The organism is Mucilaginibacter angelicae (assembly GCF_042434235.1).
GTDB lineage: Bacteria > Bacteroidota > Bacteroidia > Sphingobacteriales > Sphingobacteriaceae > Mucilaginibacter > Mucilaginibacter angelicae.
Genome location: NZ_JBHLTS010000022.1, coordinates 461374 through 576716 on the forward strand (window position 1 = coordinate 461374; position 115343 = coordinate 576716).

At 41.5% G+C, this 115343-nt stretch carries 92 protein-coding genes and 1 tRNA gene (2 of these 93 only partly in view); 52 read left to right on the plus strand and 41 right to left on the minus strand.

What is annotated here, in order from left to right; translation table 11 throughout:
• From ACFFGT_RS14130 to ACFFGT_RS14150, 5 genes are all read right to left on the minus strand, one after another.
• Window positions 1-355, minus strand: partial view of a dihydrofolate reductase family protein gene (locus ACFFGT_RS14130; RefSeq protein WP_377023190.1) — the 5' portion only. The gene continues 212 nt to the left of window position 1, outside the view; only the first 355 of its 567 coding nucleotides appear in the window; the start codon lies at window positions 353-355; its stop codon lies off the left edge, out of view.
• A 159-nt stretch (window positions 356-514) separates the two neighbouring features.
• Window positions 515-1237, minus strand: a complete 723-nt coding sequence (locus ACFFGT_RS14135) for an SDR family oxidoreductase (protein ID WP_377023191.1) — start codon at window positions 1235-1237, stop codon at window positions 515-517.
• A gap of 253 nt (window positions 1238-1490) precedes the next feature.
• On the minus strand, window positions 1491-2612 hold the full coding sequence (locus tag ACFFGT_RS14140; protein WP_377023192.1) for a DUF892 family protein: 1122 nt from the start codon (window positions 2610-2612) through the stop codon (window positions 1491-1493).
• Between the two features lie 96 nt (window positions 2613-2708).
• A complete protein-coding gene (locus ACFFGT_RS14145) occupies window positions 2709-3650 on the minus strand; it encodes a manganese catalase family protein (protein ID WP_377023193.1) in 942 nt (313 codons plus the stop codon).
• 138 nt (window positions 3651-3788) lie between these two features.
• Entirely contained in the window at window positions 3789-4001 is a 213-nt protein-coding gene (locus ACFFGT_RS14150) for a glycoside hydrolase family 130 protein (RefSeq protein WP_377023194.1), read from the minus strand.
• Window positions 4002-4104: 103 nt separating this feature from the next.
• On the opposite strand from ACFFGT_RS14150, the gene ACFFGT_RS14155 reads away from it, so the two are divergent.
• From ACFFGT_RS14155 to ACFFGT_RS14210, 12 genes are all read left to right on the plus strand, one after another.
• Window positions 4105-7761, plus strand: coding sequence for an ABC transporter permease (locus ACFFGT_RS14155; protein WP_377023195.1), 3657 nt, complete (start codon window positions 4105-4107; stop codon window positions 7759-7761).
• A 159-nt stretch (window positions 7762-7920) separates the two neighbouring features.
• On the plus strand, window positions 7921-10290 hold the full coding sequence (locus ACFFGT_RS14160; protein ID WP_377023196.1) for an ABC transporter permease: 2370 nt from the start codon (window positions 7921-7923) through the stop codon (window positions 10288-10290).
• 175 nt (window positions 10291-10465) lie between these two features.
• Window positions 10466-10539, plus strand: a tRNA-Asn gene (locus ACFFGT_RS14165).
• A 195-nt stretch (window positions 10540-10734) separates the two neighbouring features.
• On the plus strand, window positions 10735-11334 hold the full coding sequence (locus ACFFGT_RS14170; RefSeq protein WP_377023197.1) for a phage integrase SAM-like domain-containing protein: 600 nt from the start codon (window positions 10735-10737) through the stop codon (window positions 11332-11334).
• Between the two features lie 7 nt (window positions 11335-11341).
• Window positions 11342-12037: a site-specific integrase gene (locus ACFFGT_RS14175; protein WP_377023198.1), complete on the plus strand. Its 696-nt coding sequence runs from the start codon at window positions 11342-11344 to the stop codon at window positions 12035-12037.
• A 1250-nt stretch (window positions 12038-13287) separates the two neighbouring features.
• Window positions 13288-13860 (plus strand): restriction endonuclease subunit S, encoded by a 573-nt coding sequence (locus tag ACFFGT_RS14180; protein ID WP_377023199.1) that lies wholly within the window; start codon window positions 13288-13290, stop codon window positions 13858-13860.
• Window positions 13853-15337, plus strand: coding sequence for an N-6 DNA methylase (locus ACFFGT_RS14185; RefSeq protein ID WP_377023200.1), 1485 nt, complete (start codon window positions 13853-13855; stop codon window positions 15335-15337). The genes ACFFGT_RS14180 and ACFFGT_RS14185 overlap by 8 nt, the downstream gene beginning before the upstream one ends.
• A gap of 370 nt (window positions 15338-15707) precedes the next feature.
• Window positions 15708-16778: a Fic family protein gene (locus ACFFGT_RS14190; protein ID WP_377023201.1), complete on the plus strand. Its 1071-nt coding sequence runs from the start codon at window positions 15708-15710 to the stop codon at window positions 16776-16778.
• Between the two features lie 268 nt (window positions 16779-17046).
• Window positions 17047-19905: a type I restriction endonuclease subunit R gene (locus tag ACFFGT_RS14195; RefSeq protein WP_377023745.1), complete on the plus strand. Its 2859-nt coding sequence runs from the start codon at window positions 17047-17049 to the stop codon at window positions 19903-19905.
• Window positions 19902-21515 carry an HsdM family class I SAM-dependent methyltransferase gene (locus ACFFGT_RS14200; protein ID WP_377023202.1) on the plus strand — a complete coding sequence of 538 codons (1614 nt, stop codon included), beginning with the start codon at window positions 19902-19904 and terminating at the stop codon, window positions 21513-21515. The genes ACFFGT_RS14195 and ACFFGT_RS14200 overlap by 4 nt, the downstream gene beginning before the upstream one ends.
• Window positions 21508-22731: a restriction endonuclease subunit S gene (locus ACFFGT_RS14205; RefSeq protein WP_377023203.1), complete on the plus strand. Its 1224-nt coding sequence runs from the start codon at window positions 21508-21510 to the stop codon at window positions 22729-22731. The genes ACFFGT_RS14200 and ACFFGT_RS14205 overlap by 8 nt, the downstream gene beginning before the upstream one ends.
• 1239 nt (window positions 22732-23970) lie before the next feature.
• A complete protein-coding gene (locus ACFFGT_RS14210) occupies window positions 23971-24972 on the plus strand; it encodes a hypothetical protein (RefSeq protein ID WP_377023204.1) in 1002 nt (333 codons plus the stop codon).
• A 345-nt stretch (window positions 24973-25317) separates the two neighbouring features.
• On the opposite strand, the gene ACFFGT_RS14215 is transcribed toward ACFFGT_RS14210, so the two are convergent.
• From ACFFGT_RS14215 to ACFFGT_RS14240, 6 genes are all read right to left on the minus strand, one after another.
• Window positions 25318-26328, minus strand: coding sequence for a hypothetical protein (locus tag ACFFGT_RS14215; protein ID WP_377023205.1), 1011 nt, complete (start codon window positions 26326-26328; stop codon window positions 25318-25320).
• A gap of 69 nt (window positions 26329-26397) precedes the next feature.
• A complete protein-coding gene (locus ACFFGT_RS14220; protein WP_377023206.1) occupies window positions 26398-26571 on the minus strand; it encodes a hypothetical protein in 174 nt (57 codons plus the stop codon).
• A 19-nt stretch (window positions 26572-26590) separates the two neighbouring features.
• A complete protein-coding gene (locus tag ACFFGT_RS14225) occupies window positions 26591-26965 on the minus strand; it encodes a hypothetical protein (RefSeq protein WP_377023207.1) in 375 nt (124 codons plus the stop codon).
• 233 nt (window positions 26966-27198) lie between these two features.
• Entirely contained in the window at window positions 27199-27954 is a 756-nt protein-coding gene (locus ACFFGT_RS14230) for an SDR family oxidoreductase (RefSeq protein WP_377023208.1), read from the minus strand.
• A gap of 175 nt (window positions 27955-28129) precedes the next feature.
• Entirely contained in the window at window positions 28130-30757 is a 2628-nt protein-coding gene (locus ACFFGT_RS14235; RefSeq protein ID WP_377023209.1) for a sigma-54-dependent Fis family transcriptional regulator, read from the minus strand.
• 184 nt (window positions 30758-30941) lie between these two features.
• A complete protein-coding gene (locus ACFFGT_RS14240) occupies window positions 30942-33359 on the minus strand; it encodes a TonB-dependent receptor (protein WP_377023210.1) in 2418 nt (805 codons plus the stop codon).
• Window positions 33360-33527: 168 nt separating this feature from the next.
• Here ACFFGT_RS14240 and ACFFGT_RS14245 point away from each other — a divergent pair, with 168 nt between their 5' ends.
• The 7 genes from ACFFGT_RS14245 (at window position 33528) to ACFFGT_RS14275 (ending at window position 45400) form a co-directional block, all read left to right on the plus strand.
• Window positions 33528-34601 (plus strand): sensor histidine kinase, encoded by a 1074-nt coding sequence (locus ACFFGT_RS14245; protein ID WP_377023211.1) that lies wholly within the window; start codon window positions 33528-33530, stop codon window positions 34599-34601.
• On the plus strand, window positions 34598-35293 hold the full coding sequence (locus ACFFGT_RS14250; protein WP_377023212.1) for a LytR/AlgR family response regulator transcription factor: 696 nt from the start codon (window positions 34598-34600) through the stop codon (window positions 35291-35293). The genes ACFFGT_RS14245 and ACFFGT_RS14250 overlap by 4 nt, the downstream gene beginning before the upstream one ends.
• A 141-nt stretch (window positions 35294-35434) precedes the next feature.
• Complete coding sequence (locus ACFFGT_RS14255) at window positions 35435-37900, plus strand: glutaminase family protein (protein WP_377023213.1); 2466 nt, start codon at window positions 35435-35437, stop codon at window positions 37898-37900.
• A gap of 99 nt (window positions 37901-37999) precedes the next feature.
• Window positions 38000-39106 carry an acyltransferase family protein gene (locus ACFFGT_RS14260; RefSeq protein ID WP_377023214.1) on the plus strand — a complete coding sequence of 369 codons (1107 nt, stop codon included), beginning with the start codon at window positions 38000-38002 and terminating at the stop codon, window positions 39104-39106.
• Between the two features lie 200 nt (window positions 39107-39306).
• Window positions 39307-40089 carry an AraC family transcriptional regulator gene (locus tag ACFFGT_RS14265; RefSeq protein WP_377023215.1) on the plus strand — a complete coding sequence of 261 codons (783 nt, stop codon included), beginning with the start codon at window positions 39307-39309 and terminating at the stop codon, window positions 40087-40089.
• Between the two features lie 74 nt (window positions 40090-40163).
• Window positions 40164-41618, plus strand: a complete 1455-nt coding sequence (locus ACFFGT_RS14270) for an alpha/beta hydrolase-fold protein (RefSeq protein ID WP_377023216.1) — start codon at window positions 40164-40166, stop codon at window positions 41616-41618.
• Between the two features lie 110 nt (window positions 41619-41728).
• Window positions 41729-45400, plus strand: a complete 3672-nt coding sequence (locus tag ACFFGT_RS14275) for an ABC transporter permease (protein WP_377023217.1) — start codon at window positions 41729-41731, stop codon at window positions 45398-45400.
• Between the two features lie 97 nt (window positions 45401-45497).
• Here the strand turns inward: ACFFGT_RS14275 and ACFFGT_RS14280 are convergent, their stop codons facing one another.
• Together ACFFGT_RS14280 and murB are read right to left on the minus strand one after the other, a co-directional pair.
• Window positions 45498-46034: an RNA polymerase sigma factor gene (locus ACFFGT_RS14280; RefSeq protein WP_377023218.1), complete on the minus strand. Its 537-nt coding sequence runs from the start codon at window positions 46032-46034 to the stop codon at window positions 45498-45500.
• A 263-nt stretch (window positions 46035-46297) separates the two neighbouring features.
• Window positions 46298-47332 (minus strand): UDP-N-acetylmuramate dehydrogenase, encoded by a 1035-nt coding sequence (gene murB, locus ACFFGT_RS14285; protein ID WP_377023746.1) that lies wholly within the window; start codon window positions 47330-47332, stop codon window positions 46298-46300.
• 447 nt (window positions 47333-47779) lie between these two features.
• Here murB and ACFFGT_RS14290 point away from each other — a divergent pair, with 447 nt between their 5' ends.
• The 5 genes from ACFFGT_RS14290 (at window position 47780) to ACFFGT_RS14310 (ending at window position 53576) form a co-directional block, all read left to right on the plus strand.
• Complete coding sequence (locus tag ACFFGT_RS14290; RefSeq protein WP_377023219.1) at window positions 47780-48157, plus strand: BlaI/MecI/CopY family transcriptional regulator; 378 nt, start codon at window positions 47780-47782, stop codon at window positions 48155-48157.
• A gap of 5 nt (window positions 48158-48162) precedes the next feature.
• Window positions 48163-50157 carry a M56 family metallopeptidase gene (locus ACFFGT_RS14295; RefSeq protein WP_377023220.1) on the plus strand — a complete coding sequence of 665 codons (1995 nt, stop codon included), beginning with the start codon at window positions 48163-48165 and terminating at the stop codon, window positions 50155-50157.
• 87 nt (window positions 50158-50244) lie between these two features.
• Window positions 50245-51933, plus strand: coding sequence for a DNA repair protein RecN (gene recN / locus ACFFGT_RS14300; RefSeq protein WP_377023221.1), 1689 nt, complete (start codon window positions 50245-50247; stop codon window positions 51931-51933).
• Window positions 51934-51961: 28 nt separating this feature from the next.
• Complete coding sequence (locus tag ACFFGT_RS14305; protein ID WP_377023222.1) at window positions 51962-52729, plus strand: energy transducer TonB; 768 nt, start codon at window positions 51962-51964, stop codon at window positions 52727-52729.
• A 34-nt stretch (window positions 52730-52763) separates the two neighbouring features.
• Window positions 52764-53576 carry an enoyl-ACP reductase FabI gene (locus tag ACFFGT_RS14310; RefSeq protein ID WP_377023223.1) on the plus strand — a complete coding sequence of 271 codons (813 nt, stop codon included), beginning with the start codon at window positions 52764-52766 and terminating at the stop codon, window positions 53574-53576.
• Window positions 53577-53649: 73 nt separating this feature from the next.
• On the opposite strand, the gene ACFFGT_RS14315 is transcribed toward ACFFGT_RS14310, so the two are convergent.
• A complete protein-coding gene (locus ACFFGT_RS14315) occupies window positions 53650-54045 on the minus strand; it encodes a hypothetical protein (RefSeq protein ID WP_377023224.1) in 396 nt (131 codons plus the stop codon).
• A 149-nt stretch (window positions 54046-54194) separates the two neighbouring features.
• Here ACFFGT_RS14315 and ACFFGT_RS14320 point away from each other — a divergent pair, with 149 nt between their 5' ends.
• Window positions 54195-55304 (plus strand): carboxypeptidase-like regulatory domain-containing protein, encoded by a 1110-nt coding sequence (locus ACFFGT_RS14320; protein ID WP_377023225.1) that lies wholly within the window; start codon window positions 54195-54197, stop codon window positions 55302-55304.
• Window positions 55305-55490: 186 nt separating this feature from the next.
• On the opposite strand, the gene ACFFGT_RS14325 is transcribed toward ACFFGT_RS14320, so the two are convergent.
• Entirely contained in the window at window positions 55491-58025 is a 2535-nt protein-coding gene (locus ACFFGT_RS14325; protein ID WP_377023226.1) for an ATP-dependent Clp protease ATP-binding subunit, read from the minus strand.
• A gap of 524 nt (window positions 58026-58549) precedes the next feature.
• On the opposite strand from ACFFGT_RS14325, the gene ettA reads away from it, so the two are divergent.
• Window positions 58550-60232 carry an energy-dependent translational throttle protein EttA gene (gene ettA / locus ACFFGT_RS14330; RefSeq protein ID WP_377023227.1) on the plus strand — a complete coding sequence of 561 codons (1683 nt, stop codon included), beginning with the start codon at window positions 58550-58552 and terminating at the stop codon, window positions 60230-60232.
• A 331-nt stretch (window positions 60233-60563) separates the two neighbouring features.
• On the opposite strand, the gene ACFFGT_RS14335 is transcribed toward ettA, so the two are convergent.
• The 7 genes from ACFFGT_RS14335 to ACFFGT_RS14365 form a co-directional block, all read right to left on the minus strand.
• Window positions 60564-61373, minus strand: a complete 810-nt coding sequence (locus ACFFGT_RS14335) for an SDR family oxidoreductase (RefSeq protein WP_377023228.1) — start codon at window positions 61371-61373, stop codon at window positions 60564-60566.
• 312 nt (window positions 61374-61685) lie between these two features.
• Window positions 61686-63014 carry an MFS transporter gene (locus ACFFGT_RS14340; RefSeq protein WP_377023229.1) on the minus strand — a complete coding sequence of 443 codons (1329 nt, stop codon included), beginning with the start codon at window positions 63012-63014 and terminating at the stop codon, window positions 61686-61688.
• A 182-nt stretch (window positions 63015-63196) separates the two neighbouring features.
• Entirely contained in the window at window positions 63197-64576 is a 1380-nt protein-coding gene (locus ACFFGT_RS14345; RefSeq protein ID WP_377023230.1) for a M20/M25/M40 family metallo-hydrolase, read from the minus strand.
• A gap of 254 nt (window positions 64577-64830) precedes the next feature.
• Window positions 64831-66930 carry an ATP-dependent DNA helicase RecG gene (recG, locus tag ACFFGT_RS14350; protein WP_377023231.1) on the minus strand — a complete coding sequence of 700 codons (2100 nt, stop codon included), beginning with the start codon at window positions 66928-66930 and terminating at the stop codon, window positions 64831-64833.
• A 456-nt stretch (window positions 66931-67386) separates the two neighbouring features.
• Window positions 67387-67764: a RidA family protein gene (locus ACFFGT_RS14355; RefSeq protein ID WP_091217590.1), complete on the minus strand. Its 378-nt coding sequence runs from the start codon at window positions 67762-67764 to the stop codon at window positions 67387-67389.
• Window positions 67761-67904, minus strand: coding sequence for a DUF6728 family protein (locus ACFFGT_RS14360; RefSeq protein WP_162997005.1), 144 nt, complete (start codon window positions 67902-67904; stop codon window positions 67761-67763). Before ACFFGT_RS14360 ends, ACFFGT_RS14355 begins: the two co-directional genes overlap by 4 nt.
• A gap of 136 nt (window positions 67905-68040) precedes the next feature.
• Window positions 68041-69408: an OmpA family protein gene (locus ACFFGT_RS14365; protein WP_377023232.1), complete on the minus strand. Its 1368-nt coding sequence runs from the start codon at window positions 69406-69408 to the stop codon at window positions 68041-68043.
• Between the two features lie 148 nt (window positions 69409-69556).
• Here ACFFGT_RS14365 and ACFFGT_RS14370 point away from each other — a divergent pair, with 148 nt between their 5' ends.
• The 3 genes from ACFFGT_RS14370 (at window position 69557) to ACFFGT_RS14380 (ending at window position 73510) form a co-directional block, all read left to right on the plus strand.
• Window positions 69557-70852 (plus strand): aminopeptidase P N-terminal domain-containing protein, encoded by a 1296-nt coding sequence (locus ACFFGT_RS14370; protein WP_377023233.1) that lies wholly within the window; start codon window positions 69557-69559, stop codon window positions 70850-70852.
• A gap of 607 nt (window positions 70853-71459) precedes the next feature.
• Window positions 71460-72452: a glycosyltransferase family 9 protein gene (locus ACFFGT_RS14375; protein ID WP_377023234.1), complete on the plus strand. Its 993-nt coding sequence runs from the start codon at window positions 71460-71462 to the stop codon at window positions 72450-72452.
• Entirely contained in the window at window positions 72443-73510 is a 1068-nt protein-coding gene (locus ACFFGT_RS14380; protein ID WP_377023235.1) for a glycosyltransferase family 4 protein, read from the plus strand. Before ACFFGT_RS14375 ends, ACFFGT_RS14380 begins: the two co-directional genes overlap by 10 nt.
• Here the strand turns inward: ACFFGT_RS14380 and ACFFGT_RS14385 are convergent.
• The 3 genes from ACFFGT_RS14385 to ACFFGT_RS14395 are packed head-to-tail and all read right to left on the minus strand — an operon-like array spanning window position 73483 to window position 76592.
• Window positions 73483-74748 carry a glycosyltransferase family 4 protein gene (locus ACFFGT_RS14385; protein WP_377023236.1) on the minus strand — a complete coding sequence of 422 codons (1266 nt, stop codon included), beginning with the start codon at window positions 74746-74748 and terminating at the stop codon, window positions 73483-73485. The two genes, ACFFGT_RS14380 and ACFFGT_RS14385, sit on opposite strands and share 28 nt — an antisense overlap.
• Before the next feature lie 18 nt (window positions 74749-74766).
• Window positions 74767-75420, minus strand: coding sequence for a glycosyltransferase (locus tag ACFFGT_RS14390; protein ID WP_377023237.1), 654 nt, complete (start codon window positions 75418-75420; stop codon window positions 74767-74769).
• Window positions 75420-76592 carry a glycosyltransferase family 2 protein gene (locus ACFFGT_RS14395; RefSeq protein WP_377023238.1) on the minus strand — a complete coding sequence of 391 codons (1173 nt, stop codon included), beginning with the start codon at window positions 76590-76592 and terminating at the stop codon, window positions 75420-75422. Before ACFFGT_RS14395 ends, ACFFGT_RS14390 begins: the two co-directional genes overlap by 1 nt.
• Before the next feature lie 188 nt (window positions 76593-76780).
• Here ACFFGT_RS14395 and ACFFGT_RS14400 point away from each other — a divergent pair, with 188 nt between their 5' ends.
• The 3 genes from ACFFGT_RS14400 (at window position 76781) to ACFFGT_RS14410 (ending at window position 80536) form a co-directional block, all read left to right on the plus strand.
• On the plus strand, window positions 76781-78658 hold the full coding sequence (locus ACFFGT_RS14400; protein ID WP_377023239.1) for an ABC transporter ATP-binding protein: 1878 nt from the start codon (window positions 76781-76783) through the stop codon (window positions 78656-78658).
• Window positions 78659-79043: 385 nt separating this feature from the next.
• The gene (locus tag ACFFGT_RS14405) at window positions 79044-79340 is read left to right on the plus strand and encodes a hypothetical protein (RefSeq protein ID WP_377023240.1); all 297 of its coding nucleotides are present in this window, start codon (window positions 79044-79046) and stop codon (window positions 79338-79340) included.
• 59 nt (window positions 79341-79399) lie between these two features.
• Entirely contained in the window at window positions 79400-80536 is a 1137-nt protein-coding gene (locus ACFFGT_RS14410; protein WP_377023241.1) for a hypothetical protein, read from the plus strand.
• 117 nt (window positions 80537-80653) lie between these two features.
• Here the strand turns inward: ACFFGT_RS14410 and ACFFGT_RS14415 are convergent, their stop codons facing one another.
• The 3 genes from ACFFGT_RS14415 to ACFFGT_RS14425 are packed head-to-tail and all read right to left on the minus strand — an operon-like array spanning window position 80654 to window position 83044.
• Entirely contained in the window at window positions 80654-81019 is a 366-nt protein-coding gene (locus ACFFGT_RS14415) for a CoA-binding protein (protein WP_243485644.1), read from the minus strand.
• Window positions 81012-81497 carry a DinB family protein gene (locus tag ACFFGT_RS14420; RefSeq protein ID WP_377023242.1) on the minus strand — a complete coding sequence of 162 codons (486 nt, stop codon included), beginning with the start codon at window positions 81495-81497 and terminating at the stop codon, window positions 81012-81014. Before ACFFGT_RS14420 ends, ACFFGT_RS14415 begins: the two co-directional genes overlap by 8 nt.
• On the minus strand, window positions 81494-83044 hold the full coding sequence (locus ACFFGT_RS14425) for an NAD(P)/FAD-dependent oxidoreductase (RefSeq protein WP_377023243.1): 1551 nt from the start codon (window positions 83042-83044) through the stop codon (window positions 81494-81496). Before ACFFGT_RS14425 ends, ACFFGT_RS14420 begins: the two co-directional genes overlap by 4 nt.
• A 351-nt stretch (window positions 83045-83395) precedes the next feature.
• Here ACFFGT_RS14425 and ACFFGT_RS14430 point away from each other — a divergent pair, with 351 nt between their 5' ends.
• From ACFFGT_RS14430 to ACFFGT_RS14460, 7 genes are all read left to right on the plus strand, one after another.
• On the plus strand, window positions 83396-83971 hold the full coding sequence (locus ACFFGT_RS14430) for an RNA polymerase sigma factor (RefSeq protein ID WP_377023244.1): 576 nt from the start codon (window positions 83396-83398) through the stop codon (window positions 83969-83971).
• A gap of 257 nt (window positions 83972-84228) precedes the next feature.
• Window positions 84229-84810, plus strand: a complete 582-nt coding sequence (locus ACFFGT_RS14435) for a LemA family protein (protein WP_377023245.1) — start codon at window positions 84229-84231, stop codon at window positions 84808-84810.
• 110 nt (window positions 84811-84920) lie between these two features.
• Window positions 84921-85355 carry a TPM domain-containing protein gene (locus ACFFGT_RS14440; RefSeq protein ID WP_377023246.1) on the plus strand — a complete coding sequence of 145 codons (435 nt, stop codon included), beginning with the start codon at window positions 84921-84923 and terminating at the stop codon, window positions 85353-85355.
• Between the two features lie 11 nt (window positions 85356-85366).
• Window positions 85367-86161, plus strand: a complete 795-nt coding sequence (locus ACFFGT_RS14445; protein WP_377023247.1) for a TPM domain-containing protein — start codon at window positions 85367-85369, stop codon at window positions 86159-86161.
• Window positions 86162-86188: 27 nt separating this feature from the next.
• The gene (locus ACFFGT_RS14450) at window positions 86189-86593 is read left to right on the plus strand and encodes a hypothetical protein (RefSeq protein WP_377023248.1); all 405 of its coding nucleotides are present in this window, start codon (window positions 86189-86191) and stop codon (window positions 86591-86593) included.
• On the plus strand, window positions 86586-87137 hold the full coding sequence (locus ACFFGT_RS14455; RefSeq protein ID WP_377023249.1) for an NUDIX hydrolase: 552 nt from the start codon (window positions 86586-86588) through the stop codon (window positions 87135-87137). Before ACFFGT_RS14450 ends, ACFFGT_RS14455 begins: the two co-directional genes overlap by 8 nt.
• Window positions 87138-87176: 39 nt before the next feature.
• Complete coding sequence (locus ACFFGT_RS14460; protein WP_377023250.1) at window positions 87177-87704, plus strand: Uma2 family endonuclease; 528 nt, start codon at window positions 87177-87179, stop codon at window positions 87702-87704.
• On the opposite strand, the gene ACFFGT_RS14465 is transcribed toward ACFFGT_RS14460, so the two are convergent.
• The 4 genes from ACFFGT_RS14465 to ACFFGT_RS14480 form a co-directional block, all read right to left on the minus strand.
• Complete coding sequence (locus ACFFGT_RS14465; protein WP_377023251.1) at window positions 87705-88160, minus strand: nuclear transport factor 2 family protein; 456 nt, start codon at window positions 88158-88160, stop codon at window positions 87705-87707.
• Window positions 88161-88201: 41 nt separating this feature from the next.
• Window positions 88202-90592, minus strand: coding sequence for a TlpA family protein disulfide reductase (locus ACFFGT_RS14470; RefSeq protein WP_377023252.1), 2391 nt, complete (start codon window positions 90590-90592; stop codon window positions 88202-88204).
• Between the two features lie 109 nt (window positions 90593-90701).
• Window positions 90702-92126, minus strand: a complete 1425-nt coding sequence (gene dnaA / locus ACFFGT_RS14475) for a chromosomal replication initiator protein DnaA (protein WP_090528828.1) — start codon at window positions 92124-92126, stop codon at window positions 90702-90704.
• A gap of 650 nt (window positions 92127-92776) precedes the next feature.
• Window positions 92777-93307, minus strand: a complete 531-nt coding sequence (locus tag ACFFGT_RS14480) for a DUF7935 family protein (RefSeq protein WP_377023253.1) — start codon at window positions 93305-93307, stop codon at window positions 92777-92779.
• Between the two features lie 91 nt (window positions 93308-93398).
• On the opposite strand from ACFFGT_RS14480, the gene ACFFGT_RS14485 reads away from it, so the two are divergent.
• On the plus strand, window positions 93399-93746 hold the full coding sequence (locus ACFFGT_RS14485) for a HesB/IscA family protein (protein WP_377023254.1): 348 nt from the start codon (window positions 93399-93401) through the stop codon (window positions 93744-93746).
• 190 nt (window positions 93747-93936) lie between these two features.
• Here ACFFGT_RS14485 and ACFFGT_RS14490 read toward each other — a convergent pair whose 3' ends face one another.
• Window positions 93937-94734, minus strand: coding sequence for a redoxin domain-containing protein (locus ACFFGT_RS14490; RefSeq protein ID WP_377023255.1), 798 nt, complete (start codon window positions 94732-94734; stop codon window positions 93937-93939).
• A 184-nt stretch (window positions 94735-94918) separates the two neighbouring features.
• Here ACFFGT_RS14490 and ACFFGT_RS14495 point away from each other — a divergent pair, with 184 nt between their 5' ends.
• A complete protein-coding gene (locus ACFFGT_RS14495) occupies window positions 94919-96157 on the plus strand; it encodes an ABC transporter permease (protein WP_377023256.1) in 1239 nt (412 codons plus the stop codon).
• A gap of 77 nt (window positions 96158-96234) precedes the next feature.
• Window positions 96235-96981 (plus strand): barstar family protein, encoded by a 747-nt coding sequence (locus tag ACFFGT_RS14500; protein WP_377023257.1) that lies wholly within the window; start codon window positions 96235-96237, stop codon window positions 96979-96981.
• Between the two features lie 129 nt (window positions 96982-97110).
• Here ACFFGT_RS14500 and ACFFGT_RS14505 read toward each other — a convergent pair whose 3' ends face one another.
• From ACFFGT_RS14505 to ACFFGT_RS14525, 5 genes are all read right to left on the minus strand, one after another.
• Window positions 97111-97851: a tyrosine-protein phosphatase gene (locus ACFFGT_RS14505; RefSeq protein WP_377023258.1), complete on the minus strand. Its 741-nt coding sequence runs from the start codon at window positions 97849-97851 to the stop codon at window positions 97111-97113.
• A gap of 3 nt (window positions 97852-97854) precedes the next feature.
• Window positions 97855-98907, minus strand: coding sequence for a dTDP-glucose 4,6-dehydratase (rfbB, locus tag ACFFGT_RS14510; protein ID WP_377023259.1), 1053 nt, complete (start codon window positions 98905-98907; stop codon window positions 97855-97857).
• A gap of 15 nt (window positions 98908-98922) precedes the next feature.
• On the minus strand, window positions 98923-99945 hold the full coding sequence (galE, locus tag ACFFGT_RS14515) for a UDP-glucose 4-epimerase GalE (protein WP_377023260.1): 1023 nt from the start codon (window positions 99943-99945) through the stop codon (window positions 98923-98925).
• A gap of 113 nt (window positions 99946-100058) precedes the next feature.
• Window positions 100059-101042 carry a UDP-glucuronic acid decarboxylase family protein gene (locus ACFFGT_RS14520; protein ID WP_377021934.1) on the minus strand — a complete coding sequence of 328 codons (984 nt, stop codon included), beginning with the start codon at window positions 101040-101042 and terminating at the stop codon, window positions 100059-100061.
• Window positions 101039-102355 carry a UDP-glucose dehydrogenase family protein gene (locus ACFFGT_RS14525; protein WP_377023261.1) on the minus strand — a complete coding sequence of 439 codons (1317 nt, stop codon included), beginning with the start codon at window positions 102353-102355 and terminating at the stop codon, window positions 101039-101041. The genes ACFFGT_RS14520 and ACFFGT_RS14525 overlap by 4 nt, the downstream gene beginning before the upstream one ends.
• A 152-nt stretch (window positions 102356-102507) precedes the next feature.
• Between ACFFGT_RS14525 and ACFFGT_RS14530 the strand changes: the two genes are divergently transcribed.
• The 10 genes from ACFFGT_RS14530 to hemH all read left to right on the plus strand — a co-directional run bounded on the left by ACFFGT_RS14530 (window position 102508) and on the right by hemH (window position 111306).
• Window positions 102508-103755, plus strand: coding sequence for a 3-deoxy-D-manno-octulosonic acid transferase (locus ACFFGT_RS14530; protein WP_377023262.1), 1248 nt, complete (start codon window positions 102508-102510; stop codon window positions 103753-103755).
• Window positions 103756-103966: 211 nt separating this feature from the next.
• The gene (locus tag ACFFGT_RS14535; RefSeq protein WP_377023263.1) at window positions 103967-104776 is read left to right on the plus strand and encodes an alpha/beta fold hydrolase; all 810 of its coding nucleotides are present in this window, start codon (window positions 103967-103969) and stop codon (window positions 104774-104776) included.
• A gap of 3 nt (window positions 104777-104779) precedes the next feature.
• Window positions 104780-105403 carry a lysophospholipid acyltransferase family protein gene (locus ACFFGT_RS14540; protein ID WP_377023264.1) on the plus strand — a complete coding sequence of 208 codons (624 nt, stop codon included), beginning with the start codon at window positions 104780-104782 and terminating at the stop codon, window positions 105401-105403.
• A gap of 39 nt (window positions 105404-105442) precedes the next feature.
• A complete protein-coding gene (locus tag ACFFGT_RS14545) occupies window positions 105443-106042 on the plus strand; it encodes a lysophospholipid acyltransferase family protein (protein WP_377023265.1) in 600 nt (199 codons plus the stop codon).
• Window positions 106043-106045: 3 nt separating this feature from the next.
• Window positions 106046-107134 (plus strand): glycosyltransferase family 2 protein, encoded by a 1089-nt coding sequence (locus tag ACFFGT_RS14550; protein WP_377023266.1) that lies wholly within the window; start codon window positions 106046-106048, stop codon window positions 107132-107134.
• Window positions 107131-107790: a carotenoid biosynthesis protein gene (locus ACFFGT_RS14555; protein WP_377023267.1), complete on the plus strand. Its 660-nt coding sequence runs from the start codon at window positions 107131-107133 to the stop codon at window positions 107788-107790. Before ACFFGT_RS14550 ends, ACFFGT_RS14555 begins: the two co-directional genes overlap by 4 nt.
• An 11-nt stretch (window positions 107791-107801) precedes the next feature.
• Window positions 107802-108257 (plus strand): hypothetical protein, encoded by a 456-nt coding sequence (locus ACFFGT_RS14560; RefSeq protein WP_377023268.1) that lies wholly within the window; start codon window positions 107802-107804, stop codon window positions 108255-108257.
• A gap of 66 nt (window positions 108258-108323) precedes the next feature.
• Window positions 108324-109175 carry a 4-hydroxy-3-methylbut-2-enyl diphosphate reductase gene (locus tag ACFFGT_RS14565; protein ID WP_377023269.1) on the plus strand — a complete coding sequence of 284 codons (852 nt, stop codon included), beginning with the start codon at window positions 108324-108326 and terminating at the stop codon, window positions 109173-109175.
• Window positions 109176-109204: 29 nt separating this feature from the next.
• The gene (locus tag ACFFGT_RS14570; RefSeq protein WP_377023270.1) at window positions 109205-109912 is read left to right on the plus strand and encodes a fatty acid desaturase; all 708 of its coding nucleotides are present in this window, start codon (window positions 109205-109207) and stop codon (window positions 109910-109912) included.
• A gap of 368 nt (window positions 109913-110280) precedes the next feature.
• Window positions 110281-111306: a ferrochelatase gene (gene hemH, locus ACFFGT_RS14575; RefSeq protein ID WP_377023271.1), complete on the plus strand. Its 1026-nt coding sequence runs from the start codon at window positions 110281-110283 to the stop codon at window positions 111304-111306.
• A gap of 138 nt (window positions 111307-111444) precedes the next feature.
• On the opposite strand, the gene ACFFGT_RS14580 is transcribed toward hemH, so the two are convergent.
• The 3 genes from ACFFGT_RS14580 to crtD all read right to left on the minus strand — a co-directional run.
• Window positions 111445-111636, minus strand: a complete 192-nt coding sequence (locus tag ACFFGT_RS14580; RefSeq protein WP_090528875.1) for a cold-shock protein — start codon at window positions 111634-111636, stop codon at window positions 111445-111447.
• Window positions 111637-111804: 168 nt separating this feature from the next.
• Complete coding sequence (locus ACFFGT_RS14585; protein WP_377023272.1) at window positions 111805-113742, minus strand: alpha-amylase family glycosyl hydrolase; 1938 nt, start codon at window positions 113740-113742, stop codon at window positions 111805-111807.
• A gap of 279 nt (window positions 113743-114021) precedes the next feature.
• Window positions 114022-115343: the 3' portion of a 1-hydroxycarotenoid 3,4-desaturase CrtD gene (gene crtD, locus ACFFGT_RS14590; RefSeq protein ID WP_377023273.1), read on the minus strand. It continues 154 nt past the right edge of the window; the window shows 1322 of its 1476 coding nt (coding positions 155-1476); the start codon falls outside the window, past its right edge; its stop codon occupies window positions 114022-114024.

The window sequence follows — 115343 nt, forward strand, 5'->3', positions numbered from 1 at the left end:
TTTTGAGTTCCTGTACAACGGTAGCCAGGTCCCCGTTTTCCACTTCTACGTTCCTGCCGCCGATGCTTGTCTCTGTATGACTGAAAACAATCTTACGCATATTTACTATGAGTTGTGCCAAAGCTTTTTGTGGGCTGTCGGGCTGATTGTCGGCCACATTTTGCCAGTAATCAGTGAACCCTTCGGTGGCCAGCTTGCGTCCCATCAAAAGGGTATCGGAACTATCGGCCAAATCAATTATTTTTTGAAAACCGGCTTCATCCCCGCCGGAAATAAATACCCAGTCATTCTCACCATTTGGTCCGGCTACAAAACCATCAATGGTCATTTGTACCTGTAATTTTAACTTTCGCATAATATTTGTTTTAAAATTGATTTTGTTTCTTTCTATAACAAAGGTCTGCAAACGGTACACGATATTGCGGGTGTAATCACGACAAACAGGAGGTGATTTGCGGCGAAAACAAGTGGAAACGTATTAGTATTATACTTTCATGATAAATCAACCCATTGATTACCAGCCCACCTCGCCACCATCCTTAAAGAATTTAGCGGTAATGCCCGGATGAGATTGTGTTGCCAGTTTTACAATGGGCATTGCACCCTGCTCCGGGGTTTTTGCCCCCTGAAACTGATTAAGATCGGTAGCTGTATATCCTGGTGTAACACCGTTTACACTAATGCCGGTATCATTTAGTTCATTGGCCAGCATTACCGTAAAGGCATTTAGTGCTGTTTTTGATGAACCATAAGCATGATACTTGGCCCGGTTTGGGTTTCTCTGCGGTGCAGTATGCACGGCGAGGGAGCCGACTTCGCTGGAAACATTGATAATAGCCCCTTGGCTGGACTTTTTCAGCAGCGGCAAAAATTCCTGCGTGGTTTGTATAGCGCCGAAAAAGTTGGTATCGAAGATCCGGCGCAGGTTTTCTATGCTGCTTGTAGCAAGATCCTGGGGCTGGTTACCGGCAATTCCCGCGTTATTTATCAGGATATCCAAAGACCCAATTTTAGCCTCCAATTCTGCTCTTGCCTCACGCACACTATTGATATCGGCCACATCTATCACTATAGTTTCTACATTAGTTATACCCAACTCTTTCAACTGCCTAACAGCTTCAAGTCCGTTTGCTTTACCCCTGCTGCCTAAATAAACATAATGATTTAGTTGTGCCAGTTGTTTGGCGGTTTCAAAGCCAATCCCTTTGTTTGCCCCGGTGATTAATACTGTTTTCATGGTGATATTTTTAATTTAAGCTAAAATATACGATGGCAAAAAAACATAATCGGCTTATAAAGCGCAATGCACAATCAATTGCAGTTATTGGACTATTCACGGATCAAGCTCAATGAAAGGTTTTGGAAACATTTATTAAACCCGTGCGATGGGCTTATTGATATAGTAGTGGTTGCGAAAGTTCAGGCTTAGATTAAAAAAAGGCCGCCTGAAAAACAGGCGACCTCCATTTAATCAGATCAGTTAATTCTGTTTAATCTTCTGCAGGCTCATTGCTGGCTGCAACGTTTGCCTGGCTTTCGGCAATTTCAGTTAGTAGTGCATCTGCTGTTTTTTCTTCATCAAGCGTCAGCACAAATAATTCGGCAATTTCATAATACCCTAAAGTTTTAGCTAAAGCGATCATGCCGCCATACGAAGCGATTTCATAGTGCTCTGCTTTCTGACCGGCGAAGATCAGGCCAACATCGCGCTGCGCTGTGCCTTCTTCTGTTGCGCTGATGATCTCATCACCTTCATCAACAATACCTGCCATGGCTTCGCACTTACGGCTATCGGGCTCAAGACCTAAAATACCGAAAACCTGCTCCAGGCGGCTAACATGCCCTTCCGTTTCGGTTAAATGTTGTTCAAAAGCGTCCCTGAGTTCTGTAGATGTAGCGGCTTCGGCCATTTCAGGCAGGGTGTCAACGAGCTTGTTTTCTGCCCAAAGCAAATCCTTCAGTTCGTTCACAAAAAAATCCATCAGTTTAGAATTACCGATAGAAGCAGTCTGTTCTTGTTCCCATTCGCCATCTTGTATAATAGTTTCCGGCTCTGGAGAGTTAACGGCCCGTGTTTGGTATTCACCGGCAGCTCCCTCATAGGATGGTTCGGCAGCTATACTTTCCTCATCATAGTTTTCATCGTCGTCATTGTCTGTTTCTGCCTGGTCGCGCAGGGATTTGATCAGGTTATGCCCTTCCATAATACCTTGTTGCTGTGTTTGTAATATTTGTTCCAGTTCCGGGGCGAGCTCATTTTCCGGATCCAGCGCATCCTGATAAGCACTTTTGGCAGCGTCTTCACCGCGCTCGCATTCATTCAGGATGGCTGCGAGATCGCTGCCTGTAAAGGCAGATTTAATGTTGATCCAGGCGCGGTGTAAATCGCCGGAAGTGCTGGTGCCTTCCACAGGCTCGCCAAATCGATTCGCGATACCGGTTAGTTCAGCAACATTCTGGCGGCTTTCGCCGGCTAATTTGCTGAATACCGTGATCAATCCACTCTCATCGTCTTTTAAATCTTTACCTGCTTTTTCAAAACCGGCAGCGCGGTCATTGTTAATCTTAATAAGATCATTGATCACATCAAGTGATTTTTCTGTGTTTTCCATGGGTAGTTGTTGTAGAGGGTAGTTATTTGTTGATTATTTAATTGCCGGCGTTTTCAATCTTGGTAAGTTGCTGCGTCGTAATTATTGCTTTGTAGGTTAAGCGTTAACAGGTTCGTAAGTGCTCCATTGTGCCACGCCTTTTGGTTCCGCATTTTTCACCTCAGCACTTTTCACAGCGCTCATATTCTTACTTTGTGTATCGGCAGCTTTTAGTTCCTTGCTAAAGTCTTGCGGCAGATTGGTTTGGCCTTCGGTTTCCTGTACTTGCTGCAAAGGTTTTTCCACAAAGATCCATTCCTTGTTCATGCCCGGCATCTCGCCTTCATTCCATGGGCCGCGTACGGCACCGTCAGACAGATTGTAAACCTGCTGGGTATAACGAGGATCGGCAGCAAGTACGCCCGGCGGGAAGTTATTCGGGATGCTATCCAGTGCAGCTTCAAACATCTTGTAATGTGCCACTTCGCGCGTCATTAAAAAAGACAGTGTTTCGTGGATATAAGGATCATCTGTAAATTTCATCAAATGCTCGTAAACCAGTTTTGCCCTTGATTCAGAAGCCAGGTTACTGCGCAGATCGACGGTCAGGTCGCCATTGGAGTGGATATACGATGCACACCACGGAATGCCCTGGCTGTTGCGCGGGGTTACGCCGCCGCCTGTGATCATTACGAATTGCGGGTTGGCAGTCAATGCTTCATGGATGATGTTTTCTTTGGCCGCCTTGCCGTTCATCACCTGCATGATCTCGGAACTGTCTGCGGCATTCTTCAGCTCGCCATTAACGCCTTTTAGTAGCATCTGGATGGTAGCACCAACAATTTCCAGGTGACTGAATTCTTCGGTGGCAATGTCCATCAGCATGTCGTACTTGTCTGGGTGCGGTACCTTAGCGCCAAAGGCCTGGGTGAAATACTGCATAGCCGCGGCCAGCTCTCCGTTTTCGCCGCCGAATTGCTCCAGTAAAAGGTTAGCAAAGCGCGGGTCAGGGTGCGAAACCCTGGCATTAAATTGTAGTGATTTAACGTGGTGAAACATAATAGTAAATTTTAGAAGTGAATGGATGAAATGATTGGGTAAGTAGCTTGGTAAGAGAGGATCGTGCGTGTTAATACAACTAAAATAATCGCTCAATGTTTCAACTTTAAATTAAAATATTATCATATTTTTCAATATTTAAGAAACGGAAAATTTCTCTCCGCAAACAAATTCATCAGCAGCGCCATAATAAATGGTCAGTTCATCGCCATCAACAATATGGCCGTTGGCGAAAACAACAAACCCGAAAAATCCATAGAGTTCATAAGCTTCGGTGGGTATCATAATAGGATAGGTGGTGCGCCCCAATATTTTGGAAGGATTGACTCGTCCTGACTCAAATCCGTACAACCAAACGTCCGTTTTTATTACAATAGCTCCCGTTTATAAAGTTATATTTGTTATATATCAGCAAGTTATAAAGCTGGAATAACCTTTGAAGCGATATTGTAACTTGACCACATACATCTTCCATATCACCCCCTATGACCTGGCGTTTTTGGCTGCGATATTTATCGGCCTGACTTTTAGCCTGCTGCTATGGTTTACCAAAAACATTAACCGCACTGCAAACCGTTTTCTTGCCCTGGCGATGCTAACCATTGTTTTATGGATGGCCTGGGTGTTAGGAAAAAGCATTGGACTGGGCGCTTATTTCCCGCATTGGAGCCGGCTGCCACTTCAATTTTCGCTGGCCATCGGCCCGCTCATTTATTTTTACGTATTTAAGATAACCCGGCCGGAATATAAATTATGTCGCAGGAATCTGCTTCACTTCATTCCCTTATTGCTGCAACAGGGCATTTTTGTGCTGGAGATTGGGCAAAGTATCAGCACCGGCGCGGCAACTTATCATACCCCCATCTTTCGGCAAACGAGCCCGGTACTGAATATGGCGGCCTTCGTTTCGGTGCTTGTCTATTTGCATTTTGCCTTCAGGATGATAGAAAGCTATTACCGGCAATTTAAATTCAATAACGTAAACGACCGCTACCGCAACCAAATGCGATGGCTGCATCGCTTAATCAAAGCCCTTGGTCTTTTATGGCTACTATGGCTGCCATATATTGCTGCAGATTGTTTTTATTTCCATTACCGGTTAGGTGTGCATGCGTACTACCCTTTATATCTGCTGTTAGCGGGAACGATGATCTGGATAGCGGCGACAGTCCATTTAAAACCAGGAGTCATGGAGACCGTACCGGCAGTGCCGGTTTCAAAACCGACAACCCCGGCAGCACTCAGGCAAAAAGGCAATTGGCTGAAGAAAGTAATTGAAGATAAACGGTATTATCAGGACCCGGAATTAAGTTTAAATTCACTTGCAGAAAAGCTTAATCTCAGCACCCATGAACTATCACGTATAATTAACACCGGGCTCAAAAAAAGTTTCAACGATTTTATTAATGAATACCGGGTTTTAGATGCAACCCGTAAAATGGCGGATCCGGCTTACAACCATGTTACATTGCTGGGCATTGCATATGAGTCAGGGTTTAACGCCCAAAGTACGTTTAGCCGTATTTTTAAGCAGGCGACCGGTAAAACCCCGCTGGAATATAAAAATGACCTGAAAAAAGGTTTCCCATCCTATAATTTGAGAAGTATTGCGCTATCTGCTGCGGTAGTTTCGAACCATGAAGCCATTGATAAGTGGCCTGGAAGGAAATTAAACCGCAGCTATATGTTCAAAAATTATTTTAAAATCGCGTGGCGCAATATTACCCGCCACCAAAGTTACTCGGCCATTAATGTAGCCGGACTGGCAGTGGGGATTGCAGCCTGCCTGCTTATATTTGTAGTTGTTCAATATGAGCTGAGCTTTGATACGTATCAACCCGGCTATAAAAGCACCTATCGCATCGTTACTAAAAAAGATCGGGAAGGTAATATCAGGTATAGTGCCGGGATCTCAACACCCGCGATAGACGCGTTTCGCCTTTACTTTCCGCAGGCTACTATTGCAGGTATCAATGCCATTTATGGCAGCCAAATTGTGGCCCCGGCGGCGAATGGCAACCCGGCAGGCGATAAAAAATTTGTTGAGAACACCGGCATCATGTTCGCCGAACCCCAGCTTTTCGATATTTTCTCAGCAACCTGGCTCACCGGCAGCGCATCGGCTTTGAAAGATCCTAATATGGTGGTGATAGATAAAAGCAGCGCCATAAAATATTTTGGCAGTTGGCAATCGGCAGTAGGAAAAACGCTCAGGATGGACAACCTGCTAACGCTAAAGGTGGCAGGTATAATACAGGATTTGCCTCCAAATACCGACCTCCCGTTTAAAGTGCTGGTTTCATACATCACCTGGAAGCAGAACGCAAAAAGCTACCATTATTTGAATACCTGGGACGAAACCAGCAGTGACTGGCAGGTATATATCAAATTTCCTGCAAAAGTATTGCAAAGCACCGTCGAAAGTCAGATGCTCAGTTTTTCCGAAAAACAATTTAATAATAGCAAACGCACTGGCAGCAAACGATATGCTGTAGCACAGCCCTTATCAACGATCCACTTTGATACCAGCTTTGGCGGTACACTTGGCGATCACGTAACCAGCAGGTCAACGCTGCGCACCCTGTCGCTTATTGCAGTGCTGATCATTATTATGGCATCCATCAATTTCATTAATCTTTCAACGGCGCAATCCGTCGGCCGCTCAAAAGAGGTAGGGATCCGTAAAGTACTTGGGAGCAGCCGTGGGCAATTAATAGGCCTGGTGATGTGCGAAACTGCCATTATCGTACTATTTTCGGCTGGGCTTGCTGTATGTTTGGCCGAAATAGCTTTACCATTACTCAAACATGTAGCCAGCGTACCGGATAGCATTGGTTTGTTTAATCCCGGCATATTGCTTTGCCTGGCTTATGTAATAGTTGCGGTGGTACTGCTTTCCGGGATATATCCGGCCATTATCGTATCAGGATTTAAACCTGTCCAGGCGCTGAAAAACAAGATTAATTCTGCCGCGGTTGGCGGTATATCGCTCCGCCGTGTGCTGGTAGTTACCCAGTTTGCCATTTCACAGCTGCTGATTATTGGAACGGCCATCGCCGTTAAACAAATGGATTTTGTAAACAACGCCGACCTTGGATTTAATAAAGAAGCTGTATTAGCTATACCATGCCCTGCCGATAGCGTCGGTTTGTCGCGAATGAAAAGCTTTAAACAACAGGTACTCGCATTGCCGGGTGTAAAAGCGGCCAGCTTTTCGGCTGATGCACCATCGTCATCGCATAACAATTCAAGCAATTTCTTTTTCAATCATTCAGATAAAGATCCGGGCTTTGATATTTTCATGAAGATAGCCGATGCGGATTACTTTAAAACATTTGGCCTCAGGTTTATAGCGGGCAAAGGTTATGAAGCCAGTGACACCGCGCGCCAACTGGTGGTTAATGAAACTTTTATACATAAACTCGGCATTAAACGTGCCGACGATGCTTTGGGCAAAACCCTTACCTTCGACAGTTATGGAAACCTGCCGATAACAGGTGTAGTTGCCGATTTTAAAACAAACTCCATGCGCGAGGAAATTAAGCCGCTGGTGATGTATCCCTCAAAACAATTTGAACAGGAAATAGCGGTAAAAATTGAAAGCCGAAAGTTTGCCAAAACGGTAGCATTGGTGCAAAGTACCTGGGAAAAGAAATATCCCGAATACGCCTACACCGGCTTTTTTGTTGACGACAGCATTGCCCAATTTTATAAGCAGGAAAACCAACTCGAACTGATTTATAAAATATTTGCGCTTATCGCGATTTTTATCTCCTGCCTTGGCTTGTACGGGCTGGTATCATTTATGGCGGTACAGCGAACCAGGGAGGTGGGGATCCGGAAGATTTTAGGCGCATCAATAAGTAGCATTGTGTACCTGTTTTCGAAGGAATTTTTAGCACTTATCGTAGTAGCATTTGCGATTGGTGCGCCCGTTGCCTGGTACCTGATGAACGGATGGCTGCAAACTTTCGCCTATCGTATTTCTCCGGGCCTATGGGTTTTTGCGGCAGCCATTACAACTTCGCTGTTGATTGGCTGGTTCACAGTAGGTTACAAAGCCTTAAAAGCCGCACTGGCAAACCCCGTAAGTAGTTTGCGCAGCGAATGATCAGGTTGCACATCCTAAAAGCCGGCGAGCAAAACCGCACACCGGTTGTAACGTTTTCGTACATTGCACATTGGAGATACTACATAATAATTTCATTATGAGCAATTTATATATGTGGCATGAATTTTAAAATGCTATATTAAGATTTACTTTAAAGCCATGTTCAAAACATATTTTAAGCTTGCTTACCGGAATATACTCAAGGATAAAGCCTATTCCATTATCAATATATCAGGTTTAGCCATTGGCCTGGCCTCAAGTATCCTGATCCTGCTTTGGGTACAGAATGAATTAAGCTACGACAAGTTCCACAAAAATGCGGGGCAGATTTATCGTATAAACAGCGATTTTAGTGATTCTAAAACCGCGGCAAGCTCGGCGGGTATGGCCACCGGATTGAAGGCAGAAATACCGGTAATCAAAAATACCGTTCGTTTATACCCGGGCTTCCCTTCCACCCTATTTGAAATAGGCAGTAGGAAATTTCAGGAAGAACATGTGTTTTATGCCGACCCAAGTTTTATGGATGTGTTTTCATTTCCGTTGTTAAAAGGCGACCGGGCCACTGCATTAAAGCAGGCAAACGGTGTTTTAATAACACAGGAAATGGCAACAAAATACTTTGGGGCCGAAGACCCTCTTGGCAAGGTAATAAGAAAGGACAATAAGGAAAATGTGGTAGTAACAGGTGTTTTAGCCAATATCCCTGCTAACTCCGATCTGCAATTTGACATCATTTTCCCAATGGCCTCCATAGCCCAAACCAATAACGATTTGAAGAATAACATATGGGATAATTTCAATTTTTACGACTATGTTCAGTTGGATAAGAATTTTGCCCCATCCGCTTCCAATCTATCAATGCTGGAAAAACAAATTGATCAGATTTTTCATAAACATAGCCCCGAAACTAAGGCTTCATTCCAATTACAGGCCTTAACCAAAATTCACCTTGCACCCGAAAGGCTGGGTGATTCGCCGGGGCATGGGAACGCGCAATACGTAAGTATCTTTTTTATCATCGCTATATTGATACTTGTAGTGGCCTGTATCAATTTTATGAACCTGGCAACTGCGCGTTCGGCCCGGAGGGCTAAGGAAATCGGCCTGCGTAAAGTAGCAGGCGCCGTGCGAGGGCAATTGATTATCCAGTTTTTAAGCGAGTCGGTATTTATTTCTTTCCTGTCGTTAATACTTGCGCTCGGGATCGTCCAACTATTCCTGCCGGTATTTAACGAACTGGCCAACAGAAAACTCGCCGTCGATATGTCAGATGCTAAGCTTTGGTTAAGCCTTTTTAGTATTGCTTTGCTAACCGGGCTCATTTCGGGCAGCTATCCGGCACTATTTCTTTCAGGTTTCAATCCGGTTAAAGTGCTCAAGGGGAATGTAAAATCAATGGGCGGGAATTTATTATTCCGCAATGCCCTGGTCGTAGTTCAATTTATGGTTTCCATCGTATTGCTGGTAGGTACAGTAGTTATCTATAATCAGCTTAAGTTCATCAAAGATCGGAACCCTGGCTTCGAGAAAGCCAATCTCTTGTATATCCCAATGACGGGCGACATCTGGAACAGACAACAGGCTTTTCAAAACGAGTTGAAACAGAACCCGCTTACCAGTGATTTTACAACAATTACTGATCTGCCTACCAACCTCGGAGGCTGGACCTTTAATGTACAGTGGGACGGCAAAGATCCCCGGTCGCAATTATCTATCCCGGTAATGGCCGTCAATGAGGACTTTACACATACTTTCAGGATAAAGTTAGCAGCAGGGCGAAGCTTTTCAAGAGCCTTTAAAACCGACTCAAACAATTACATGGTTAACGAAAAAATGCTGAGCGTTATGGGATTAAACGCCAGCACGGCAATAGGTAAAACAATAGCTGTTTGGGGTAACAAGGGTACCATCATTGGTGTTGTTAAAGACTTTAATTTTAAACCTGTTCAGCAAGCCATTGAACCATTGGTGATGCCCTTTAATAAAATAGGTGGCTTTGTGGTGGTAAGGACATTACCTGGCAAAACCAACGCCACTATAAAGGCTTTGGCAGCAATAAGCCAGGAGCTCAATCCTGCTTATCCCTTTAAATTCGATTTCCTTGATCAGGAATTATCTAATCTTTATAAAGGGGAACAGCAGATGGGCAATATTTTTAACCTGTTTGCTGGCCTGGGCATTTTTATTTCCTGCCTGGGTTTATATGGCTTATCCGCTTTCATGGCCGAGCAGCGCAAAAAAGAGATTGGTGTGCGTAAAGTATTAGGCGCATCGGTGTTGAACCTTGTCTATTTATTGTCTTCTGGTATCACGAGGTTAATCCTGATAGCCATAGTTATAGCCGTGCCACTTTCATGGTATGCGGTAAACAGCTGGTTGTCGGGCTTCGCTTATCATATTAGTGTTAGCTGGTTAGTGTTTTTCATAGCCTCAGCTGCTGCATTAAGTATAGCCTGGGCCACGGTTAGTTATGAATCTGTCAAGGCTGCTGTTGTTAACCCCATAAAAAGTTTAAGAACGGAGTGATTATGTGATAGATAACCAATGAGTATACGCAGAAACAAAGCCCCGTATTTTGCGAGGCTTTGTTATGTAATAAGTTTTACAATCTGTGATTTACTATTAAACAAATATCAAGTTGAATAAAATTGTGAAATATCATTGAAAGTTATACTTTTGCAAACTCCAAACCGGAAAACACTCCTGAGTAGCTCAGCCGGTTAGAGCATCTGACTGTTAATCAGAGGGTCGCTGGTTCGAGCCCAGCCTCAGGAGCAATAAGCATAGCACGTCCGCTAGGCTTTTCTTGTTTAAAAATGGCCTTTTCTGCTGTAAAAACGCGGTTTTTGCAGCAGCTCTCTCCCGGGAGGTCAGTATTTCCATATTTCAGTTTCGCAGGTTTTTTTGTTGAACTTCACGGAAAAACGTTACAAATACGTTACAGTCTTTCCGTGGCTATTAGAAAATGGTATGGCTACATTAAGTGCAAAAGTGTTTAAACATCACAAAAAAGCAGATGGTACTTTCAATGTTAAGGTGTGCATACACCATAACAGCAAACGGGTGTATATGGACACCGAACATTATGTCACAGATAAAAAGCTGGACAAAAATTTAAAAATCAAGGATACCATGGTTAACCGTATCCTGTATGTGCTTCTCGATGATTACCGGGACGCAATTTCAAGGTTAGGTGCTAAAGTAGATCAGTTGAATGCTGATGATATTAAAGCTTACCTGCTAAAAAGAAATGAAAAGGTAGACCTGATTGCTTTTGCCAAGATCCATGTGGATTACCTGGAATCGCAGGGGCGCACCAAAAGCGCATCTACTTACCGTACATTAAGGAACAGCCTGATTGATTTCCTTAGAGGCACGACCTTGCATGCTGAAGAAGTGTCACCCGGTTTTCTACTAACCTATGAGCGGTTCCTCAGACGGCCACGGACGCTTAAGCGCTTAAATCAGAAAGGTAAAGAAGTAATTACGGAATCAAAAGGCCTGTCCGACGCGGGTGTACATAATTATATAAGGGATTTTAAAGGCCTTTTTACTGCAGCCCAGGTATAAACCATCATTGGGTGTCGTACCGCTGCCTTATAATCCATTTAAAGAATATAAACTTATACAGCTGCCCGAAACAAGAAAAAGAAATCTGACAGTAGAGCAAATGCTAAAAATCAAAAATTTAGTATTGAAGCCAAATAGCCGGACAGAGTTATCCCGTGATCTGTTCATGCTATCCTTTTACTTATGTGGCATGAATGCCGTTGATCATTATAATTGTGGTTTTAAGATTATTTCAGGCCGCTTATCCTATAGCCGTTCCAAAACAAAAGGTAAACGAAAAGACAGCGCCTTTATCAGTTCAAACGTGCCGGAGTGTGCTTTAGCTGAAATTAACAGATATAAAAATGTTCTATTTAGCCGGTACGCCGAAATTGGGAATTTGAATAAGGCACTCAATAAAGGGTTGAAAGAAGTCGGCAAATTGGTCGGTGAGGAAGATTTAACCTTTTACTGGACGAGGCATACGTTCGGCAATTTAGCGCGTAATAAATGTCGTAAATCAAAAGACGATGTGGCACTGGCATTAAATCACGTGGATCACGGTCGGCGAACTACAGATATTTATCTGGACAAAGATTGGTCTATTGTAGATGAGGTTCAGGCAGCGGTTTTATCGCTTCTTACGAGAGATGTTTGGTTGCCGCCTATTAATGAGTCGCCGCCGTCGCTTTTAAGATCGATTAATTTACCGAGGCTTAAGTAACATTAAATGATAGTGAAAGTTGATTATAACGAGTCAGGAAGATCTGTTTGAATAATTAAACTAAGCCATTATCTGTATATAACCGAAATCCGACGCAGTGCGTCGGATTTTCGTTCGTCTAATTTCCTACGCAGTGGGTAGGAATTTGAGTTATTAGAAATATCATGTCTGCTATTTAAAAAATCTGTTATCGTACTCTGTTAAAGCTTTTAAATTGAAGATAAAGGACAAGCCTTATATTTACTTATTTCTATATCTGTTAATACGAATAATTGAATAGCTGTTTATCCAAATAAAGAGTTAGCGATATCCGTATATCTAAATAGTCGTTTATATAGCTAACTGTTTAGCTATATATTTACATAGTCGAATATCTATTTAGCGGTATATTGATTATGCTGCTTTAATATAGTAGCTTCCGTTTGTGTAGCGAATGATAACGTATCGGTTTAGAAAAGGGGTTTTGATTATATTCCGTATTTTCCTTTAGCAAGCCAGCTTTCAATCATTATAGATTCAAAACAAAAGATAGGCAATTTCTTTTGGGCCGTTAATTATTAACCTATTGTGACGTTTCAACATTTAATGGTTCGGGCTAGCGCTTTAAACTATTTAACTATCCATATAGACGAATATACAGCCGCTTGTCTGTTTTGTATCCTGCAAGTTGTGTTTTTGTGTCACAAAAACTTATTTGCCATTACCACATAGCGGCATGGTAGAAAACCTGCGCAACTTGGTTTTCTTTGTACCGTTAACTTATGTATCGAACTAATAGGTTAATGTACATGATTATAATACTCCTACAAGAAAGGAAGCTTTTAAACGCTTGTTTTGATCAATGAGCGAATTGAAAGTTAAGGAAGACCAAGTTGCGCAAGTCTTCCAATACCTTATCGCCCAGGCGGATAGGGGAAGTAAGTTTTTGGGTACCCGAAAACACAACTTGCAATTAGGAAATCAAAGCTATAACCAGCCATACATGGCTATATATACAGCTATACTTAGAGAAGTATAGAGTCAAATATTTGGTAAAGTGATTTTACTACATTTTATGTCATTACTACAAATTCAACAACCTGATATCATATCAAGAACAAAAGCTAAATCAAACTCGATAAATAAACCAATAATTTCTGCACGATATATGTGGTAGCGATCTATGTTGAAATGACATTTAGGCGCCGCATTTAAAAATACTGCATAATTTTATTATGTAATACTAATTACTATATTTGCATAATAAAATTATGCAAAAGTTAAATCAAGTCAGTTCGATATTGTCGGGTTACACCTTCAGAGATTCCCTGGATTACATGGAAGATGGTCCCATACATGTCATTCAACCTAAAAACTTGAAATTGATCAGCGATGCGCCTTGCATTGACTTATTTCAAAATTATGAAAAATATTTACTCAGCGATGGTGATATATTGATTACGATCAAGGGTAGCGCAAATACTGTCACGCAGCTAACATTACCTGATAAAACTAAATATGTCTGTAGCGCAGCATTCGCTGTTATTCGACCGAGCGGATTAAAAACCTGTTCAACATTTTTATCTTGGTATCTGCAATGTGAAACTGCTCAGGAAACTTTACGGGCCATGCAGAAAGGCACGACCGTACAGAATTTGTCGCTTAAAGATTTGCAAAATTTGCCAATACCGAGTTTGCCGTTGCATATTCAACAAACTATCGGTGAATTAGCGAATCTTGAACAACAACGGATATCGATATTGCAAGATCTGGCCTCGAAACGAAAAACATTATTGGATCATGAGCTTATGAAATTGGTAAAAGCAGGAGGTCAAAATGAATAAAGAGACTACCTTTCAAAAAATATTAGATCAACATTTATGGAAGATCTTTGACCAATTTAGGGGGCTATTGTCGGCGGAGTCTGCCTTTAGCTTGCTCCTGCAATTGCTTTTCTATAAATTCTTAGAGGACAATCGCGAAGATATTGAGATCGAGCAGAAGTCGCATCAGCTAAATTTCCCAGAACAATATCGATTTTCAAATTTAATGTTGTCTAAAGAAAGCGAACTTTCAGAAACGCTAAGTAAGGCCCTGTTGGCCGTAGAACAAATCAATGATCCATTATTACTCGGCATATTTATGCAATCAGATTTAAGTTACTTTGATCGGAGCTATGATAGACAAGCTGGTAGAGTCCTCTTGGAATTGATCTCGGTGATTAATACCTTGAATTTTAATAGCAAATACCTTAGTAAAGAAGGAACAGCTTTCTCAGCAATATTTTCCGGCTTGATAGACAAACATGCGGAAACTGAACTTAGACGCAGCATAGGCTTTATGATTCCGAAAAGCTTGCGAGAGTTACTAGCTGGTCTCAGCCAAATATCTTCGAAGCCAGACGAGACTATCTATGATCCGGCTTGTGGTACAGGAGCTTTACTGATGGATGTTGTTCAATACGCCAAATCTTCATCAAACAATCTAACTACTGCCTTTGCGCAAGAGCGTAATATGACCATTTTGAGCCTGGCAAAAATGCAATGGATCATTAATGGTCAAGACCCCAACAAAGTTGCTATTGGGGATGCATTGAGCCATCCTCAATTTACCCAAAACGGTAATTTACAGCAATTTGATACGGTGATCAGTTGCCCCCCTTTTGGCATGAGCGGCTGGGGCGCAGACCTCGCAGCGAGCGACCGATACCATCGTTTTAGTTGGGGGATACCACCAGCAAACAAGGCAGATTATGCTTATATTCTGCATACTTTGGCTTCTTTAAAGCCTAAAGGGGCAGCATTCCTGGTCTCTACTGCTGGCGTTCTGTTTCGCGGGGGTACCGAGGAACAAATAAGAAAAAAAATGATCGATAATAATGTCATCAGCGCCATTATCTCTCTTCCTGCGGGTCTATTTAATTTGTGGAATATTCCCCTTTGCATTCTTTGTTTAAACAATGTGGATAAAACTCTGACAAAGGGTTTACTAATGATAGATCTTTCGAGCTACCCGGATCAGGTTCGGGATAAAGAGGGTTTAAATACTTCCACTATTAACGCAATTGTAGAAAGCGTAAAGGTTTTTTTTGACAGTCAGCAGGTCGCTACCCAGTATAAAGCATTCAGTAAAATTGTCACCAAGGAAGAAATCGCCGCGAACGATTATAATCTGAATATCGCGCGATATTTTGTCGCTAGCGAAAAAGCCCCCGTTGTGGACACACTTATGTTATCAAACGAGATAATCCAGTTGGAAAATGAGCTGCATACGTTGGATCTGAAGATTAAGCAATTAAAAAGGCAACTTAAAATATTTTAACAATCAGATGGCAAGGCGACGAAGATATACCATCGAAGAATACAAAAAACTGTGTGACATCCGCTGTAAGGCAATGTTAACGATCGCCGTTACTTTTGCTTTTTTAATTGTATTGATTCGGATGCTGTTTTTTCCCTCGACCTTACTTGAATTAGGTAAGTGCGGCCTTGCAGGAACCTTTCTTGCCAGGACTATTTACGTTGCTTTTAATCATTATTATTCCGCGGTGAAAAGCAGCCGCTAAACAAAAAACCTTGAGGAATCCTGAAATTTGCAATTTCTATATATAGGCAATTCAATATGTAAAGATTTTCTCATTTTCTTTACATAATATATTATGTTTGTATAAGTTTTTAAAATTTCTTTACATATGAAAGGCTGGTCATTAGATAAGCTTCCTTTAGCAATAGAATTGGAGACGATAAAAGTGTTGAAAGCATTGCCGGCTGCACACGCAGCATTGGCAGAATTGAAAGGGATAGCTTCAACGATTCCCAATCAAAATATTTTAATAAACACTTTAGGACTTCAAGAAGCAAAAGACAGCTCTGCTATTGAAAATATTATTACCACACATGATGATTTATATAAATCTGAACTCAATCTTGACGCGTTCAAATCGCTGGAAGCAAAAGAAGTACAGAATTACATATTGGCTTTAAAAAAAGGATTTGAACTGATTAAAAAGGATGGTTTATTAACCAATAGGACTATTATTGAAGTTCAGGAAACTTTAGAAGATAATAATGCTGGATTTAGAAAACTTCCTGGAACTGCACTTAAAAATGCTGTTACTGGCGAAGTCATTTACACTCCACCACAGGATTACGAAGAAATAAATCAGCTGATGTCTAATTTGGAAAAATACATCAATGATTCTGAAATGCAAGATTGCGACCCATTAATAAAAATGGCGATGATTCATTTCCAATTTGAAAGCATCCATCCGTTTTATGATGGAAATGGGCGTACTGGAAGAATAATTAATATTCTCTATCTAATTTTGGAAGGACTACAAAACCTACCAATATTATACTTGAGTAATTATATTATCAAGCACAAGGCTGATTATTACCGTCTTTTACAAAAGGTAAGAGACGAAAACTTATGGGAAGAATGGCTTTTGTTTATGATCAAAGGAATTGAAATTACCGCTCGGGAAACTATAGAGTTGATTGTCAAAATCAAAGACTTAATGTTGGATTTTAAGCACAAGCTAAGAGACAATTATAAGTTTTATAGTCAGGACTTACTAAATAACCTATTTAAACACCCCTATACTAAAATTGAGTTCTTAGTAAACGATTTAGGCGTTTCCAGATTAACTGCCGGGAACTACCTGAATAAACTAGCGGAAGATAAAATGTTAAGAAAAGATAAACTAGGAACCGGAAATTACTACATTAACGAAGATTTATTTGAGCTGCTAACAAAGCGGTAAAACTACATCAAATAAGAAATACCTAAATCAAGATGAAGAAAGTAGCTGAATTAAATTATTAAGAAATTTTCCTGATGGCATTTAACGAAAATTCCCGGGTTAAAATCCCTGCATTAATACATCTATAACGATTGGGCTATACTTATCTTTCATTATCAAAATCTCAGTGGGATCTTGACACAAATATTTTTGTAGATGTATTTAATCACAGTCTAAAAAAATAAATCCCTCAATTACCGATCAGGAGATTAATGGTATTTTAACTGATATCAAGCTTAAACTCAATTTTGAGGATTTAGGGAAAGAGTTTTATCGACAATTAACAGGTCAATCTGGTTATAAACTTGTTGATTTTAAAAACTTTGAAAATAATAGTTTTCATGTAGTGACAGAACTAACCTGTAAGAATGGCGACGAAGAATTCAGGCCAGACATTACTATTCTGATCAATGGAATTCCTTTAGTTTTTATCGAGGTTAAAAAACCTAATAATAAAGATGGGGTTTTAGACGAGCGTAACCGAATCAATAAAAGGTATAAAAATCCAAAATTCAGGAGGTTTGCCAACATTACGCAAATGATGATTTTCTCCAATAATATGGAGTATGATGATAATGAGATACAACCCTATCAGGGAGCGTATTACGCTACTTCAGCTTACAGCGATTTACATTTCAACTATTTTAGGGAAGAAGAGCAATTTAATTTATCAGAAGTTTTAAAATCTGATGATGAGGCACTTGAAAATAGTATTCTGAAAGATAATAACCTAAATGCCATTAAATATTCTGAAGAATTTAAAACCAACAAAAACCCAGATAGCCCGACCAATAGGATTTTAACATCGTTATTAAAAAAAGATAGACTGGCTTTTATTTTAAGATACGCTTTGGCTTATGTGAAAGAAAGTAAAGGGTCGGAAAAGCATATTATGCGCTATCCACAAATATTTGCCACAAAAGCTATTGAAACTAAATTAGACCAAGGGATAAAAAAAGGCATCATTTGGCATACGCAAGGCAGCGGTAAAACAGCTTTGGCATTTTACAACGTCAAACACCTCACCGATTTATATCAGCAAAAAGGCGTTATTCCTAAATTTTATTTTATTGTTGATAGGTTAGATTTAGCCATACAAGCTAGTCGCGAGTTTAGCAGTAGAGATTTATCAGTAAAAGATGTGGATTCTCGCCAAGGTTTTATTAAAGATATCCAAACCGTTGGTGCTATACATAACGATAGTGGTAAAAGTGAGATTACAGTAGTGAACATTCAGAAATTTACAGAAGATACTACTGTAATAGAAAATACGGCATACAACTTACACATACAACGTATTTATTTTTTGGATGAAGTACACCGTAGTTACAATCCAAGGGGTAGTTTTTTAGCCAACCTTATCAATTCTGATAAAAATGCAATTATTATTGGATTAACAGGTACTCCATTAATTACCAAGAATTTGTATTCTAAAAGTCTATTTGGAGATTATATTCACAAATATTATTACAACCGTTCTATTGCCGATGGATATACTTTAAAACTCATCCGTGAAGGCATTGATACGAGTTATAAAATACAACTTCAAGAGATTTTAAACGAAATAGATGTATTAAAAGGTGATTTAGACCGACGACAAATTTTTGCGCATCCAAAGTACGTAAAACCAATGTTGGATTATATTCTTAAAGATTTTAACACCTTTAGAAATCTGGAAGATAAGACCGTCGGCGCAATGGTAGTGTGCGATAGTTCGGAACAAGCCAAAGAAATGTTCAATTATTTCGAATCTATTTATGGCATACAACGAGTTTCATTATTGCCAATGGCAGCCGAGGAGGAAGTTCCATATGGAGAAAACCCTCAGAAACGATTAACCGCTGCCTTAATTTTACATGATGTAAATACAAAACCCGAACGCAAGGACCAGGTTGAAGACTACAAAGACGGGAAAATAGATATACTATTTGTTTACAATATGTTGTTAACCGGTTTCGATGCCAAACGTTTAAAGAAATTATATCTAGGGCGTGTAATAAAAGATCACAATTTATTGCAGACACTAACTCGTGTAAACAGACCTTATAAAACATTTAGATATGGTTATGTGGTGGATTTTGCCGATATCAGGGCCGCGTTTGATAAAACCAACCGGGAGTATTTTGATGAATTGCAGGAAGAACTAGGTGATGAATTGCAATTTTACAGTGATATTTTTAAATCCAAAGAGGAAATAGAAAGCGATTTGTTGGAAATAAAGGAAACATTATTTCATTTCGACACTAAAAATGCAGAGATTTTTCGACAACAAATCAGCGATATCACATCTCGTGAAGATGTGATAAAAGTTTTAAAAGCATTAAACAATGCCAAAGAATTAAAAAATATCATTCGATTATTTGGCTACGAAGAATTATTAGCTAAGCTTGACTTTTTTAAGTTAAGTCAACTTCAGCGCGAAGCACAGGCGCATTTAAATGCACTGAATGATAAAGCAGCTTTAGCAAGCCCAGATACCACCAACATCTTAAACATCGCATTGGAAGACGTTATTTTCATGTTCCGTAAAGTATCGGAAAACGAATTAGTGTTAGCCGATCGCTTAAAAGAACAATTGCGCAAAACTCGCGAAACTTTACTGCAAAATTTTGATACATCAGATCCTGAGTTTGTGAGTTTAAAAGAAGAACTAGAGCGCATGTTTAAAAAGAAAAATTTGGATGAAATTTCGCAAACAGAAATGAATGAAAACATTGTTCTACTCAATCAAATTTATGAGAAAGTAAAAGAACTAAATCGTAAAAATGCCTTGTTGGCCGCTAAGTATGAGGCCGATGAAAAGTATGCCAGGGTACATAAGCGCATTTTAGAAAATAAAGATATTTCGGCAAAGGAATCACAATTACACGAAGCTTTAATGGGTGTGAAATTAAATGCCGACGATGATATTTTAAAGAATAAAAACCTGATGCAGAACGAAAGTTATTTTAACCAATACCTTTTACGTTTGGTTTTTAACGAGTTTAAACAGAAACAAAACTTACCCATAGACGCAGCAACCACCAAAAACATTAATACCCTAATAGTTAAAGAATATTTAAAAGATTACAGCGGAGCAAGAGCATGACAGATACACAGTACATCATTAAGACCAAGCAATTAATAGACAGCTTAAAAAATGTCTGCGCTAATTATGGTTTAGGTAATGATGGCAACGAATTTAAAATTATTACACAAGTTTTTTTATACAAGTTTTTAAACGATAAGTTCACCTACACCTCTAAATTAAATAACGAAGCTTTAGCTAAAGCTGACGATTTTTATGAGGCATTGCATGCCATGAAGGAAGATGACTTCGAGTTTTTATTAATGGCAAACGGTGAAAATGAACTGCATTTTAAACCTGACTATTTAATTAGCTATTTATATCAAAACCAAAATCAAGATAACTTTTCTAAACTTTTTGATAATACGTTAAAAGCCATTAGTTCTGAAAACGTAGAACGCTTTTCGGTGAAATCATCTTCAGGAGCAAAAGATTTAATGTTTGATGAATTAAGCCAATTTATATCAGACAGCACCCAACGAGACGATTTCTGCAGAGCTTTAATTAATAAGTTGTTTGAGTTTAGTTTTGAGGATATGTTCGGCCAGAAATACGATTTCTTTGCCACTATTTTCGAATATCTGATCAAAGATTACAACACTGATAGCGGTGGCAAGTATGCTGAATATTACACGCCCCATGCCGTAGCCCGTATTATGGCAGCTATTATGGTAAACGAACCAGTAAATAATGTGACTTGTTATGATCCAAGTGCAGGGTCTGGTACGCTGCTTATGAATATTGCCCATGCCATTGGCGAAGATAAGTGCAGTATTTTTTCGGAAGATATTTCGCAAAAATCCAGCAACATGCTGCGTTTAAACTTAATTCTAAACAATCTCTCGCTATCTATACCTAATATTGTAAAAACTAACACCATTTTAAATCCACAACACCGGGACGAAAAGTTCGATTATATAGTTTCTAATCCACCCTTTAAACTCGATTTCTCTGATTACCGCAAAGATTTAGACAGTAAAATCAATAACGAACGCTTTTTCGCCGGATTACCTAACGTCCCTAAAGCCAAAAAAGAAAGCATGGCAATCTACCTGCTTTTTATACAGCATATTATGTATAGCCTAAGCGCAAAGGGTAAAGCAGCAATTGTAGTACCCACAGGTTTTATTACCGCTCAAAGTGGCATAGAAAAAAAGATACGGGAAGCGATGGTTAGCCGGAATATGCTGCGTGGTGTTGTAAGTATGCCCAGTAATATTTTTGCAAGCACTGGCACAAATGTTTCTGTACTGTTTTTAGACAGCGCTCACCCAGATGATAAGGTAATATTGGTAGATGCCAGTAAACTTGGCGACACAGTAAAAGAAGGAAAAAACCAACGCACCGTCCTAACACCAACTGAAGAACAAAAAATTATTGACGCATTTAACCTTTTAAAAACAGAAGATGATTTTGCTGTTCAAGTTAGTCATGCTGAAATTAAAGATAAAAACTATTCTTTTTCTGCCGGGCAATATTTTGACGTGAAGATTGATTATATTGATATTACTGCCGATGAATTTAGAGAGAAGATGGGGAATTTTGAAAGTAGCTTGAATTGTTTATTTTTTGAAGCCAGTAAACTTGACGAACAAATTTTAGCAAATTTAAAACGACTTTATCATGTTTAGAACCTCGCTAAAAGGCATATCAAAGGCAGTTACCAGTGGACTTACACCATTGCGTAGCAATGCCGAATTTTGGAAAAATGGAGAAATATCTTGGCTTAAAACTGAACAAATAGGAGACAGGCATATTTATGAAACAAATGAATATATATCAAAAAAGGCATTAGAGCAAACTTCAATAAAGATAATTCCATCAGACGCAATAACTATAGCCATGTATGGGGAAGGTAGAACAAGAGGAAGCGTATCGATTATCAAAAAGCCAATGACTACTAATCAGGCTTGCTGTAATCTAATTATAGATGATACCAAAGCTGACTATAATTATGTTTATTACTTTCTAAAAACTCAATATAATAATTTAAGAGCTTTATCTTCTGGAGTAAGAAAAAACTTAAATTCTGAAGATATTAAAACATTTCAAATCTCAATTCCAGATTTAAGCGCTCAACAGAAAATTGCTAAAGTACTTTCAATTTTAGACGATAAAATTGAACTCAACAATAGGATAAATGATAATTTAGAACAGATGGCAAAAGCCATTTATGACTACTGGTTTGTGCAGTTTGATTTTCCAAATGAGTTTAATAAACCATATAAATCATCTGGTGGCGCAATGGTTTATGAGGATATTTTGAAAAGGCAAATACCTAAGGGGTGGGAAGTCAAAAGTTTGCTGGATATTGCGAATTTCGTAAATGGTTTGGCGTGTCAAAAATATAGGCCTGTCGATGATAATTTTCTTCCTGTTATAAAAATAAGGGAAATGAACGACGGCATTTCTCAGAATACAGAAAAAGTCAGAAAAGACATCCCATCAAAATATATTATAAATGATGGTGATTTATTATTCTCTTGGTCCGCGTCTTTAGATGTGAAAATATGGTCAGAAGGAATTGGCGGACTAAATCAACATATCTTTAAGGTTACTTCATCAACCTATCCACAAACTTATTATTATTTCGAGCTTCTTAATTACCTACGACACTTTAAAATGATGGCTGATCTAAGAAAAACAACTATGGGGCATATTACACAAGAACATCTTAGAGACAGTAAAATATTAGTACCAAGCCTATATATCATCAATAAATTAGATGAACAGCTCAACCCGATTTTTAAAAAAATACTTGTCACCAAAAAGCAGAGTCAAAAACTAGCTGCTTTGCGAGATTGGTTACTACCTATGCTGATGAATGGCCAAGTAACAGTTAAATAAATTGTAAGATAAATTATCATTTATCTATTTGAATATGCTTGGTACCAAATCGCATGAAATTGGACTTTAAAAATTCATTTTAAAAAAGTGCCAGTCAAATAAATAAGGTTATAAAATCCTTTTTTCCAAATACCGGCTTTAATAAAATCTACCCTTATTTTGTTACAAAATAAATGAAATTTTACCCTAATTCTGTGACAATAAAACTCAATGCACCCATTTTGGCCTTTAAAAGGCATTGAAATTAGTTTTTGAACAGTCAATAAAGCGGACACCTAACTATTCAAAAGCCAATAATTTTCACTTACAACCAAGATTTATTATATTTGATTTATAAGCGAAACATGGCGATGCAAGATCAAAATGTGTTACAAATACGTAACAGTGAAATGATTTAAGGTTATAAAATGCTGACAACTAAGATATTATATCCACTGGGGCTCTTGCTGTTAATCAGAGGGTCGCTGGTTCGAGCCCAGCCTCAGGAGCAATAAAATCAATGATTTAACCCACTCTGGCGAGTGGGTTTTTTTATGTGCCTAAGATTTCATGATCTTGATTCTTATGTTGTTAAATGTTATAGGTTTTTGAACAACACAAAGGTATTTCCACGGCAAGATCATTCAATGTACGAAAAGGGACACGATAGGACAATTTTCCCGGAAAGGAAATAAAGATAAATGGGCTTGGAATCACATTTTATAATGATTCTCTAAAATGGTCAGAGCATCTCGATAATTTGCATTGACATAAACGCAAAAAGCTTCAAGTGAAAGCCAATTACGGTGTCGGAATTTTTTCGAGCTTTTTACTTGTTGGGAAAGAATTTTAGAAGAGTTATAGGATAATCCTCCAAGGACTTGAATGTCCTTTATGGTTAAATTTATTTCGAAATGCTTCATGAGCAAGGAGCTTCGCACATTGGAATACCATGATTGGGATTCGAACCCGTGCACATCGCTATTTTATAACAACAAAAAGATGAGAAAGTTTTTAGCCCGCGGTCAGTGTTATTGCGAAAGGAGAATGATCCTAATCGTATTCCTACACCATCACCATCGTCGCTTAACTAACCTACAAGCCCCGCACGTCTGCGGGGCTTTTTTATGCCTTAGATTTTTGATTTATCTATGTTTGAACTATCATGATTTACCTGGAACAAATAGGTAACAGATCCACTACAAACATAGTGGTTAGCCACTTTCTGCTTAGATTGGCCTTTATTATCTATTATTTATTATGAAGGCATTATTTTTAGTTATCTTGTTAACTGCTTTTTCTCATTTGTGTTTCTCACAACAAACCTATGCACCCGCCGCGCCTTTACCTGCCAAAAACCTGGGTATATATGGCAGGGGTTTATATCCGGGCAATGATACTACTTACCGGTTGTTGAAACACAGCGGATTTAATACGCTGTTGTTATCAAGTTTTTACATTCATGCAAACGGAGACCTGTATTCTGGTGATTCTCACCAGCCTATTATTCATAACGGTAAATGGGTGGGTGATTCTTCCTATGTGCGAAGGGTGACAGATCTCAAAAGAAAATCTTCCATATCCCGGATTGAAATTTTACTGGAAGGGCGTTGGTATGGGCAGCCACCAAACACATTTGATTTTATCCGTGACTGGTATGACCCATCTAAGACGGTGCCGGGTATAGTGACTGGTATCGGTGAACAGAGTACGTTATATAATATCTGTAAGGTGCTCAAAGAGGTGCTTGGTGCCGATGCATTTTGTATTGACGACGAATCTGTGTATGACAGCCCTTCTATTATTGCGATGGGCAAGATTGCGGCAAAACTAAACATGCATATGACATTATGCCCTTATAAAGGATACGCTTATTGGGGCAGTATTCTAAAAGCATCAGATGTAAACGTGGTTGATGCTTTGTATTTACAATGTTATGATGGCGGTGCAGAAAACGAAATAAAAGACTGGGTAGGGGCGCTTAAGCCTAAGCAGCCGATTTATCCGGTATTTATGGTACGTGGTTCATTCAGTACATGCGATACTTATAAAGGAAGTAAATCAGTAACAGAGATCAAGACCCAGTTGAAAGGTTTTAAAAACGACTATCCGGGAATGAGTGGTGCAGCGATATGGCAGATGGAAGATCTGAAAAGTTTCGTAAAGATGGGTTGTACTGTTAAGCAACCAACCTCGGGAAGTGCGAAAAGTGTAGCCGGATTTTTGAGTCAGTTGAAAAAGACGTTGAAAAGCGAGTTGTAGCATATTCAGGTATGAAGGTAGGTGTTCTTTTATCATGCAGGTATTATTTCTACGGCTTATATGGTGTTTTGATAAGTTTTATAAATGCCCGGTTAGGGTTTGGATTTTCCCTGTTCCAATATTGTTGTTAGCAATGATTGTGAGTCCAAAATTGGCGATTGCACGCAAATTTTCAACAAAATGGTTCGAAAAATGCCCAGCCTCAGGAGCAGAGAAATCTTAGGTACTACCGAAGATTTACCACAAAGTTTAAAACCCATTACTAATAGTAATGGGTTTTTTGTTATTTTCATTTCTCAATAAAAAAACATCTTTAACTAAGGTATCTTCAATCTATAACTCAATTCAGTCTTGATAAAGTTGTATGCCTGCTGATTTTTCGAGGTCTTGAATCCAGTTTCGGATATAAGCATACAGATCCTTTCGTTCCGGGGAGGATTTTAATTCGCCATGGGAGCCGAACACAATGAGGCCGAGCGCGATACAATGTCCGATATCGAGTTGCAGAAGCACACCAATGCTGTAGCCGGCAATAAAGTTTTGTCGGGCGTCTGAAGCAATTTCTATACTATAATCCACCTTCTTTCGGGAAAGAACAAACTGTTGGTCATCAGCATATAATATCGCGTCGTTCGCCGAATAAATCAGGAGCCGGGTAATATTCATCGTTCTGAAAATTGAGATGTACTTCTTTTTTAGATCAGCAGCAGACTGCTCAACAATTTCTGTACCCGGTTGTACACCATTTAATATCATCCATAACCGGATGGCTTCATTTTCATCCAATGCAAACGTCACTTTTCCATGCAATGAAAAGGCGCTGATGATATCAAGGGCTTCATCTACCTCAAAAGAAAGCTTTTTCGCAGGATCGCCCAGGTAGAAGATAAATTCCAGATCGATTTTGCCAAGCGGCCTGATGACATCTGTCAGCAACCCATCCCACAAAACAGAGGCCCCGCTTATTGTTGCCCAATCATCAAAAGCAATGGTGCGGCAATTGCTGAAAATCGATTGAAGGTCTTTAATCACTTCACCATCCTTAAAAAATTCCCGCATACGTTTTTCCATTGCCGTTGCGGGCGCAGCGACATTGAGCCGGGAAAGCGTCTCCAGGTGATGAACGGAATTTAAAGTGAGGCTGCGTATTCCCAGTATATTTAAAATATCAGGTAGCGGCGATTCCTTGATATCAAATGCGCTTAACGATGAACCGGATGCCGCTGGAGTTAGTTGTTCTTCCGATGTTATGCTACTTACATACACATGGTCTGCAGCATTAAAGCCGTGAACTGCGCTTAACAGGTCAGTTAATATCGGACCTGGATTCTTGATTTCCATATTGTAGGTTATCATGGCTATTTTTTTAGAGGTTAACGATAGATGATTTGCGCGGGGCCAAATATGAGTTGGCTTTAAATCCTTTTAAATATTTCGATCAAAGGGCTGCTCCACCATTCTTAAATCGTCGTCCATATACTCACCGCCTTCGCTTAAGCTTTCCTCATTCGGGTCGAAATTTTTTAGGATTTCTTCATCAGTTTGCCCGTTCTGTTTAGTTTTAGGATCTGCGTAAGACCCAAATAAAAAATCTTTCATTTCGCTTGATTTTAATAATTTATACTCGTACCACGGAAGATTCTTTGACAACCTGCCACCTTTCCGATAAATATTCCCAGATGACTGTAAAGAATTTTCTATTCAATTTTCCATCAAATACCAATTCACGGGTAATCACCACCATCCCCATATTTCCATCGGACACAGCGTAGTGATACTCAGTTTTAGTAGAAAGGGGCTCCATGTTTGCATCTTTATTCCCCCGGACGAAGCTCATCAGCTGTTCCTTGTTCATGGTATCTACCCCGCCATTTTCGTCTACTTTAACGATCAGCAGCTTATCTGAATAAATTTGCTCCACATAAGGCACGTTAAAATGTGTGGCATTATAAATGAGTTCTTTGGTTAATTCAATTAATTGTTCACTGTTCATTTTTAACTTTTTGAAGGAGTTGTGTAATTAAGTCGACTGTTGTCTTTTCATTTTTATAAATAGTCTGAAGGTTTGGCCTGCTGCCTGTTAACTTGCCGTGTTGTTGACCGGGTCATATGTCGGTGTAAGGATACCCTAATGCACGAACAGGTAGAAAGTGCATTCCCATTACAATCGCCTCGGCAAACTGGCACCTGTCATCTTCGTTTTAACAGCCAGCAGACCAATTTATCTCAGACTTTTTGTAATTGATTACTCCACCATTTTTCAAAGTTGATGGTCCCCAGTTCTGCCTGTCCGGCCGGTACTAACGCTTTATGACTAATTTCCCCGCCGTAGTATGATGGCTTGCCGTTAGGTACTACCTTCCGCAGATCATTTGCATGCCGCAGGTATTGGGCCACCACTTCATACATGGCAAACCGTTCCGGACCAGCTATTTCTACCTTGCCATTGATGGGTGCTGCCAAGGCATATTTGGCGACGAAGGCCGCCACATCGTCTGCAGCGATGGGCTGGAACCACACGTCTGAAAGATGTACTTCGTTCCCGTCGGTGGCCTGGTCGGCGATACCTTTCAGAAATTCAAGGAATTGGGTGCTGCGGATGATCGTATAAGGTACCCCCGACTGCTTGATAATATCTTCCTGGGCTTTTTTGGCCCGCATGTAACCGATGTTTTGCATAATGTCGATGCCAACAATCGACAGAGCCAGATGATGTTTTACGCCTGCGTTAATTTCTGCCGCCAGCAAATTGCGGCCGGATGTCTGGAAAAAATCCAGGACAGCCTGGTCTTCCCAAGAGGGTGAGTTGGCAAGGTCAACAACGACATCGGTATCGTTCATAGCTTCCGCTAAGCCTTCTCCTGTAATGGTATTGATGCCAGTGGCCGGAGAGGCGGCAATCACCTGGTGCCCTGCCTGACGAAGATGGGCAACTACTTTGGTTCCAATGAGGCCGGAGCCTCCAATGACTACGATTTTCATAATTTAACTTTTTTAACTGTTTCAGCACTGTTAATTCAAATGCGATGCCAATCAATTAAGTAATTGATAATCAAATAAATATAAAATAAATGGAGTTATTTTTTCACTATATTTAGTGAAAGCACTACTTGTTTCACCTTATAAAGGGAACAATGCGGAGTGTCGCAGACATGGATTAGCTAAAATAATCCTTTTTGGTGATGGCTAATTTCTTCAATTTGGAGTGCAATGTATTGCCAGGGATCTTCAATATTTCGGCGGCGCTGCCGGGACCTGAAATTTTGCCTGAACAACGCCTCAGTATTTCAATAATATAACTGCGTTCAACCTCTTCAAGGGAATGGTTTAAAAGATGGGGTAGCTCCTGTTTATCTGTAACGGTATTTTGCGGGATGTATACATCATGCAAAATACCATCGGTGGTAAGTAATATGCTGCGCTCTATCAAATGCTCCAACTCCCGCACATTGCCCGGCCAGGTATAGCTGCGCAATTGCTGTATCACTTTTGGTGCGATCTTCCTGATCTTACGGCCTGTATTACGGCTATACTTCTTTACAAAAAAATGTGTAAGTGGTTCAATATCTTCCAGCCGCTCACGTAACGGAGGCAGATTGATGGGAAATACGTTTAACCGGAAGTACAAATCTGCGCGAAAACGGCCCGCCTTCACTTCTTCTTCCAGGTTGCGGTTAGTAGCAGCAATCAAACGTACATCAACTTTAATGGTTTGTTTGCCTCCCAAACGTTCCAGTTCGCGTTCCTGGATCACGCGCAGCAATTTTGCCTGAGCCTCGGGCGGCAATTCGCCAACTTCATCCAGAAACAGGGTGCTATTATTTGCCAGTTCAAATTTACCTATGCGGCGGTCTATGGCACCGGTAAATGAGCCCCGCTCATGACCGAATAATTCACTTTCTATTAAATTGGCAGGTAAGGCGGCGCAGTTCACCTTCACCATCAATTTGTCATTACGCGGCGATGCGTTATGAATGGCCCTTGCAATCAATTCCTTTCCCGTACCTGTTTCGCCCAATATCAAAACTGTGGTATTGGTCCCTGCCACCAGTGACATGAGCCGGTATACCTCCTGCATCTGCTCACCGTTGCCAATAATTTCCGAAAAATTATAGATAGTTTTGATCTGTTCTTTCAGATAGTCATTCTCTACCTCGAGCTGCTTTTTATAGGCCAGCAGCTTTTCATTGGCTTGTATATTAGCAATGGCAATGGATATCTGTGCACAAATACCTTTCAGCATCAGCTTGCTCAGCCTGTCTGCCAGTAGCCAGATGGTGCCGATATTTTTGTTGCCAACCCGCAATGGCAGGCCGTACATATTTTTTAAGCCGGTAGTTTTCCATAATCTTGCATAGGTGTTGCCGGTCTTTAGCTCTTCCTCTATATTAAATACTATCCCGTCCTCACTGGCAAGTACTTCTGCTGTATAAGCATCTTCGACAGTGACGCGGTTGGCAAGTAATTCTGCGAAATGTGTTTTTGCTGTTTCAAATAACGTTTCATCATACATAAACGCTGACAAGTTATAGTCATCCTCGTCTATTATCCGGATCATGGACAATTGTGTATGCATGGTTTTGTCCAGTACCCTAAAAATAGCTGCCTGCAGATCCAACTTGGTTTTTACCAGTGCAACATCGCTACTGAAATCGAGCAAAAAAGCCTGCTCCTCCTGCTTTTTATTGATTTGCTCATTGGCCATAATATTGGCCAGGGCGATGGATATTTGCGAACAAATGCCTTGCAACAACTGAACATTGATCTCTTGAATGTCCAGGAACAAAATTCCATGATTCGTTTCGCCGTTCCGCAAACGGATGCCCACAATTTCTTTGAATCCCATCGTCTTCCAATACTGTAAATAAGATGAGGTGATGCCGCGCTGTATTTCCCTGTCTACCTTGAACAATAAAGGGATAGCGCTATTTAGTACACGGTCCTGCAGTCCGTCATTAATAGGATATCTGGCTTGCTCCAGCGCATCTATCACTTTCGGATCATGCGTTTTAGTAAGATCATAAGCATAGGGACTCATAGTGGTGTTATCTTCATTGATCTTGCGAATGACAAAACCACCCGGTGGATTTATTTTTTTTAACACGGCGCGAACGGCCAGGGCCAGTTCTTCTTTCGTTCTTACGGTTGCGATGCCATTACTAAAATCGAGGAGCAAGGATTTCTCCTTTTCCTTTTTAATTATCTCTTCATTTTTGATGATGTTGGATACAGCACCCGATAACTGTGGCGCAATACCTTTAATAACGTTTCGGAATTCAATGCTGAAACTATTAGGTTTATCGGAATAAATATGAATAAACCCCATTGGCTTCCCCTCTTTCATAAGCCTGGTCATCAGTATTTCCTTTACGCCGGCTTCATAATTGGCTCGCAGAAAGGAGGGGCTTTGCGGCTGGTCCATAATATCTTCCAGCAAAAAAGAGATGGGTTCCTCTGCACGCAATGCGGCTTGAATGAATGACTCGTTCAGTGAAAAATGCGCCTTTATCAATTCCGGGTATATCGCATGTGACCGGATGGGAGAGGATTTATGATCGAGTAGGAAGGGTGTATAGGTTTCATCCCTGGCATCGATGAGGGTCACGATCGTATGCGTAAAATAGAACAGGCTCCTGATCCGATTTGAAAAAAGGATAATCAGGTCATTTTTATCCCGTACTCCGGTAATATCGTTACCCAGGTCCGATAAGATTCTTCTTTCCTGTTCAAGTGAAGCGAGAGAAGGAACTGAAAGGCCGGGATCCATATCTTTTACCCTTTTCATGAAGCGTTAATAAGATAGCTTATTGAGCCGGCAATTTAGGGAAAATAAAGGTGAGTCAGGCCAGGGCTGACCAAAAAGTAAATGACATTTATTGGCAATCCCTGTTTCAAGTGCCAAGTTAACAACTGATCATAAAAGAGTGATATAATTGTTTTCATGTCACGTTAGCAATATCATCAGCAAATTAATTTCCAGCTCTCTTCTGCTCTTCTTCCGAACCGGACTTGCTTTGCGTTTTGGCGAGTTTGCCGCTGCCAAAGCGGTAATTGAAGGTTAATAAAAAAGCCCGCGAATAAACATAGGAATAACCGTGCTGGATAAGGTTGAGATAACGATCGCTGCTGCCCCGGCTTTCGGTGTTTAATATATTGTTTGCGTTCAAGGTGAGTGAACCCTGCCCATGAAACAATTTTTGTTTGGCAGCAAGGCTTAAAACCGAGTAAGCGCCAAAAATGGAACCCACAAATTGCCGGCGCGATTCATACTCGAAATCGGCTTCTAACGATAGGTTATCGCTGCAACGGAAACTGTTATTGGTCACCAGATCGAGCGTGACAAACCCCGGGTCGTCAAAGCTGAACCCGTTGTTGGCGGTGCCGTTAAACAGATTTTGGTAAAAGGTGGCGGTGGTGTTGGTGGTGAACCATTTGACCAGCACTTTATTAAAGCTTAGGTCGACATTCCAGGACTGTGCAAGCGGTATGTTGGTGGGCATCCGCGTAATGGTCGTTTTATTGGAATCGAGATAGTATAAGGTGCGGAGATAATTATGGTCGAGATCATAAGCTGCGGTGACGAAAAACGTATTCTTCCACGACCAGGTCAATTCGGAATGCCAGTTGATGTCCGGTTTGAGATTAGGGTTACCCTGGAAAGAAAGCGTCGCCGAAAGCGGCCGCCTGAAGGGTACCAGTTCATGGTAGTCGGGCCGGTCGATGCGTTTCCCGAATTGGAAATTTAAGGTATTGCGCTCATCGATCTTGTCGTTGACAAAAACGGTGGGGAACAACCCGAAATAATTTTGATGGAAGGAAGCGGCGTTGTTGAGCTGCTTACCATCCATCTGCGTTTGCTCTGCCCTTAAGCCGGCTTGTACTGCTATTTTTTTGTATTGGCGGTTGAAATTGATATACGCCGCATTGATATTCTCGCTGTTCACATTATCATCGCTTTGAGACGGATCTGCCACGTTTAGCCCGTTGACCTGGTTATAATAAATGCTGTTGTTCAAGGTTTTTACATAGCTCGATTTCAGGCCAGCCTCGATTTTACCATTACCGGGTAAAGGCATTACATAATCTGTTCTTGCCCCTAAAATATGTAAAGTCCGCATCTCGTCGATAAATACATTGCTGCGGTTCAAAAAAAATCCCGAAGGGTCGTAGTTTAAGCCGGTATTGTACTGGCCGGGCCGGTAACGATAGTCGGAGTAATCCACATCAACCGACCAGGCCCTGATCGTCGTATCCGGCTTATGCAATAACTGGATGCCCGTGGTGAAATTAAGCGGCTTATCGATGTTCAGCGCATTAAAATTTTCACTGCCCGTTTTAACCCGGTTGCTGTCAGCGGTGGTTAGTATAGAGGTCAAATTATTGTTAGAGCTGCGATCCGAGACGCTGCCTGTCAACGTCAGCGTGGCCTTTTTTGACAGATAGAGGTCGATACCCGCCGATGAATTGTAGGCTTTATTGATGGTTGTCGCTTGGTTGGTGGTGTTTTGTTCGGAAGCTAAGGCATTACCGTTCATGATATCGCTGGTGCCGTAACTTGAGGTGTAGCCGTTGCTGTAACCGTAGCTGTTATTCAGGTATAAATTGTACTTATCGGTTTTGAAATTGAGAACCAGGCTGCTGTTGTAACGGCTGTAGTGCGGCCCCAGCCCGGTACCGGCTGTGACATTTCCGTTAAACCCGCTTTTCGTATTCTTTTTGCGGATGATGTTAATGATGCCGCCGGTGCCTCCAGCATCATATTTTGCCGATGGGTTGGTCATGATCTCGATTTTCTGGATATCCGACGAGGGCGTATTGGTTAGCAAATTGGCCAGGTCATCGGCCGACAAGAACGTCGTTCGCCCGTCGATAGTGACATTGACACCCGATTTACCGTTAAGGGTGACCTGCCCGTCTGGAGTAACCTGTACGCCAGGTAATTTTTTCAGAAGTTCCAGGGCGTTCGTTCCTGTATTAGCGATATTCTGATCCACATTGACCACGGTCCTATCGATCTGTTTTTCGATCAGGGGAGTTTTAGCCTGAATGGATACTTCGTGTAACTGCACAACAGCAGATTTTAAGGTAATGACACCGGCATCTGTGAGGCTATCCCTGCAGGTTATCAGGAGCTTGCTCGACTGATAACCTACGAGGCTGATTTTCAACAGGTAATTCCCCTGAAAAACATCTTTAAAAATAAAACGTCCCGACGTGTCGGTTGTCAGCACCTTATAGATTGCGGTATCCGGTAATTTTTGCAGCCGGACAATAGCGCCTGCAACAGGCAGGTTTTTGTCATCATTTATCTTGCCCAGGATATTTCCTTGTGCATAAGCAAACGAACCATAAATAACAAAAAACAAAAGTATATACAATGGCCTCATGACACAAGAATAAGCCTTAACACCATCCATAAATAAGCCGGCGAACAGAAAGGTAAAAACGACCTACAGACAGGCAGGATCATCGCCTGAAGCCGATTCAGGGGGCACTTTAGCCTGTTCATCGACGGATGCACCGCCGCAGCCATAAAATACTTATTATTGTCTCTGATGAGTTTTTTAGACCGGCTTTTAGATCTTCACCGAAAGCATCGCTGGCTGAGCCATGCGGCCTTTTGGCTTGGCTACCTGCTCGTTGCCGTCAGTGCCAGTAAATACCGGGATGGCAGGCAAGGCACCTATGGTTTCGAGTTCACATCCGATGCCCTGTATATGTTGGCAGAAATGATTGCCGCGTACGGCCTGGCCTATGGCGTAGTACCGCTGTTTTTTTTCCGTAAACGGTATGTACTTGCGGTGATCGCCTTACTGGCTAACTGTTATCTTGCTTGCGTAACAGGCCGCATCTTCATTGTTAAGATCTGCGAACCGCTGGCCTGCGTAAAGCCTAAATCTTTTGAGACATACGGAGAGATCCTGACCGATCTGCCTAAATTGCTGTATGTTTATCTTTTTGATATGCTGGCGGCTGCCGCCATTTTCACCTTTGTTAAAGTAGCTAAGGATCAGTCTGAAACCCAAAAACGCGCTGTCGAATTGGAAAAGCAAAAAGCCGAGGCAGAGCTGAAGTTACTTAAAGCCCAATTGCATCCTCATTTTTTGTTCAATACGCTGAATAATATTTATTCGCTTTCACTCAGCAATTCTCCTGTAACCTCCGGTTCTATTGCCCACCTCTCTGAAATGTTGGATTATATCCTGTATCAATGCAATGGAAAGTATGTGCCTGTATCCGGGGAAATTACGTTGCTGAAAAACTATATCAGCCTGGAAAAATTGCGTTATGATGAACGGCTGCGGGTAAATTTTAAAATCGATCAGCAGCACGATATTTTAATAGCACCACTTATTTTATTATCTATTGTAGAGAATGCTTTTAAACATGGGGCCGGCAATGATACCGGATCGCCGGTTATTGATATAGAACTTTTCGCTGAAGTGGATCGTTTTACTTTTAAAGTAGCTAATACCTATTATTCTAAACCGGAAATTGAGCATTCGGAAAGGATCGGGCTGCCGAATTTGACAAAGCAACTTGACCTGATCTATCCCGTCCGGCATACATTGAGAATTGCACAAAATGAAAATACGTTTGTTGTTGAACTGTATATTGACCTGACATGAAGATCCGCTGCCTTATTGTAGACGATGAACCACTGGCTATCCAGTTATTGCAAAAACACATTGCGCAATTGGATTTGTTTGAAGTGATGGGGACTTGTACCAATGCTATCCAGGCATTATCCGTACTGCAAAGGCACACAGTCGACTTATTGTTTATGGACATCAAAATGCCGCAGCTATCCGGACTGGACCTGTTAAAAAACCTGCAGCATCCGCCTAAAACCATCCTTACGACGGCTTACCGCGAATTTGCGCTTGATGGCTTTGAACTGGGTGTGATCGACTATTTGTTGAAACCCATCACGTTCGACCGTTTCTTTAAATCTGTTGAACGTTATTTGAATACGGTTAACTATACCGTGCCCGAAGTGCTATCTTCATCCGAGGTGCAATTTGTCTACTTGAAATCGGGCCATAAGTTTTTTAAGGTGAATACGCATGATATCTTATATGCGGAAAGCCTGAAAGACTACGTTCACGTACATACTAAAGAAAACGTGATCATCTCAAAGTACAAGATCAGTGACCTGGAGAAGGAATTAAATGGCAAAGGCTTTTTAAGAATACATCGCAGTTTTATTGTAAACCTGGAGCACGTTACAGCTTTTACGACGAATGATGTAGAGATCGGTAAATTAGAATTGCCCATAGGGGATACCTATAAGGCGCTGGTACAACAAGTAAAGAGGTGACAGTGATAAATAACACCAACCAAAGGCAAAAAAATGCGAAAATGAGACGATATGCATGGACTTTGATACAATATGAAGATATCCCGGCAACGTCTTTACTTACTTTTACGATCTGAATAAAACATCAATTATATACTATCCATGAACCAATCTAACCGATTTAAGTCATTGGTCTTGTTGGCCTATGCATGCCTGACCGGCACTGTGCATGCACAGGAAAGAAAAGCACCTGCGTATCCGCTGATCACCCACAACACTTACTTTAGCATCTGGTCAAATACCGATCAACTGAACAACTCTACCACAACACATTGGACAGGCGCAGAGCACTCTCTGCTGGGGCTGATCAATGTGGATGGGAAGATCTATCGTTTCCTTGGCAAAGAGCAAACCAGCTATAAAACCATATTGAGCGCTTCTGATGAAGCCTCTTATAACGTTAACTACACGGAAAATAAACCAGCGGGTGACTGGACCTCGCTAAAATACAATACCGCAGGCTGGAAATCCGGACAGGCGCCGATCGGCGACGATGAGAAGAGCGTAAAAACGCTATGGAAATCGGACGATATTTGGGTAAGACGGACGTTTAATCTTAATAATATTGCCGGCATTAATGAGCTTTTGCTAAAACTTAACCACGACGACAACGTTGAGGTTTTCCTGAACGGCACCAGTGTTTACGAGAAGAAAGGCTGGACAAGCAGTTTCCAATATTTCCCAATCAATAAAAGTGCACTTAAAGCGGGTCAGAATGTGATAGCTATTCACCTGGCTAATACGGCAGGCGGCCGCTTTTTGGATTTTGGCCTTGCAGACAAACTAAAAGATAATGCTGCCCAAATCTTACTGGCCGAACAAAAAAATGTCGAAGTAAATGCAACGCAAACTGTTTACAATTTCGCCGCCGGAAAAGTGGACCTTCAGCTTACTTTCACTTCACCGTTGCTGTTAAACGATCTGAGATTGCTATCCCGTCCGGTTTCTTACGTTACTTATAAAGTGAACGCAAATGACGGGAAAAACCACGCCGTAAAAGTTTTCCTCGGCGCGTCATCTGATATCGCAGTCTACCAGCCTTCACAGGCGGTTACTACACAAAAATATGCCACCGCAAAACTCTCTGTTTTAAAAACCGGCACCGTTGAGCAGCCCGTTCTTCAAAAAGGTGCCGATGATATGCGTATCGACTGGGGCTATTTTTATGTGGCCGCGCCAAAAACGGCCGGAGCGGTTCAATTTATCACCAAAGGCAGCGAAGCTGCTAACGCATTCAAAAAGGGTTCTGTTTCATCAACCGCATCAAAGGGCCATTCACTTTCACTAAATACGATCATTCCCTTCGGAACTGTTGGTAAAAACGCTGTTGAGCGCTTTGTTGAATTAGGCTATGACGAACGGTTTTCGGTACAGTACTTCAATACTGATTTGAGGCCATGGTGGAATAATTCGGGCAAAGCTACCATTGAAGGTGAACTGACAGACGCCTTTAATGAATATCAATCTGTTACACAAAAATGCAATGCCTTCGATAAGGAGGTTTATGCAGATGCCTTGCGTTCGGGAGGTAAAGAATATGCATACTTGTGCGTATTGGCCTATCGTCAAAGCATTGCGGCGCATACACTGGTTAAAAGCCCCGCAGGTGAAACCTTATGGCTATCTAAAGAAAACAATAGCGGCGGTTTCATAAATACCGTGGATGTAACTTATCCCTCAGCGCCGCTTTACCTGCTTTATAACCCGGAATTGATGCAGGGTATGCTGAATGGTATTTTCCACTTCAGTGAATCGGGCAAATATCCTCATCCATGGGCTGCACATGACCTCGGCACTTATCCAAAGGCTAACGGACAAACCTACGGTGAGCCGATGCCTGTGGAGGAATCCGGTAATATGATCATCCTTTGTGCCGCTATTGCTAAAGCGGAAGGTAATGCCGGCTATGCAAAAAAACACTGGCAAACGCTAACCACCTGGGTTGATTACCTTACCAAAGAAGGTTTGGATCCGAAATCCCAGCTATGTACAGACGACTTTGCCGGACATTTGGCCCGCAACGCTAACTTATCGGTAAAAGCCATCGTAGCCATAGCTTGCTACGCGCAAATGGCTGAGACATTGGGCGAAACCCAAACCGCTAAAAAATACCGGGCCATAGCCGAGGGCATGGTGCCTGAGTGGATAAAAATGGCCGATGCCGGCGATCATTATGCACTCACTTTTGACAACAAAGATACCTGGAGCCAGAAATATAACCTGGTTTGGGATAAGGTACTGGGCTTAAATTTATTCCCTCAAAAAGTGTATGATACCGAAACCCGGTACTATCTTACTAAAATAAATAAGTTCGGGCTCCCACTGGACAGTCGTAAATCATATACCAAGAATGACTGGATTGCCTGGACGGCAACTTTTGCTCCTCAAAAGGATCAGTTCGAGGCACTGATCAGGCCGCTTTATGTACACGCTCTCGAGACCCTATCACGCGTGCCCCTGAACGATTTTTACGATTCAAAAACGGGCATTAGGGAAAACTTCAAAGCGCGGAGCGTAGTAGGTGGTTTTTATATGAAAATACTGGCTGATAAATTGAACGCAAAATAACTCCTGAACATGTAATTATGAGCCGTACAGTTTCCACGTTGAAGGTGGAGGCTGTACGGCTCATATTATATCAGCGCCCTATTCTCTGATCCTAATATAATGAACAATAATAAACTGATCACCAAACCGCATTACCCGATACTGGATGGTTTACGCGGTGTTGCAGCCATCATCGTAGTTACCTTTCATTTAACCGAACCGCTGGGGACAGGCCATCTGGATATCATCGTTAATCATGGATACCTGGCTGTCGATTTCTTTTTCCTGCTGTCAGGTTTTGTTATCGGCTATGCCTATGACGATCGCTGGCATAAAATGACAATCGGCACTTTCCTTAAACGCCGTATCGAACGCCTTCAGCCAATGGTAATTTTAGGGATGACACTCGGTGCTATCGGATTCTATTTTACGGATTCTACGATATGGCCGCTCATTCATATCGTCCCCGTTTGGAAGATGCTGCTGGTGATGCTGATCGGTTATACCATCCTTCCCGTACCCCTATCGCTTGATATACGAGGTTGGCAGGAAATGCACCCCATGAACAGCGTAGGATGGTCATTATTCTTTGAATACATCGCCAACATCCTTTATGCGGTTTGGATAAGAAAATTTTCAAAACTCACATTGACTGTATTAGTATGCGTTGCAGGCGTAGCACTTGCACACCTGGCTATCATCAATGGAGATGTCAGCGGTGGCTGGACGCTGAATTTAGAACAGGTGCGCGTGGGTATTACCCGCACTATATACCCGTTCTTTGCCGGCCTGTTACTTTCACGTGTAGCAAAGCCAATCCTCGTTAAAAATGCCTTTTTGTGGTGCAGCCTCTTGGTGGCCATTGTACTATATATGCCGCGCATAGGCGGTGCAGGCCATCTTTGGATGAACGGGATCTACGAGTCTGTTTGCATCATTATCGTTTTTCCGCTTATCGTTTACCTTGGCGCCGGCGGGGAGGTTCATACCCAAACAGAGAACAAGATCTGCAAATTTCTTGGCGAAATCTCCTATCCTCTTTACCTGGTGCATTATCCGCTGGTTTATTTTTATGTGGCATGGATCAGCAATCATAAAGGCGTAACCATTGTACAGGCCTGGCCTTATGCCTTAGCTATTTTGATAGGTGCAATTATCCTGGCGTATATCACTTTGAAATGGTACGATGAGCCGGTTCGTAAATGGCTGCGAAAGAAACTTGGCTAAAATGAATAGCTTGTATAGTATTTACAGGATTTACTCACAAATCTGTATAGCTTTTTCAGGACGGGGCAAGAAGGAAAATTCATTTTAATAACCGTACGGTACGTGTTCGCTTACGAGACATTTTTTTCAATCAAATACCGTATATACAATTAATTATCAGATGATTATATATCTGGCACGGAATTTACGAAAGAATTCGTATGAACAAGCTTCCGTTGATTAAAGAAATTACCAGAATTACCAATAACCTCGATATCCGGGTATCAACCCGTTTTTGCGCAGGGAACGGTGCGGGCAAACATGAGCATGAACACCCGAACCTGGTTTTTATACTGGCTGGCGGCTGCGCCGAGAAAAGACAACATGGGACTTATGAAAGGAAAGTAGCTGACCTTGCCTATTTACACGCGGGTGAAGCGCACGAAACTACTTTTGCAGAAATTCCCACCCGCTACCTATCAGTTGATATCAAACCGGTAGTATTTGCGGAAAATCATATTAAAGAAGAGCACCTAATAAATGCCATCAATAAATCCCCTGATGCAAAATTCCTGGTCTTAAAAATATACCGGGAAATGCTGCACAATGACGATCATACCACGGATTCGATTGCCATGCTGTTTTACGAGTTTGCCTCCATTTCACGCAGGATAAACCCAAAAAAGAAAACGCCGCACTGGATCACGATCGTAAATGAACAGCTAAACGATAACTGGAATAAAACCATCACGTTGAAAGAGCTGTCTCAGGTAGCCGGAGTAAATCCCATTACTATATCCAAACATTTTCCCGCCTATTTTGGCTGCACACTTGGTGCCTACATGCGCAAACTAAAAATAGCGCATTCTTTATCCCTCATTAAACAGGAAGGCACGCTGTTAACGCAAACAGCGCATGTTTGCAATTTTTCAGACCAAAGCCATTTCATCAGGAATTTCAGGAACTATACCTCTCTTTCTCCTAAACAGTATCAAAAACTTTAAAAAGGCAAATACCATTCTATTTTCAGGCCGTTCCGTCACCTACCTTTAATCATAAATATTAAATAAAATAAATTATGAGATATTATATCCTATTGTTCTTCCTGTTCCTGGCCACATTCGCTAATGCCCAAAAGTTTTATGTGAGTTATAAGCCTTCCGCTTATAAAGGCCCGTTTACAGGCAACGTGATCCTGTATCTTTCTACTAAAAACGAAAATCCCAAAAACGAAACCGGCTGGCCCTGTTACCGGATGAAGGTAAAAAATATCATGCCCGATCAGCAGATCGTATTTAACGACTCGTGTACGTCCTATCCCACGCTGCTTTCACGTATACCACGCGGCGATTATTATGTACAAGCCGTATGGGATTTAAATATTGATGGCCGTATCATAGGATTGAGCACCGGCAATATGTACAATTTCAGCCGAAAGGTCAGCTTGAATGATCCCAAAGAAGGGTTTGCACTGGTTTGCGACCAGGCCGTTAAAGCTCCGGCCTTTGTTGACAGCCACTTTGTTAAGGAAATTAAAGTCAGTTCAAAATTGCTGACCAGCTTTAATCATAAGCCGGAATACATCCGGGGTACAGTAATCCTGCCCAAACAATATTATACCGAAACCAAACGACGTTTCCCGGTCTATTTTATGATCGCTGGCTTCGGTGGCGGCTATATACATTATTCTAAGTCGGAGAGCAGTGATACGCTGGCTTCGGTTCCGCTGGACACAGTCGCCTGTATCAAGGTTTACCTCGATGGTGATTGTTCGCTGGGGCATAGCACCTATGCCAACAGCGATAATACTGGCCCGGTAGGCGATGCATTCGCGTACGAGTTTATCCCGCAATTGGATAAACAGTACCGGACGAACGGTGCACGCTTGATCAGGGGGCACAGCAGCGGCGGCTGGACAGTTGTATACCTGCTTACGCATTATCCTAAGCTTTTTGTGGCCGGGAACGCCAGCGCTCCCGATCCGGTAGATTTTCGCCGGTTTTCATTCACCAACCTCTACCAGGATAAAAAGCTGAATGATTATGTCGACGGGCTGACCATGGACAGGCCCCGGATACTCGACAGTGTTGTGTATGATAAACCCAATATAACGCATAGCATTGAAGGTATTTTTTACCGCGGGCAACAAAATGTTTCGTTCGACGCCGTTTTTGGCCCAAAAGGCGCTGACGGGCTACCGGAGCTTATGTTTGACCCCGAAACGCTGGTTATAAACCCTGCTGTAGTTGGGTATTGGAAACGTTACGACCTTACTCAATATGTAATAACGCACTGGCAGGATTTGAAAAAAGACCTGCAGGGGAAATTACGGATTTCCGTGGGGACAGAGGATTCGGTGCAGAGCCCTGCCGTGAGGTTAATGGAAACTGAAATGAAAAAGCTCCAAGCCGATATTGCCTTTGCTTATTACCCTGGCAACCATTTTAGCGTGGTAACAGCAGAATATAAGAAAGCATGGGATGACTTTTTGCTCAAAAGGTACCTGGAATGGCTGAAGTCGCAAGAAAAATAAAGTATGGCACCGTGTTTTGGGATGATTGGCGGTGGTTCCGTGATCTATGGTCACTTTTCTATCTGCCAACATATTGGTAACTTGGAACAGCAATTAAAGCCGCTAAGTACTTGAATCTATATACATTCCATATCAGCCTGTATGACCTGGCCTTCCTGGGAACGATATTTATCGGGCTGAATTTTGCCCTGCTGTTAGGATTAGTCAAAAGTAGTAATCGTGCTGCAAACCGGTTTTTAGCCCTGGCCTTGCTAACAATCGTTTTGGAGATAGCCAGGATATTAGGTATCGACATTGGGCTATCAGCTTACATTACCAACTGGAGTTGGCTGCCGCTGCAATTCTCGCTTGCACTTGGCCCCCTTATCTTCTTTTATGTGCTTAAAATTACCCTGCCGGAGTATAAATTCCGGCGCAAGGACCTGCTGCATTTTAGTCCGCTGCTGCTGGAATTGGGTGCCCAGGCATTGGCATTTAGTGAGAGTATAAAAACAGGCACGGTTAGTTATGAAACGCAGGTCTTTCGGCAGCTGAACCCGGTAATGCAATTACTGGCGTTTGTTTCGGTCATGATTTACCTTTACCTGGCCCACAGGCTGATAGAACGCTTTTACCGGCGAATAAAATTTAATGGGGGCGACAGGTATCGGCACGAATTGCGCTGGCTGCATAGCTTACTGAAAAGTTTCGGCCTGTTATGGCTGTTGTGGATCCCTTTTACAGCTGCAGACTATTTTTATTACCACTACCAATTAAGTATCCATGCTTATTATCCTTTATACCTCCTTTTAGTAGCAATGACCATCTGGATAGCGGCCGTAGCTTTTTTAAAACAGGAAGCTCACGTCTTGGCTGGCTCTGCTCCAGTTTTAAAACCATTACTACCAGCTGATCTGAAACAAAAAGGTATCTGGCTAAAAAAAGTGGTTAAAGAAAAACACTATTACCAGGATCCGGAATTAAGCTTAAGCTCCCTGGCCGAAAAACTTAAGCTGGGTACTCATGAATTATCACGGATCATCAATACGGTGTTTAAAAAAAGCTTCAATGATTTCATTAATGAATATCGTGTTCAGGCGGCAACCCGGAAAATGCAGGACCCGGCTTATGATCACATCACCCTCCTGGGAATTTCGTATGAATCGGGATTCAATTCCCAAAGCACCTTTAACCGCATTTTCAGGCAAATGACGGGAAAAAGCCCGCTGGAATATAAAAACAACCTAAAAAAAGAGCAGCCATCTTATAATTTGGGAAGCCATCACCAATCTACGCCGGTAATTTTGAATCGTGAAAACCCTCCTAAATGGTTTCATGACAAATTAAACCGCAATTATATGTTTAAAAATTATTTTAAAATAGCATGGCGTAATCTGGTGCGCAATAAAAGCTATACTGCTATTAATGTTACCGGCCTGGCTGTTGGCATTGCCGTTTGCATGATGATCTTTATCATTATACAATATCAAACAAGCTTCGATAATTTTCACGCAAAGAAAGATCGTATCTACCGTGTGTTAACCGAATATCATCATACAGAATCAGCAAATATTACTTACGGAAAAGATGTCCCTTTTCCAATGCCTCTTGGATTGAAAACGGCTTTTCCTGAAATAGAACAGGTAGCCCCAATTTTCGCAAGCCAAAATGACCAGTTGCTGATACCTGATAATAATGGAAACACAGTAAAATCATTTAAAGAGCAGAGGGGCTTATTTTATACTGAGCCTTCATTCTTTAAGATCTTTGACTTCCCGCTGCTTGCCGGTTCATACACCTCATTAAAAGATCCCAACAATGTGTTACTTACCAAAGAGATTGCAGAAAAATATTTCGGCGACTGGAAAACAGCAATAGGGAAAACCATCAAACTGCAAATGGGCGGGTATATGTTCGAGCATGGCACAGATGTATTAAGAGTTTCAGGGATCCTGGCAACCATTCCTTCAAATTCAGACTTTCAGCTAAAACTTATTGTTAGTTTTGGAACAGGGTTTACAGGAGATTATTTAGCAAAATCCACCGATTGGGATGGAACAGTAGCTGACTTTGGTTGCTATATTTTGTTGCCACAGCATATTACTGCCGACAATTTCAATCAGCAGCTAAGAGCATATTCACAAAAGGTAAAGTCTGCCGGCAATAAGGACAGCCATATTATACAACCGGTAAGTGCGGTACATTATGATACCCGGGCTGGTAATTACAGCAACAAAACAATCAGTCATCAACTGCTCAATGCATTGTGGCTCATTGCAGCATTTATCCTGTTAATTGCCTGCGTAAATTTCATCAACCTTTCCACTGCACAAGCTGTTAACCGGGCAAAGGAGGTTGGTATAAGAAAAGTTTTGGGCAGCAGTAAATCCCAATTACAGATCCAGTTTATTGTTGAAACATTTTTGATAGTTATGAGTGCGGTAATATTTGCGGGCATTATTACAATTGCTGCATTGCCTTCTGTAAGTAAACTTTTAGAACTTTCGCTTTCATTTAATATACTAACCAATCCCTCAATTATTTTATTCCTTGTGGTTATAACAATTATTGTAACCATACTCGCCGGCTTTTATCCTTCTATGGTTTTATCCCGTTTTAACCCTGTTAATGCGTTAAAGAGTAAATTCACTACCAATCCGGGAAACGGGATCTCATTAAGAAGAAGCCTGGTAGTGTTTCAATTCATCATTGCACAGGCGCTGATTATCGGAACGCTCATCATTGTAAAGCAAATGAATTATTTTATGGATCAACCCTTGGGCTTTGATAAAGATGCCATAATAAATGTTCCTTTCCGTGTAGATAGCGTTCGCCTAAGCAAACTGGATTATTTAAAGAAACAGTTATTATCAGTAAGCGGCGTGCAGGCTGTAAGCTACAGTTCTAACACACCGGTTGAAAATGGCAATGATACATGGAGTGTATTAAAATTTGACCATGCAGTAAAAGAAACAGATTTTAAGGTGATTACCAAATTTGCTGACAACGGATATGTGCCTGCTTATAAATTACCATTAATAGCCGGAAGAAATTTGCAACCATCCAATACGACAAAAGAGTTTTTGGTAAATGAATCGCTCTTAAAAAGTTTGGGGCTTAAAAAGCCGGAGGATATATTGAACAAAGAAATAAGCATTTGGGATGATAAAATAAAATGTCCTGTTGTTGGCGTATTGAAAGATTTTAATGACAGGTCTTTTCGTAATGATCTTGCCCCCTTGCTTATTACCACAAACATCACCATGTACAACCAGGTTGGAATAAAACTGGCGGCCACAAACATTTCTTCTACAATGCAATCTGTTAAAGAAATATTTGAGCAAACCTTTCCCGATTTTGTTTACGAATACCAATTTCTTGATGATAAAATTGGAAGCTTTTACAAACAGGAAAATCAGTTAGCACAATTGTATAAAATTTTTGCAGCAATAGCGATATTCCTTAGCTGTTTGGGATTGTATGGTCTGGCCTCATTTATGGCTGTACAGCGGATAAAAGAAGTTGGCATTCGTAAAGTGCTTGGTGCTACTGCAGGCAATATCGTTTATTTGTTTTCGAAAGAATTTATTATACTCATTTCAATTGCTTTTACCATAGCTGCCCCCATTGCATGGTATTACATGCACCAATGGCTGCAAGCTTATGTTTATCGCATCAACATTAGTTGGTGGTTATTTGCTGCAGGCGGGCTTGCCGCCATAATTATTGCAATGGCAACAATAAGTTTCCAGGCAATAAAAGCAGCAATGGCCAACCCGGTGAAGAGTTTACGGAGTGAGTGATTTTGACAGCCCTTAAACAGCAAATCAGCCCAAAACAAAAAACCCGCCTGGTGGGGCGGGTTTTTCTATAATATATATGATGGAGTTTAATTGAATATTAATTCTCAGCGTAAACGGGTTTGGCGATTCCGTTATCATATGCCTTAAGGTTTTTCTTAAGCAGCTTGCGTGCTACGTGAATGCGGGTTTTAACAGTACCGATCGGGATATCCAGGTGATCGGCAATTTCATGGTATTTATGGCCTTCAAAATACATAGTGAAGGGTACATAATAATCTTCAGGCAGCCTGTCTAAAGCTTTTTTAATATCATCCATTATAAACTTGGCTTCGCCCTGGTTTTTTGTTGAACTGAATACCAGGTTCGGTGATGAAATTTCATCACTTTTAGTAACGAAGGTGCTCATTTTAACAAAACGGCGATAGTTGTTGATGAATGTGTTTTTCATGATGGTATATAACCATCCTTTTAAATTGGTGCCTTCCTTAAACTTGTTATAGTAAGTTATGGCCTTCAACATTGTATCCTGGACAAGGTCGTTAGCATCGTCTGCGTCGTGCGTGAAATGTAAAGCGTATGATCTTAAAGAAGTCGCCTGACGTAGTACAAGGGTGTTAAACTCAATCTTTGTCATTTTGTTAAAGTTTTGTGTTAACAATTAGACAAGCATAATGCCATTAACCTAAAGTGTGTGGTAAAAAGTCCACATTTAAGCATCGGCAACAAAGTTCAATAATTGTGTATTTTTTACACTATTATTACAATTACCATACTGAAAAACAGACCATTAAGCACAAAAAGCAAAGAAAAATAAACTCATAAAAAGGTCAATTGTAACAGGAATGTTATTTAGAACAAATTTTATTTAAAATGAAAATTCACTTTAAATAAACTTATTTAACTAATAATATTAACCTCCCGTTGTAGTGTAACGCCAAATTTAGTGTACACACTGTCTATGATTTGCGACGAAAAGTTATACACTTCCTGCCCTGTAGCTCCTCCGTGGTTCACTAATACGAGGGCCTGGTTTTTCCAGGTTCCTGTGTGGCCAACGGTTTTTCCCTTCCAGCCGCACTGTTCAATGAGCCAGCCGGCAGCCAGTTTTACACCGCCATCGGCAGCCGGGTAATTCACCACGTCCGGAAATTCAGCCTGTACTACAGCAAATTCTTCAGCACTGATCACCGGGTTTTTGAAAAAGCTCCCTGCATTACCAATAGTTGAGGGGTCGGGCAGTTTGGATACCCGGATATGTGCTACCACCTGCGATACATCTTTTATAGTAGGGTTTACGATCCCCCTGTTTTGCAGCTCCTGCCCTATTGCGCCATACTGGGTGTTGAGGTTAGGGATGAGCGATAAATGGAATTTTACAGATACTATAATATACTGCCCTTTCAGTTCGGCCTTAAAAACACTTTCGCGGTAGCCAAACTTGCAATCAGCTTTACTAAATTCTTTAAAAGTGCCTGTCGCTATTTCAAAAGCACGGCAGCTGTGAAAAACATCTTTCAGTTCCACGCCGTAAGCGCCAATGTTTTGAATAGGCGATGCGCCCACCGAACCGGGAATAAGGCTCAGGTTTTCGATACCGGCATAACCGTGGTCAACACAATAGTTCACCAGGTGGTTCCATACCTCGCCGCCGCCGGCTTCAATAAAAACATCATCGTGACTGATGCGGTGCTCAATCCCCCGGATATTCATACGGATTACCAGTCCGTCAAAATCATTAACCATGAGCATATTACTGCCGCCGCCAAGCACCAGTCGCTCGGTTTGTTGCCATTGTGGGTCGGCAAACAGCTCGCGGAGCTCATCTTCATGAGCTATCTCCACAAAGTAGCGGGCACGGGTATCAATAGCAAAGGTGTTAAAGTTTTTGAGTGATACGTTTTCCTGTATTTGCAGCATGTTTTGAGTTCGGATTTGGGATGTTCGATTTCGGAATTTTGAATTTGTAGAACTCCTTAAGCGCAAAAGTAACCAAAAGTAATTTATTGTCTGAACCGTTGATTGGGGATGATTACATTGATTTCGCTGATTTTTTGGTCTGAACTCGAATTAAACGAATTAATTTATGGAATTTGCTTATCGCTTTAAAATTCCGATTATTCCTTAATTCTAAAAACTCCGGTTCAGAATTATTTCACGCAAAGGCGCCAAGCCGCCAAGTTTTTTCTTCTTCGCGGCTTTGCGTGCCTAAATATGCGTGCAACTTCCCCGCTATCCCACCACTCACCTAATCAACTCAATCAACCATTCACTAAAAAAACAATCCCAACCGTTAAAATTTGTTAAATATTTTCCAAACCCCTTGCAAATACGAAATCTATCGTAGATATTTGTACGAAGGAATTCGTAATAGAGAAACAGATGGAAATTAAAGCAACAGAAAGCGAACTTGAAATTTTACAGGTAATTTGGAGAAAGGGCCAATGCACCGTACGTGATGTTCATGAGGAACTTTCTAAAACCAAGGATGCCGGCTACACTACTACCTTAAAACTGATGCAAATTATGCACGATAAGGGAATGGTTGAGCGCGACACCACTTCAAAAACACATTTATACAAAGCTTTATTCACAATGGAGCAGGCGCAAAGCAACGCTTTGGATAAAATCTTGTCTACTGTATTTAAAGGCTCTACTTCCGACTTGGTGATACAGGCGCTTGGCCAGCACCGCGCATCAAAAGACGAGATTGACGCTATTAAAAACTTTTTGAATCAATTTGATCAGGATAAAAAATAAACGTTATGGAAAACTTATTCTATAATATAAGCCAGGTGTTAGGCGTAACCATTTTACAATCGTTATGGCAGGGATTGCTCATATGGTTTGCTTTAAGATTAGTGTTCATTTGCGCGCCGCGATTATCGGCCATTAAAAAGCATAATTGGGCTTTGGGCGCTATGCTTATTTTAAGTGCCTGGTTTATATACACGTTTATCCATCAGTTCAGGATGCATGAGTGGATCAATTACACAGCCGCTGGTGCGCCATCCTTATTACCACGTTTCTACCTGCCGCTGCATGAAGTAGCCGCCCGGCCGCAAAGTAGCTATTACGAATACGTCATAAAAGGCTATCTGCCCTATATATCGGCCCTTTACTTTGCGGGTTTGGTGTTTAACCTGCTTAAGGTAAGCTTAAGCTGGCAAAAGATCAGCCTGATAAAACGTACCATGGTACCTGCCGACAGGCTGCAGGACTTTGCCGATGAGCTTTGCCAAAAGCTGGGGATTACTAAAAATGTGTGGGTAAACTTTAGCCGTATGGTTGATGCACCCTGCATGATTGGCTTTTTAAGCCCCATTATATTGTTGCCGATAACCCTTACTACATACTTATCGGCCACCGAGGTTGAAGCCATTTTACTGCACGAGCTATCGCACATAAAGCGTAATGATTATCTGCTTAACCTAATGCAGCAATTTATTTCCATACTGTTATTCTTTAATCCCTTTGCCCAATTAATTAACCGCATTATTAACCAGGAGCGCGAAAACAGCTGCGACGATCTTGTTGTGCAAACAACCCAACAACCGTTGATTTACGCGCATGCCCTCCTTAAACTGGAGCAAACCAGGCAGCAGCATTTACAGCTGGCCCTGGCTGCTAACGGCAAAAAATATCATTTATTAAACAGAATTGAACGCATCATGAAAACAAAGAAACCTATAGGCAATATCCGCCACCTGCTTGTGGCCATTGCCATAATGGCTGCGGGCGTTAGCAGCATTGCCTGGCTAAACCCTACTATAAAAGATGGCAAGCTAACCGTTACAAAAGTTGCGGCGCCTGCTGCCCTGCATGCAATATTTATGGAGGATACCACACATAAAGTAAAAGCAAAAAAAGCGGTAACCTACAAAAAGAAAACACCTGCCGAAATTGTTAAGGCCAAACAGCGTCACGATAATTTTAACTATGACGGTTTTAACGATGCTGAATTGGAGAAACTAAGTGCCGAAGTAAGTAAACAAGGCGAGCTGATTGGTAAATATTACGCCAGCGACGCTTTTAAAAAGCAACAGGCAGCACTTGAAGCCAAGAGCAAAGCACTTCAAGCTTATTATAATACCGATGCCATGGAGAAAATGAAGCTGCAAATGCAAAAAATGGGCGAAGACTTCCAAAAGGATTATGGCGAAACATCTGAAAGCAAAAAAACCAGTGAACAGATGGGCGAGATCGGCCGTAAGATCGGTGCTTATTACAGCAGTCCTGACTTTAAAAAAATGAACGAGGAACTGGAGAAAAAGTATGGCATTCCGCATAACCGGGGTTACAATGGCTATAACGATGACAGGGACCCTAACTACAAAAAATACCAGGACGAACTGCAAAGCAAGATCCCGGCTGATGTAAAAGAACAAACCGAGCAGCTTAAAAGACTGGGAGAAAAAATAAGGAGCCGTTACCAATCGGCAGACTTTGTTGCCAAAAGAGACAAAATGAAAGCCATGGGCGATAGTATCAGGATAGCTTATAACAATCCTGACATGAAAAAGCTACAGGATGATATGAAGAACATTGGCCAGCAAATGCGTGGTTTCCAGGATAGCCCCGAAATTAGAGCTGCTCAGCAACGCCTTAAAGAAGCCAGCAAAAAACTGCGGGATTATATGAAAAGCCCGGCCTTTAAACAAAAAATGAAACTGTACCGCGATAAAATGGATACCCAGTTTGATTATAAGTTTGACACCGACGATAAAGAAGACATAAAAACCGACACAGCTACTAACTAAATTAATTAGCAAATAACATTAAAAATATTTTTTAAAGAGCCTTAATTTGTAATTTAGTGTCCTCAATAAAATGAGGACACTTTTTTTATGCTTCAAAAGCTAACCATTAATAATTACGCACTTATCGATAACCTGGAGATAGGTTTTGATAGCGGCCTGAACATATTAACCGGTGAAACCGGTGCAGGTAAATCGATCATATTGGGTGCCCTTTCACTTATTTTAGGGCAGCGGGCCGAAAGCAAGTACTTTTTCAATCAGCAAAAGAAATGCGTTATTGAAGGTACATTCAAGATCAGCGGCTTTCATCTGGCCGATTTTTTTGAGGAGAACGACCTGGATTACGAAACAGAAACCGTGCTTCGCCGCGAAATTTCTGCCGATGGTAAATCCCGGGCTTTTGTGAACGATACCCCGGTTAACCTCACTGCTCTGAAACAACTGGGTGAAAAGCTGATCGATATCCATTCGCAGCATGCTACGCTGGAGATCAACGATCCCGATTTTCAATTGCTGATAGTTGATTCAGTTGCCCGTCATTCGGATTTGCTGTTTGATTATCAAAGCAAATTCAGGGCATACAAAAAATCATTAAGCAAGCTTAACCAGTTGATTGCCGAAAGTGATAAAGCCAAAGCCGACCTGGATTATTTTCAGTTTCAGTTTGATGAGCTGGAAAAAGCCGCCTTGGTTGCCGATGAACAGGAACATTTGGAACTGGAACTAAATACCCTTAATAATGCCGAAGAGATTAAGCGCAACCTGTTAAACGCCAATTATCTTTTACAGGATAGCGAGGCTGCGGCATTTATCCAGTTAAAAGAAGCCGGACAAGCATTGGGTTCGATAGAAAAATATAACCCTGCTGTTGCCGAACTGCACCAGCGTATCAATAGCGCGATTATTGAACTGAAAGATGTTGCCGCCGAAATTGAAGGCATTGAAGAACATACTTTTATTGACGAAGCCCGTGCCGAAGAGGTTAACACGCGGCTAAGCATGATTTACAACCTGCAAAAAAAGCACCGGGTAAATACCAATGCCGAACTATTGCAGATCCAGGACGACCTATCTGAAAAGATCCAGCAGGCTTTGTTCAGCGATGAGGCCATTGAAAAACTACAAAAACAAATAGCTGCCGATAAAGCCGAACTGGAAAAACTGGCAGCACAATTATCGGCCAATCGCCAAAAAGCTATCCCGGATATTGAAAAACAGGTATTGGCAACGCTGGCTGAGATGGGCATGGCGAGTTCAAGCTTAAAAATTGAACAATTGCCCCCCCCGCCCCCTAAAGGGGGTGCTGCTGAGCAAGCTCCTTTGCTTACGGCCACTGGGATTGATAACATCAGGTTCCTGTTTTCGGCCAATAAGGGGCATGCTTTGGCCGAGATGAGCAAGGTGGCTTCGGGCGGTGAGCTTTCACGGTTGATGCTGAGCATTAAATCTATCGTGGCGCAATATACGGCCCTACCTACTATTATTTTTGATGAGATAGATACAGGTGTATCCGGTGAGGTAGCTAACAAGGTTGGGCAGATCATGGAGCGTTTAGCCCAAAACCTGCAGGTGATCACCATTACCCACTTACCACAAATTGCCAGCAAGGGCCAAAGCCATTATTTTGTTTACAAAGACGATAGCGAGGCTGCTACCTTCACCCGTATTAAACAACTAAGCAACGACGAACGCGTATTGGAAATTGCCAAAATGCTGAGTGGTGATAAACCGGGTGAAAGCGCGTTGCAGAATGCAAGGGAATTGCTGAGTGTTTAGCCCAATTAATCATCTAACCTAAACCAAAATGAAATTATTTTTTTGCCTGGTGTTAGTACTATCGGCATCGAGGTTACTTGCCCAACAAACCGTAAAGGATTCGGTTGTTCGCCGTGACACCATTAATATACATGGTTATGTTTATGATGAAGCGGGTAAGCCTGTAAAATACATTGAACTACGTTCATCTCAAAAATATATAGACTTCGATCGCATTAATATTACTACCCGAACTGATACGTCCGGATACTTTATACTTGAGGGCGTGAAATTCAATGATACGTTAACTTTTGAAGAAAACGTATTATATGCCCCCAAACCTGTTTATAACAAAGGTAGCCGTTTCTTAATGATTTACCTGCCATCTGCTTTGGTTAAAGACGTGAGCGAGAGAGGTCAAATAACTATAAGCGCTAAACGCAGGCATCCTAAAATTATACCTTCGTTTATTCGCGACTACAAGGCAAATGCCGGATGTTTTTTGGGTGGAGTACATGTCGCTGCCAGGTTTAGGGACGGTTATGGTAGATTTATCCAATTGGTAAATGAACAAGTGCACTACCCCACTAAAGCCATTGAAAATAATATTGAAGGTACAGTGCAAGTCTCATTCAAAGTCAAAAGAAATGGTATACCTGATGAATTTAAAATTTTAAAAGGCATAGGTTATGGTTGCGACGAGGAACTGATAAACACCATAAAACGTTTAGGTGGCTGGATCCCTGGCATTGAAAACGGCAGGCCTGTTATGATGACGCAAACTGTTTCGGTTGAATTTAAACTAACTGATAAATAATTATAACTTTGCTTCAATTATAAAAACTTAACAAATGGCTTATAATTTATTAAAAGGTAAAAAAGGCATCATTTTCGGTGCACTAAATGAGCAATCAATAGCCTGGAAAGTGGCACAACGCGCTGTACAGGAAGGTGCTGAAATTGTATTATCAAATGCCCCTATTGCTTTACGCATGGGCGAACTCAATAAACTGGCCGAAGAATGCAACGCACCTGTTATTGGTGCCGATGTTACCAATGGCGATGATATCAACAACCTGTTCACTAAAACACTTGAGCATTTCGGCGGCAAGGTTGATTTCATCCTGCACTCGATAGGCATGAGCGTTAACGTACGCAAAAACATTCCTTACTTTGAAAACAACTACGATTTTACCCACAAAGGGTTTGATATATCTGCATTAAGCCTTCACCGCATTTTGCAGGCTGCCATGAAACATGATGCCATTAACGAATGGGGATCGGTACTGGCTTTAAGCTATATCGCTGCTCAGCGTTATTTCCCTGGCTATAATGATATGGCCGATAACAAAGCGATATTGGAAAGCATTGCCCGTAACTTTGGATACGAGTACGGCATGGCTAAAAAAGTACGTGTTAACACTATCTCTCAGTCGCCAACCCGCACTACTGCAGGTTCGGGTGTAAAAGGCTTTGATGGCTTTATTGAGTTTGCTGAAAAAATGAGCCCGCTGGGTAATGCTGATGCCGATCAGTGTGCCGATTACTGCGTAACCCTGTTTAGTGATCTTACCAAAATGGTAACCATGCAAAACCTGTATCATGATGGAGGCTTCTCGTTCACCGGCGTAACCCAGGCGGTTATTGACCAAATGGCGAAATAATTATAATATTGTTATTAATAAAAAAGGAGCTTTTGCAAATGCAAGAGCTCCTTTTTTATTAAGTGAGGTTAAATTACGGTACTAAAACTATTTTAAGTTTTAAAGCAGGCGGAGCTGCCGTAGGTACACTACCGTCAGCATTTTGCGCATCAATATATAGCGTTCCCTTGGTGTATACAAACCTGTAGCTGATTCCGTCATATACATCCGGTAATTGCTCGTAAGTGCCATTATCATCCAAATACACCAAAACAGCGCCGTGATTGTTATAATAATCAGTGATTTCAGGCACAGCTAAAGTTGTGGTATAGCCGTGGATGCTACCAGGATTGGAACTGTTGTCAAGCACAAAAGCCGGAGTAGTATCAAAAATAGTGGTAGCACTCGGGCTTGTAGAAACATACTCCTTTTTACACGAGGTTGCGGCAAGTACAATAGTGCAGCAAATTAAAGTCAAGATTTTTTTCATAAAGTATTGCGTTAGTTATTATAACTGTATGAACAAATTTTTGTTCAAAGGTTTAAACGTTTTTTAAATTATTTTATTTCGGTTCTCAATTTTCGGTGCTTTTTTTCGCTGCTATATTGATTAACTAATTTTTTAGTTTAATTTTAACTATGCGTAAGTCCTTGTTGTTTTTATTGTTATTGTTCCCTGCATGCTGTTTGGCCCAGGTAAAAATTACCGGAAAGGTAATTAACATGACCGATACCAAACCAGTACCCAATGCCAGTGTATTTTTAAATAATGCCCAGGTGGGCAACAAAACGGCCGATGACGGCACTTTCACCTTAAGCAACGTAAAGCCAGGCAAGTATGATTTCATTATATCTATAGTGGGTTATGAAACTTATACCTATAGCCTGCAGGCAGGTAATACCAATATCGATTTGGGTACCATCAGCGTTATTCCTAAAACTTTTCAACTTAGTGAAGTTAAGATCAGGCCCGACCCTAACCGGGAAAGGTATTATGCCATATTCAGACAACAGTTTTTGGGTAATTCAGCAAATGCTGCTCAGTGTAAAATATTAAATTCGGATGTGCTTGATTTTGACTATGATGATGTTACCAATATCTTAAAGGCTTCTTCGCATGATTTCCTGGAAATTGAAAATAAAGCTTTAGGTTACCGCATCAGCTATAAAGTAACCAACTTTAACTACAATCCGGCAAAGGCAATGCTATACTACGAAGGGATCTCCACCTTTGAAGACCTGAAAGGTACCGAAAAGCAAAAACGTAAATGGTATAAGCTACGGCAGTCGGCTTATCTTGGCTCAAGCATGCATTTTTACCGGGCAGCCATTAAGGATAGCCTGACAAGCGAAAACTTTGTCGTTATGCGCCTGATCCGTAAGCCAAACCCCAACTACAAAGGCGGCCCTAACAATAAATACCTGCAGAGCCTTGTTAATAAGCCGTTAGACAGGCCCGACTTCTTCAAGCTTACTGACCAGGAAGGCTTATTTGCCATAGGCTATACCGATTGCCTGTATGTTATGTATACTAAAAAAGGACAGGATCCATCAAGTAGTGTTGTCCAGGCTTTTAATATGCCCAACAATGCAACAACCATTATTTCTTTCGACGAACCCAACGCGTTTTTTGACAATAACGGCATTATTGAAAATCCTCATGCCCTTATATACGAAGGCGACTGGGGCATAAGCCGTGTTGCCGAAATGCTGCCGGTTGATTATGAGCCGATGGTGGAGAAGAAATAATTAAAACCCATGTCATTGCGAGCGCAGCGTGGCAATCGCACGGAGGCATGGCTACCCTGTATAGTATGCGATTGCCACGCTGCGCTCGCAATGACATATTTAACCGGCTCCTCTCCTACACCTACAACAAAAATCCCCGTTCCAAAAATGAAACGGGGATTTGATATTATCTACAGTATCGCAAAATTACTTTTGCTCTTCCTGCTCGGGTTTTTTGCTTTCACCTTTTCTGTCGGTAATTTTGATCTCTTTTGCTTCAGCATCAAAATCAACTACCATTACATCACCCTCGGCTAATTCACCTTTAAGGATCTCTTCGGCAATTGGGTCTTCCAGGTATTTCTGGATGGCGCGTTTAAGCGGCCTTGCACCAAATTGCGAATCGTAACCTTTTTCGGCAATGAAATCTTTAGCAGTTTCGGTAAGCTCAATTTTGAAACCTAAGCCATTTACACGGCTAAACAGGTAAGCAAGCTCGATATCGATGATCTTGAAGATCTCTTCTTTACCTAATGAGTTAAACACAATAACATCATCAATACGGTTCAGGAACTCAGGTGCAAAAGCACGTTTCAAAGCATTCTCAATAACACCACGTGAGTGGGTTTCGGCCTGCAAAGTTTTAGCGTTTGTATTGAAACCTACACCCTGACCAAAGTCTTTCAACTGGCGGGCGCCGATGTTTGATGTCATGATGATGATGGTGTTCCTGAAATCAACCTTGCGGCCTAATGAATCGGTAAGCTGACCTTCATCCAATACCTGTAACAGGATATTGAATACATCAGGGTGAGCTTTTTCGATCTCATCCAGTAACACTACAGCATATGGTTTACGGCGTACTTTTTCAGTTAACTGTCCGCCTTCTTCATAACCTACGTAGCCCGGAGGCGCACCCACTAAACGGGATACCGCGAATTTCTCCATGTACTCGCTCATGTCAATCTGGATCAGGGCATCCTCAGTGTCAAACATAAAACGGGCAAGCTCTTTGGCAAGCTCAGTTTTACCAACACCTGTAGGGCCTAAAAAGATGAATGAACCAATTGGTTTTTTAGGATCTTTCAAACCGGCACGGGTCCTTTGAATGGCACGGGTTAGCTTTTTGATAGCTTCGTCCTGTCCAATGATCTTGCTGGCAACAGTATCAGCCATATTCAGCAATTTTTGACTGTCGGCCTGGCCTACACGTTGTACAGGGATGCCGGTCATCATTGATACTACTTCGGCAACGTTATCTTCGGTTACGGTATAACGTTTTGATTTTGTTTCGGCTTCCCAAACAGCTTTTGCCTGGTCAAGCTCAACTAACAAATTCTTTTCGGTATCACGCAACTGGGCAGCTTCTTCATATTTCTGGCTGCGAACAACTTTGTTTTTCTCAATCTTGATCTGCTCTATCTTTTGTTCAATATCCAATATGTTTTGAGGCACGTGGATATTGGTTAAGTGAACACGTGAACCAGCTTCGTCAAGCGCGTCGATAGCCTTGTCCGGTAAAAACCTGTCGGTAATGTAACGGGTGGTTAAATTAACGCAGGCGTTAATTGCTTCGGGAGTATAAGTAACACCGTGGTGCTCTTCATATTTATCCTTAATGCGGTTCAGGATCTCAATAGTTTCAGTCGGCGTAGCCGGCTCAACCATTACTTTTTGGAAACGACGGTCCAAAGCACCATCCTTTTCAATGTACTGGCGATATTCATCTAAAGTGGTTGCGCCAATGCATTGTATCTCTCCCCTCGCCAAAGCCGGTTTAAACATATTTGATGCATCAAGCGAACCTGAAGCACCACCAGCGCCTACTATAGTATGGATCTCGTCAATAAATAAAATTACATCAGGTGATTTTTCCAATTCGTTCATTACCGCTTTCATCCGCTCTTCAAACTGGCCGCGGTATTTGGTGCCTGCAACCAATGAGGCTAAATCAAGTGTAACTACGCGCTTATTGAACAATACACGTGATACTTTGCGCTGAACAATGCGTAATGCAAGGCCTTCGGCAATGGCCGATTTACCTACACCCGGCTCACCTATTAATATAGGGTTGTTCTTTTTACGGCGCGATAGAATTTGTGATACCCTTTCGATCTCTTTTTCACGACCAACGATCGGGTCAAGCTTGCCATCTTCGGCGGCGCGGGTTAAATCGCGGCCAAAGTTATCAAGCACCGGTGTTTTTGATTTAATGTCGGATACTTTTTTAGGCTGACTAAATGACTCTTCTTCTTTAAAGTCGTCATCGCCACCTGTAGGTGATCCCGGCATTTCGTCAGTAACATCGTTTTTATGTGATTCAACTTCACCTTTAAATACTTCGTAGTTCACGTTGAACTGCACCAGTATCTGCGAGGCAATGTTGTCCTCATCGCGAAGGATAGACAGCAGCAAATGCTCTGTACCAATCACATCGCTTTTAAATATTTTGGCTTCCAGATAAGTTATCTTCAATACCTTCTCGGCCTGTTTTGTTAACGGGATGCTGCCGATATGTACGTTTGTTCCAATAGTTCCCTTTACTGCATCCTCAACGGCGCGGCGAAGTTTTGCGGTATCAACGTTCAATCCCTTCAGCAATTTAATTGCTACACCATCCCCATCGCGGATAAGCCCCAGCAAAAGATGTTCAGTACCAATATAGTCATGCCCAAGGCGTAATGCCTCTTCCCTGCTATATTGAATAACATCCTTTACCCTCGGCGAAAATTTAGCTTCCATATATACCTTTCTTATTATTGAACGCCCTAATGTATAAATTATGTTTTTACAAACTATGACGCCTGTTTTACTTTTATCAACAATATTGCCAACATTTAAAGCTTTGCAGAAACAGACATTGTTATGATACGCAATGTATCAAAGTTTGGCATCAATCAACAGTTTTTACCCGAAAAGCCCGCTAACAACTATTTTTTTTACAATATACGAACGAAACTCACCTGTTTGATATAAATATCTTAAAAAAGTTTAAACAATTTTCAAATAATTTATAACATTTCCACCATTTAAGGCATTTCGTCATAAACATGACAATTAGGCATTAGCCTTGTAATTATCGTCATATAACTATATACGGTTAATGCCCGGTGATGGTTGTGTCCCTTCGCTTAAGGTTCAATTAAATTTAAATTAACATTATAACTCAAAAATCAGCTTAAAATTACTACTCCTAATCATTAATCTGCGGCCTCCTTTTCATCTATTTTAGCCATATTTGAATTTCTATTTATCGATCAATTATAATGGCAGACGAAAAGATAATTTTTTCAATGGCCGGGGTGAGCAAAGTTTATCCCCCGCAAAAAACAGTATTAAAAAACATATACCTGTCGTTTTTTTACGGCGCTAAGATTGGCGTTATCGGCTTAAACGGTTCCGGTAAATCGTCATTGCTCAAAATCATTGCAGGCATTGATAAAACCAATATAGGCGAAGTGGTATTTTCGCCGGGCTACACCGTTGGCTACCTGAGCCAGGAACCCGAACTTGATCCTGAAAAAACCGTACGCGAAATAGTTGAGGAAGGTGTTTCTGAAACTACCGCCTTATTAAAGGAGTACGAAGAGATCAACGAGAAATTCGGTCTTCCTGAGTATTATGAAGATGCAGACGCCATGGAGAAACTCATGAACCGCCAGGGCGAATTGCAAGACCAGATCGACGCGGTGAACGCCTGGGAACTGGACAGCAAACTGGAACGCGCCATGGATGCCCTCCGCTGCCCTGAACCAGATACCAAAATTTCGGTATTATCGGGCGGTGAACGCCGCCGTGTGGCTTTATGCCGCCTGCTATTAAAAGAACCGGATGTACTGTTGCTTGATGAGCCTACCAACCACTTAGATGCTGAATCTATTGATTGGCTGGAGCAACATTTACAACAATATAAAGGAACAGTTATCGCTGTAACGCACGACAGGTACTTTTTGGATAACGTTGCCGGCTGGATCCTGGAACTTGACCGTGGAGAAGGGATCCCATGGAAAGGAAATTATTCCTCATGGCTTGATCAAAAAGCCAAACGTTTGGCACAGGAAGAAAAGAGCGAGAGCAAACGTCAGAAAACCCTGGAGCGCGAGCTGGAATGGGTACGCATGGGTCCGAAAGGCCGCCACGCCAAATCAAAAGCCCGCTTAGGTAACTACGAAAAACTGGCATCCGAAGAAACTAAAGAACGCGAAGAAAAGCTGGAGCTGTTTATTCCGCCGGGCCCGCGTTTAGGTAACGTGGTAATTGAAGCAAATGGTGTAAGCAAATCATACGGCGATAAATTATTGTTCGATAACCTGAGCTTCTCATTACCTCCGGCAGGTATAGTTGGCATCATCGGCCCCAATGGTGCGGGTAAAACCACCTTGTTCCGTTTAATTACCGGGCAGGATCAGCCCGATGCGGGCACCTTCCGTGTTGGCGAAACGGTAGCTTTAGGTTATGTTGATCAAATGCATGACGATCTTGATCCTAACAAATCTGTTTGGGAAAACGTAACCGGCGGTTTGGAAACCATAATGGTTGGTAACAAGCCGCTTAATTCAAGGGCATACGTATCCAAATTTAACTTTAACGGAGCCGATCAGCAGAAAAAAGTAGGCGTACTATCAGGTGGTGAACGTAACCGCGTACACCTTTCCATTACCCTCAAAAAAGGATCGAACGTATTGTTGCTGGATGAGCCCACCAACGATATCGACGTAAACACTTTACGGGCACTGGAAGAAGCATTGGAAAACTTTGGCGGCTGTGCCGTAGTGATCAGTCACGACCGCTGGTTCCTCGACCGTATCTGTACGCACATCCTGGCCTTTGAGGGTAACTCGCAGGTTTACTTTTTTGAAGGAAACTATTCCGATTACGAAGAGAACAGGAAGAAACGTTTGGGTGATATAGCGCCGAAAAGGATCAAGTATAAGAAGTTGACGGTGTAAAAAATCAAATTATATACCATGTCATTGCGAGCGATAGCGTGGCAATCCCGTAGCCAATGCAATTCACCCATGCAGGTTTGCTATGCAAGCGACGAGATTGCCACGTCGCCCCGGCGCACATGCCCAGGCTGCTCCTCGCAATGACATAAAGTTTAACTGCCGTAGGTAAAACCCAAAGTAGTTTGATAACAAAAAATGCCAACCTAACCGGATGGCATTTTTTGTTATCAAACTAAATGTCATTGCCTTTAGATTAGTGTGGCAATCGCATGCTATACAGGATAGCCCTGCTTCCGTGCGATTGCTTCGTACCTCGCAATGACATATTTCTTTACTTTATCCCGTAATGATCATTCATCAACTTTTCAAACAAACCGCCCGGCAAAATCGCTTTTAGCGTAGGTACAATGGTCTGACCAACCTGCCCTACCAAATAGCGGTGTTTAGGACTTGATGAAGCTACTATCGAAACCAGTTTTTTAGCTAATGATTCAGGACTTGGCGCAATGTTTTCGTCCTTTTCCATGGCGGCAACAGCTGTATTATATTCGGTTTCCAGCTTATCATTTTTTATTGGGAAAGCTACTTTAGCGCGGTTTTGGCTAAAATCCGATTTAAAGTCGCCAGGGTTAAGCAGCGTTACCTTAACGCCTGTATTCCTCAGCTCCATCCGCAAACTTTGTGAGTAGCCTTCAATAGCATACTTTGAAGCACTGTACATAGCCTGGTATGGCAAACCGAACAAACCGGCCAATGAACTAATGTTCACTATAAGGCCCTGGCCTTTTTCGATCATCCCCGGCAACACTGCCGAGCTAACACGGATCACACCAAAAAAGTTAACTTCAAATTGCTGCTTGGCGCTTTCAACCGGCATGGCATAAGCCGGACCGGTTACGCCGTTGCCTGCATTGTTAACCAGCACATCAATTTTACCTTCGGCTTTAATAATGGTATCAACAGCTGCCTTTACCGAAGCATCGTCGGTAACATCAAGTTGAACAGGTTTAAACGATACGGATTTCATACGGTCGAGACTACGCGATGAGCCGTAAACCGTATGGCCTGCGGCTTGCAGCGCGTTAGCGCAGGCTAAGCCAATACCAGAAGACGCTCCTGTTACTAATATTACCTTTTTCATTGTTGTAAGGGTGAGTTGTTTTATTTGATTGTTTATTGGTTGCATGTGCCGTTTTTCGGCAGCGTAAAGATGTGAATTTATATCCCAGCAAAACAAGCAGATAAATTAAAAATAATGTTACCTACATAAAAAGTTCATGGCAGAAAGCGAGATAAAAAACAATTGTCATTTCGAAACGAGGAACGAGTGAGAAATCTTATACGACCTGAACATCCGCCTGGCATGGCGCATAAGATTTCTCTTTCGCCCCAATGCTGATTTCCACCCCTGCTCTATCGAAATGACACTTTTTAGTATTTACATCTAAAATCCTTACCCTGCCTTTATCCCTTCCTCGTCCGGCGCATGGATTTGTTGCAGCGATAACGGTATCAGCTTTTTAGTTTTAAGATAAGTAATACCAACAATAAGCATGGTCATACTGCCGCCAAACAATACCGAGGGAACAGTACCCATCAATTGTGCAGCTGTACCCGATTCAAAAGCACCGATTTCGTTTGAAGAACCAATGAACATCTGGTTAACGGCCGAAACCCTGCCGCGCATATGATCTGGCGTTAAAAGCTGCATCAGCGTACCGCGAATGATAACACTGATACTGTCAAAAGCACCTTCGGTAAAAATGAATAACAGCGATAAATAAAAGTTGGTTGATAAACCGAAGCATATGATGGATAAGCCGAAGCCCGTTACTGCAATTAGCAGGTTACGCCATGGTTTACCCATAGGCGAAAAACGAGTCATCACCAGCATGGTCAGCACCGCCCCTAATGATGACATTGCCCTCATTACTCCTAATCCTTCCGCGCCTACTTTCAGGATCTCGTTAGCAAAAACCGGCAGTAAAGCCACCGCGCCACCGAAAAACACAGAGAACAGATCGAGGCTCATAGCACCGATCATCATCTTATTACTAAACACAAAGTGGATTCCTTCAGAAAGGCTTTTCCAGATACTTTCTTTAGGAATATACTGGGCGGGATATTTTCTTAGCGCATAAACCAATACCAATGATACCAGCAGCAGGAAAATAATACAGCTAAAAGTTGCAGTGATACCACTTACCCCATGCAGAAACTTGATTTTACCGGCATAACCATAGATCAAACCACCAGCCGCCGGGCCCAAAATAGATGCTATCTGCCAGCTGCTGCTGCTCCAGGTACTGCCGTTAGGATATAACTCTTTGGGGATACTGTTGGCATAAATTGTAAAAGTTGCCGGGCCATAAAAAGCACGGGCCACGCCATTACAAAATATCATGGCGTACATGATCGGTACTATCCAGCCGGTATGTATTATACCACTCATACTGCTGAGTGTAACAGTAAACATTACAGCCGAGGTAAGCAATACACCGCTAAAAATCAGCAAAAGCATTTTCCGCTTTTCTGATTTATCGGCAATATAGCCACCGTATAACGCAATACCTATAGCCGGAATGGCCTCGCATAAGCCAATAAGGCCGAGGGCCATTTTACTATGGGTGATGCTGTAGATATAAAAGCCGAGTACTACGGCCTGCATGGAATATGCAAAGGTGAAACAAAAACGCATGCCTATGTAAGATCTGAAATCTTTATAACGCAATGCTGCAAAGGAGTCTACTTTCCGGGGTTTACTATCGCCTTCTTCGGTCACTATTTATTATTTTTTAAGATGTGCCGCAAAGGTAATAAAAAAAGAACCTTGATTAATAGGATTAGAGGATTGCCATGAGACGGAGACTTACGAAGTTTTAAAAACTTTGTAAGTCTGGATTCGACAGCGACTGAGTATCATGGTCATCCTTTAATCCTAAAAATCACGGTTCAACATCAGGCTTACAATCCGTGCTGATCAATCAAATAAATAAATGCCGCCATACCTGCTGCGCCAAGCTCAAGCTCGCGTTTGTTTACGTTTTCAAAAACATCTTTAGCAGTATGGTGCAGATCGAAATACCTTTGTGAATCCGGGCGAAAACCGATCAGCACTACTCCGGGCAGGGTTTCTTTCATCGGCTCAATATCGGTACCGGCACCGCCAATGGTTAACTTGTCAACATCATAAGGCTCAAGGATTGATTTGAAGTTATCATTCACCTTTTTTATAAAATCTTTCGATACATCGGCGAAGCTGAAACCGCGCGGCGTGAACCCGCCTTCGTCAGTTTCAATGGCTGCAATGTGCTGCTCTTTATTTTGGGCAGCCAGTTCGGCATATTTGCTGCCGCCTTTATGGCCGTTCTCCTCGTTCATAAAAAATACGGCACGTACTGAGTTTTTAGGTTTGTAACCTACTGCTTTAAAAATACGCAATACCTCAACCGACTGCATTACGCCGGTACCATCATCATGCGCGCCCTCGGCCAAATCCCATGAATCAAGGTGACCGCCAACTATAATAAACTTATTAGGATTTTCAGAACCTGTTATCTCGCCAATAACATTGTATGATTTCACATCAGGCAGCAACTCACAGTTTTGCTTAAAGTAAAATTTAGCCGCAGGGAATTTTCTCAGTTTAAGCATAGTGCTCAGCTTATTGGCCGCTTTGGTAGAGATAGCCGCAGCAGGGATCATTTTACTGCCGGGAGCAGCAAGCGTAGCACCTGTGTGCGGATAGTCATCAATAATTTCGGTAAGGGAACGTACTATTACACCGGCTGCACCAAGTTTGGCCGCTACGGCCGGGCCCATAAAACGCTGATCACCTGCGGTACCGTAGGCCATGCCGGTTTCAATAAAACGCGGATCAAACGCGCGGTTAAAGAAAACTATCTTTCCCTTTACCACATTTTCGCCAAGGCCTTCAAGCTCTTTGATACTTTTAACTTCTATAACGTTAGCAGTGATACCTTCCTTAGGGGTAGCTATCGACATGCCTAAAGCAACAATCGGCACCGGGATGCGGGTTTTTCCATCAATAATAGCAGCCTCTTCTTTTGCTCCGCGCACCCAGTGAGGCACCATTACCTCCTGCAGGTAAACTTTATCAAAGCCATAACCATCCATCAGTTTTTTACTCCAGTCAACAGCCTTCTGGGCATTGGCCGAACCGCTTATACGCTGGCCTATATTTTTACACAGGTAACGCAGGTTATCATAACACTGGCCGTTAACCAATGCCTCATCATACATTTTACGGATGGCTAATGAATCCTGCGCTTTAACTTGTGCACACAGCAACACAGCAGAAAATAGTAAGGAAAATTTCTTCATATCAATAATCAGATCAGTTTAACAAATGTACTATTTGACAGCTAAAGGATGAAGGCTGGAGGGCGTATAATTGAAGAAATTGGTGGTAAATAAGAATAGCTATTAACATTTTGTCATCCTGAGGAACGAAGGATCTTCTTCGCCCTGTATAGCGGCTCTGCATATCCAAGAAGATCCTTCGCTATCGCTCAGGATGACAAACCCTTTTAACATATCATGAGTGAGAGCATAATGGAATGTTAGCCTTTACAGCTTCAAGATATCTTATCCCAGCTTAAACCTGCACTTTTGGTTTCAAAAGCATGATGCAGCACCTGGTTTTCGGGATGTGCCAGTTGAGGGTCTTTTTCAAAAATAGTTTCAACGCATTTGCGCGCACGGAAAAGCAATTCCTGGTCGGTTGCCAGGTTAGCCAGCTTTAAATCAATCACACCGCTTTGCTGGGTACCTTCAATGTTGCCGGGGCCGCGCAGTTGCAAATCTATCTCCGAAATTTCAAAACCATTGTTGGTTTTTACCATCGTATCCAGGCGGATCTTGCCGTCCTGGCTCAGCTTGTGACTGCTCATCAAAATACAATATGACTGCTCGGCCCCGCGCCCTACCCTGCCCCGCAGCTGGTGCAATTGCGACAGACCGAAGCGTTCCGAATTTTCAATGATCATCACCGAGGCATTAGGTACATTCACCCCTACTTCTATTACGGTTGTAGCTACCATGATCTGCGTTTCGTGCTTAATAAAACGCTGCATTTCAAAATCCTTTTCGGCAGGCTTCATTTTACCATGAACAATACTTAATTGATAGTCAGGCTTCGGAAACTCACGTGACATAGCCTCAATACCATCCTCCAGGTTTTTTAGATCGAGCTTTTCGCTTTCCTGTATCAGCGGATATACCACATAAATCTGCCTGCCCAAGGCTATCTCCCGTTTCATAAAGCCGAACATCCGCAGTCGCTGGTTCTCAAAAAAATGGACTGTTTGAATAGGTTTACGACCGGCCGGCAGCTGGTCAATCACTGAAACATCCAGATCGCCATACAGTGTCATGGCAAGCGTACGGGGTATCGGGGTGGCAGTCATTACCAATATATGCGGCGGGATGGCATTTTTTCGCCAAAGCTTGGCCCGCTGCTCAACACCAAAACGGTGCTGCTCATCAATCACTACAAAGCCCAGGTTTTTAAACTGCACTTTATCTTCAATAAGGGCATGGGTACCAACCAATATTTTAAGCGTACCTTCTTCAAGGTTTTGATGCAATACTCTGCGCTCCTTTTGTTTGGTTGAACCTGTTAGTAAAGCTACCTCAATAAAATCATCACCTACTAAGCTTTTAATAGTTTGATAATGCTGGTTGGCCAGAATCTCGGTTGGTGCCATGATACAGGTTTGAAAACCATTATCAATAGCTATCAGCATGCTCATCAGCGCCACTACGGTTTTACCGCTGCCTACATCCCCCTGCAGCAGGCGGTTCATTTGTATGCCCCGCTGGGTATCCTGCCGTATTTCTTTCAAAACCCGCTTTTGCGGATCAGTTAAGGTAAACGGCAGTTTACTATGATAAAACTCATTAAAATAATGACCAACCTTATCAAATACATTTCCTTTAAACTTTTGGGTATGCAGCAGTTTGTTTTTAAGCAATTTAAGCTGAAGCAGAAACAGCTCTTCAAATTTTAAACGATATACTGCCTCGTTAAGCAAGGTAGCATCCCCGGGGAAATGAATATTGCGGTAAGCGTCGGCCCGGTTAAGCAGCTTAAACTGATTTATAATATATAAAGGCAGGTTTTCGCGGATGTCTTTAGCATGCAGATCAAGTAATACCGCGGTAAGCTTTTGAATGCCCTTGCTGTCTAACTGAAACTGTTTAAGTTTTTCTGTTGAGTTGTAAACAGGCTGTAAGGACAGGTTACCCTGCTTTTGGGCCCCCGGCAAGTATAACTCCATTTCTGGGTGCGCCATTTGGGGCATCATATTAAAAAAGCCGGGTTTCCCGAATAATATATAAACCTTGCCGGGTATAATGGTTTTCTCTATCCAGTTTATCCCCTTAAACCATACCAGTTCAATGATACCGGTATCGTCTTTAGCTTTTACCACCAGGCGGCGGCTTTGCTTTTCGCCTACAATTTCTTTACTTACAATACGGGCCAGTACCTGCACATAAGGCAGTTCTTCGCGTATCTCCCTTACCTTGTAAAAACGGGTACGATCAATATACCTGAACGGGAAATGGCGCAGCAGATGCTCAAAAGTATGCAGTTCAAGCTCCTTTTTCAAAACCTCGGCCCTTGACTGGCCTACACCTTTTAAATATACAAGCGGCGTTTGAAAAGGATCCATTGATTGTAGCAGTTTAAATCTCTACCTGCGGCAGTTGGGGAATTATAGCTTATGCTGTTTTTAAAATGATAATATTTATCTGAACCCGAATTTATTAAATTAAGGAATATACAAAATGCTAAGCAAATCAGATAAATCCTCCAATCCGTTTAATCCGATTCAAATTATTCAAAATCCGAAATCGAACATCTCAATTCCGAAATCAAAATTATGGCGTTGCCTGCGGCCGGGCTATCCGCTCATACGCCTGCAGGCATTACACGCAGGCCGGTATCCACTTCTATCCCTAACGCATTGTCTGAACTCGAATTTATTGAATTAAGGAATTATCAGAATGCAAAGCAAATTCAATAAATTCTAATAATTAGTTTAATTCGGGTTCAGACAAAGAGACCCGTTTAATCCAAACTAAGAAATAATCCGAAATCGAAAATCCGAATTCCGAAATCAAAAGCCTTACTTAACCGCTATAACCGAGATCTCTACATTTACCCCTTTAGGTAAAGCAGATACCTGGATAGTTTCGCGGGCAGGGAAATCGGCGGTGAAATAAGTTCCGTAAACTTCATTAACCTGTACAAAGTTTTGCAGGTCGGTTAAAAAGATACTGGTTTTTACAATGTTATCAAAACCCAAACCGGCTTCAGTTAAAATTGCTTTAATGTTTTCCATTACCTGTGTAGCCTCGGCTTTAATATCGCTGCTGATAAGCTCGCCACTTAGCGGATCGATAGGGATCTGGCCTGATACAAATAAAAAACCGCCAGCCAAAGTAGCCTGGCTATATGGCCCAATAGGGGCAGGTGCATTGTTAGTATTGATGATTGTTTTCATTTTTTTAGTATAAACACTTGTACCAGTTTCCAGATGATCCCGGCCAAAAACATGATAATAGCCAATGCATTTATAAAATGCATTACCCGCAAATTAAAATTATCGGGCCTGTTTGGGTCTTTTTTTCTGAAGAAATACATCACACAAACTTACATAAAATTTTGCCTCCGTAAACCCATACTTATACATAAGGCATGGCTCTTAAACGCAAAATTTATAAAACAAAGAAGGCTCCGGGTTATCCGGAGCCTTCGCAAATAATATTTTAATCAGATATTATTTCTTTTTGAATTGAACACGACGGTTAAGTACGCGGCCTTCTTCAGTTGAGTTGTCAGCAATTGGGTTAGTTTCACCGTAACCTTTTACTTTCACTTTTTTAGCATCAACACCAGAGTTAACCAAGTAAGTTTTTACTGAGTTAGCACGGTCTTTAGATAATGATAAGTTGTGAGCAGCAGTACCTTCAGATGAAGCGTAACCATCAATTTCAACAGCAGCACCAGATGAACGTAAGTCAGCTGAAGTAGCATCTAACACTGGGTAAGATGAAGTACGTAATACTGAGCTGTCAAATTCAAACTGGATGTTTGAGTAAGCAGTAGCAACCGGAGCAACAGTTGTATCAGGTTTAGGGAATACGATAACGCAACCAGAACCATCAACTACGCTACCTGCAGCAGTACCTGGGCATTTGTCGAACTGATCAGCAACACCGTCACCATCAGAATCTTTTTTCAGGTCATTAACAGCAGTTTCAACGTTAGCAACACGGCCTTTTAAAGCTTCAACTTCCTGACGTAAAGCTGCATCATACAGTTCGTCATACATCATAGCTACCGGGTTAACCCACTCTAATACTGGTTTCGATTTTGAACCTAAAGTGAATTCTAAACCAGCGTAACCGTATGAGTAGTGGTCTTTAGTAGGATATTTCCTGTTGAAACCATCAAGGTTGTCACCGTCAACATAGTTTTGAGTATAACCCAAATCTAAAGCAACTGCATCGCTCAACCTGAATTTAACACCTGCACCTACAGGGATAACCAGTTCTTTTACGTAGTGACTACCATCAGAACCGTTGTTTTTAAAGTGACCGGTAAAAGTAGTAGTACCGTCGTTACGGGTAATTGTTGGGTCATAGATAGCTAAACCACCACCTGCTTTGAAGTAGAAGTTAACAGCGTTTTTACGACGGATGAAATCGATAGTAGCAACGTTAACAACCGCGCTTAAGCTTGCTTGCCAAAATTTGGTGTCGTAGCTAACATAAGTATCACGGTAAGTACCAGCAGCCGAAACCGGGTTTTCACCTTTAATTTTACCACCGTTCAGGTCTAATTGTAAAGCAAATGAGTGTGCTAATTGCTCTTTCAATGAAATACCGTAACCAAGGCTGATTTTTTTGTTTTGGAAATCGGTTGAACCACCGGTTGCCAGCGACTGTGAAGTAGCGCCACCGTTGATACCGATGCTAAATTTCCTGTACTGGCCTAAACCGCCAAATACCTTAGCAGTTGAGGTTTCAGATGACGTTGTAGTTGCCGTTGTTTTGGTTGAATCGGTCTGCGCTTGAGACAAACCGGCAACCATCAAAGAAGCAAATGACAATGCGACTGTTTTCTTTAATGTAGAATAATTCATAGTTTTTAAGATTAAACGATTTTAATTGTGATTTTTTTCAAATTTAGTAATTATGTTTGAATCCATGACCAAACATTGTTCCAAAAATTGTAATAGTTACACAAATAACTAAAAAAAAATGATTTAATAAAATAATCAACCGATAAATATGAAATATCTGCCGATAAAAAATAGCTTATTTACAAATAATAGAAAAAATTTCGTTTCAAGAACAAAACCCAACTCAATCGCTATTTTTCACTCAAATGATGAGTTCCCACGCAGTGGTGATCAGGCATTTACGTTTAAACAAAACCCCGATTTTTTTTACTTAACAGGCATTGATCAGGAGCAGAGTATCCTGGTTTTATACCCTGATTGTCCTAATAAAGCATACAGGGAAGTACTTTTTTTAAGACAAACCAACGAACATATCGCCATTTGGGAAGGCCACAAATACACCAAAGACGAAGCGCGTGAAGCATCAGGTATTGAGAGCGTTTTTTGGCTGAGCGAATATGACACAATATTGCATGGTATTATTAACTATGCCGAAAACATCTACATTAATACGAATGAAAATGACCGGTATGCGCACACTGTGCCTTATCGTGATTACCGGATGTATGAAGCCCTTAAATTAAAGTATCCGCTTCATAATTACACCCGTTCGGCACCCATTTTACGTGACCTGCGGGTGGTGAAATCCGACATTGAAGTTGAGCTTACTCAAAAGGCCTGCGATATTACGCGGGATGCCTTTGTACGTGTTTTAAAATACACTAAGCCTGGTGTAACCGAGTACGAAATTGAAGCCGAGATCATCCACGAATTTATCCGGCAACGCGGTACAGGCCATGCTTATAACCCTATTATTGCTTCAGGTGCCAATGCTATTGTGCTGCACTATAATGATAACAACCAGGTATGCAATGACGGTGATGTGATGCTGCTTGACTTTGGCGCCGAATATGGTAATTACAATGCCGATATGACCCGTTCAATACCTGTTAACGGGCGTTTTACAACACGGCAGCGCCAGGTTTATAATGCAGTTTTAAATGTAATGCGCGAAGCTACAAAACTCATTGTAGCCGGTACCGTCTGGAACGAATACCAGGACGAAGTTGGTAAGATCATGACAAGTGAGCTTATAGGGCTTGGCTTGCTCGACAAACATGATGTTGAAAAACAGGACAAAAACTCCCCCTTGTATAAAAAGTACTTTATGCATGGCACATCACACCACCTTGGGCTTGATGTGCATGACTATGCAAGCAGGTATAAACCCTTTGAAACTGGAAACATATTAACCTGCGAGCCGGGGATTTACATTGCAGAAGAGGGATTAGGGATCCGCCTCGAAAACAATATCCTCATTACCGGCAATGGCAATATCGACTTAATGGGCAGCATCCCCGTTGAGGCTGATCATATTGAAGAGATCATGAATTTTAGCAATTAGCATTAAAAAAATATAAACAAATCAGTAAAAGACCACCCTTTGTTTACATTAAGCTAAACAAATACTATACAATAAGTATCCACAAAACTATACAGATTAAAATTCCCGTTATTCAAAGCTTCAGCCATATCAAGCTGAGGCTTTTTTTATTTATTCAGCCATCATTTTCGCTGAATAAATTTGTATATTTTTTCGGTCAGCAGTAATTTCCGCCGGTTGCTTTCTTTTAAAATTGAGTTGCTATGTAAAAGGCGGGAATATTGTCAATAACCAGATTTTGGGATGCTCTGGTTTTAATAGGTTGTCTATTAAAAAAGAGCCTGCCGTTCAAAAACAAAGTCTTTATATAAAATATATGTTTCTTTGTTAAATTTCAGATGAATTTATCTTTTTAATACATCACAATACGTAATTAATATTAAAACAAAATATCAAATAATCAAAAAGCATAAATTACAGATTATTTAATAAGTTATTTCAATAAAATATGTATAATAAAATACAAAAATGATATAAAATTACATTAGTCTTTGTTAAACATATTAATCTTATCATTGCAAATTAATGTGTAGCATTTTATTAATGTACCCCGTAACTCATTAAAACAATGCCCGATTTCTATCAGACAAAAACACCTCACATATTAATAAGCAGAGTTGATGCTATTGGCGATGTTGTACTTACATTGCCTGTAGCAGCCTACATTAAAAAATTGTTTCCCGGCGCCAAGGTTTCATTTTTAGGCCGGACCTATACACAGCCCGTAATTAATACCATAACTTCGATAGATGCATTTCTTAATTACGATGAGTTAAAAAAGCTACCGGATAATGAGCAGGCCGAATATCTTCAAAAGCAAAACATTGATGCCGTTATACATGTGCTACCTAATAAGCACATCGCCAAAATAACCAGGCAGGCAGGCATTAAGCTCCGTATAGGGACAACCAACCGGGTATTTCACTGGTATACCTGTAATAAGCTGGTAAAATTAAGCCGCAAAAAGTCCAATCTGCATGAGGCTCAACTCAATCTGATTTTGTTAAACCCCCTGGGGCTTAAACATGTGCCCTCTTTACAGGATATTGTAGCACATAATAATTTTCATAATAAAGCTGAGCTTACACCGGCTTTGGCCGCTGTGCTTGTAAATGATAGGTTTAACCTGATTATTCATCCAAAATCGCACGGCAGCGGTATGGAATGGGGGCTGGATAATTTTGCCAAGCTTATACGTATCCTGCCGGCCGATCAGTTCAACATCATCATAACCGGATCTGAAAAAGAGAAGGCATTGCTTACAAGCTGGATCGAAACACTCCCGGCAACGGTACAGGATATGACCGGGCAAATGTCGCTTGAGCAATTGATAACTTTTATAAGTAAAGCCGACGGCCTTATTGCTTCAGGTACCGGCCCGCTGCACCTGGCTGCTATGACCGGGATCAATACCCTTGGATTATTTCCCTCGTTAAGACCAATACACCCTGGCAGATGGGCACCCATTGGCAAAAAAGCAGGTTACATAGAAAGCGGCACAAACAATTTAGAAACCATTACGCCGTTTAAGGTGGCAGAAAAAGTTAAAACATGGATATAAAAAAACCTCGTGTACTGGTAACGTTTGATTCGATGAGGTATCCAAACACGGGCTTATTTTATTTTGGAAGAAGCCTGGGAAAAGCACTGATAAAAGAAAATGAAGATTTTGAACTGAGTTATTTTTTATACGACATTACAACTGATTTTGATAACGACGAAGTGACGCGGTATTATCGTCAAAAGTATCATAAGTTTTTTTTCATAAACAAAGACAACATTAAACTCTTCCATTTTACTGATCAATTTTCAAGATTGAAACCCAAGAAGGTACACAGCAAATACAAAAAAATCATAACCATACATGATATTAACCAGGTACATGAAAATATCGGTGAAAAAAAACTAAAGCACTACCTGAAAAAACTGGGCGAACGCATTAACAAATGCCATCGTATAGTAACCATCTCAAAATTTGCTGCTGAGGATGTTGCAACCTATTTCCCTCATGTTATTGATAAATTAACCGTAATTTACAATGGTGCCGATAAGCTTGAATTACCTGATGGCCACTTACCGGCATATCAACCTCAAGGTACCTTCCTGTTCACTATAGGTATAGTTTCTGCAAAAAAGAATTTTCACGTTTTACCGGCCTTACTGGCCGATAACGATTTGGAGCTTATTATAGCCGGGATAAAAACCCCGTATGAAAATGAGGTTATGGCAGAAGCAAAAAAATACGGCGTTGAAAGCAGGGTAAAAATAATCGGAACAATATCAGATAACGATAAAACATGGTATTATAAAAATTGCGATGCCTTTGTTTTCCCCTCAATAGCCGAAGGATTTGGATTACCGGTAATAGAGGCTATGCACCATGGCAAGCCTGTTTTTGTTTCAACACATACTTCCTTACCAGAAATTGCCGGTGATTGTGCTTATTATTTTTCAAGTTTTGATGGTAAAGAGATGCAGAAAGTATTTAATGAAGGCATGCAACATTTCGGCCATCATAACCCATCTGAAAAAATAATGGCCCATGCACAAAAATTTAACTGGGATGATACAGCAAAACAATACTTACAGCTTTACCGCGAAGTGCTTGATGAAAAATGATCAGCCACATAATTAATAGCTGTATCATATTTATCTAATACTTTTTCCCAGGTGTAATTTTCAGCTACATATGTTTTTGCTTTGGCACTTAAAACCTCAACATTTGTACTACTGCTAAAAGCCGTTTGGATGGCCGTCGCAAATGTTTCCTGGTTGGCATAAAGAAAGCCTGCCCCGCTTTTATGAATGTGATCTTTGATAACCTCACATTTTTCATTGGCTATAACGGGGATGCCATAAACCATGCTTTCGAGGGTTACTAATGAAAGGCTTTCAAATATAGAAGGGATTACCAGCGCGCGGGCATTTTTAAGCAAGTTAAATTTAATGTCTTCATCAACAAAGCCAGTGTAAATTATGGAGGGATGTTCTGTAAGGGGCATAAATGCCTGGCCTACAAACACAAGTTTAATAGTATTGTGCGTATCAGCTTTAAACTTTATAAAATTGCTGATAAGTTCATCACAAGCTTTAGCAACTTCTATCCTCCCGATATAAATAATATAATCGCCTGCCTGTTTTATCAGGTCTTCGGCAGCGGGGTTAGGCCTTAATGCCGGGACTTCAATTCCCACGCCAACCACATCCGAATAAATACCTTTATTATTGAAAAGCGTATTGACAAAATGCTTTTCGCTTTCAGTATTATAAAGAATAGCTTTCGGCCGCTTGAAAAAATCTTTAAAAAATTCAAGATATATCGGAGGCTCATCATGAGCTGTAGGGATCAGTATCGATTTATGGGGCACAACTGATATACCGATAGCGGTAGGATAATATAGATAAGTAAAAAAGATAAAAGCATCGTAATTATCCTGATTAGCCTCCAAAAACGAGATAAGCTGCGGCACATAGGGCCCCTGTTCTGTTATCCATGCCATTTCGTTTTCGGCCCGGGACTTTGCTTTGGTCAATTTCTTAAAATTCTCCAATTGTCCAAAATAACTAAGCAGCTTTTGGTACCATTTCTGCTTTTTCCTCAACTTGCGGCCGGCAAGCTTAAATCTTTTTAAATCTCGCGGGTGCTCTACCTCAAAGCGCGTTACTTTAACGCCATTTATCAATTCAGTCCCGGGAGAATACTCATTTGCCCATGACATGTAATCTTTAGCACAAGTGGTAAGCACCTCAACATTAAACAGGGCGTTAAGTTTTTCGGCAACCATACGGCAATGGTATTCGGCGCCGCCGTTTACCTCAATACCATATCGCTGAACAATAAAAGCTATTCGTTTCACTAAAATAATTGTGTTAGGTCAGGATTGTAATGTATCATAAAAGTTATTCTGTGCTTCCTGCCGTTCAAGATTTTTGATATGCATCAGGCAATATTTTTCATTTTTGCGGGGCAGATAACAGCTTTTTTCAAAACCATAAAGCTCTTCATGTACTTTATACTGCCACTTAATACGCCCGTTCAATTTAAGGATCCTGAACTGGTAATCCGGAAAATTCACACGATTAAACTTATCAACCTTCCAATTCCATTTTTGTATATGGGCCTCAGTAAGCCCATTAACAATATTAACCCTTGGCACCAGGAAACAATCACAGTCCCGCTTTTGATATAAACGCTTTTTTATGCGTTTAATAAGCGTTTTTTTAGGCATTTCATCCGCATCTATCTGAAACAGATAATCGCAGGATGCATTTTGTATCAGATTATTTTTAAACGATGCAAAATCACCATTAAGTTTTTCCTTTAGGTGCAGTACACGTTGCTTATATTTTTCAATTACCGCAGTAGTTTTTTCATCTTCCTGTGTAATATCCTGTAGTATTATTACCTCATCATTTTTATCGATGCTTGCAAGTAACTGAACCAGCAACTCGTTTAATTGCTCATATTCGTTACAAACCGTTATACCATACGATATGCTTATTTTATTTCTATAAAGGCTAAAAAACATTACTTTCTTTTAATGAGCAGATGTTCATAAGTTGTAAATTTAGAAATCCGTACCCGGAAAATATTTTTTCTGAACCCGGTACCGTTTAATCCCAATAGCTTATAAATTATGCCTGCGCCCTTTTGCTTTTTATGGGAAATTATACTACTAAGGTTTTCCAGAATATTCATTGAGCGTGCGCCAAACTTTTTTCCATCAAAAAAAAGTAAAATATCATTCTCCTTTTTGTGATCATAAGATTTAATCCTGTCACTTAATTTAAATAAAGTATTTGGCTGCTCCCGGTTAATATATTCCTTAAAATCACCGTCGATATAAACAGTTGCGCAAAGCGGCTCTACTTTTTCAAGTAGTTCAGTGTTACCATTTTTAATTACGAAGCCGATATCATATTTTATCTTTTCCGCAGATGAATTCGGAAAGCCCCACTTTCTAAAAAAATTGCGGTTAGAGTTTTTCTCGATTTGCCGGGTACGATCCTGGTACTCTGCCGAAAACCGGGATGTTTTACTTACAAAATGGTAGCATAGGGCATTAACTGTTACATAACCTTTAAGGCCCAATAATCCCAATCTCATGATCATATCATCATCTTCACAAAACATGGGATTATACAGCGGATCAAACCCTCCTATATCCAAAAGCGTTTTTCTCAGCATACAGAAAAAAAAGGTTGTAGCATCGTTTTTGATATCGGACTGTTTTTTACTTTGGATATCGGCAGCGAGTTTATAAAATCCAGCTATATCAAATGTGCTAATATCTGGCCCAAAATCTTTTACTATTTTCCCAGGCCTCTCATCGTCGGCAAAAACCGGCGGTTCAATGGTGGTAAATTTGGTTATGTTTTGCTCTGATACACTTTGCTCCAGGTACTCGATGAAACCAGGGGCAATTACAACGTCATTATGCAGTAATGCAACATATTTTTTTGTAGCTATCTCAATACATTTATTATAAGTATCAGAAAATGTTTTCTGCTCTGCCGAATAATAATATTTAACGTTTTTATCATTCAAACCATCCAGCCACAAATGAGTATCATCTGTGCTATTATAACTTGTAAAAACAATTTCAACATCAGGGTAAAGCGCGCGGGTAGTAGTATAAAAATGTTTACTGTAGTCTAAATTATTCTTAAGTCCTACCAGTAATGCTATATCATTATTCATTCTTTTTACGTTGACATACCTTGAAGCCAGGCATAATCTTTTATAAAGGTATAACAAAATCGGGGAGTTTTTAAAACCACCCTTGTCCGTTACGTTGCAAACCCTGCTAAAACATCCTGAGTGCTTCTAAATTTTTGATCGTTTTAATTACTTAATTACTATTAGCTTTGCACTTTTAAAATTATTTAATGAAGATTTATTTCAGGCTTCTGTCATTTGCCCGTCCTATAGGTAAATTCGCGTTCCCTTACTTTATATGTACTTTATTTTCAGTAATATTTAATACCCTTAACCTTGCCTTGCTGGCGCCATTGTTAAAAACAATTTTTGATCCCAAAACCGCCGAAGTAATAACAAAACCGGCAAACTGGTGGAACCCCTTAAAAGATTTCGACTATTTCGCACATGAGGCTAATTTAATTTATGGTCCGTTGGGTGCTTTAAAATTTGTTTGTGTTGCCATAATTGTTTCAGTACTATTAAGTAACCTGTTCCGTTATTTTTCGCAGCGTATTATGGAAAACCTGCGTATATACACGCTGCTCAACCTGCGTCGCACAGTTTTCAATAATGTGATGAACCTGCATTTAGGCTATTTTAGTAATGAACGCAAGGGCGATATCCTTTCAAAAATTTCGGCTGATGTACAGGTTGTTCAGTTTTCTGTAACAGGCACGCTGCAGGTAGCGTTCAAGGAACCTTTCCAGCTTATAACTTACCTTATATTTTTATTTGTAATATCGGTTAAGCTAACGTTATTTTCTATGCTGATAATTCCTGTTTCGGCATTTATCATATCAAGGATAGTTAAACGCCTTAAAGAGCAGGCTGCCGAATCACAACAAACCTACAGTAACATGATCAGCAACCTTGATGAAGCCTTATCCGGCATCAAGATCATCAAAGCATTTAATGCCGTTCCGTTTATAAAAAAACGTTTTGATCACGAAAACAAGGAGTATTCAAGAATTACACGCTCCATGGCAAAAAGGCAGCAACTGGCCTCACCTGTATCTGAATTTTTGGGTGTGTTAATGGTTGCGGGTATTGTATTATACGGAGGATCATTAATTATCAATCATCAGGGTACGTTATCAGCCGATAATTTCATTGTTTACATCGCTATGTTTTCGCAGGTTATGCGCCCTGCTAAAGCTATATCAGATTCATTTAGCAATATCCATTCGGGTATTGCAGCAGGAGAGCGTGTACTGGCACTGATTGATGAAAAGCCGTTAATTGTTAATGCTCCCAATGCCACAGAACTTACCGGCTTTGAGGATAAGGTTAAATTTGAAAACGTATCATTTGCCTATACAGTTAAACCTGATGCTGCCAGGATTGCCGGCTCCGATAAACAATTGCCTGAAACCGAAAAATATGTACTTAAAAATCTCGATCTTGAAATCCCGAAAGGAAAAACAGTAGCCTTAGTTGGACCATCGGGTGGTGGGAAATCAACTTTAATGGATCTGTTGCCCCGGTTTAGTGAGCCACAGTCGGGTACTATTTCCATCGATGGTAAAAATATACAAACAGTTACCATGGAATCATTAAGGGCATTAATGGGCATAGTTAATCAGGAGTCTATTTTATTTAACGATACCATTTTCAACAACATCGCCTTTGGCAAACCAAATGTAACCATGGAAGAGGTGGAAGCTGCAGCCCGCATTGCCAACGCCCATAACTTTATTATGGAAACGCCAAACGGCTACCAAACCAACACGGGTGACCGCGGCACAAAACTATCCGGCGGCCAGCGCCAGCGGATCTGCATTGCCCGTGCAGTGCTGAACAATCCGCCCATTATGTTATTGGATGAAGCAACATCCGCACTGGATACCGAATCAGAAAAACTGGTTCAGGAAGCTTTAAATAACCTGATGAAAAACCGTACCTCGCTTATTATCGCCCACCGCTTAAGCACCATTCAAAATGCGGATATTATTATTGTACTTGAAAATGGCTGCATTGTTGAGCGCGGTTCGCATATTGAGTTATTGCAGAACAACGGCTTGTACAGAAAGCTGATAGATATGCAGGCTTTTAATGCGCAACTATAATACAGCCGTTTCTAACAGTAGCGCTTTTGAATCAATCTGAAGCATGCTTACCTATACAACCTTATTTTAAAGTCAAGCAAGGTTTTGTCATTAATTAAATTTGTTCAATTTCTGCAATCCCTTTAATCAGGAAATATTTGATCACCAAATCCACCGAGATCAAACACTAAGGCAGAAGAATAGGCACCTCAAGTGTCAAAAGTATTAAGATGCAAATTGGGAACATATTTATGCTAAAGCCTAAATTACTTTGATTTCCCTAAACCGCACATTGCATGATGCTTGTTCAGCATAACTAATTTTGGGCATTTATTAATATATAAAATAACATGTTATTTTATATATTTTTTTAGGATTTATCCCTATACTTGCCAAAATAACATTTATGAAACCCAAAACCAGTCACATTAAAGCGAAAATTAGCTTATTTCTTATTACTTCTTTTTTTTTAATTTCATCCTGTCGGACCAGCGAAACTGTTTTTCCCTCATCAAAACCTCAAGCTGAGGCATTTACTAAATTTCTCTCAATATCATTCCGTATTGATAAAGATCGCATCAAGTATGATGTGAAATCCAACAGCTTTTTACTGCCTAATTCGGTTAATTATAGCTGGGCAGAGGTTGAACAACTATACAATAAATCAAATGAATACAAATTGATTTATGAATCTAATAAATAGTTATTATTCCCATTAATCGCTATTTAAATATCTAATCGATAAACAATTAAACACTTCAGATGAAAAAAAAATTATTAATAGTTATAATTCTATTATTTGCTAAGAACATTAATAAAGCTACAGCGAGTGCGTTATCGCAATTTGCCATTCAATCGAGTTATTTAACAAGTGGAAATCTTACCATACCAAATAGTACATTGCCAACCACATTTCAGGCTGACTTTACCATTTCAAGGGCGTTAAATGCTTCTGGTTTTGAAGATGTAGACTGGACAGTAACAGTTGTATGGAATTCCACCTCCAGTATAGGGACATCTAATGAATTAGCAATCTCAACTCCTTTACAAATACATGGAAGCGATTTTACCCAAGGCTTTTATTCTAAAACCATAACAGCAAGCTTACCAGCAGGGAAGACATCAGGCTATATTTTTTTTAAATATGTAAGCTACGCATTTGATCAGCAAGGGAATAAAAGTAGTCTTCCAATAACTCAATACGCAACAACAATTTATAACGTTGGAACTCCATCCTCTCCTCCAGTCACAACACCGGTATATAACGGTCCATTTGTGTTTACCGGAAGAGCTTGTGTTTTTCCTTTTCAGTACTACTACACAACTTTTGAATTTACAACAAAACCGATCATAAACGGCACGAAAATACCAATGAGTGATAATCCAGTATTGACAACCGGTCAGGTTATATATTCACCTAATGGAAAAGTGAAACTTATTTTGCAAACAGATGGCAATTTAGTGGTTTATTCAAAAAATGCAGATGGAACAGAAAAGCCTCTTTGGTCGACTGAGACGCAAGGAAAAGCGGCAGGGGCTTTATATTTTCAAAAAGATGCAAATCTTGTTCTTTATAACAAAGTCAAGACTCAAGGTGCTTTTACAAGCGCGTGGTCTTCAAATCGCTATGATAATAATGGAGACGTTAACACAACAAATGTTCCAAATACTCCATTTTACTATTTACAAGACGATGGCAATTTGGTATTATACTGGCCTTCGTACTATTATGACTATTTTTATAAGAGATGGTTACCTTGTCACACTATCTTAGCCGCTGCAGATGTTGGTGGTTTTATAAGAGGTACACATCAAGGGAATTTATATCACCCTGTACCTGCTACCCCTCCAAGCGGAAATGGTACAGCCGAAGGTAATCTTATTGGCTTCACCAACTAAAAACGTCCCATTCGGCAATGAACTCTATCTATATATTGAATGATAATATATAGATAGAGTTCATTGCCGATATTATTGCTGAATTATCCCCCTCAAAATCAAGGTTTCCCCCCTATCTCAATACTCCCCTACCGACAGCATCACCAATGTACAGGCGTACTCCGTTTCGATACCTTTTTCATTGGCTTTACGCCTTAACTCAGTATTCTCGGTTCCGGGGTTAAATATGATCCGTTTAGGATTAGTGTTCAATATATAATCGTACAGCGGCGGTTGGTTTTGCGGACCAACGTATAGTGTAATAGTATCGATATCATGGTGTATGGTTTCGGGCTTTTCGATAGGAACACCGGCAACTTCGCCAGTCTTTATACCAACGTTAACAATGGTATGCCCACGTTCAACCAAACGGGTGGCCGCAAAGTTGGCATATCTGCTGGTATCGGGTGTTGCCCCTAATATTAATGTTTTCTTATCAGCCATTGATCATCCTGTTTAGTAAAGCAATTTGAGCCGAATGATAAATATGATGCTGGATCAAACCGCTCGCCTGGTGTTCATAAGTTTCGCCTGTTCCCAATTCCCGGTCAAGCTTACCGGTAACAGGCTCAATCCATTTTTCCTCGGGGAAGTTTTGGATAAAGCCTGCCAGGTTTACGTTCACCAGCTTTAAATCTTCAACAATCCATTTCCACTTTTGTTCATCGGGCTGGCCTGGTTCGGGCCAGTCGCCCCTTACAGGCAGTTGGGCTTCCATACCGTTCATACGGTCCATTACCTCTTCAGTCCAGCCTACCATGTGCAGAATGATACCGGCAATGTTATGGATTGATCCGGCAGGTTTTTCATAGGCTGCTTCAAAGCTGATACCGTCGACAATAGAATAAACCGAGGGGCCATACCATGGTTCGCCGGATAAAACGCTTTCAAGCTCGTTAAATAATTTTTGAGATGTGGTCATGATAATATTTTTAAAGCAGCACTTGCACAGTTAATGCCATCAATAGCAGCAGAAATTATACCACCTGCATAACCTGCGCCCTCTCCGCACGGAAATAAACCGGTAACCTGCGGATGCTGCAGCGTTTCCTTATCGCGCGGAATTTTGACCGGTGATGATGTACGCGATTCAACACCTACCAAAATAGCTTCGTTGGTATAATAACCTTTCATTTTTTTGCCGAACACGGGTAAGGCCTTACGTAAACGCTCATTGATCCAATTAGGCAATACCTCTTTCAATTCAACACTTTTGGTACCTGGCAGATACGAGTTAACCGGCAAATCGGTTGATAAACGGTTTTGAACAAAATCAACCATGCGCTGGCCGGGTGCTACCAGGTTACCGCCTCCTGCCGCGAAGGCAGCCTGCTCCACCTGTTTTTGAAAGTTCAGCATTTTAAAAGGATCATTATCATCGCCGGCAACATCCTCTAAATTGATCTGTACTACTGTGCCTGAATTGGCAAAAGGATTGTTTCGTTTTGAGGGGCTCCAGCCGTTCACCACTATTTCGCCTGCTTCGGTTGAGCATGGGGCAATGATACCGCCGGGGCACATACAGAAAGAAAACACACCGCGGTCGTCAACCTGTTCAACAAGACTGTAGTACGATGGAGGCAGATCGGGCCCGCGGTATTCGCAATGGTATTGTGCACGGTCAATTATTTCCTGCGGATGCTCTATCCGCACACCCAAAGCAAAAGGCTTGGCCTCAATCAAAATATTTTGACTGTGCAGCATTTCAAACACATCCCTTGCCGAGTGCCCGGTAGCCAGGATCACAGCATCAGCCATCATTTTTTCGCCCGATGAGATTTTTACACCTTTGATCTTTCCAAAATCAACCAGCAACTGGGTTACTTTGGTATCAAACAGGATTTCGCCGCCCGCGTTCAGCACGGTTTCGCGCATTGCAGTGATGATCTGCGGTAGTTTATTGGTGCCGATGTGCGGGCGGGCATCAATCAGTATATCTTCGGCAGCGCCATGGGCTACAAACATTTTTAGTACCTGATTCACGTCGCCCCGCTTGGTTGAGCGGGTATACAGCTTACCGTCCGAGTAGGTCCCAGCCCCGCCTTCGCCAAAACAATAATTTGATTCGGGATTAACGAGGCCCTGTTTGTTGATATTGGCCAAATCCCGGCGGCGTTGTTTAACGTCTTTTCCGCGCTCAATAACAACCGGCTTTAAGCCAAGTTCGATACATTGCAGGGCGGCAAACAGCCCGGCGGGGCCTGCACCAACAATAATTACCGGTCGGCCAAATTGCACATTTGGGTAATTAACAGTAAAAACTTCGGGCTGATAAGCTTCCTGCATAAAAACCCGTACCTGCATGCGGTAAACCACACGGCGGCCGCGCGCATCAATAGAGCGCTTTAAAATTTTTAATGCCGTAATGTTTTTCAGGGGAATATTAAGTGCCGACGCGGCCAGTTGCTTTAAAACCGCCTCGTCTTCATGCTGTCCGGGAGGACAAACTATCTCTGTTTCTTTTGTCATACCTGATGCCGGGTTTTTATCCCGGATGGTGCAAAGTTAAGAAAAAACCGCAGCCCCCCAGCCCTCCAAAGGGGGTGCTTTTGATTTGCATTAATCTTGCGCTCGTTTTTAACGAGTGCTTAATATGGTTTAGCGTTTGTAACGCTAAATTTATTGATTCCCTCCTTTAAGATGATTCGTCCGAAAAAAACTATACACTGAAAAAGACACGCAAAACCGTTCGGCTTTGCACAATGACCGTACGCTATCGAACAGTTTTAAAATTCAATAAAAAATAATTTACTGAAAATCAACAAATTACAAAATGGCACTTAGATTGGCATGCACCTCATGTATTTAAATAATAAAAAAATGACTACCGCCGACGAACGCTTACACACAATATGGAATGGCTGCATGACTAACGACAGGAAGAGCCAGGAACAATTATACAGGTTATTAGCACCCCGCATGCTGGCAGTTTGCATGCGTTACGCAACCGATAAAGATGAAGCACAGGATATATTACAGGAGGGTTTTATAAAAATGTTCCGCAACATGAAAAACTACCGCGGCGAAGGTAGTTTGGAGGGATGGATCCGCCGGATCATGGTGCACTGTGCCATATCACGCTACCGCAAATTAAAGCCAATGGTTTTGGTTGATGATTTTGCAGGAGAAGAAGCTTCGGCCATGCCTATCAGCAGTTCATATAATGATAACGGCCTTGAAGCTAAAGACCTGATGAAACTGGTACAAAAACTACCAAAAACATACCGCTCTGTTTTCAATATGTATGCTATTGAAGGTTACTCGCACCAGGAAATTGGCTCATCACTGGGCATGAGCGAATTATTATCACGCACCACGCTGCACCGCGCCCGTACACTTTTAAAAGACATGGTAGCCAAACTAACCATGCGCGAAGAACACTGCCTGGCAGGATAAAGCAATCCTACCCTTAAAACTCACCTTATCATTCACAAAGCTGCAGCCCCTGATGGGGCTTTCTGCTTTTATAACAGGAAGCAAATATCGCATATCTCTTAAAACCTAACCTCTATTCGCCAATCTCTAACCTCTTTCTTCCATAACTTCCCAAAAAACCGTACCTTGACACGTTGTCAGCAGCACACCCCTGTTGTAACAACGGTACGCGATTTGCACTCTAACCCAAAATATCACATAAAACACACGAAAAACAAATGAAAAAGTTATTCTCGGCTATATTAGTTATAGTGACGGCTATGTCCTTAAGTTCATGCAGCTACAACAGCATGGTTAAATTAGATGAAACCGTTAAGGCCAAATGGGGCGCCGTACAAAGCGACTATCAGCGCCGCAGCGATCTGATCCCTAATTTAGTTAATACTGTGAAAGGTGCTGCCAATTTTGAAAAAAGCACGCTTACCGCCGTAGTTGAAGCCCGCTCAAAAGCAACATCTATCCAGGTTGACCCCAATAAGCTTACACCCGAATCTATAAAAGCATTCCAGGCATCGCAGGGGGAACTTAGTGCCGCCCTTGGTAAATTACTTTCGATTACTGAAAACTATCCCGACCTGAAATCGAACTCCAATTTCCACGACCTTCAAATTCAACTGGAAGGTACCGAAAACAGGATCAACGTATCGCGCAAAGATTTTAATGATGCCGTTCAGGAGTACAACAGCAAGATCCGCTCATTCCCGGCCAATATAACTGCCAAAATGTTCGGTTTTTCTGCAAAAGGCTATTTCACTGCCGAACCTGGTGCCGACAAAGCCCCTAAAGTAGAGTTTAACTAATTTGATGGGATTACACCGATTGTTTTATTTTTTTGATTACACCGATTTTTCCCGGCAAATCGAAACAATCGGTGTAATTAAAACTAATCAGTGTAATCATATAAAAATATATGGCTGTATTTAACGAAGAGGAACAGCAGCGCATTCGCCGGGCTATTGAGGAGGCCGAAAGCCGCTCATCGGGCGAGATCAGAGTTTGTATTGAAAAAAGATGCAGCGAGAATGTCCTTGACCGCGCGGCAAAATATTTTCAGCAGCTCAATATGCACAAAACCAAGCTCAGGCATGGTGTTCTGGTGTATGTTGCCACTGTCGACCGTAAATTTGCCATTATTGGCGATGCCGGCATTAACCAGGTGGTACCACCCGATTTTTGGGATACTACCCGCGATGATATGCTGCAGCATTTTAAATATGGTGATATTGTAGAAGGTATTGTTACAGGCCTGAAAATTGCCGGCGAACAGCTGCAAAAATATTTCCCGCATCATGACGGCGATCAAAACGAACTTCCTGATGATATTGCCTTTATGGATGGTGATTAAAAATTAAAAACATGTTCAAAAAGTTTATACTGTTCTTTGGATTTATACTCTGTGCTATTGCTGCAACAGCACAGGATTTTCCGGAACGCTCCAATACCCTCGTTACCGACTACACCAACACGTTAAGCCCGGCTGATAAACAGCAACTGGAACGTAAGCTGGTGACTTTTAATGATTCTACCTCTACACAAATTGCGGTGGTGATCCTGAAATCGGTTGGTAACTATGATATTAATGACTATGGCGCACAGCTATTACGCAAATGGGGCATTGGCCAAAAAGACAAAAACAATGGCGTGCTTGTACTGGTAGCCATCGGCGACCGTAAAATGAGTATCCAAACCGGCTACGGCGCCGAAGGCCCCTTGCCCGATATTGTTACGCAGGATATTATCCAAAACGACCTTAAACCACATTTTAAACAAGGCGACTATTATGGCGGGCTTGATGCAGGTACCAACAGCATCATTAAAGCCATGAAAGGTGAGTATAAAGCTGCAAAAAAAGCAAATAAGCATAACAGCGGCGCTGGTTCTGCCGGGCTTATAGTGCTGATGATCATAGTGGTTATCCTGATATTGATATTCCGTAACCGTGGCGGTGGTGGCGGCCGGCAAATCATCGGTCGTCGTGGTGGAGCAAGCCCGTTCTGGTGGTTCCTGGCAGGCAATATGCTTGGCGGTGGCGGCCGCAGCAGCGGCAGCGACTGGGGAGGCTTCTCCGGTGGTGACTCTGATAGTGGAGGCGGCTTTGGAGGTTTTGGCGGCGGCAGCGGCGGCGGCGGCGGCTCAAGCGGCAGCTGGTAAACACTCACAATACAATATCTCCTACCTATGCAAAGAGATTTCATCTTAAACGAGATTGAAAAAATCGTGTACTCCATCACAAGGCTTGCCGGCTTTAAAAATGCGGTAAATCCTGAAGCGTTTATTCAACACGCTGATCAAATGCTTCAGGATGAGTATGACCTTAAATTGCCGGAATTGCTTGAATTAAGTATCGAAGATTTTGACCTTATACTTGATGAAAGGAATTATTCGCCAGAGAAGCTGGATGCTTTAGCCCAGTTATTATATATGTATTATGAGCCTTTTATTGCCAATGATGAAACATTAGCCGGGTTACAAAAGATCATTTCCATATTTAACCGCCTGGAAAAAGATCACCATCGTACCTCTTTTGAAAATATAAATAAACGCAACGCTATCTATCAATTTCTGCAAAACAACTATGAGTAAAGATCTCACCTGGAAACTACTTTCATCATCATATATCCATAAAGGCCCCTGGGCTACCCTCCGCATTGATAAATGCGAAATGCCAAACGGTAAAATAGTTGAAGATTACTATGTACTCGAATACCCAAACTGGGTTAACGCGATAGCCATAACTGAGGATAACAAGGTATTGATGGTAAAACAATACCGCCATGCGGCAGGCATTATCTCATTGGAAATTCCGGGTGGTGTTATTGATGCGGGAGAAGAACCTGTACATGCCATACGCCGCGAATTGCTGGAAGAAACCGGTTACCAGTTTGATGAATTTGAATTGATCTGCACAGTATACGGCAACCCATCAACTGCCAACAATCAAACATTTACCTATTTTACCAAAGGCGGAAAAAAAGTACAGGGCCAGCACCTCGATGAATTGGAAGACCTTATTGTTGAAGAATACACCATTGAAGAGGTGAAACAATTACTGCTTAATAACCAGATAAAACAAGCCATGCATTGCGCCGGTTTGTTTTATGGAATGATGAAACTGGGGGTGATGTAAGATTGCACCTTTTCTACTTTTTGTTTATTTTAGCATAAGATGAAAAACATTTTAGATATACCGAGAACGGCGATGGAAGTATTTAACCTGCTACCAGAGGGTACTTTGTGTGAAGTAATCGATAACACGCTTTATATGTCGCCCTCGCCTACTACCGATCACCAACGGATCTTATTCGATCTCGCTTACCAGCTCAGATCAGCAACAAAAGATGCCGGTTTAGGGGAGGTGTTTATTGCACCTTGTGATGTTTACCTGGATGCGGAGCAAAACGTTGTGCAGCCGGATATTATCTATATAAAAAAAGAACACGCTGATATAATTCAAAGAAAAGGTATTTACGGTGCCCCCGATCTGGTAATTGAGATCCTTTCCTCAAACAAGAATTACGATAAAGAAAAAAAATTTGAGCTTTACAGGCGCAATGGCATAGCTGAATATATTATTGTGGATGCCGATAGCAAAGAAGTATTACACTATCTTTTGGTTGCCGGCAATTATCAGCAGCAATCGGGTTTACCAGGCCGTGTGGTTCTTAGCCAGCTATCATTAACACTTACCTTTTAACTACTCCGGGCAATTATCCTTGCGCCGGGTATCAACAATGTAAATGATCTTCCAGCCATCATTAGTTTTCATCAGTTGGAAAACGTCCACACCGCAGTGGCTGTATTTGTCATCTAAATAAAACTTGTATGGCGCCCAAACGCTGGCCAGGGGGCCATCAATTTTGATATCGGCAAAGGTTACCCGTTCATCATAAACGCCTTTATGCGGGGTGCCCACCATCTTTATAAAATCGTCGGGGTTTTCTGTTTCCAAACTTACTTTTCCATCCTTTTTGCTGGCTACCCCCTGAAATACGATGCCTTTAGCAAAGGTAGAACGCAGCATGGTGCTGTCGCCTTTACGCATGGCATTAAACATGGTACTGATGGTTTGTTTAATAGCGTCCTGCTCCGTTTGCTGGGCGAAGGATTTTAATGATAACAGGATAAAAGCACACAGGATAAGTTTTCTCATACCTAAATATACCGCATTTATTATTATCCCAAAATGCGGGTTTAATCATTTACCGGATACAGATCGTTAAACTTTTTTATGGTGCTTGCCCAATCATCCCCAAACTTTAATGCCAGCATTTTCCCCTCGGGCGATACGAGGATCTTTGAAGGATAACCTACAATCTTATATAGCTTTTCGATGGTTTCATTTGCCATGGCGGCTGGGATATCAAATTTATTATTATCCAGGTATGCCTTTACGTTGTCTGCTCTATCCCTGCAGGCCACGCTTAAAAAATTGATCCCCGTATATTTTCCATCTTTCAGTTCTTTATTAAAAGCATTGATATCCGGCATTTCTCCGCGACAAGGAGGACACCAGGTTCCCCAAAAATCAATAACCAGCCAATGGTTCTTAAATTCGGCCAACGAGCGTTCCTTACCGTCAATTCCTTTTAAAACAAAATCCGGCGCCGCCTGCCAGGATGTTAAAATATTTGCAACAAAGAAATCCCTAAATTTTTTACCTGGAAAATGCTCCTCATAATTTTTTTGCATTTCACCAATACTGGTTGGGGCCGAATTAATATGATCAGCAAAAACTTTTAAGGCCTGTTCATTATCGCCTACGCTAAACAATCGTTCAATAAATTCCTGTCGGTAGCTTTCTTTTGAGTGCAGAAAAACCCTATCATAAAAACTGGTATACGCCTTTTCTTTATTACCTGCAGGCGAATACCGGGCTGCTTTTGAAAGATATTGCAGCGCCTTCACCGAATCTGCAGGTTTTGCGGCCTGGTATTTCAGGTACCACGCATACGCCAATATATTTTGATCAGCGTAGCGGTTTTTATATAATGTATCTGCGGTAAATCGTTCAAGATTTTCAATAGTTTTTTGAAGCACCGCGCTTGCTTTGTTTTTTTGTGGTGTAGTTAAAAGTAATTTATAAAACAACAGGGCATACCGCCCCCCATTACCGTTTTTCATCTCACTATCCCTCATCTTCATAAATGCGTCGGTAGTTTTTGATAAAACAGCATTATCGTTTTCATGATTTTTGGCATTAACCCATAAATATAAAGGGTTAATCTTTTGCTGCATCATCGGGTCCTTATCCTGATGGAGTAACGAAAGTAGTTTTGCGCCATTGGTTTCTACCACTTTTCGTTTCTCATTCATTTCGGCCACCATCTTTTCCACATCCGCATCAGAGAGCTTTTTATCAGCAACATACTTTTTAAAGTCATCATCCTGCAGCAGGTCGGCCACTTTAAAAGATAAAAAGTTTTGGGAGTACGACTCTTGCACCAAACCGTTAAAGGTATCCATTTGATACATGTACTTGCTCACCTCATAAGCCGAATCGGCCGACGTATTCATCGACTCGGTGAATTTATTGAATAAGTGCACTTCATTTCCTTTTAAAAATTTGGCAGGAGTATTCCGCAGCTGTTTACCATACACTTCATAGTTATTGCCGGCCCCACGCTGTACAAGATCAAGTTTGGCCGTTGCATAATATGGGTCATTTGCAAACGCAGCGTCGTGAGCCCTTAGATATGTGAAAGCCCTCGTACTATCAAAATCCATTTTATCCATAAAAGCCTTACCAAAATATTGATTGGTTTTTACCAGCATATTGATCCATGCAGTATCTGCCGCTAAATAATGCCCGCTTCCGTAACGCAGTTTTTGTTTATAATTTAAATCTATATATGATTCATTTTTGCCATTTATGTCAATGAGTTTTATTAATGTTTTATATTGTAGTTGTTCAAAAAGCCCGGTAACCTGATTAAAAATACCTGAGCCTCCAATATCCGGATCCTTATCTTTTCCTACTATAACGAGGTACAGGAGCGACCCATCAATGGCAGTAGCATTAAAGCTTAAATACCGGCCAGTCCACTCACTTCGGTATCCAATTGTTTGTTTAGGCAACTGAGGAAATATTTTTTCGATAGCGGCTTTTGTAAATTCTACGCCATTATTTTTCAATTCAGCTGCAATATTGTCGTTTAATACCCATCGGTTTGCTGCTTTTTGCAAAATCTCGTCAACTCCATTAATTTTCACCAAATCGCCATTGGGAGCCACCGTTATTGTAAAAGACTGTTGTAATAAGGCAAGCGGTGTCAATGTCCAGGATGAATTTAGTCTTGCTGTTCTAACACTGTCACTATTTAATGCATTACTGTTTATAGGATTTTTATTGACGTTAGATATGACTGCTCTTACCATTCGGCAATCCAGTAAAGTGTTTACACCATCCTTTCCTAATACTTTAAAAGCGTATATGTAGTTTGAATTTTCGGTATAATCTGTAAAGTGATTTAGGTTATGGATATCCATTTCAAATTCCTTGTTCTTTTCAAGTATAATGGATTGGCCGTAAATATGGGAAAAGCAAACAAAAAGCAGTAGCAGCAGCAGGGTTAGTTTTTTCATATAAGGTTTAGCAGCGTATTGTAACCGTTAAATTTACATTTAAAACTTTAGTAAACAAAAAAGGCCGGTTGATTTAACCGGCCTTTCGTATACTTATGGCTAAGCAATATTAGCTCATTTTCAGCTTTTTCTGAATATCGGCTACATAACCTTTAAATTTCTTATCGGTATCAATCAGGTCTTCTACGGTTTGGCAGGCATAGATCACGGTTGAGTGGTCGCGGCCGCCAAAGAAATGACCGATTGATTTGAGGGAGCTTTTGGTATGGGCTTTTGCCAGGTACATAGAAATCTGACGGGCCTGTACAATTTCACGTTTGCGGGTTTGTGACTTCACCATTTCAATAGGTACTTCAAAGTATTCGCATACCAGGCTTTGAATATATTCCATCGAAATTTCTTTAGATGAGTTCTTCACAAAGTTTTTCAACATTTGTTTAGCCAGGTTCAGGTCAATCTCCTTACGGTTAAGGGTTGATTGTGCCAGCAATGACACCATAGCGCCTTCCAGCTCACGTACGTTATTATCGATATTATGGGCAACGTATTCGATCACATCGTTAGACAGATCGATACCATCCTGGTAAATTTTGTTTTTCAGGATAGCCATGCGGGTTTCCAGGTCAGGGATCTGCAAATCGGCAGAGAGGCCCCATTTAAACCTCGAAAGCAGGCGCTCTTCCAAACCGGCCAAATCCTTAGGCGCTTTATCTGATGTAATGATCAGCTGTTTGCCTGACTGGTGCAGGTGGTTAAAAATATGGAAGAAGAAATCCTGTGTTTTTTCCTTACCGGCAAAGTTGTGAACATCATCCATGATCAGCACATCAATGGCCTGGTAAAAGTTCACAAAATCGTTTATATTATTATGCTTTAAAGCATCAACAAATTGCTGTGTAAATTTCTCGCACGATACATACAGCACCAGCTTATCGGGCAGGGTACGTTTAATTTCGTTACCGATGGCCTGGGCAAGGTGAGTTTTACCTAAACCTACACCACCGTAAATCATTAATGGGTTAAATGAGGTACCCCCTGGTTTAGCCGCTACTGCGTAACCTGCCGAGCGGGCCAGGCGGTTACAATCACCTTCAACAAAATTTTCGAAGGTGTAGTTACGGTTAAGCTGAGGATCTACGTTCAACTTTTTGAGCCCGGGTATAACAAAGGGGTTTTTAATATCCTTGTTAATTGAAATAGGTATCGGCATACTCTGATGTTTTGAATCAGCGCCATTTCCGTTTGAAGGCATATTAGTTGTGTATGGTTTACTTGATGATTGCTCAACAACTATATTATACTCTAAACGTCCTTCATCGCCTAATTGTTTCTTAATTGTTTTGCGCAGTAACCCAACATAGTGCTCTTCAAGCCACTCGTAAAAGAATAAACTTGGTACTTGTATGGTTAATACACTTCCTTCCATCCTCAAAGCTTTTATCGGCTCAAACCAGGTTTTAAAACTCTGGGCCGGTATGTTGTCTTTAATGATCTGAAGGCAGCTATTCCAAACGTTCGTACAAGTTTTTTCCATATAGATATTAGTAAAATATTGATTTCCAACCCCCAGCGAAACAACTTTTGGCCTTGCTACGGAACATCGAATATTGCCAAAAAAAGCTTATAAAAAAATTAAATTTTCACTTTTTTAACAATTGGCTTTTTATTAACAAATTCGATTTTTCAATGAAAATTTTGTATGGTTAGCATAATTTTCCGTAAAAAATCATAATCCAATTATTTTTTAATTATTTTTTTCTTTTTTTGAAATTTCAAAAAAAAGAATAACAAAACCGAGGGTCACAACCCTTAATTATACGCCCAAACAGGGGCAATTGTTGAGCCGTTTCAGCTATTATTACAAACTAAAAAATAACGCACTGGTTTAGTGCTTAATAAAAATAAAAACCAGGTTTTGTTGATTTGTGGCACGCTATAAACACATGCACAGAAGCCATGTCACGGTGCCGATACTCCCCAAAACATCGGCGATATTTTCGGGGGCAGCATAGCTTCAACCGAAGTTACGATAAAAGGTATTAAGTTTTCAGTACAAGGGAACACTATTCCCAAAAGATGTAAACTTTTCTCACATATTCTCTCATTGCACGTATTTTCCAGCTTCGCAATTCCTCCAATTGCTTTTTTGTGATATTATCATGGTAATGATAAACACAATGCGGCTTAATACAATTCTTCCATATCCTGCCTGATGAGGCCCAGCGCCACATCATAAGGATTATCTTCCAGCTTGCTTAAATGTACCAGTATCACTTTACTTAACTCAAGTGCTGAGGTATCTGCCGGTAAAGCTTTCACAGCATTGTTGATCATATTAATGGTATCGTCCTTTACCCTTTTTACAATATTCCAAACCCGGGCACTTACATAAATTTGCTGGGTAATGTTATGCTGAAACTCATTGCGCACTTCATTAATAATAACTGCCTGTAATTCGGCAGCAGTATCGGCCGATCCGCTGAGGCGGATTAGCAAGCTTGAAGGGTTAACTCTTTCAATGAATAGTACAACCCTTTCATAGGCCTGTAAGCGTAAGGGCAGGGTTTGATTACTGATGGTACGCTTTAGCTCCAATAGCTGGATACTTTCGGATTTATCAAGATATGGCTTAAACAGGTAAAAAGCGATATAAACAACGCCTAAGCCCGAAATAGTGTATTTTAGAATATCAAACAAAAAAGGTAGAGTAGGCATCTTTATAAATGTTATACAGGGGTCATAAAATTATGACACTAACAAAAATCTGCATTTTACGTTATATTTGTGTAGAATAAATAAAAATAAGATGAGTATAGCTGTTGAAACCGCTCCGGTTACTTTTACGCCGGGCGCAGTAAAAGAACTTTTTAAATTGAAAGACCAGCAAGAAATAAGCGAAGATTTTGGCTTACGTGTTGGTGTTGAGGGTGGTGGCTGCTCGGGCATGAATTATATTTTAGGCTTCGACATGAAAAAGGACGGCGACCAGGAATACTTCATTGATGGTGTAAAGGTATTTATGCACAAAGCCCACGGTTTATACCTGGCCGGCATGCAAATCGATTACCAGGATGGATTAAATGCCCGTGGTTTTACTTTCAACAACCCTAATGCTGCCAGTACCTGCGGCTGCGGCTCTTCTTTCTCGGTTTAAAACAAACCTTGTTAAAATATTGAAAGCCGCTTCATAGTGATATGAAGCGGCTTTTTATTTTCCGGATTCTGTAAAAGCAACTGGTTCCCGTTTCTGTAGGGGCGCATCACTTGCACCTTCGTTCGCACGGGCTGCTCTGTAAAGTTTCAGACGCATGTAATGCGTCTCTACCGGAAATCTTAATGTCCGATTACTTTAAACTCTCATTAATGGTTTTCCTCATCCACAAAGGCGAGTTCAGCGCAAAGCCCACGGTATGAAAAGCAACCGTACCCTCTTTATCTAATATAACACTGGTTGGGTAAAGGCCTATTTTATAACCACCGGCAATATAACCGCCGTCATCAATAATATCGTACTTGAATTCGGTTTGCTTTAAAAACTTTTTAAGATCATAGCGGCCATCCAAAGCAACGGCCAGGAAAACCACGTTGGTGTTATCCTTATAATCATCAACCAGTTTATTTAACTCGGGGATTTCCTGCATACAGGCCGGGCAGCCGATAAACCAAAAATTCAGCACTACTACCTTGCCACGCAGGTCTTTTAATTTTATTTTATTACCGTTGATATCATGCGTGCTAAATGGTTCTATTGCCTCGCCGGTAGTAAAATAAGCAGACTCAACAGGTTTGGGAAGCGAAGCTATATACTGTTCCCTGGCTTCTTCAGGCGATAAGGCTTTCTGCACAGACCGGGTATTATTGGGATTACTTTCCGATTTTATGTATCGGATATGTTTGGTACCTTTCTTTTCAAGGATAAAAGCAGTATTTGGATTTTCAATATCCTCCGGCAATAAGGAGTAACCTTTGCGGGCCATTGCCTGCCACTCATTATACGCGTATCGCTTGCCAGTTGAATCTTTTACTACTGTGCGTTCGTCGAAATTAAAGTTATATCTTTTTACAATGCGTTTGGTGGTATCCTGTGCACGAATGCTAAAACCCCAAATTGTAAATATGATCAGAAGGAAAATATATTTCATTACAATGGCTTAGATTTACTCAAAGATAACATTGCTTACACTTATTCAAAGCAACAACAACTGTAACAAATAAGCAATATGATTTAACCTACAGCTAAACGTCAATCACAAAATTAAGTTAAGCTGATATGTAACAAATTGGTATAGTGCTTAGTCATATCAACAAGTTTTTTATATTTATACCATGCCGGTAAAAACCTCTTACAAAGAAAACATTTCTATTGCATTACAATCCATAGCCGGCAACAGGCTGCGCACCGCGTTAACCGCGCTGATCATAGCTATAGGTATCATGGCGCTGGTTGGCATTTTAACGGCAATTGAAGGCATCAGGCAGTTTACCAATGATGCTTTTGCCGATTTGGGCGCCAATACATTTACTTTACAAAACCGCGGCGAAGGTTTAAATTTTGGCAATGGGGGCCACCGCAAGGTTTATCCTGCCATTACTTACGATCAGGCAGTCCGCTTCAAAAACACTTTTAAACTGCCCGTAGCCGTAGCCATTAATTTAGATGTAAACGGCACCGCGGTAGCTAAATATGGTAACCAAAAAACCAATCCAAACATATCTATCTCGGGTTCCAATGAAAACTACCTGGTTACAGCGGGCAAAAAGCTGGCCTTCGGGCGTAATTTCTCGGCCTCTGAGCTGGAGCATGGCTCGAACGTGGTAATTATTGGCGATGAGATCAAAAAGAAACTATTTAAAACTGAAGACCCGATAAATAAATCAATCTACCTTGGTACCAACAGGTTCAGGATAGTTGGCGTATTTGCATCCAAAGGTTCAAGTTCATTTGGAGGCGATAAATTTTGCGTGATCCCGGTATTGAAAGCCAAGCAGATAGACAGTACAAAGAACGCGTCATTCACAGTAACTATTAAAGTAGCAACCCCCGGGGCTCTTGATGCCACTATTGGTGAGGCTACCTCCCTGTTCAGAAACGTAAGGGGGCTTAATGTAATTAACCAGGATAATTTTGAAATAAGCCGGAGTGATTCGATTCAAAAAGAACTGTCGGGACAGCTTGCAGGCATTACTGTAGCCGGCTTTGCAATAGGCATCATCACACTCATAGGTGCGGCAATCGGGCTCATGAATATCATGCTGGTATCGGTAACAGAACGCACCCGCGAAATTGGTGTGCGGAAAGCCATAGGTGCAACCCCCGCCATTATCCGTAAACAATTTTTAATAGAGGCGATAGTAATATGCCTTATAGGCGGTGCAGCCGGCATGATATTGGGTATGGCTGCAGGAAACCTCATTGCTGTACAAATAAGCGGTGCTTTTGTAGTGCCATGGGGCTGGCTGTTCTTCGCAGTAGTACTATGTACCTTTATAGGTTTGATATCGGGTTATTACCCTGCAAAAAAGGCAGCAAAGCTTGATCCGGTAGAGGCTTTAAGGTACGAATAAGCGATCTTCTCATTAATTCAAGAACTCAAAGTCTCTTAGACGTAAAAAGCGCTATACAACAATCAAGCCTTTGTCCAATGAAAGTTAAGGTATACGCCGAAAACAAAATTTTGCTCACCTGTAAATATATTTGGTTAGAGCCTTTTGCAACAGGCACCGCCCGTAGGTTTACTTTTAAGGGCATTAGCGCCACTTCAAAAAAGAGAATTTTGCAAAAGACAGATGACGTATTTTACATTGGCTCAAACGAATTGAAAATACAAGTCGATTTTTTAGATAAATTCGGAAGAAGGCTAAGTATCGAAAACTTTAAAGTGCATTTGATCGACTATGGAGATCTGGAAAAATCATCACTTTGGATTTCAGGGTTAGTATATGATGATTATTTTACGGAATATCGGCAAGGACGTATTGATATTTTAAGTTTGTGGGCTAAAGATCAAAACATTCAATGGGTTGACCTCCCTTTAAATTCACCACTTAAAGAAGATTACATCGACTGTTGTCTTTCATATTCAGGGCTAAGTTCACAAATATTTGACCGGGATTATTACAAAATTGATTGGTCGTTGATAAATGAAGAACGCGATTTTCTTTATTGGGTCAGTTTAGAATTCATTGGAGAAAAAGGATATTTTGGACATAGCCTTTATACTTTCGAAGATTGTTTATTAGAGATATTCCACAATGGAGGTTTAAAGAAACAAAGAAAAATGACATTCTTCAACAGTTCAAAAATATCAGATCCTAAAGTTTACGAACTATATCAATTTACGAAAGGAATTTTCGAACGATTTAAATTTTTGATTGAAGAAATAGTGTAGTTCGCTATATTGTTGTGAATGTTGGTACACCCTTACCTGGTTGAAGTTACGCTAAGCTTCAACCAGTAATGATACAAACTAAAAAGGCGCATTTTCATGCGCCCTTCTTATATTAATAGGAATACCTATCTAAAATAACATCTTATTCTTAAGCGGATAATCGACAAGCAACTTTTCGATGTATGTTGTTTTAAGCGCATCTGCAAATGCCGTTGCATGCCTTAAGTGGTGCATATCGCTCGAAATATAATCGATCAAACTATTATCAACCAGATCTTCAGCCATCTTTTTTATATCCTTACCGTAGTATCCTGTAAGGGATATGGTGTTTAGCTGAAAATCAACACCCCAGCTATGCAGGTTTCTTAAAGTATCCAAATCAAGATATTGATAACGCTCGGGATGGGCCAGGATAGGTTTATACCCTTTGTCATGAAGCTTTTGAATTACACTGTAGGTATTTGGCGGTTGATTTATAAATGAAAACTCAAAAAGCACATGGTTATCGCCCATAGTCATGACCGGGCCGTTCTCTATACGTGCCTCAAACGTTTCATCAAAGTAATGTTCGGCAGCAGCTTCAACAGGGATCTCAATTCCTTGTTTAACCAATTCAGCTTTTAATAAGGTAAGTGCATCCCCGATGGTTTCGGGTGTATTGCGATAAAAATCAATCATGATGTGAGGTGTGGCAATAATCTTTTTTATCCCCAGCTCCATCATTTTTTTTATCAATACCACCGAATCTTCTGGTGTTTTAGCACCATCGTCAATTCCCGGCAGCACATGCGAGTGCATATCAACCATGATACTTCCATAGTTGTGTTTTGATTCCCTTACTTCCTTTTTCTTCTTAAAAAGCCCGAACATTTTTTATCTATCGTTATACTGACCACTATAATATTGCTGGTAATGGCCCGATGTTACATCATTAAGCCATTCTTCATTAGCCAGGTACCAATCAACTGTTTTCTCCAAACCTTCTTCAAAAGTTATGCCTGGCACCCAACCTAAATCATTCTTTAATTTAGTTGCATCAATAGCATATCTTAGATCGTGCCCGGCCCTGTCTGTTACAAAAGTGATCAGTTTAGCCGATTCTCCCTCGGCCCTGCCTAATTTTTTGTCCAATATACTGCAAAGCAATCTTATCAGGTCAATATTTTTCCATTCATTATGCCCGCCTATATTATAGGTTGAGCCTGATTTAGCGTTATGGAATATCACATCAATAGCGCGGGCATGGTCTTCAACCCAAAGCCAGTCGCGGATATTTTCACCTTTACCATATACCGGCACAGGTTTATTTTGCTTGATATTATTGATTGCCAGCGGAATAAGCTTTTCCGGAAAATGGAACGAGCCGTAGTTGTTTGAGCAATTTGATATAACAGTATCCATACCGTAAGTATCCTGGTAAGCCCGCACAAAATGATCCGATCCGGCTTTTGATGCCGAATAAGGTGAATGCGGATCGTAAGCAGTTTCTTCTGTAAACATACCGTCTTCCCCAAGGGTACCGTACACCTCATCGGTTGATACATGATAAAAACGGGTTTTATCATACTTACCTTTCCAGTGCTCGCGGGCAGTGTTCAATAAATTTACTGTACCTACCACATTGGTCATCACAAACTCAAGCGGGTTAGTGATCGACCTGTCTACATGCGATTCGGCAGCAAGGTGGATCACTGCATCGGGTTTCTCAGCTGTAAAAAGCTCATCAATAAAAGCAATATCAACAATATCGCCCTTTACAAACTTATAATTAGGCTCATTTTCAATATCCTTCAAATTGGCCAGGTTGCCTGCATAGGTAAGCTTATCTAAATTAACAATGCTGTAATCAGGATAGTTTTTTACAAACCTGCGCACCACGTGCGAACCAATAAAACCAGCGCCGCCTGTAATAATGATCTTTTTCATTTCCTCCTGTTGCTATTATTTGAACGGATTTTGAGCTATGTATTTTTCCCACTCCCAGGCCGATGACATCATTTCGCCAATGCCAAGTTGGGCTGTCCAGCCAAGTTTGGTTGATGATTTGGTAACATCGCCCCAAACCTGTTCCACATCGCCCTCACGGCGCGGGCCAATTTCATAATTTACTTTTACGCCTGTTGAACTTTCAAAAGCGTGAATTACTTCAAGCACCGATGTGCCGTTACCTGTACCCAGGTTAAACACATCATAGCCTTTAAAATCGTCTTTTTCGGCAAGTCTCAATGCAGCTACGTGGGCTTTGGCCAAATCAACTACATGAATATAATCACGTACGCAGCTACCATCAGGAGTGTTATAGTCATCGCCAAAAACGGTTATTTTTTCGCGTTTGCCTATGGCTGTTTGTGTGATGAAGGGCACCAGGTTTTGCGGTACACCAATTGGCAGTTCACCAATCAGGGCCGAATCATGGGCACCCACCGGGTTAAAATAACGTAATGATATTACTTTATAATCGGTACCTGAATTTACCATATCAACCAAAATTTCTTCGGCTATTTGTTTGGTATTGCCATATGGTGATTGCGCCGGTTGTATAGGGGCATTTTCGGTAACGGGTAACTTCTCTGGCTGCCCATAAACTGTACAGCTTGATGAAAATACAAAATTGATAGCCTTACCGTAATAAGCTTCCAACAAATTAATAAGCGAATAAAAATTATTGCGGTAGTATTTCATTGGTTTTTTAACCGACTCACCTACTGCTTTAAAAGCCGCGAAGTGGATAATGCCCCCTATTTCGGGCTCGGCAAGTGCCAATGACCTAACAGCGGCCTCATCGCAAAGATCAAGCTTATGAAACACCGGGGTAAAGCCTAAGATCTTTGTAAGCTGATCTAATATTTTAGGGTCGGAGTTTGACAGGTCGTCAACAATAATGGGATCATAACCCGCATTAACCAGCTCAACAACGGTATGAGAGCCAATAAAACCCAAACCGCCTGTTACTAATATTTTCATAGTTTAAATAGAGAGTATGTTTGAATGTTTAGCAAAGTAAGCAGATTGTGACAATCCATCCACTTTTATATTATAAAAAAGGCCAAAAAAATTATTTCCCGGCCTTGTCACCCTTACTTATTGTAATAAGTAAAGTCTTTATGATGTATTTCCTGTTCAGGTAACGATTTGAAGTATTCTAAAGTGATCTTCAAACCTTCACTCCGGGATACCTTTGGTTCCCAGCCCAGTATGGCCCTGGCCTTGCTGATATCCGGGCGGCGTTGTTTTGGGTCATCCGTTGGCAGTGGCAGGCTGATCAGCTGCTGATCGGTGCCTGTCAGCTTGATGATCTCCTCTCCAAATTGTTTTATCGTGATCTCATCCGGGTTACCGATGTTCATGGGCTGGGCATAGTCACTGTGCAGCAACCTGTAAATACCTTCTACCAGATCATCTACATAACAAAACGACCGGGTTTGTGAGCCGTCGCCAAACATGGTCAGCGGTTCGCCCCTTAGCGCCTGCCCGATGAATGCCGGCAGTACCCGCCCGTCGTTCAGTCGCATCCTTGGCCCGTAGGTATTAAAAATCCTGATGATCCTTGTTTCCAGCCCGTGAAAGGTGTGGTAGGCCATCGTGATGGCTTCCTGGAACCTTTTAGCTTCGTCATATACCCCTCTCGGTCCTACCGGGTTCACATTGCCCCAGTATTCTTCCGGCTGAGGACTGATGTTCGGGTCACCGTATACTTCTGAGGTCGAAGCGATCAGCATCCTGGCCTTCTTGTTCCTGGCCAGACCCAGCAGGTTGTGCGTGCCCAGTGAACCTACCTTCAATGTCTGGATCGGGATTTTTAAATAGTCGATCGGGCTTGCAGGTGAGGCAAAGTGCAGGATATAGTGCAGCTCGCCCGGTACAAACACAAACGTTGATACGTCATGGTTATAAAACTCAAAGTTCTCCAGCTTGAACAAATGTTCGATATTTCTCAAATCGCCCGTGATCAGGTTATCCATCCCGATCACATGGTAACCTTCTTTGATAAACCTGTCGCAAAGGTGCGAGCCTAAAAAGCCGGCTGCCCCTGTGATCAGGATCCTTTTTCTTTCTGTCATATACTTACTGTTTTACGGCCAATGCTGTTGTAATAAAATCCATACTCTTTCATCCTGTCCAGATCATACAGGTTACGGCCGTCAAAGATCACCGCTGCGTTCAGCTTTTCCTTCATAAAGTCAAAATCGGGTGTACGGAATACCGGCCATTCGGTCACGATCAGCAGGGCATCGGCGTTATCAAGTGCGTTGTACCTGTTGGTAGCGTAAGTTATTTTATCCCCAAGCAGTTTTTTAACGTTTGGCATGCCTTCCGGGTCATAGGCGGTTACCGTTGCCCCGGCTGCTAACAGCTCATCAATAATGTACAGGGCCGGTGCTTCGCGGATATCGTCCGTTTCCGGTTTAAAGGCCAGGCCCCACAAGGCAAGGTGTTTGCCTTTTAAGCCGCCTTCACCATAATATTCCCGCATTTTTACTACCAGGCGTTTCTTCTGGGTTTCGTTCACTTCCATCACCGAATTCAGGATCTTGAACTCATATTTGTTTTCTTCGGCTGCTTTGGAAAGTGCCTGCACATCTTTAGGGAAACAGCTGCCGCCATAACCCACACCCGGGAACAGGAAGCGTTTGCCGATGCGGGCATCTGCACCTACCCCTTTGCGCACCATATCCACATCGGCCCCTACCAGCTCGCACATATTGGCTATCTCGTTCATAAATGTGATCTTGGTGGCCAAAAATGAGTTGGCTGCATATTTGGTCAGCTCGGATGAGCGTTCATCCATATATAAGATCGGGTTGCCCTGGCGCACGTAGGGTGCATAAAGGTCGCCCATTACCTGGCGGGCTTTTTCGTCCCTCGTGCCGATCACCACCCGGTCGGGTTTCATGAAATCTTCTACTGCTACCCCTTCCCGTAAAAACTCAGGATTGGATACTACGGCAAAAGGCACATCGGTATTGGCTTTCATTACGGCTGTCACCTTATCGGCCGTACCTACAGGCACGGTTGATTTGGTTACGATCACCTTATATTCGGTGATCAGCTTAGCGATATCTTTTGCTGCGCCAAGCACATAGCTCAGGTCCGCTGCTCCATCGGCTCCCGGAGGCGTTGGCAGGGCTAAAAATATAACTTTGGCCGGTGCTATCGCTTCGGCAAGGTTGGTGGTAAACGTTAACCTTTCCTGTTTGATGTTACGCAGAAATAAAATGTCAAGCCCAGGCTCATAAATTGGCATCTCGCCACCACGCATCTTGTTTACTTTTTCTTCTACTATATCTACACAGGCTACTTCATTTCCTGTTTCGGCCAAACAGGTCCCTGTTACCAGGCCTACATAACCAGTTCCAATTACTGCAATCTTCATAGTGTTAAGTGTGTTTTAATTTTAAGGTAAGCAATTTGTATATGAACCATATTAACAGCTTATTACGGCACCGGGCGGGCCATAAAACCAATATTGTAATTATTGTTATTACTTTTATGCCCGGCTAAGATAATCATTCAGTGTTAAAATCGATGTTATTATATAATATAGGTATCAAATTATATTCCCTTTTTATCCGTTTTGCCTCATTGTTTAACAACAAGGCAAAACTTTGGGTTTCAGGACGTGAAAACATCGTATTTGTACGTATAGAAAGCAGTATTTGGTTTCATTTTGCTTCACTTGGCGAATTTGAACAAGGTCGGCCGATACTGGAGGCCATGAGGAATTTACACCCCGGAAAGAAAGTTGTAGTTACCTTTTTTTCTCCTTCAGGGTACGAGATCAGGAAAAACACCCCCCTTGCCGACTATGTTTATTATCTGCCCTTAGATACCGCCAAAAATGCCCGCAGCTTTATTGATGCCATTAACCCCGAAATGGTCATTTTCACCAAATACGAATACTGGTTCCATTTTTTTAATGAAGCTCACAAGCGTAATATCCCTTTATACATTGTATCGGGCATCTTCAGGCCTAAGCAGGTATTTTTTAAATGGTACGGTGGTTTTAACCGTAAAATATTAAGCCTGGTAAGCCATTTTTTTTTACAGGACGAGGCCTCTAAACAGTTATTACAAGGCATTGGCATTACCAATACATCCGTAAGCGGCGATACCCGGTTCGACCGCGTTTGGGCCAACGCACAAAACCCGAAGGTGCTGCCTTTGATAGCCGAATTTAAAAATGATCATAAACTGTTTATTGCAGGCAGCACCTGGCCCCAGGACGAAGCCCTGTTGGCCCAACTGGTAAGCCAGTACCCCGATTGGAAATTCATTTTTGCACCTCATGAGATCCCGGAGGACAAGATAAACAACCTGATAGATTTATTGCCGGAAGGAAAGGCAATTACCTTCTCGCAATTAAAGTCCGAAGCCGAAGGTCTGAAGTCCGGAGATTTCATTAACCAATCTCTAACCTCCAATCTCCAGTCTCTCGTCATAGATAATATCGGCATGCTTTCATCCCTCTATGCTTATGCCGACATCGCTTATATAGGTGGCGGCTTTGGTGTGGGGATCCATAATACATTGGAAGCAGCCGCTTTTGGCCTGCCGGTTATCTTCGGCCCTAATTATCAAAAATTTAATGAGGCTAAAGAGCTCATTGCGCTCAAAGCCGGGTTTAGCATCAGCAATGAAACAGAGCTAAAGGGCATTGTTGAAACACTGGTTAATGATGAAGCTTTTTACAATGTTACCCATAAAAAGGTATTTAACTATGTAAAGGAAAACGTGGGGGCTACGGAAATGATCATGAAGTATATTGATCAATAAGAAATGTTATTTCGACACGAGGAACGGGTAAGAAATCTTTTACACCATATATGACGGATTTACAAAACGTAGAAGATCTCTCTTCACGCCCCGGCTTTCGCCCATCTCCTTTCATCGAAATGACAATTTTATAAGAAGGATTATTTCAACCTTCTAAAACAAAACAACGGTAATTACTGTACAAAAGCCATAAATTCTTAATATTGCCTTAATGGGGTTTTTACATCTGCCCGGCTTGGGCAAAGCACATTTTCACGAATATGGCACCGGCCAAAAACCGCTGCTGGCCTTTCATGGTTATGGCATGACGGGTAAGCAATTTCATGTGCTCGACCAATCGATTTTACCTCAATATCATATCTACGGCTTCGATCACTTTTTTCACGGCGAAAGCAGGCTTGACGGTTGGACGGAACAACAGATCCTTGCCGGAATGCCCAAAGCTATGGTACGCAGTTATATGGAAGAGTGGTTTAAGCTTTACGGAAGGCAGCGTTTTTCGGTAATGGGCTATTCTATAGGGGCTAACCTGGCGCTGATATTGGTTGAAGAATACGCCGATATGGTTGATGATATCATACTGATGGCACCCGATGGACTGGCTGTTTTTAAAGGTTTTCACTTTATACTGCATAACAAGCTTGGCCGCGGCATTTTCCGCGCAGCTACTAAGAGTAAATGGCTTGCCCCCTTCTTAGTTAAAAGCGTAAAAAAGGTTGGCGTTATTGATGAAAGCCTTTACCGGATAGCTTATAATGAAATTGACACCGAACAAAAGCGGCTTGATACCTATTATACCTTAAATTTGATCAGGCAGTTAAAGCCGGATGCGGAGAAAATAGCCCAACTCATCAATCAGCATAAAATTAAATGTTTGCTGATATTTGGCAAGCACGATAAGCTGTTCCCCAAATCGGCTGCTATGCCATTTTTGGGCATGCTTGATGATGCCGAAGTGCACGAGGTTGAGCTTGGGCACTGGCTGGTTACAAAAGCACTGGATGAGTATTTAGTTAAATAAAACATGGTACCCTCGCGTAAAAAGAAATTCTGGAGTAAACTATACATCGGTTACGTACGCTGGTGGATCAGTCGCAATTTTAAAGAGGTTAATGTACAGCCTTTTGAACCGCGCCCCGGTCATTCAACCTTACTTTTAAGCAATCATTTTAGCTGGTGGGATGGTTTTATTGCCAACTGGACAGCCGTTTATAATCTCAAAAAGCAATACTACGTAATGATGCAGCAGGATCAGTTTGATCAGCGCAGCTATTTACGGTATATCGGCGCTTACTCTATCCAGAAAGGATCAAGGGCCATGCTGGAGTCGCTGGCCTACTCGGCCGGGATCCTGGATCAGCCCGACAACCTGATCGTGATATTTCCGCAGGGCGAACTATACTCAAATCATGAAACACACATTCATGTTGAAAAAGGTGTGTACAAACTGATGCAGCAGATAAAAGGCCCGTGCCAGGTTGTTTATCACTGCATTTTGATTGATTACTTTGAAAGCCTGAAACCACGCGCTTATGTGCATCTTTTTGATTTAGGCGTTGCCAATGAGTTAACTTTTGAGCAGTTGAAGGAGAACATTAACCTGGCCCATCAGCAGGCGTTGAAAAATCAAATAAATATGGAGCATTGATCCGTGTCAAATATGATCCGCAATAAAAATAATCTTTTCATGAACCGTATTGTCCATTACTATATTAAATGGGCTGTTGGCAAAGCGTTTCATGAACTGCTGTTTAATGATATTGCAATTGATAAAAACAAGTCGGTACTGCTTATAGGCAATCACTTCAGTTTTTGGGACGGGCTGATCCTTTACTGTGTTAACGAAAAACTGTTGAAGAAAAAGCTTCACGTGATGATCCTGGAAGAAACCTCCCGTAAAGAGCGGTTTTTAAAGTATGTTGGTGCTTTTTCTGTAAAAAAAGACTCAAAGAGTATTCTCCAATCACTCGATTATGCGGCCGAATTACTTACTGACCCGGCAAATTTGGTTTTAATGTTTCCGCAGGGCAAGCTGTATGCTAACTTTGTTACAAACATAAATTTTGAAAAAGGCGTTATGAGGATCATTGAAAAAGCGGCCGGGAATTTTCAACTTATTTTTGTTTCAACTTTTATTCAGTACTTTAAACATAAAAAGCCAACAGCAACCGTTTATTTAAAAAGCGAACCCGAAAATTATGCCGGTAAAAGCATAGATAAATTACAGCATGCATACCAAAGGCACTATGAAGCCTCCAAACTGCTGCAAACCGAATTTGATATATAAAAAGTGACAATAGCTATATTAATAACCCTCTTTTTTATCATACTCAGGTTTGCGGTAACGCTGTTCAATTATATCTCTAACCCAAAGCTGCCCCATATTGGGCGTTATTATTCGGATAAGGTTTCCATCCTGATCCCGGCACGTAACGAGGCCGAAAACATACTAACCCTGTTAAACTCCATCCATCAGCAGGACTATAACAACTACGAGGTTATTATTTATGACGATGATTCTACAGATGACACTTACCGGGTTTGTAACGACTTTGCTGCCAGGCACCCGCATTTCAGGGTAATAAAGGGCGGTAAATTACCCGAAGGTTGGATAGGTAAAAATTACGCCTGCCATCAAATGGCCAAACAGGCCGGGGGTAAATACCTGTTGTTTTTGGATGCCGACGAGCAGATCAGCAACCGCCTTATCAACAGCGCCGTACACCGCATGCACCTGCACCAGTTGGGTTTATTAAGCCTGTTTACCAATCAAACCATGCTTACTATGGGCGAAAACCTGGTAGTACCGCTCATGCACTTCATATTGCTTAACCTGCTGCCTTTACGCCTGGTATATATAGTTAAAAATGCTTCGGTAGCAGCGGCCAGCGGTCAGTTCATGTTGTTTGATGCTGCCATTTATCACAGGCACCAGTGGCATAAAGCAGTAAAAAATAAGGTAGTGGAAGATGTGGAGATCATGCGCCTGATCAAAGCAGAACGCTACAACGGCGAGGCACTACTGGCCAACGGCATGATCAGTTGTAGGATGTACCGGGGATATGGCGAGGCTATAAACGGGTTCAGCAAAAATTTCCTGGCAGCTTTTAATTACAGCATTATCGGTTTTTTAATCTATATCACCATCACCATAGCCGGTCCGCTGATTATCCTGACAACGCTGAACCTGCCGCTTATATTTTTTACTGTCGGACTAATTTTGCTTACGCGGATCATGATCTCCCTTTCGGCCGGGCAAAAAGCAGGGTTTAATATCCTTTTACATTCTGCTCAAATGTTTAGTTTGCTGATAGTGGCCATTTTATCGATACAGCGGCATCTCACCAAAACCACCGTGTGGAAAGGGCGAAAAATTTGAAATCCGCGATAGCTAATATCGCTGCATCTACAAAAAACAGGATCTGTATAACAATCATCCTGCTATTTCATTTGGTTGGGCTGATAGGTTTTATTGTCCCCTCGTTAACCGTATTATTTATAGCATTGGTGCCATGGCATTTACTATTGATGCTGGGCGTAATTGTTTATAGTTATGATACTTTAGATGGTAGGTTTCTTTTACTTGCACTGATTACTTTCCTGATTGGTTTTACTGCTGAATACATTGGCATACATACCGGCTTAATCTTTGGCCATTACCGCTACGGCGGAACACTTGGTGCAAAACTGCTTGAGGTCCCCTTAATGATAGGGGTGAATTGGTTCCTGCTGATTTACGCTGCGGGTGTTACCCTGCAGCGAAGCCGTCTTAAAAGCAGGTTGGTAAGGATACTTGCCGGAGCCATGCTCCTCACCTTGCTTGATGTATTGATTGAACCAATAGCCGTACATTTTGATTACTGGTATTGGCTGGATGCCGGCATTCCTTTCAAAAACTATGTTTGCTGGTTTACATTGAGCGCATTGCTCCTTTTTATATTTGAGCAGTTTAAATTTAAACGGCAAAGCATTGTTGCGCCGGCATTGCTGATTGCACAATTTGTATTTTTTGCTGTTTTAAATTTGATGTATTAATAACTTAGATAATGAAAATCCCTACCCTTATCCCAATAAACCGCGAGGAAGATTATCATACCCACTACCTTGGTACTTTTGCGGGTGACATGCAATTTTGGGCATATGAAACATTTGTGCATGATCAGCCGGTGGGTTCATATCCACACGAAGACTGGCAAAAACACAGAAAGGAGTATTTATTAATGCATACTTTTGATGCTGAGGGTAACCACTTAAACACGCAGCACTGGTACGCCGGCACCACTGCCGAATGCGACAATAACCTGATGGAACAAAAGCTTGAGGAAATGGTTAGCGAACTTGGCGATATTGAATTTGGAAACATCATTGTTAAACTTTTTGATATTAAAATTGATGGGATTACATTCGGGCTCATACCTGATGAAAATCTTGAATACGTTAACCTGCAACCAAGCTCAACCATTTCATTCATGGAGCCTTGGGATGGTGAATATTATACTTAGCAACCGGCAAAAACTACATTTCAATTATCTCATTAATCATAATTTTTGCCGTAAATTTGCAACACCATGGGAGATTATCAGTTAAAGGTTACTATTGACCAGGATTCGGGCTTTTGCTTTGGGGTGGTTTATGCCATTGATATGGCTGAGGAGATTTTAGAAGAAGAGGGATACCTGTACTGCCTTGGCGATATCGTGCACAACGATGAGGAAGTTGAACGCTTAAAGGCGAGAGGCCTGCGCATTATTGAGCACGCTCAACTTAAAGACCTGCGTAACGAAAAGGTACTTATCCGCGCCCATGGTGAAGCTCCTGATACTTACAGAACGGCTTTAGAAAACAATATCACCCTTATTGACGCCTCGTGCCCGGTAGTGCTAAAACTGCAAAACCGCATCAAAACTTCCTACGACTCCAACGAAAAGATCCTGATTTTTGGCAAACATGGCCATGCCGAAGTGGTTGGCCTGCAAGGTCAAACCAATAACGAAGCGCTCGTTTTCCAGGACATTGCTGAGTTGGATAATGTAGAGCTTCCGCATAATATCACGCTGTACAGCCAAACCACCAAGAGTATGGACAAATTCTACTCGGTGAAGGACGAGCTTATCGCCCGCGGTTATGCCCTTAAAGCCAACGATACCATTTGCCGCCAGGTAAGTAACCGCGATAAAGACTTGCCCAAATTTGCAACGCGCTTTGATAAGATCGTGTTTGTATCGGGCAAAAAATCGTCAAACGGCAAAGTATTGTATGAAGTATGCCGCAAGCACAATCCCAATACCTATTTCATATCATCAACAGACGAGCTGGACAAAAACATGTTTGCCCCGAATGATACCATTGGCATTGCCGGTGCAACATCAACCCCCATGTGGCTGATGCAGAAAGTAAAAGCCGCGCTTGAAAATTTTTAACAGCACGCTTTTTGCTGTAATACCGTAACATGCAAAAAAGCCCCTCACATACCGGTTTGTTTGTAGCCGCGCTGGTAATTAGCTGCTGGGCAACAAGCATTATATTGCTCATGCAATGGCATTTCAGTTTCGCTAACCCCCTTGTTTATGTATTGATGCTGGTGCAGATGCACCTGTACACTGGGTTGTTCATTACCGCGCATGACGCTATGCATGGCACGGTTTCGCCAAACAGAAGTTTAAATAACTTTGCTGGCTACCTGAGTACTTTTCTGTATGCCTCGTTCTGGTACCCGCAATTGTATACCAAGCATCACAAGCATCATGGTCATGTGCACACTAATGATGATCCGGATTATCATCAGGGCAGTTTTTTTGCCTGGTATGTTCAGTTTATCCGCAATTACCTGTCCGTATGGCAAATTGTGGTGATGGCAGTTATTTTCAACATCCTGAAGATTTGGATCCCGCAGCCAAACCTTATTATGTTTTGGGTAGTGCCATCGTTGTTAAGCACGTTGCAGCTATTTTACTTCGGTACCTATCAGCCTCATAAAGGCGAGCATGACAACCGGCATTTTGCCCGGAGCCAGCGACGCAACCATATTGCTGCTTTTTTTAGCTGCTACTTTTTCGGGTATCATTATGAGCATCACGAATCGCCGGGGGTGCCATGGTGGAGGTTGTGGAAAGCTCCAAAGCCGGAGGAAAAGAAATTACAAAGTCAGTCTGAATAACATTGTTTTCTGCAACTTCCTGTGTTAGGGATGGTAGCGGATACCGATGCCTTGTGCAGTATGAGCGGATAGCCCGGCCGTAGGCAACGCCCTAATTCTGAATCGGAATTAAATGAATTAAAGAATTTATTGAATTTTAACGTCCCATCAGGGTCTCTCGCAGTGGATCCTGATGTATACGCTATGCAGATTCGCTATTCTAATATCCGTTCAATTCTCTCTGTACTGTTCGCGATTGCTTCGTACCTCGCAATGACGGGAGTATAAATGCCGGGTGTATAAATGATGTTTGCGCCTCATTTATTTGTAAATTGTGACCGCCATCATAAGTTACGGGGCATTTTTTGTTACTTTTGCAGCCTACAGTTATGGCTAAAAAAGGAATTTTACTGGTTAACCTGGGCACACCGGATAGCCCAAGTACAGCAGATGTAAAGCGTTATTTGAATGAGTTTTTAATGGATCCGCGGGTTATTGACATCGGAACATTTTCACGTACTCTTTTAGTTAAAGGCCTTATTGTTCCGTTCAGAGCTCCAAAATCGGCCAAATTATACCAGGCCATCTGGGATCCAAAAACAGGCTCGCCACTATTACATTACAGCATTTTGCAGCAACAGGCTTTACAACAGCGCCTTGGCGATGAATATATGGTTGAGCTGGCTATGCGTTACCAAAACCCTTCTATCGAATCGGCTTTGGAAAAACTGAAGGCAGCACTTGTTGAAAGTATCCAGGTGATCCCGTTGTTTCCGCAATATGCCTCGGCCAGTACCGGCTCGGTTTACGAAAAGGTGATGGGTATTGTTGGTCAATGGCCAACATCACCAAATATCACCTTCATTAACTCGTTTCATGATAATGAACTGATGATCGAAACCTTTGCCGATAACGCACAGAAATATAACCCCGAAACTTACGACCATGTATTGTTCAGCTTTCACGGCTTACCTCAAAGGCAGCTGATCAAGGCCGACCATACACATAACCATTGCCTTAAATCGGCAAGCTGTTGTGAAACGCTTACTGATGCCAACCGGTTTTGCTATTCGGCACAATCGCACCATACGGCAAAGCTGATTGCTGAAAAGCTTGGCATCCCGAGAGAGAAATACACCATCTGCTTTCAGTCGCGCTTGGGTAACGACCCATGGGTACAACCCTACACCAGCGAAATTGTAGCTAAACTGGCCGGCGAAGGCAAGAAACGCCTCCTGGTATTTTGCCCTGCCTTTGTAGCCGACTGCCTTGAAACTGTATATGAAGTAACTACCGAATACGGCGATGAATTTAAAGCCCTCGGCGGTGAGCACGTTCAGTTGGTGGAAAGCCTGAACGATGCACCTAAGTTTATTGAAGCTTTGGTGCAAATGGTGAACCCAGAGGTGGCTTAAGAAGAATCTTCGGTTAAGATAAAATTAAAGCCTAATGATATTGCTAATAATCAGCATGCGTTAGGCTTTTTTATTCCATAAAAAAAGCATCTGCTCATTGCTGAACAGATGCTGTACGATTTTTATATAATTGATAGTTTAACCTACTTTTACATTTACCGCATTTAAGCCTTTTTTGCCTTGCTCTACATCGTAGGTAACGCTATCATTTTCACGGATAGTGTCGATCAGGCCTGAGACGTGCACAAAAACTTCAGCACCACCATTAGTTGGTGTAATAAATCCGAAGCCTTTTGTTTCATTAAAGAATTTTACTGTTCCTTGCATTATATTTTTATTTAATTATTGCAAAGATAACATTAATAATCAATAATCAATTAAAAATAAGGCCATTACACACTTATAGTTTTCAGGAGTATAGTTCGCTGTTAAAATTCGACGCATAAAAACAGCATTTCTTTACTCCCGGAAGCCTTAACACTTAGTGTTTTACCCTCATTATTGCTGTAAAGCAACACTGCTATAAACATGATATTCGCCAGGTTGCAGCGTCATGGAATATGGCAATGATGTTACATTTATACTGCCCCCACTAATGTTATCATACCAGGTTCCGATAGCCGGGAAGCTGATGCTGCCCGGTTGCTGTACCACATCAAAATTGCCCACCACTTCCACATTTGCGCTGGCATCTTTTAGCTGTATAGTTTTAATTGCACCACCGAGACTATAGGTATAATTGGTTGAGGCAAATACGGCATTCTTCTCCTTCATCTTAATCATTTTTGAATAAATGCTGTACAAATGCCTCCTGTTAGGGTCGGTATTGTAATTCCAGTAGATGGGTTTATTACTGGTACGCCCCCCCTGATCAATACTTACGTCGTAACCAAGCTCGCCAAATTGCCAAAGCATTTTAGGGCCCGGCACGGAGAACAGGAACGCGGCCGCCATTTCTTCGCGCGCTAATCCGGTATTTTTATCTTTTACATTGTAGCTGCCAACCGCATTGCCGTAGCTCTCATTCTTAAACTGCAGGCGTTCTTCATCGTGGCTTTCAAAATAGCTCACCAAATTATAAGGCTGGGTAAACGTATGCTGATCATAAAACAAGCCCTGGAAGTTGGAATTGGTTAACCAGCCCATGGTAGCTTCGTTGGCGTTATAGTTAAGATTGTTCCAAAGCATCATGCCTTCGCCGGCCAGTTCTTTTTCTTCCTGGTTAGCGGCAAAATGTTCCAGGATCACGTAAAAGTTGTTATTGTCGATGCTTTTGATATAGTTGTTATAGTCTTTCCAGATGGCTACGCGACTTGCATCATATTGCCCCCATGGCCCTACGGCTGCATCAGACGTACCATAGTTAACCTGCGTAAAGCCTTTTGAAAGATCAAAACGGAAGCCATCGATCTTATACTCCGTCATCCAGAATTTAAGCACGTTTTTTACAAAATATTTGGTATCGGCACTTTCGTGGTTAAACTGGTAGCCCACATTGTAGGGGTGCGTTGGGTCAACATTATACCATGGATTATCTGCCGCCGGTTTACCTGCTGCTGTATTAAAATACATTTGTACCATAGGCGATTGGCCGAACGAATGGTTAAGCACCATATCCTGGATCACCGCTATACCGCGCGAGTGGCATTCATCGATAAAAGCTTTTAATGCGTTTTTAGTGCCATAGTACTTATCAGGCGCAAAATAAAACGATGGATTATAGCCCCATGAAAGGTTGCCTTCAAACTCGTTGATTGGCATCAGCTCAATAGCGTTAACACCTAAGTTTGAAAGATATTTTAAAGTATCGGTAAGGGTTTGGTAATTATGGGCGTTAATAAAATCGCGCAGTAACAATTCATAAACAACCAGGTTCTTTTTATCCGGACGAACAAAGCTGCTATTTTTCCAGCTGTACGCAGGCTGGTTAGCCTGGAAAACACTTACATTACCGGTAGTTTTCCCGGTTGGATATTTCTTTAAGTTGGGATAGGTATCTGATAATATATATGAATCATTATCGGGGTCAAGTACCTTTTCGGTGTACGGATCGGCCACTTTTAATGATTTATCAATGTAAAACTGGTAACCATATTCGGTAGCGGCATCAATATTATCAATCTGCACCCACCAGCGTTTGCCATCGGGCGTATTGTTCATTACGGCCTTGGCATCGTTAACATCCCAGCCATTAAAATCACCTATGACAGATACCGATTTTTTGCCGGGCGCATACAGGTTAAAAATGACCGACTTTCCCGAATTGATAAAAGTAACCCCATCCCTGGCCCCTGCAGGCAACGCCTTTCCGGTATTCACAACTGTGTCACCGGGAACGTTCCCGGTATTGCCCGGCAAAACATCCTTCTTTTTGCATGAAGTAAAACCGGCCAATAAAAGTCCGGCAAGTAACAGGTAAACATTCTTAATTGTCATATTTTGTTATAATTGGTTTATTGCACTAAAACAGCTGATAGCCTGTTGGTTTACAGGTAGAAGTATATCAGCATTGCAATATCTGCAAAATAATTGGTAAAATTATATTTCGTTAAAATTATGTATTTATCCTGCAGGGATAAAAATCAGGGAGCTATTAGGTATAGTTAATGCTCCTTATTTGTTGCGTACCTCTGGCACGCTAAAATTCTTTTATTTTGTTATTTCTACAAACCTTTTGCACCTCCGGTGCAACTTATCAATAGTAGTAACGAATACTTAGTCAACTAACGAACTCACAATTTTTGCCGAAAGCAAACAAAGCGGGATCCCTCCTCCGGGATGCACACTTCCTCCGCAAAAATATAAACCTTTAACTTTCGACGATTTATTGGCATGCCGCAAAAACGCAGCAAACTGGCTGTTTGAACTGGTGCCATAAAGAGAACCCTGGTAAGAGGATGTCCGGCTTTCGATACTCCGTGGATCAAGAATATTTTCATTAGCTGTCAGCGGACTGATGTCTTTGCCCAGCAGGCGGCTCAGCTTGTTTAATATATTTTTCCGCGCATCTACTATCAACGCATCCCAATCCTGCCCCGCATTGGCCGGTACGTTGATCATTACAAACCAGTTTTCGCAGCCTTCGGGAGCATCATCAGATTTATATTTGGAGCTGATATTGAGATAGATGGTCGGATCATGATAGATGTCCTTTTGCCGCCAGATGTGATCAAACTCTGCTTCATAATCAGCACTGAAAAATATATTATGAAGATCAAGTTCCTTAAACTGATGCCGGATACCCCAGTAAAATATCAATGCCGAACTGCTTCGCTCCTGACTTAGTATTTTTTGAGGATGAAATTTGGGATAAGTGCTCAGCAATTTGTTATAGGTGAACCAGATATCCATGTTGGATATCACAAGATCCCCCCCAATTATCCCAGCATTCGTCCGGATCCCTTTTACTTTTTTTTCTCGCAATACAATTTCTGCCACAGGGCTATTGTAATGAAATTTTACGCCTAATGACCCGGCCAGCCGCACTAAAGCGGAAGTTATGCTATGCATTCCCCCCTCAGGAAAATAAGCGCCAAAATGCTGCTCCAGATGCGGGATCACGTTCAAGGTAGCAGGCGCGGCATAGGGGTTTGAGCCATTATAGGTTGCGTACCTGTCAAAAAACTGTACTACCCGTTTATCTTTAAAGAAACTTTGATTAGCATTATGCATGCTGCGGAAGGCATCTATCTTCCCAAATCTTAATATTGATTTGAATGTATCCCAGCGCAGGTAGGTTTTGAGCAGGTGCAGGGAGCGCTCTAAAAAAACATGATTGGTTATGCTATAAATCCTGCTGCTATTTTCCAGGTACCGCTTTACAGCGATGGCAAGTTCGCCGGTTTGCGTTTGTATCTCATTGCCAAACTTGCCTGCATCGGCATAAGCATTGAGGTGGGTGCCATCTTCATAAAAATATTTGCAAACAGGATCCAGCTTTTGATACCCGAAATAATCGGAAGGTTTTTTACCGGCCAGTTCAAAAAGTTCGTCGACGTATTGCGGCATGGTAAACAGGCTCGGCCCGGCATCAAAGC

Excerpts from the sequence above, each read along its gene's own strand:
- ACFFGT_RS14135 (WP_377023191.1), bottom strand. The coding sequence starts at position 1,237 with ATGAAAACAGTATTAATCACCGGGGCAAACAAAGGGATTGGCTTTGAA.
- ACFFGT_RS14140 (WP_377023192.1), bottom strand. The coding sequence starts at position 2,612 with ATGGAAAACACAGAAAAATCACTTGATGTGATCAATGATCTTATTAAG.
- ACFFGT_RS14145 (WP_377023193.1), bottom strand. The coding sequence starts at position 3,650 with ATGTTTCACCACGTTAAATCACTACAATTTAATGCCAGGGTTTCGCAC.
- ACFFGT_RS14160 (WP_377023196.1), top strand. The coding sequence starts at position 7,921 with ATGTTCAAAACATATTTTAAGCTTGCTTACCGGAATATACTCAAGGAT.
- ACFFGT_RS14170 (WP_377023197.1), top strand. The coding sequence starts at position 10,735 with ATGGCTACATTAAGTGCAAAAGTGTTTAAACATCACAAAAAAGCAGAT.
- ACFFGT_RS14180 (WP_377023199.1), top strand. The coding sequence starts at position 13,288 with ATGCAAAAGTTAAATCAAGTCAGTTCGATATTGTCGGGTTACACCTTC.
- ACFFGT_RS14185 (WP_377023200.1), top strand. The coding sequence starts at position 13,853 with ATGAATAAAGAGACTACCTTTCAAAAAATATTAGATCAACATTTATGG.
- ACFFGT_RS14190 (WP_377023201.1), top strand. The coding sequence starts at position 15,708 with ATGAAAGGCTGGTCATTAGATAAGCTTCCTTTAGCAATAGAATTGGAG.
- ACFFGT_RS14200 (WP_377023202.1), top strand. The coding sequence starts at position 19,902 with ATGACAGATACACAGTACATCATTAAGACCAAGCAATTAATAGACAGC.
- ACFFGT_RS14205 (WP_377023203.1), top strand. The coding sequence starts at position 21,508 with ATGTTTAGAACCTCGCTAAAAGGCATATCAAAGGCAGTTACCAGTGGA.
- ACFFGT_RS14210 (WP_377023204.1), top strand. The coding sequence starts at position 23,971 with ATGAAGGCATTATTTTTAGTTATCTTGTTAACTGCTTTTTCTCATTTG.
- ACFFGT_RS14215 (WP_377023205.1), bottom strand. The coding sequence starts at position 26,328 with ATGATAACCTACAATATGGAAATCAAGAATCCAGGTCCGATATTAACT.
- ACFFGT_RS14220 (WP_377023206.1), bottom strand. The coding sequence starts at position 26,571 with ATGAAAGATTTTTTATTTGGGTCTTACGCAGATCCTAAAACTAAACAG.
- ACFFGT_RS14225 (WP_377023207.1), bottom strand. The coding sequence starts at position 26,965 with ATGAACAGTGAACAATTAATTGAATTAACCAAAGAACTCATTTATAAT.
- ACFFGT_RS14230 (WP_377023208.1), bottom strand. The coding sequence starts at position 27,954 with ATGAAAATCGTAGTCATTGGAGGCTCCGGCCTCATTGGAACCAAAGTA.
- ACFFGT_RS14235 (WP_377023209.1), bottom strand. The coding sequence starts at position 30,757 with ATGAAAAGGGTAAAAGATATGGATCCCGGCCTTTCAGTTCCTTCTCTC.
- ACFFGT_RS14240 (WP_377023210.1), bottom strand. The coding sequence starts at position 33,359 with ATGAGGCCATTGTATATACTTTTGTTTTTTGTTATTTATGGTTCGTTT.
- ACFFGT_RS14245 (WP_377023211.1), top strand. The coding sequence starts at position 33,528 with ATGAGTTTTTTAGACCGGCTTTTAGATCTTCACCGAAAGCATCGCTGG.
- ACFFGT_RS14250 (WP_377023212.1), top strand. The coding sequence starts at position 34,598 with ATGAAGATCCGCTGCCTTATTGTAGACGATGAACCACTGGCTATCCAG.
- ACFFGT_RS14255 (WP_377023213.1), top strand. The coding sequence starts at position 35,435 with ATGAACCAATCTAACCGATTTAAGTCATTGGTCTTGTTGGCCTATGCA.
- ACFFGT_RS14260 (WP_377023214.1), top strand. The coding sequence starts at position 38,000 with ATGAACAATAATAAACTGATCACCAAACCGCATTACCCGATACTGGAT.
- ACFFGT_RS14265 (WP_377023215.1), top strand. The coding sequence starts at position 39,307 with ATGAACAAGCTTCCGTTGATTAAAGAAATTACCAGAATTACCAATAAC.
- ACFFGT_RS14270 (WP_377023216.1), top strand. The coding sequence starts at position 40,164 with ATGAGATATTATATCCTATTGTTCTTCCTGTTCCTGGCCACATTCGCT.
- ACFFGT_RS14280 (WP_377023218.1), bottom strand. The coding sequence starts at position 46,034 with ATGACAAAGATTGAGTTTAACACCCTTGTACTACGTCAGGCGACTTCT.
- ACFFGT_RS14290 (WP_377023219.1), top strand. The coding sequence starts at position 47,780 with ATGGAAATTAAAGCAACAGAAAGCGAACTTGAAATTTTACAGGTAATT.
- ACFFGT_RS14295 (WP_377023220.1), top strand. The coding sequence starts at position 48,163 with ATGGAAAACTTATTCTATAATATAAGCCAGGTGTTAGGCGTAACCATT.
- recN (WP_377023221.1), top strand. The coding sequence starts at position 50,245 with ATGCTTCAAAAGCTAACCATTAATAATTACGCACTTATCGATAACCTG.
- ACFFGT_RS14305 (WP_377023222.1), top strand. The coding sequence starts at position 51,962 with ATGAAATTATTTTTTTGCCTGGTGTTAGTACTATCGGCATCGAGGTTA.
- ACFFGT_RS14310 (WP_377023223.1), top strand. The coding sequence starts at position 52,764 with ATGGCTTATAATTTATTAAAAGGTAAAAAAGGCATCATTTTCGGTGCA.
- ACFFGT_RS14315 (WP_377023224.1), bottom strand. The coding sequence starts at position 54,045 with ATGAAAAAAATCTTGACTTTAATTTGCTGCACTATTGTACTTGCCGCA.
- ACFFGT_RS14320 (WP_377023225.1), top strand. The coding sequence starts at position 54,195 with ATGCGTAAGTCCTTGTTGTTTTTATTGTTATTGTTCCCTGCATGCTGT.
- ACFFGT_RS14325 (WP_377023226.1), bottom strand. The coding sequence starts at position 58,025 with ATGGAAGCTAAATTTTCGCCGAGGGTAAAGGATGTTATTCAATATAGC.
- ettA (WP_377023227.1), top strand. The coding sequence starts at position 58,550 with ATGGCAGACGAAAAGATAATTTTTTCAATGGCCGGGGTGAGCAAAGTT.
- ACFFGT_RS14335 (WP_377023228.1), bottom strand. The coding sequence starts at position 61,373 with ATGAAAAAGGTAATATTAGTAACAGGAGCGTCTTCTGGTATTGGCTTA.
- ACFFGT_RS14345 (WP_377023230.1), bottom strand. The coding sequence starts at position 64,576 with ATGAAGAAATTTTCCTTACTATTTTCTGCTGTGTTGCTGTGTGCACAA.
- recG (WP_377023231.1), bottom strand. The coding sequence starts at position 66,930 with ATGGATCCTTTTCAAACGCCGCTTGTATATTTAAAAGGTGTAGGCCAG.
- ACFFGT_RS14355 (WP_091217590.1), bottom strand. The coding sequence starts at position 67,764 with ATGAAAACAATCATCAATACTAACAATGCACCTGCCCCTATTGGGCCA.
- ACFFGT_RS14360 (WP_162997005.1), bottom strand. The coding sequence starts at position 67,904 with ATGTATTTCTTCAGAAAAAAAGACCCAAACAGGCCCGATAATTTTAAT.
- ACFFGT_RS14365 (WP_377023232.1), bottom strand. The coding sequence starts at position 69,408 with ATGAATTATTCTACATTAAAGAAAACAGTCGCATTGTCATTTGCTTCT.
- ACFFGT_RS14370 (WP_377023233.1), top strand. The coding sequence starts at position 69,557 with ATGAAATATCTGCCGATAAAAAATAGCTTATTTACAAATAATAGAAAA.
- ACFFGT_RS14375 (WP_377023234.1), top strand. The coding sequence starts at position 71,460 with ATGCCCGATTTCTATCAGACAAAAACACCTCACATATTAATAAGCAGA.
- ACFFGT_RS14380 (WP_377023235.1), top strand. The coding sequence starts at position 72,443 with ATGGATATAAAAAAACCTCGTGTACTGGTAACGTTTGATTCGATGAGG.
- ACFFGT_RS14390 (WP_377023237.1), bottom strand. The coding sequence starts at position 75,420 with ATGTTTTTTAGCCTTTATAGAAATAAAATAAGCATATCGTATGGTATA.
- ACFFGT_RS14395 (WP_377023238.1), bottom strand. The coding sequence starts at position 76,592 with ATGAATAATGATATAGCATTACTGGTAGGACTTAAGAATAATTTAGAC.
- ACFFGT_RS14400 (WP_377023239.1), top strand. The coding sequence starts at position 76,781 with ATGAAGATTTATTTCAGGCTTCTGTCATTTGCCCGTCCTATAGGTAAA.
- ACFFGT_RS14405 (WP_377023240.1), top strand. The coding sequence starts at position 79,044 with ATGAAACCCAAAACCAGTCACATTAAAGCGAAAATTAGCTTATTTCTT.
- ACFFGT_RS14410 (WP_377023241.1), top strand. The coding sequence starts at position 79,400 with ATGAAAAAAAAATTATTAATAGTTATAATTCTATTATTTGCTAAGAAC.
- ACFFGT_RS14415 (WP_243485644.1), bottom strand. The coding sequence starts at position 81,019 with ATGGCTGATAAGAAAACATTAATATTAGGGGCAACACCCGATACCAGC.
- ACFFGT_RS14420 (WP_377023242.1), bottom strand. The coding sequence starts at position 81,497 with ATGACCACATCTCAAAAATTATTTAACGAGCTTGAAAGCGTTTTATCC.
- ACFFGT_RS14425 (WP_377023243.1), bottom strand. The coding sequence starts at position 83,044 with ATGACAAAAGAAACAGAGATAGTTTGTCCTCCCGGACAGCATGAAGAC.
- ACFFGT_RS14430 (WP_377023244.1), top strand. The coding sequence starts at position 83,396 with ATGACTACCGCCGACGAACGCTTACACACAATATGGAATGGCTGCATG.
- ACFFGT_RS14435 (WP_377023245.1), top strand. The coding sequence starts at position 84,229 with ATGAAAAAGTTATTCTCGGCTATATTAGTTATAGTGACGGCTATGTCC.
- ACFFGT_RS14440 (WP_377023246.1), top strand. The coding sequence starts at position 84,921 with ATGGCTGTATTTAACGAAGAGGAACAGCAGCGCATTCGCCGGGCTATT.
- ACFFGT_RS14445 (WP_377023247.1), top strand. The coding sequence starts at position 85,367 with ATGTTCAAAAAGTTTATACTGTTCTTTGGATTTATACTCTGTGCTATT.
- ACFFGT_RS14450 (WP_377023248.1), top strand. The coding sequence starts at position 86,189 with ATGCAAAGAGATTTCATCTTAAACGAGATTGAAAAAATCGTGTACTCC.
- ACFFGT_RS14455 (WP_377023249.1), top strand. The coding sequence starts at position 86,586 with ATGAGTAAAGATCTCACCTGGAAACTACTTTCATCATCATATATCCAT.
- ACFFGT_RS14460 (WP_377023250.1), top strand. The coding sequence starts at position 87,177 with ATGAAAAACATTTTAGATATACCGAGAACGGCGATGGAAGTATTTAAC.
- ACFFGT_RS14465 (WP_377023251.1), bottom strand. The coding sequence starts at position 88,160 with ATGAGAAAACTTATCCTGTGTGCTTTTATCCTGTTATCATTAAAATCC.
- ACFFGT_RS14470 (WP_377023252.1), bottom strand. The coding sequence starts at position 90,592 with ATGAAAAAACTAACCCTGCTGCTGCTACTGCTTTTTGTTTGCTTTTCC.
- dnaA (WP_090528828.1), bottom strand. The coding sequence starts at position 92,126 with ATGGAAAAAACTTGTACGAACGTTTGGAATAGCTGCCTTCAGATCATT.
- ACFFGT_RS14480 (WP_377023253.1), bottom strand. The coding sequence starts at position 93,307 with ATGCCTACTCTACCTTTTTTGTTTGATATTCTAAAATACACTATTTCG.
- ACFFGT_RS14485 (WP_377023254.1), top strand. The coding sequence starts at position 93,399 with ATGAGTATAGCTGTTGAAACCGCTCCGGTTACTTTTACGCCGGGCGCA.
- ACFFGT_RS14490 (WP_377023255.1), bottom strand. The coding sequence starts at position 94,734 with ATGAAATATATTTTCCTTCTGATCATATTTACAATTTGGGGTTTTAGC.
- ACFFGT_RS14495 (WP_377023256.1), top strand. The coding sequence starts at position 94,919 with ATGCCGGTAAAAACCTCTTACAAAGAAAACATTTCTATTGCATTACAA.
- ACFFGT_RS14500 (WP_377023257.1), top strand. The coding sequence starts at position 96,235 with ATGAAAGTTAAGGTATACGCCGAAAACAAAATTTTGCTCACCTGTAAA.
- ACFFGT_RS14505 (WP_377023258.1), bottom strand. The coding sequence starts at position 97,851 with ATGTTCGGGCTTTTTAAGAAGAAAAAGGAAGTAAGGGAATCAAAACAC.
- rfbB (WP_377023259.1), bottom strand. The coding sequence starts at position 98,907 with ATGAAAAAGATCATTATTACAGGCGGCGCTGGTTTTATTGGTTCGCAC.
- galE (WP_377023260.1), bottom strand. The coding sequence starts at position 99,945 with ATGAAAATATTAGTAACAGGCGGTTTGGGTTTTATTGGCTCTCATACC.
- ACFFGT_RS14520 (WP_377021934.1), bottom strand. The coding sequence starts at position 101,042 with ATGACAGAAAGAAAAAGGATCCTGATCACAGGGGCAGCCGGCTTTTTA.
- ACFFGT_RS14525 (WP_377023261.1), bottom strand. The coding sequence starts at position 102,355 with ATGAAGATTGCAGTAATTGGAACTGGTTATGTAGGCCTGGTAACAGGG.
- ACFFGT_RS14530 (WP_377023262.1), top strand. The coding sequence starts at position 102,508 with ATGTTATTATATAATATAGGTATCAAATTATATTCCCTTTTTATCCGT.
- ACFFGT_RS14535 (WP_377023263.1), top strand. The coding sequence starts at position 103,967 with ATGGGGTTTTTACATCTGCCCGGCTTGGGCAAAGCACATTTTCACGAA.
- ACFFGT_RS14540 (WP_377023264.1), top strand. The coding sequence starts at position 104,780 with ATGGTACCCTCGCGTAAAAAGAAATTCTGGAGTAAACTATACATCGGT.
- ACFFGT_RS14545 (WP_377023265.1), top strand. The coding sequence starts at position 105,443 with ATGAACCGTATTGTCCATTACTATATTAAATGGGCTGTTGGCAAAGCG.
- ACFFGT_RS14560 (WP_377023268.1), top strand. The coding sequence starts at position 107,802 with ATGAAAATCCCTACCCTTATCCCAATAAACCGCGAGGAAGATTATCAT.
- ACFFGT_RS14565 (WP_377023269.1), top strand. The coding sequence starts at position 108,324 with ATGGGAGATTATCAGTTAAAGGTTACTATTGACCAGGATTCGGGCTTT.
- ACFFGT_RS14570 (WP_377023270.1), top strand. The coding sequence starts at position 109,205 with ATGCAAAAAAGCCCCTCACATACCGGTTTGTTTGTAGCCGCGCTGGTA.
- hemH (WP_377023271.1), top strand. The coding sequence starts at position 110,281 with ATGGCTAAAAAAGGAATTTTACTGGTTAACCTGGGCACACCGGATAGC.
- ACFFGT_RS14585 (WP_377023272.1), bottom strand. The coding sequence starts at position 113,742 with ATGACAATTAAGAATGTTTACCTGTTACTTGCCGGACTTTTATTGGCC.